At 35.5% G+C, this 115,343-nt stretch carries 125 protein-coding genes, 1 other RNA gene and 1 riboswitch; of the genes, 83 read left to right on the forward strand and 43 right to left on the reverse strand.

The features are described 5' to 3' along the window. Positions 1-3: 3 nt before the first annotated feature. Positions 4-969 (reverse strand): asparaginase, encoded by a 966-nt coding sequence (locus tag QNJ52_RS06105; RefSeq protein ID WP_219491814.1) that lies wholly within the window; start codon positions 967-969, stop codon positions 4-6. A gap of 74 nt (positions 970-1,043) precedes the next feature. Here QNJ52_RS06105 and cmk point away from each other — a divergent pair, with 74 nt between their 5' ends. The 22 genes from cmk to QNJ52_RS06215 all read left to right on the forward strand — a co-directional run bounded on the left by cmk (position 1,044) and on the right by QNJ52_RS06215 (position 18,729). Then, complete coding sequence (gene cmk, locus QNJ52_RS06110; protein ID WP_219491811.1) at positions 1,044-1,694, forward strand: (d)CMP kinase; 651 nt, start codon at positions 1,044-1,046, stop codon at positions 1,692-1,694. A gap of 80 nt (positions 1,695-1,774) precedes the next feature. Continuing rightward, the gene (rpsA, locus tag QNJ52_RS06115; protein ID WP_219491808.1) at positions 1,775-2,938 is read left to right on the forward strand and encodes a 30S ribosomal protein S1; all 1,164 of its coding nucleotides are present in this window, start codon (positions 1,775-1,777) and stop codon (positions 2,936-2,938) included. A 109-nt stretch (positions 2,939-3,047) separates the two neighbouring features. Further along, complete coding sequence (gene der / locus QNJ52_RS06120; RefSeq protein WP_219491805.1) at positions 3,048-4,358, forward strand: ribosome biogenesis GTPase Der; 1,311 nt, start codon at positions 3,048-3,050, stop codon at positions 4,356-4,358. A 10-nt stretch (positions 4,359-4,368) separates the two neighbouring features. Next, positions 4,369-5,367, forward strand: coding sequence for an NAD(P)H-dependent glycerol-3-phosphate dehydrogenase (locus QNJ52_RS06125; RefSeq protein ID WP_219491803.1), 999 nt, complete (start codon positions 4,369-4,371; stop codon positions 5,365-5,367). Positions 5,368-5,376: 9 nt separating this feature from the next. After that, complete coding sequence (locus tag QNJ52_RS06130; protein ID WP_219491800.1) at positions 5,377-5,583, forward strand: DUF2768 family protein; 207 nt, start codon at positions 5,377-5,379, stop codon at positions 5,581-5,583. Next, the gene (locus QNJ52_RS06135) at positions 5,576-6,277 is read left to right on the forward strand and encodes a hypothetical protein (RefSeq protein ID WP_241427434.1); all 702 of its coding nucleotides are present in this window, start codon (positions 5,576-5,578) and stop codon (positions 6,275-6,277) included. The genes QNJ52_RS06130 and QNJ52_RS06135 overlap by 8 nt, the downstream gene beginning before the upstream one ends. A 111-nt stretch (positions 6,278-6,388) precedes the next feature. Further along, on the forward strand, positions 6,389-6,661 hold the full coding sequence (locus tag QNJ52_RS06140; RefSeq protein WP_041636009.1) for an HU family DNA-binding protein: 273 nt from the start codon (positions 6,389-6,391) through the stop codon (positions 6,659-6,661). A gap of 100 nt (positions 6,662-6,761) precedes the next feature. Beyond that, positions 6,762-7,193 carry a hexaprenyl-diphosphate synthase small subunit gene (gene hexs-a, locus QNJ52_RS06145; RefSeq protein ID WP_219491796.1) on the forward strand — a complete coding sequence of 144 codons (432 nt, stop codon included), beginning with the start codon at positions 6,762-6,764 and terminating at the stop codon, positions 7,191-7,193. Continuing rightward, complete coding sequence (locus tag QNJ52_RS06150) at positions 7,186-7,908, forward strand: demethylmenaquinone methyltransferase (RefSeq protein ID WP_283722118.1); 723 nt, start codon at positions 7,186-7,188, stop codon at positions 7,906-7,908. The genes hexs-a and QNJ52_RS06150 overlap by 8 nt, the downstream gene beginning before the upstream one ends. Before the next feature lie 5 nt (positions 7,909-7,913). Beyond that, positions 7,914-8,891, forward strand: a complete 978-nt coding sequence (gene hexs-b, locus QNJ52_RS06155; protein ID WP_219491791.1) for a hexaprenyl-diphosphate synthase large subunit — start codon at positions 7,914-7,916, stop codon at positions 8,889-8,891. Positions 8,892-8,962: 71 nt separating this feature from the next. Continuing rightward, positions 8,963-9,409, forward strand: coding sequence for a nucleoside-diphosphate kinase (ndk, locus tag QNJ52_RS06160; protein ID WP_219491789.1), 447 nt, complete (start codon positions 8,963-8,965; stop codon positions 9,407-9,409). Positions 9,410-9,528: 119 nt separating this feature from the next. Next, entirely contained in the window at positions 9,529-10,689 is a 1,161-nt protein-coding gene (aroC, locus tag QNJ52_RS06165; protein ID WP_283722119.1) for a chorismate synthase, read from the forward strand. 9 nt (positions 10,690-10,698) lie between these two features. Further along, on the forward strand, positions 10,699-11,772 hold the full coding sequence (locus tag QNJ52_RS06170) for a 3-dehydroquinate synthase (RefSeq protein WP_219491783.1): 1,074 nt from the start codon (positions 10,699-10,701) through the stop codon (positions 11,770-11,772). Next, positions 11,769-13,070 carry a 3-phosphoshikimate 1-carboxyvinyltransferase gene (aroA, locus tag QNJ52_RS06175; protein WP_283722121.1) on the forward strand — a complete coding sequence of 434 codons (1,302 nt, stop codon included), beginning with the start codon at positions 11,769-11,771 and terminating at the stop codon, positions 13,068-13,070. The genes QNJ52_RS06170 and aroA overlap by 4 nt, the downstream gene beginning before the upstream one ends. Then, positions 13,070-14,284: a tetratricopeptide repeat protein gene (locus QNJ52_RS06180; RefSeq protein ID WP_283722122.1), complete on the forward strand. Its 1,215-nt coding sequence runs from the start codon at positions 13,070-13,072 to the stop codon at positions 14,282-14,284. The genes aroA and QNJ52_RS06180 overlap by 1 nt, the downstream gene beginning before the upstream one ends. Continuing rightward, positions 14,271-14,798, forward strand: a complete 528-nt coding sequence (locus tag QNJ52_RS06185; RefSeq protein WP_219491774.1) for a YpiB family protein — start codon at positions 14,271-14,273, stop codon at positions 14,796-14,798. The genes QNJ52_RS06180 and QNJ52_RS06185 overlap by 14 nt, the downstream gene beginning before the upstream one ends. Before the next feature lie 2 nt (positions 14,799-14,800). Beyond that, on the forward strand, positions 14,801-15,226 hold the full coding sequence (locus tag QNJ52_RS06190; RefSeq protein ID WP_219491771.1) for a DUF2487 family protein: 426 nt from the start codon (positions 14,801-14,803) through the stop codon (positions 15,224-15,226). A 117-nt stretch (positions 15,227-15,343) separates the two neighbouring features. Continuing rightward, complete coding sequence (locus QNJ52_RS06195; protein ID WP_012657018.1) at positions 15,344-15,847, forward strand: QcrA and Rieske domain-containing protein; 504 nt, start codon at positions 15,344-15,346, stop codon at positions 15,845-15,847. Between the two features lie 11 nt (positions 15,848-15,858). Then, positions 15,859-16,533: a menaquinol-cytochrome c reductase cytochrome b subunit gene (gene qcrB, locus QNJ52_RS06200; RefSeq protein WP_012657017.1), complete on the forward strand. Its 675-nt coding sequence runs from the start codon at positions 15,859-15,861 to the stop codon at positions 16,531-16,533. Between the two features lie 30 nt (positions 16,534-16,563). Next, on the forward strand, positions 16,564-17,352 hold the full coding sequence (locus QNJ52_RS06205; protein ID WP_219491769.1) for a menaquinol-cytochrome c reductase cytochrome b/c subunit: 789 nt from the start codon (positions 16,564-16,566) through the stop codon (positions 17,350-17,352). 53 nt (positions 17,353-17,405) lie between these two features. Further along, entirely contained in the window at positions 17,406-17,984 is a 579-nt protein-coding gene (locus QNJ52_RS06210; protein WP_219491766.1) for a DUF1405 domain-containing protein, read from the forward strand. 49 nt (positions 17,985-18,033) lie between these two features. Then, complete coding sequence (locus tag QNJ52_RS06215) at positions 18,034-18,729, forward strand: zinc metallopeptidase (RefSeq protein ID WP_219491764.1); 696 nt, start codon at positions 18,034-18,036, stop codon at positions 18,727-18,729. A gap of 51 nt (positions 18,730-18,780) precedes the next feature. Here QNJ52_RS06215 and QNJ52_RS06220 read toward each other — a convergent pair whose 3' ends face one another. After that, positions 18,781-19,653, reverse strand: a complete 873-nt coding sequence (locus QNJ52_RS06220) for a YitT family protein (protein ID WP_219491759.1) — start codon at positions 19,651-19,653, stop codon at positions 18,781-18,783. A gap of 58 nt (positions 19,654-19,711) precedes the next feature. On the opposite strand from QNJ52_RS06220, the gene QNJ52_RS06225 reads away from it, so the two are divergent. From QNJ52_RS06225 to QNJ52_RS06265, 9 genes are all read left to right on the forward strand, one after another. Continuing rightward, complete coding sequence (locus QNJ52_RS06225; RefSeq protein WP_133433108.1) at positions 19,712-20,029, forward strand: nucleotide pyrophosphohydrolase; 318 nt, start codon at positions 19,712-19,714, stop codon at positions 20,027-20,029. Between the two features lie 14 nt (positions 20,030-20,043). After that, positions 20,044-21,177, forward strand: coding sequence for an N-acetyl-alpha-D-glucosaminyl L-malate synthase BshA (gene bshA / locus QNJ52_RS06230; protein WP_283722123.1), 1,134 nt, complete (start codon positions 20,044-20,046; stop codon positions 21,175-21,177). Positions 21,178-21,179: 2 nt separating this feature from the next. Next, the gene (locus QNJ52_RS06235) at positions 21,180-22,406 is read left to right on the forward strand and encodes a CCA tRNA nucleotidyltransferase (RefSeq protein WP_283722124.1); all 1,227 of its coding nucleotides are present in this window, start codon (positions 21,180-21,182) and stop codon (positions 22,404-22,406) included. Beyond that, positions 22,393-23,358 carry a biotin--[acetyl-CoA-carboxylase] ligase gene (locus QNJ52_RS06240; protein WP_283722126.1) on the forward strand — a complete coding sequence of 322 codons (966 nt, stop codon included), beginning with the start codon at positions 22,393-22,395 and terminating at the stop codon, positions 23,356-23,358. Before QNJ52_RS06235 ends, QNJ52_RS06240 begins: the two co-directional genes overlap by 14 nt. 9 nt (positions 23,359-23,367) lie before the next feature. Continuing rightward, positions 23,368-25,920, forward strand: a complete 2,553-nt coding sequence (locus QNJ52_RS06245) for a helicase C-terminal domain-containing protein (RefSeq protein ID WP_283722127.1) — start codon at positions 23,368-23,370, stop codon at positions 25,918-25,920. Positions 25,921-25,993: 73 nt separating this feature from the next. Next, the gene (gene asnS / locus QNJ52_RS06250; protein ID WP_219491746.1) at positions 25,994-27,289 is read left to right on the forward strand and encodes an asparagine--tRNA ligase; all 1,296 of its coding nucleotides are present in this window, start codon (positions 25,994-25,996) and stop codon (positions 27,287-27,289) included. Positions 27,290-27,417: 128 nt separating this feature from the next. Then, positions 27,418-28,092, forward strand: a complete 675-nt coding sequence (locus QNJ52_RS06255; RefSeq protein WP_283722128.1) for a DnaD domain protein — start codon at positions 27,418-27,420, stop codon at positions 28,090-28,092. After that, positions 28,082-28,735, forward strand: a complete 654-nt coding sequence (gene nth / locus QNJ52_RS06260; RefSeq protein ID WP_283722130.1) for an endonuclease III — start codon at positions 28,082-28,084, stop codon at positions 28,733-28,735. The genes QNJ52_RS06255 and nth overlap by 11 nt, the downstream gene beginning before the upstream one ends. Next, entirely contained in the window at positions 28,732-29,043 is a 312-nt protein-coding gene (locus QNJ52_RS06265; RefSeq protein ID WP_283722131.1) for a YpoC family protein, read from the forward strand. Before nth ends, QNJ52_RS06265 begins: the two co-directional genes overlap by 4 nt. Before the next feature lie 78 nt (positions 29,044-29,121). Here the strand turns inward: QNJ52_RS06265 and QNJ52_RS06270 are convergent, their stop codons facing one another. Next, a complete protein-coding gene (locus QNJ52_RS06270; RefSeq protein ID WP_283722132.1) occupies positions 29,122-31,455 on the reverse strand; it encodes a transglycosylase domain-containing protein in 2,334 nt (777 codons plus the stop codon). Positions 31,456-31,476: 21 nt separating this feature from the next. Beyond that, positions 31,477-32,082 (reverse strand): Holliday junction resolvase RecU, encoded by a 606-nt coding sequence (gene recU / locus QNJ52_RS06275; protein WP_283722133.1) that lies wholly within the window; start codon positions 32,080-32,082, stop codon positions 31,477-31,479. Positions 32,083-32,159: 77 nt separating this feature from the next. On the opposite strand from recU, the gene QNJ52_RS06280 reads away from it, so the two are divergent. The 6 genes from QNJ52_RS06280 (at position 32,160) to QNJ52_RS06305 (ending at position 36,155) form a co-directional block, all read left to right on the forward strand. Then, complete coding sequence (locus tag QNJ52_RS06280; RefSeq protein WP_099483547.1) at positions 32,160-32,495, forward strand: DUF1798 family protein; 336 nt, start codon at positions 32,160-32,162, stop codon at positions 32,493-32,495. Continuing rightward, positions 32,492-33,043: an SLOG family protein gene (locus tag QNJ52_RS06285; RefSeq protein ID WP_101152410.1), complete on the forward strand. Its 552-nt coding sequence runs from the start codon at positions 32,492-32,494 to the stop codon at positions 33,041-33,043. Before QNJ52_RS06280 ends, QNJ52_RS06285 begins: the two co-directional genes overlap by 4 nt. 10 nt (positions 33,044-33,053) lie before the next feature. Beyond that, positions 33,054-33,368: a cell division regulator GpsB gene (gpsB, locus tag QNJ52_RS06290; RefSeq protein WP_283722134.1), complete on the forward strand. Its 315-nt coding sequence runs from the start codon at positions 33,054-33,056 to the stop codon at positions 33,366-33,368. 49 nt (positions 33,369-33,417) lie between these two features. Then, positions 33,418-33,785: RNase P RNA component class B (gene rnpB / locus QNJ52_RS06295), an RNA gene on the forward strand. Between the two features lie 127 nt (positions 33,786-33,912). Then, positions 33,913-35,031, forward strand: a complete 1,119-nt coding sequence (locus tag QNJ52_RS06300; RefSeq protein WP_219491728.1) for a THUMP domain-containing class I SAM-dependent RNA methyltransferase — start codon at positions 33,913-33,915, stop codon at positions 35,029-35,031. Positions 35,032-35,144: 113 nt separating this feature from the next. After that, a complete protein-coding gene (locus QNJ52_RS06305) occupies positions 35,145-36,155 on the forward strand; it encodes an MsnO8 family LLM class oxidoreductase (RefSeq protein WP_283722135.1) in 1,011 nt (336 codons plus the stop codon). A 46-nt stretch (positions 36,156-36,201) separates the two neighbouring features. Here the strand turns inward: QNJ52_RS06305 and QNJ52_RS06310 are convergent, their stop codons facing one another. From QNJ52_RS06310 to QNJ52_RS06320, 3 genes are all read right to left on the reverse strand, one after another. Next, positions 36,202-37,857 carry a b(o/a)3-type cytochrome-c oxidase subunit 1 gene (locus QNJ52_RS06310; RefSeq protein ID WP_283722177.1) on the reverse strand — a complete coding sequence of 552 codons (1,656 nt, stop codon included), beginning with the start codon at positions 37,855-37,857 and terminating at the stop codon, positions 36,202-36,204. A 71-nt stretch (positions 37,858-37,928) separates the two neighbouring features. Beyond that, positions 37,929-38,405, reverse strand: coding sequence for a cupredoxin domain-containing protein (locus QNJ52_RS06315; RefSeq protein ID WP_198479482.1), 477 nt, complete (start codon positions 38,403-38,405; stop codon positions 37,929-37,931). A gap of 12 nt (positions 38,406-38,417) precedes the next feature. Beyond that, positions 38,418-38,585, reverse strand: a complete 168-nt coding sequence (locus QNJ52_RS06320) for a cytochrome c oxidase subunit 2A (protein ID WP_232618435.1) — start codon at positions 38,583-38,585, stop codon at positions 38,418-38,420. Positions 38,586-38,716: 131 nt separating this feature from the next. On the opposite strand from QNJ52_RS06320, the gene QNJ52_RS06325 reads away from it, so the two are divergent. The 4 genes from QNJ52_RS06325 to QNJ52_RS06340 all read left to right on the forward strand — a co-directional run bounded on the left by QNJ52_RS06325 (position 38,717) and on the right by QNJ52_RS06340 (position 45,298). Then, positions 38,717-42,112: a dynamin family protein gene (locus tag QNJ52_RS06325; RefSeq protein WP_283722136.1), complete on the forward strand. Its 3,396-nt coding sequence runs from the start codon at positions 38,717-38,719 to the stop codon at positions 42,110-42,112. 526 nt (positions 42,113-42,638) lie between these two features. Further along, the gene (locus QNJ52_RS06330; RefSeq protein ID WP_283722137.1) at positions 42,639-43,511 is read left to right on the forward strand and encodes a 5'-3' exonuclease; all 873 of its coding nucleotides are present in this window, start codon (positions 42,639-42,641) and stop codon (positions 43,509-43,511) included. Between the two features lie 63 nt (positions 43,512-43,574). Next, complete coding sequence (locus QNJ52_RS06335) at positions 43,575-44,531, forward strand: Fic family protein (RefSeq protein ID WP_283722138.1); 957 nt, start codon at positions 43,575-43,577, stop codon at positions 44,529-44,531. Continuing rightward, entirely contained in the window at positions 44,528-45,298 is a 771-nt protein-coding gene (locus QNJ52_RS06340) for an HAD-IIB family hydrolase (RefSeq protein ID WP_283722139.1), read from the forward strand. Before QNJ52_RS06335 ends, QNJ52_RS06340 begins: the two co-directional genes overlap by 4 nt. A 1-nt stretch (position 45,299) precedes the next feature. Here QNJ52_RS06340 and QNJ52_RS06345 read toward each other — a convergent pair whose 3' ends face one another. Together QNJ52_RS06345 and QNJ52_RS06350 are read right to left on the reverse strand one after the other, a co-directional pair. Then, a complete protein-coding gene (locus QNJ52_RS06345) occupies positions 45,300-45,689 on the reverse strand; it encodes a ribonuclease HI family protein (RefSeq protein ID WP_219495198.1) in 390 nt (129 codons plus the stop codon). Beyond that, positions 45,689-46,369 carry a queuosine precursor transporter gene (locus QNJ52_RS06350; protein ID WP_283722141.1) on the reverse strand — a complete coding sequence of 227 codons (681 nt, stop codon included), beginning with the start codon at positions 46,367-46,369 and terminating at the stop codon, positions 45,689-45,691. The genes QNJ52_RS06345 and QNJ52_RS06350 overlap by 1 nt, the downstream gene beginning before the upstream one ends. A gap of 126 nt (positions 46,370-46,495) precedes the next feature. Here QNJ52_RS06350 and QNJ52_RS06355 point away from each other — a divergent pair, with 126 nt between their 5' ends. The 26 genes from QNJ52_RS06355 to brnQ all read left to right on the forward strand — a co-directional run bounded on the left by QNJ52_RS06355 (position 46,496) and on the right by brnQ (position 70,092). Continuing rightward, positions 46,496-46,678 carry a zinc-finger domain-containing protein gene (locus QNJ52_RS06355; RefSeq protein ID WP_413474579.1) on the forward strand — a complete coding sequence of 61 codons (183 nt, stop codon included), beginning with the start codon at positions 46,496-46,498 and terminating at the stop codon, positions 46,676-46,678. A gap of 9 nt (positions 46,679-46,687) precedes the next feature. Next, on the forward strand, positions 46,688-47,812 hold the full coding sequence (locus QNJ52_RS06360) for a virulence factor (protein ID WP_283722142.1): 1,125 nt from the start codon (positions 46,688-46,690) through the stop codon (positions 47,810-47,812). Next, positions 47,809-48,243, forward strand: a complete 435-nt coding sequence (locus QNJ52_RS06365; RefSeq protein ID WP_283722143.1) for a BrxA/BrxB family bacilliredoxin — start codon at positions 47,809-47,811, stop codon at positions 48,241-48,243. Before QNJ52_RS06360 ends, QNJ52_RS06365 begins: the two co-directional genes overlap by 4 nt. Then, on the forward strand, positions 48,227-49,021 hold the full coding sequence (locus QNJ52_RS06370; protein ID WP_219491705.1) for a hypothetical protein: 795 nt from the start codon (positions 48,227-48,229) through the stop codon (positions 49,019-49,021). Before QNJ52_RS06365 ends, QNJ52_RS06370 begins: the two co-directional genes overlap by 17 nt. Before the next feature lie 247 nt (positions 49,022-49,268). Beyond that, a complete protein-coding gene (locus QNJ52_RS06375; RefSeq protein ID WP_283722144.1) occupies positions 49,269-50,219 on the forward strand; it encodes a thymidylate synthase in 951 nt (316 codons plus the stop codon). Positions 50,220-50,228: 9 nt separating this feature from the next. After that, positions 50,229-50,711, forward strand: a complete 483-nt coding sequence (locus tag QNJ52_RS06380) for a dihydrofolate reductase (protein ID WP_219491699.1) — start codon at positions 50,229-50,231, stop codon at positions 50,709-50,711. Then, on the forward strand, positions 50,704-51,432 hold the full coding sequence (locus tag QNJ52_RS06385; protein WP_283722145.1) for a lysophospholipid acyltransferase family protein: 729 nt from the start codon (positions 50,704-50,706) through the stop codon (positions 51,430-51,432). Before QNJ52_RS06380 ends, QNJ52_RS06385 begins: the two co-directional genes overlap by 8 nt. A 4-nt stretch (positions 51,433-51,436) precedes the next feature. Continuing rightward, positions 51,437-52,282, forward strand: a complete 846-nt coding sequence (locus QNJ52_RS06390) for a DegV family protein (protein WP_219491693.1) — start codon at positions 51,437-51,439, stop codon at positions 52,280-52,282. After that, the gene (locus QNJ52_RS06395) at positions 52,275-52,823 is read left to right on the forward strand and encodes a DUF2140 family protein (protein WP_241427512.1); all 549 of its coding nucleotides are present in this window, start codon (positions 52,275-52,277) and stop codon (positions 52,821-52,823) included. The genes QNJ52_RS06390 and QNJ52_RS06395 overlap by 8 nt, the downstream gene beginning before the upstream one ends. Before the next feature lie 4 nt (positions 52,824-52,827). Further along, on the forward strand, positions 52,828-53,358 hold the full coding sequence (gene msrA / locus QNJ52_RS06400; protein WP_099483572.1) for a peptide-methionine (S)-S-oxide reductase MsrA: 531 nt from the start codon (positions 52,828-52,830) through the stop codon (positions 53,356-53,358). Further along, a complete protein-coding gene (gene msrB / locus QNJ52_RS06405) occupies positions 53,348-53,779 on the forward strand; it encodes a peptide-methionine (R)-S-oxide reductase MsrB (RefSeq protein ID WP_219491687.1) in 432 nt (143 codons plus the stop codon). The genes msrA (QNJ52_RS06400) and msrB overlap by 11 nt, the downstream gene beginning before the upstream one ends. Before the next feature lie 14 nt (positions 53,780-53,793). Beyond that, a complete protein-coding gene (locus QNJ52_RS06410; RefSeq protein WP_219491686.1) occupies positions 53,794-54,294 on the forward strand; it encodes a PTS sugar transporter subunit IIA in 501 nt (166 codons plus the stop codon). Continuing rightward, positions 54,294-54,515, forward strand: coding sequence for a YozE family protein (locus tag QNJ52_RS06415; protein ID WP_219491683.1), 222 nt, complete (start codon positions 54,294-54,296; stop codon positions 54,513-54,515). The genes QNJ52_RS06410 and QNJ52_RS06415 overlap by 1 nt, the downstream gene beginning before the upstream one ends. Before the next feature lie 82 nt (positions 54,516-54,597). Continuing rightward, positions 54,598-56,064, forward strand: coding sequence for a S41 family peptidase (locus QNJ52_RS06420; RefSeq protein ID WP_099483575.1), 1,467 nt, complete (start codon positions 54,598-54,600; stop codon positions 56,062-56,064). Positions 56,065-56,076: 12 nt separating this feature from the next. Beyond that, positions 56,077-57,138 carry an undecaprenyldiphospho-muramoylpentapeptide beta-N-acetylglucosaminyltransferase gene (locus tag QNJ52_RS06425; protein WP_219491680.1) on the forward strand — a complete coding sequence of 354 codons (1,062 nt, stop codon included), beginning with the start codon at positions 56,077-56,079 and terminating at the stop codon, positions 57,136-57,138. A gap of 11 nt (positions 57,139-57,149) precedes the next feature. Next, positions 57,150-57,773, forward strand: coding sequence for a phosphatase PAP2 family protein (locus tag QNJ52_RS06430; RefSeq protein WP_219491677.1), 624 nt, complete (start codon positions 57,150-57,152; stop codon positions 57,771-57,773). A gap of 195 nt (positions 57,774-57,968) precedes the next feature. Then, entirely contained in the window at positions 57,969-58,565 is a 597-nt protein-coding gene (locus tag QNJ52_RS06435; RefSeq protein ID WP_219491674.1) for a GNAT family N-acetyltransferase, read from the forward strand. An 11-nt stretch (positions 58,566-58,576) separates the two neighbouring features. Then, positions 58,577-59,248, forward strand: coding sequence for a response regulator transcription factor (locus QNJ52_RS06440; protein WP_219491672.1), 672 nt, complete (start codon positions 58,577-58,579; stop codon positions 59,246-59,248). Then, positions 59,245-60,615 carry a HAMP domain-containing sensor histidine kinase gene (locus tag QNJ52_RS06445; protein ID WP_219491669.1) on the forward strand — a complete coding sequence of 457 codons (1,371 nt, stop codon included), beginning with the start codon at positions 59,245-59,247 and terminating at the stop codon, positions 60,613-60,615. Before QNJ52_RS06440 ends, QNJ52_RS06445 begins: the two co-directional genes overlap by 4 nt. Before the next feature lie 93 nt (positions 60,616-60,708). Then, the gene (locus QNJ52_RS06450; RefSeq protein WP_219491666.1) at positions 60,709-63,483 is read left to right on the forward strand and encodes a 2-oxoglutarate dehydrogenase E1 component; all 2,775 of its coding nucleotides are present in this window, start codon (positions 60,709-60,711) and stop codon (positions 63,481-63,483) included. A 13-nt stretch (positions 63,484-63,496) separates the two neighbouring features. Further along, positions 63,497-64,732 carry a 2-oxoglutarate dehydrogenase complex dihydrolipoyllysine-residue succinyltransferase gene (gene odhB, locus QNJ52_RS06455; RefSeq protein ID WP_219491663.1) on the forward strand — a complete coding sequence of 412 codons (1,236 nt, stop codon included), beginning with the start codon at positions 63,497-63,499 and terminating at the stop codon, positions 64,730-64,732. Positions 64,733-64,800: 68 nt separating this feature from the next. After that, the gene (locus QNJ52_RS06460) at positions 64,801-65,652 is read left to right on the forward strand and encodes a VOC family protein (RefSeq protein ID WP_283722147.1); all 852 of its coding nucleotides are present in this window, start codon (positions 64,801-64,803) and stop codon (positions 65,650-65,652) included. A gap of 40 nt (positions 65,653-65,692) precedes the next feature. Next, entirely contained in the window at positions 65,693-65,899 is a 207-nt protein-coding gene (locus tag QNJ52_RS06465) for a DUF6501 family protein (protein ID WP_219491658.1), read from the forward strand. Positions 65,900-66,055: 156 nt separating this feature from the next. Further along, positions 66,056-66,838, forward strand: a complete 783-nt coding sequence (locus tag QNJ52_RS06470; RefSeq protein ID WP_313957302.1) for an AAA family ATPase — start codon at positions 66,056-66,058, stop codon at positions 66,836-66,838. Beyond that, on the forward strand, positions 66,838-68,679 hold the full coding sequence (locus QNJ52_RS06475; RefSeq protein ID WP_283722148.1) for a vWA domain-containing protein: 1,842 nt from the start codon (positions 66,838-66,840) through the stop codon (positions 68,677-68,679). Before QNJ52_RS06470 ends, QNJ52_RS06475 begins: the two co-directional genes overlap by 1 nt. An 84-nt stretch (positions 68,680-68,763) precedes the next feature. Then, positions 68,764-70,092 (forward strand): branched-chain amino acid transport system II carrier protein, encoded by a 1,329-nt coding sequence (gene brnQ, locus QNJ52_RS06480; RefSeq protein WP_283722149.1) that lies wholly within the window; start codon positions 68,764-68,766, stop codon positions 70,090-70,092. A 12-nt stretch (positions 70,093-70,104) separates the two neighbouring features. Here brnQ and QNJ52_RS06485 read toward each other — a convergent pair whose 3' ends face one another. Genes QNJ52_RS06485 through QNJ52_RS06495 form a run of 3 tightly spaced genes read right to left on the reverse strand, consistent with a single transcriptional unit; the run spans position 70,105 to position 72,257 of the window. Beyond that, complete coding sequence (locus QNJ52_RS06485; RefSeq protein ID WP_481817294.1) at positions 70,105-71,268, reverse strand: toxic anion resistance protein; 1,164 nt, start codon at positions 71,266-71,268, stop codon at positions 70,105-70,107. After that, positions 71,265-71,972, reverse strand: a complete 708-nt coding sequence (locus tag QNJ52_RS06490; protein ID WP_219491648.1) for a 5-bromo-4-chloroindolyl phosphate hydrolysis family protein — start codon at positions 71,970-71,972, stop codon at positions 71,265-71,267. The genes QNJ52_RS06485 and QNJ52_RS06490 overlap by 4 nt, the downstream gene beginning before the upstream one ends. A gap of 18 nt (positions 71,973-71,990) precedes the next feature. Further along, positions 71,991-72,257, reverse strand: coding sequence for an acylphosphatase (locus QNJ52_RS06495; RefSeq protein WP_283722151.1), 267 nt, complete (start codon positions 72,255-72,257; stop codon positions 71,991-71,993). Positions 72,258-72,383: 126 nt separating this feature from the next. Between QNJ52_RS06495 and QNJ52_RS06500 the strand changes: the two genes are divergently transcribed. Then, a complete protein-coding gene (locus tag QNJ52_RS06500; protein WP_283722152.1) occupies positions 72,384-72,683 on the forward strand; it encodes a DUF1033 family protein in 300 nt (99 codons plus the stop codon). Between the two features lie 214 nt (positions 72,684-72,897). Further along, positions 72,898-73,098, forward strand: a complete 201-nt coding sequence (cspA, locus tag QNJ52_RS06505; protein ID WP_016912585.1) for a cold shock protein CspA — start codon at positions 72,898-72,900, stop codon at positions 73,096-73,098. A gap of 143 nt (positions 73,099-73,241) precedes the next feature. Here cspA and lysA read toward each other — a convergent pair whose 3' ends face one another. The 9 genes from lysA to QNJ52_RS06550 form a co-directional block, all read right to left on the reverse strand. Continuing rightward, positions 73,242-74,513 (reverse strand): diaminopimelate decarboxylase, encoded by a 1,272-nt coding sequence (gene lysA, locus QNJ52_RS06510; RefSeq protein WP_283722153.1) that lies wholly within the window; start codon positions 74,511-74,513, stop codon positions 73,242-73,244. Continuing rightward, positions 74,491-75,576, reverse strand: coding sequence for an alanine racemase (gene alr, locus QNJ52_RS06515; protein ID WP_283722154.1), 1,086 nt, complete (start codon positions 75,574-75,576; stop codon positions 74,491-74,493). Before alr ends, lysA begins: the two co-directional genes overlap by 23 nt. Then, a complete protein-coding gene (locus tag QNJ52_RS06520; RefSeq protein ID WP_283722155.1) occupies positions 75,573-76,718 on the reverse strand; it encodes a M20 metallopeptidase family protein in 1,146 nt (381 codons plus the stop codon). Before QNJ52_RS06520 ends, alr begins: the two co-directional genes overlap by 4 nt. A 54-nt stretch (positions 76,719-76,772) precedes the next feature. Then, positions 76,773-77,489: a 2,3,4,5-tetrahydropyridine-2,6-dicarboxylate N-acetyltransferase gene (dapD, locus tag QNJ52_RS06525; protein ID WP_283722156.1), complete on the reverse strand. Its 717-nt coding sequence runs from the start codon at positions 77,487-77,489 to the stop codon at positions 76,773-76,775. Between the two features lie 15 nt (positions 77,490-77,504). After that, positions 77,505-78,227, reverse strand: coding sequence for a 4-hydroxy-tetrahydrodipicolinate reductase (gene dapB / locus QNJ52_RS06530; RefSeq protein ID WP_283722157.1), 723 nt, complete (start codon positions 78,225-78,227; stop codon positions 77,505-77,507). Further along, on the reverse strand, positions 78,224-79,114 hold the full coding sequence (dapA, locus tag QNJ52_RS06535) for a 4-hydroxy-tetrahydrodipicolinate synthase (protein WP_283722158.1): 891 nt from the start codon (positions 79,112-79,114) through the stop codon (positions 78,224-78,226). Before dapA ends, dapB begins: the two co-directional genes overlap by 4 nt. Before the next feature lie 11 nt (positions 79,115-79,125). Then, positions 79,126-80,115, reverse strand: a complete 990-nt coding sequence (locus tag QNJ52_RS06540) for an aspartate-semialdehyde dehydrogenase (RefSeq protein ID WP_283722159.1) — start codon at positions 80,113-80,115, stop codon at positions 79,126-79,128. A gap of 18 nt (positions 80,116-80,133) precedes the next feature. Then, positions 80,134-81,357 (reverse strand): aspartate kinase, encoded by a 1,224-nt coding sequence (locus QNJ52_RS06545; protein WP_283722160.1) that lies wholly within the window; start codon positions 81,355-81,357, stop codon positions 80,134-80,136. A gap of 71 nt (positions 81,358-81,428) precedes the next feature. Beyond that, a riboswitch (Lysine riboswitch) is annotated at positions 81,429-81,602 on the reverse strand. Between the two features lie 62 nt (positions 81,603-81,664). Further along, a complete protein-coding gene (locus QNJ52_RS06550; RefSeq protein ID WP_283722161.1) occupies positions 81,665-83,266 on the reverse strand; it encodes an ABC-F family ATP-binding cassette domain-containing protein in 1,602 nt (533 codons plus the stop codon). Between the two features lie 174 nt (positions 83,267-83,440). Here QNJ52_RS06550 and QNJ52_RS06555 point away from each other — a divergent pair, with 174 nt between their 5' ends. Then, positions 83,441-84,307, forward strand: coding sequence for a CvfB family protein (locus tag QNJ52_RS06555; protein WP_219494784.1), 867 nt, complete (start codon positions 83,441-83,443; stop codon positions 84,305-84,307). 31 nt (positions 84,308-84,338) lie between these two features. Here the strand turns inward: QNJ52_RS06555 and QNJ52_RS06560 are convergent, their stop codons facing one another. Together QNJ52_RS06560 and pepF are read right to left on the reverse strand one after the other, a co-directional pair. Next, positions 84,339-85,040: an SDR family oxidoreductase gene (locus QNJ52_RS06560; protein ID WP_283722162.1), complete on the reverse strand. Its 702-nt coding sequence runs from the start codon at positions 85,038-85,040 to the stop codon at positions 84,339-84,341. A 17-nt stretch (positions 85,041-85,057) separates the two neighbouring features. Further along, a complete protein-coding gene (pepF, locus tag QNJ52_RS06565) occupies positions 85,058-86,857 on the reverse strand; it encodes an oligoendopeptidase F (protein WP_283722163.1) in 1,800 nt (599 codons plus the stop codon). A 153-nt stretch (positions 86,858-87,010) separates the two neighbouring features. On the opposite strand from pepF, the gene QNJ52_RS06570 reads away from it, so the two are divergent. Further along, positions 87,011-87,394 carry a hypothetical protein gene (locus QNJ52_RS06570; protein ID WP_219494781.1) on the forward strand — a complete coding sequence of 128 codons (384 nt, stop codon included), beginning with the start codon at positions 87,011-87,013 and terminating at the stop codon, positions 87,392-87,394. Between the two features lie 98 nt (positions 87,395-87,492). On the opposite strand, the gene QNJ52_RS06575 is transcribed toward QNJ52_RS06570, so the two are convergent. Next, entirely contained in the window at positions 87,493-88,767 is a 1,275-nt protein-coding gene (locus QNJ52_RS06575) for an aminoacyltransferase (protein WP_283722164.1), read from the reverse strand. A gap of 21 nt (positions 88,768-88,788) precedes the next feature. Further along, a complete protein-coding gene (locus QNJ52_RS06580) occupies positions 88,789-90,030 on the reverse strand; it encodes an aminoacyltransferase (protein WP_283722165.1) in 1,242 nt (413 codons plus the stop codon). A gap of 210 nt (positions 90,031-90,240) precedes the next feature. Between QNJ52_RS06580 and QNJ52_RS06585 the strand changes: the two genes are divergently transcribed. Further along, on the forward strand, positions 90,241-90,912 hold the full coding sequence (locus QNJ52_RS06585) for a hypothetical protein (protein ID WP_120785523.1): 672 nt from the start codon (positions 90,241-90,243) through the stop codon (positions 90,910-90,912). Further along, positions 90,903-91,268: a hypothetical protein gene (locus QNJ52_RS06590; RefSeq protein ID WP_012656944.1), complete on the forward strand. Its 366-nt coding sequence runs from the start codon at positions 90,903-90,905 to the stop codon at positions 91,266-91,268. Before QNJ52_RS06585 ends, QNJ52_RS06590 begins: the two co-directional genes overlap by 10 nt. A 28-nt stretch (positions 91,269-91,296) precedes the next feature. Here QNJ52_RS06590 and QNJ52_RS06595 read toward each other — a convergent pair whose 3' ends face one another. The 3 genes from QNJ52_RS06595 to QNJ52_RS06605 form a co-directional block, all read right to left on the reverse strand. Next, positions 91,297-91,953, reverse strand: coding sequence for a type 1 glutamine amidotransferase domain-containing protein (locus QNJ52_RS06595; protein ID WP_086038691.1), 657 nt, complete (start codon positions 91,951-91,953; stop codon positions 91,297-91,299). Between the two features lie 69 nt (positions 91,954-92,022). Beyond that, positions 92,023-93,063: a M42 family metallopeptidase gene (locus tag QNJ52_RS06600; protein ID WP_283722166.1), complete on the reverse strand. Its 1,041-nt coding sequence runs from the start codon at positions 93,061-93,063 to the stop codon at positions 92,023-92,025. A 163-nt stretch (positions 93,064-93,226) separates the two neighbouring features. After that, positions 93,227-94,441, reverse strand: a complete 1,215-nt coding sequence (locus tag QNJ52_RS06605) for an MFS transporter (protein ID WP_283722167.1) — start codon at positions 94,439-94,441, stop codon at positions 93,227-93,229. A 93-nt stretch (positions 94,442-94,534) separates the two neighbouring features. On the opposite strand from QNJ52_RS06605, the gene QNJ52_RS06610 reads away from it, so the two are divergent. Further along, on the forward strand, positions 94,535-96,139 hold the full coding sequence (locus QNJ52_RS06610) for an ABC transporter substrate-binding protein (RefSeq protein WP_283722168.1): 1,605 nt from the start codon (positions 94,535-94,537) through the stop codon (positions 96,137-96,139). Between the two features lie 63 nt (positions 96,140-96,202). On the opposite strand, the gene QNJ52_RS06615 is transcribed toward QNJ52_RS06610, so the two are convergent. After that, positions 96,203-97,390, reverse strand: coding sequence for a CynX/NimT family MFS transporter (locus QNJ52_RS06615; protein ID WP_283722170.1), 1,188 nt, complete (start codon positions 97,388-97,390; stop codon positions 96,203-96,205). A gap of 109 nt (positions 97,391-97,499) precedes the next feature. Between QNJ52_RS06615 and QNJ52_RS06620 the strand changes: the two genes are divergently transcribed. Beyond that, a complete protein-coding gene (locus QNJ52_RS06620; protein WP_219494772.1) occupies positions 97,500-98,051 on the forward strand; it encodes a helix-turn-helix domain-containing protein in 552 nt (183 codons plus the stop codon). A 165-nt stretch (positions 98,052-98,216) separates the two neighbouring features. Here the strand turns inward: QNJ52_RS06620 and QNJ52_RS06625 are convergent, their stop codons facing one another. The 3 genes from QNJ52_RS06625 to QNJ52_RS06635 all read right to left on the reverse strand — a co-directional run bounded on the left by QNJ52_RS06625 (position 98,217) and on the right by QNJ52_RS06635 (position 100,789). Beyond that, entirely contained in the window at positions 98,217-99,479 is a 1,263-nt protein-coding gene (locus tag QNJ52_RS06625; protein ID WP_219494771.1) for a Y-family DNA polymerase, read from the reverse strand. A 194-nt stretch (positions 99,480-99,673) separates the two neighbouring features. Beyond that, a complete protein-coding gene (locus QNJ52_RS06630) occupies positions 99,674-100,141 on the reverse strand; it encodes a hypothetical protein (protein ID WP_219494770.1) in 468 nt (155 codons plus the stop codon). A 153-nt stretch (positions 100,142-100,294) separates the two neighbouring features. Further along, entirely contained in the window at positions 100,295-100,789 is a 495-nt protein-coding gene (locus QNJ52_RS06635) for a cysteine hydrolase family protein (protein WP_219494769.1), read from the reverse strand. 517 nt (positions 100,790-101,306) lie between these two features. Here QNJ52_RS06635 and QNJ52_RS06640 point away from each other — a divergent pair. From QNJ52_RS06640 to QNJ52_RS06650, 3 genes are all read left to right on the forward strand, one after another. Further along, a complete protein-coding gene (locus QNJ52_RS06640; RefSeq protein WP_219494768.1) occupies positions 101,307-102,479 on the forward strand; it encodes an MFS transporter in 1,173 nt (390 codons plus the stop codon). Between the two features lie 130 nt (positions 102,480-102,609). Next, complete coding sequence (locus tag QNJ52_RS06645) at positions 102,610-102,867, forward strand: type II toxin-antitoxin system Phd/YefM family antitoxin (RefSeq protein ID WP_096076547.1); 258 nt, start codon at positions 102,610-102,612, stop codon at positions 102,865-102,867. Next, complete coding sequence (locus QNJ52_RS06650) at positions 102,860-103,132, forward strand: Txe/YoeB family addiction module toxin (protein ID WP_219494767.1); 273 nt, start codon at positions 102,860-102,862, stop codon at positions 103,130-103,132. Before QNJ52_RS06645 ends, QNJ52_RS06650 begins: the two co-directional genes overlap by 8 nt. Positions 103,133-103,159: 27 nt before the next feature. Here the strand turns inward: QNJ52_RS06650 and QNJ52_RS06655 are convergent, their stop codons facing one another. From QNJ52_RS06655 to QNJ52_RS06670, 4 genes are all read right to left on the reverse strand, one after another. Next, the gene (locus tag QNJ52_RS06655) at positions 103,160-103,918 is read right to left on the reverse strand and encodes a hypothetical protein (protein WP_219494766.1); all 759 of its coding nucleotides are present in this window, start codon (positions 103,916-103,918) and stop codon (positions 103,160-103,162) included. A gap of 5 nt (positions 103,919-103,923) precedes the next feature. Next, positions 103,924-104,409, reverse strand: coding sequence for an NUDIX hydrolase (locus QNJ52_RS06660; RefSeq protein WP_219494765.1), 486 nt, complete (start codon positions 104,407-104,409; stop codon positions 103,924-103,926). A 109-nt stretch (positions 104,410-104,518) separates the two neighbouring features. After that, positions 104,519-105,331 (reverse strand): aminoglycoside phosphotransferase family protein, encoded by an 813-nt coding sequence (locus QNJ52_RS06665; RefSeq protein ID WP_283722171.1) that lies wholly within the window; start codon positions 105,329-105,331, stop codon positions 104,519-104,521. 9 nt (positions 105,332-105,340) lie between these two features. Then, positions 105,341-106,081: a hypothetical protein gene (locus tag QNJ52_RS06670; RefSeq protein ID WP_219494763.1), complete on the reverse strand. Its 741-nt coding sequence runs from the start codon at positions 106,079-106,081 to the stop codon at positions 105,341-105,343. Between the two features lie 82 nt (positions 106,082-106,163). Between QNJ52_RS06670 and QNJ52_RS06675 the strand changes: the two genes are divergently transcribed. After that, positions 106,164-106,613 carry a GNAT family N-acetyltransferase gene (locus QNJ52_RS06675; RefSeq protein WP_219494762.1) on the forward strand — a complete coding sequence of 150 codons (450 nt, stop codon included), beginning with the start codon at positions 106,164-106,166 and terminating at the stop codon, positions 106,611-106,613. On the opposite strand, the gene QNJ52_RS06680 is transcribed toward QNJ52_RS06675, so the two are convergent. The 3 genes from QNJ52_RS06680 to QNJ52_RS06690 form a co-directional block, all read right to left on the reverse strand. Further along, complete coding sequence (locus tag QNJ52_RS06680; RefSeq protein ID WP_219494761.1) at positions 106,614-106,874, reverse strand: Txe/YoeB family addiction module toxin; 261 nt, start codon at positions 106,872-106,874, stop codon at positions 106,614-106,616. Further along, positions 106,874-107,125, reverse strand: a complete 252-nt coding sequence (locus QNJ52_RS06685; RefSeq protein WP_086042489.1) for a type II toxin-antitoxin system Phd/YefM family antitoxin — start codon at positions 107,123-107,125, stop codon at positions 106,874-106,876. The genes QNJ52_RS06680 and QNJ52_RS06685 overlap by 1 nt, the downstream gene beginning before the upstream one ends. Before the next feature lie 85 nt (positions 107,126-107,210). Continuing rightward, the gene (locus QNJ52_RS06690) at positions 107,211-107,675 is read right to left on the reverse strand and encodes an NUDIX hydrolase (protein WP_219494760.1); all 465 of its coding nucleotides are present in this window, start codon (positions 107,673-107,675) and stop codon (positions 107,211-107,213) included. Positions 107,676-107,767: 92 nt separating this feature from the next. Between QNJ52_RS06690 and QNJ52_RS06695 the strand changes: the two genes are divergently transcribed. Beyond that, positions 107,768-107,908, forward strand: coding sequence for a hypothetical protein (locus QNJ52_RS06695; protein WP_186309442.1), 141 nt, complete (start codon positions 107,768-107,770; stop codon positions 107,906-107,908). 178 nt (positions 107,909-108,086) lie between these two features. Here the strand turns inward: QNJ52_RS06695 and QNJ52_RS06700 are convergent, their stop codons facing one another. Then, on the reverse strand, positions 108,087-108,473 hold the full coding sequence (locus QNJ52_RS06700; RefSeq protein ID WP_219494759.1) for a sporulation protein: 387 nt from the start codon (positions 108,471-108,473) through the stop codon (positions 108,087-108,089). 160 nt (positions 108,474-108,633) lie between these two features. On the opposite strand from QNJ52_RS06700, the gene QNJ52_RS06705 reads away from it, so the two are divergent. Together QNJ52_RS06705 and QNJ52_RS06710 are read left to right on the forward strand one after the other, a co-directional pair. After that, positions 108,634-109,638, forward strand: coding sequence for a cation diffusion facilitator family transporter (locus QNJ52_RS06705; protein WP_219494758.1), 1,005 nt, complete (start codon positions 108,634-108,636; stop codon positions 109,636-109,638). 48 nt (positions 109,639-109,686) lie between these two features. After that, complete coding sequence (locus QNJ52_RS06710; protein WP_041635987.1) at positions 109,687-109,875, forward strand: 2-hydroxymuconate tautomerase; 189 nt, start codon at positions 109,687-109,689, stop codon at positions 109,873-109,875. 30 nt (positions 109,876-109,905) lie between these two features. Here the strand turns inward: QNJ52_RS06710 and QNJ52_RS06715 are convergent, their stop codons facing one another. Continuing rightward, entirely contained in the window at positions 109,906-110,847 is a 942-nt protein-coding gene (locus tag QNJ52_RS06715; RefSeq protein WP_219494757.1) for an LCP family protein, read from the reverse strand. A 121-nt stretch (positions 110,848-110,968) separates the two neighbouring features. On the opposite strand from QNJ52_RS06715, the gene msrA (QNJ52_RS06720) reads away from it, so the two are divergent. Further along, complete coding sequence (gene msrA / locus QNJ52_RS06720) at positions 110,969-111,472, forward strand: peptide-methionine (S)-S-oxide reductase MsrA (protein WP_219494756.1); 504 nt, start codon at positions 110,969-110,971, stop codon at positions 111,470-111,472. Here the strand turns inward: msrA (QNJ52_RS06720) and mprF are convergent. Together mprF and QNJ52_RS06730 are read right to left on the reverse strand one after the other, a co-directional pair. Beyond that, positions 111,469-114,003, reverse strand: a complete 2,535-nt coding sequence (gene mprF / locus QNJ52_RS06725; RefSeq protein ID WP_219494755.1) for a bifunctional lysylphosphatidylglycerol flippase/synthetase MprF — start codon at positions 114,001-114,003, stop codon at positions 111,469-111,471. The two genes, msrA (QNJ52_RS06720) and mprF, sit on opposite strands and share 4 nt — an antisense overlap. A gap of 131 nt (positions 114,004-114,134) precedes the next feature. Then, the gene (locus QNJ52_RS06730; protein ID WP_219494754.1) at positions 114,135-115,271 is read right to left on the reverse strand and encodes an AI-2E family transporter; all 1,137 of its coding nucleotides are present in this window, start codon (positions 115,269-115,271) and stop codon (positions 114,135-114,137) included. Positions 115,272-115,343 lie beyond the last annotated feature (72 nt).

The following is a 115,343-nucleotide window of genomic DNA, read 5'->3' on the forward strand; positions in this document are numbered from 1 at the left end:
TTTTTAACGTTTGAAGTAATCGTCAAGAAGAGCATCATTTAAGCCATTACTTATTGCGACGATAAGTTTTAAACGCGCTTTCTGACCGTTAAGTCCATTGGAGAATATGAGACCCATCTTCTGTAGCTCATACCCGCCACCTTCGTACTGATAGTTACCACTTGCAATTCCATTGAAACATCGGGATACGATGACAATCGGGATATTTTTATCGATTAGATGCTGGATGCCGTCTAATGAAGAAGGCGATAAGTTTCCTTGTCCAAGCGCTTCTATAACAAGCCCGTCATATTCCTGATCAGCAAAGAATTTAATTAAGTCTGAGTCTAGGTCGCTATGGGCTTTTACGAGTCCAACTTTAATCGCTTCATTGACTTTAACCAGCGGGGGATGTGTTAATGGATGATGATGGAAATAAATATTGTTTTTCGTGATAATACCGAGTGGTCCGTAATTTGGACTTTGAAAAGTACTTGTATTTGATGTATGGGTCTTTGTTACGTTCATAGCTGTATGAATTTCATCATTAAACACAACAAGCACGCCTTTGTTTTTGGCATCACCATGGCAAGCTGTACGTATTGCGGAGATGTAGTTATACAGACCATCTGCCCCGATTTCGTTGGATGAACGCATCGCGCCGGTTAAGATTACTGGAATTGAAACGTTGAGGGTCAAATCCAGAAAATATGCTGTTTCTTCGAGTGTGTCAGTGCCATGTGTGATGACGATACCATCATAGTTTTCTTCGTATATTTCATTGATAATTGATTTTCTTAATATATTCATATGTTTAAGGGTCATATGAGGAGAGGGGATTTGAAATGGGTGTTTTTCAGTAATGTTTGCAATCGACTGAATGATTTCGATATTTGACATAGGATTTGTGTCATTCGTTGTGACGACACCCTGCGCATTTTCAGACATACTGATTGTTCCACCTGTATGCATTACGAGAATATTTTTCATTTTAGTCCTCCAATATACATTGATATAGCTCTATGATAGAATAATTAAGATTAAACAACAAGGTAGGTATATAAATGAATAAGATAAATATCGCAATAGACGGACCTGCAGCAGCAGGAAAAAGTACAATTGCTAAGCGTGTCGCTGAAGCATTAAGCATGATTTATGTGGATACTGGGGCGATGTATCGTGCGATTACACTCGCACATTTAGAGCAGCCTGAAATAGAAATCGATAAGTTGGTTGAGCATATAGATTTGAAGCTGATCAATAGATCTGGTCAGCGCATTTATCTCAATGGAAGTGATGTCAGCGATAGAATTAGAGAGCACGATGTTACATCAAATGTGTCTAGGGTTGCTAGTATTGAAAGTGTTAGAACGAAACTTGTGAATCTTCAGCAGAATATGACAGCGCATAAAGGTGTTGTTATGGATGGTCGAGATATTGGAACGAAAGTTATTCCTGAAGCTGAATTAAAGGTGTATATGGTAGCCTCTGTAGAAGAACGTGCAGAACGTCGTTTGATTGATAACAGAAATAGAGGGATTGCCTCAACATTCGAAGAATTGAAAAGAGATATTGAACGTCGTGACCACCTGGATATGACGCGTGAAATCTCGCCGCTCACAAAAGCAGAGGATGCTATTGAAATTGATACAACGGGAAAGTCAATAGAAGAAGTGACAGCCCAGATTATTGAATTAGCAAAAAGCGCAATGTAAAAAGCGTATTCCTTGACTTTCAGCTCGATTTGTAAGAAGTTTATAATAACACTAGTTGTAATTTCAAGGAGGAATCCACAATGACAGAAGAATTTAACGAAGCAATGATTAAAGAAATTCAAGAAGGAGACAAGGTTAAAGGAACGGTACAAGCGATTGAAGAGAAACATGTCGTTCTTAACTTAGATGGTGCAAAATATGATGGTATCATCCCAATCAGTCAACTTTCAAGTCTACATATTGACAATGCTGAAGAAGTCGTTCAAATTGGCGATGAGATTGAAGCGTTTGTTACTAAGATTGAAGATAAAGAGGAAGATGGTCATTACATCTTATCTAAACGTCAACTAGATGAATCTGAATCATTTGAATCATTAAAAGAAAAGTTCGAAAATGATGAAACGCTAGAAGCAGAAGTTAAAGAAGCAGTTAAAGGTGGTCTTGTTGTTGATGTAGGCCTAAGAGGATTTATTCCGGCATCTTTAATTTCTACGAATTATATTGAAGACTTCTCAAACTACGTTGGTCAAGTATTAACTTTAAAGATTGAAGAACTAGATCAGGAGAAGAACCGTGTAATCTTAAATCACAAAGCCATCGAAGCTGAAGAGAACAAAGTGAAAAAGGAACAACGTCTTGATGAAATTGAAGTTGGTTCTGTAATCGAAGGCGAAGTTTTACGTATTACAAACTTTGGAGCGTTCGTAGATATCGGTGAAGTAGATGGTCTTGTACATATCTCTCAAGTTACGCATGATCATATCGATAAGGTTGAAGATGCTCTGTCTATCGGCGACAAAGTTAAGGTTAAAGTATTAAGCGTCGACAAAGAAGCAGAACGCGTTTCTTTATCAATTAAAGCTGCTTTACCTGGGCCGTTTGAAACGATTGAAGAGAAGTTTAGTATCGGAGACATCGTTGATGGAGAAGTTGTTCGTCTAGCAAACTTTGGAGCTTTCGTTGAAATTGATAAAGGATTACAAGGCCTTGTGCATATTTCTCAAATTAGTCACGAACATATCGGTAATCCATCAGAAGTCCTTGAACCAGGTCAAAAGGTTAAAGTGAAGATTCTGGATATCAACAAAGAAGAGAAACGTATTGGTCTTTCAATTAAAGCGACTCAAGAACAAGTAGAAGATTTTGATACTACATACTTGAGCAATGCTTCAAATCAAGAGAATCAAGATGCTCCAACACTTGGAGATATGTTTGGAGACAAACTTAAAAACTTAAATCTTTAATAGAGTTCTAAGGAGACAATGGCGCTTGCCTTGTCTCTTTTTTTTTAAATATTAATAAATGATAAACTATGTTAAAATAATAGGGATATTATTTGAGAGGATAGATAAAATGACAAAACCAACGATAGCGATTGTAGGTCGTGCAAATGTAGGGAAATCTACAATTTTTAATAGAATCGTCGGGGAACGTGTTTCGATTGTAGAAGACACACCCGGAGTTACAAGAGATAGAATTTATTCGAGCGGAGAATGGTTGACACATGAATTCAATATTATAGATACAGGTGGGATTGAGCTAGGTGATGAGCCTTTCCAGGAGCAGATTCGTGCTCAGGCAGAAATTGCGATTGAGGAAGCGGATGTTATCATCTTTATGGTAAATGGACGTGACGGGATTACGAATGAAGATGATTTCGTGGCAAAACTATTATTTAAATCAAGCAAGCCTGTTGTATTAGGTGTCAATAAGATTGATAATCCTGAAATGCGTGCAGATATATACGAATTCTACTCATTAGGATTTGGAGAGCCTATTCCGATCTCTGGATCACATGGTTTAGGTATTGGAGACTTGCTGGATGAAGCGGCAAAGCACTTCCCTGAGCAGCAGGAAGAAGATTATGATGATGATGTTATCAAATTCTCTCTTATAGGAAGACCAAATGTGGGGAAATCGAGTTTAATCAATGCAATCCTTGGTGAGGAGCGTGTTATCGTATCACCAGTCGCAGGTACAACACGAGATGCAATAGATACGGTATACACTTTTGAGGATCAGGAATACGTGATGATCGATACAGCTGGAATGCGTAAAAAAGGTAAGGTATATGAGGCAACGGAACGTTATTCTGTATTACGTGCCTTGAAAGCAATCGAACGTTCTAACGTTGTGCTGGTTGTTATCGATGCTGAAGAAGGTATTATTGAACAGGATAAGAAGATTGCTGGATATGCCCATGAAGCAGGTAAAGCTATTGTTATCGTTGTAAACAAATGGGACACTGTTGAGAAAGACTCAAAAACGATGAAGAAGTTTGAAGATAAAGTGCGTGAAAACTTCCAGTTCTTAGATTATGCACCGATTGCCTTTGTTTCTGCAAAGGAACGCAAACGTCTGAATACATTATTCCCACTGATTAATATGGCAGGGGAAAACCATCGTAAACGAGTTCAAAGCAGTACGCTTAATGAAGTGATCACTGATGCTGTTGCAATGAATCCAACACCAACACATAAGGGCAGTCGATTAAACATCTTCTATACGACACAAGTTGCGATTGAGCCACCAACTTTTGTATTCTTCGTCAACGATGTTGAGATGATGCATTTCTCTTACCAAAGATTTTTAGAAAATAGAATTCGTGCAGCCTTTGGATTCGAAGGAACACCACTACATTTAATTGCAAGAAAGAGAAATTAGGAGTGATTGTATGCTACAAGTTTCAGTAATCGGTACAGGTTCATGGGGTACTGCACTAGCGAATGTACTTTCAGAGAATCAGCACGACGTTTTAATGTGGGGGAAGACCCAAGCTACCGTTGATGAAATCAACACGCATCATACGAATGAAAAGTATCTTAAAGAGATTCAGCTGCACGATGCATTGCAAGCGACTTCAAATATTCAGCAAGCAGTACTGCATGCAAAGGTAATCATAATAGCTGTTCCTACGAAAGCGATTCGTTCAGTCATGCAGCAGATTAATGAGGTTGCGGATGAAAAGAAAATTTTTATTCATGTTTCTAAAGGGATAGAGCCTATAACATTTAAAAGAATCTCTGAAATGATAACCGAAGAGATGGATCCTGAGAAGTTTGAAGGTGTCGGTGTTCTGAGTGGGCCGAGTCATGCTGAAGAACTTGCACTTCAGCATCCGACAACGGTGGCTGTAGCAAGTGACAACAAACAGATTAAGCAGATTGCACAAGATATTTTTATGAATTCGTATTTTAGAATCTATACGAATGATGACTTGATTGGTGTTGAAATTGGAGGTGCGCTTAAGAATATTATCGCACTTGCAGCAGGGATAACAGATGGCCTTGGCTATGGAGACAATGCTAAAGCAGCCTTGATGACACGTGGTCTCGCTGAAATCACACGCCTTGGAACGAAGATGGGAGCAGATCCGTTAACATTTCTTGGGCTTGCAGGGATTGGCGATTTGATTGTGACATGTACATCAGTACATTCACGAAACTGGAAATGTGGCAATATGCTGGGTAAAGGTGCTTCTCTAGAGGAAGCGCTAGCACAAATGGGTATGGTCGTTGAAGGAGTCCGTACGACACAAGCTGCAAACGAAATGGCACAAGCATTTGGTGTTGAGATGCCGATCACACAATCCTTATATAAGGTGCTGTTTGAAGGTCTTGATGTCAATGAAGGAGTTAGGAATTTGATGAACAGAGAAAAAACGAACGAATAGAGGTAGACTATGTTTAATATTTCTAGAATGGATTTAATGTGGGTATCATTTTATTCGCTTGGGCTAATGCTTCTCGCAATGATGCTTATTTATCTCGCAAGGTTTAAGATTGCTAATAAACCATTGAATATGATTGTTACGTTTCTTGCATATGCAGCATTGCTTATAAGTGCACTGCTCATGTTTGTCGTGTTAGGTGGTTCTAGTTATGCGTAAATCTTTATTATTATTACTGGTTTCTTTGCTGCTCAGTGGATGCATGTATCCTAAAGAAGCGCTTGAACAAAATCAAGTCGCACCTCAAGATCAGCTGAACATGGTTCAAAATGCTGTTGAAAGTTATCAGAAGGATACCGGTGGATTGCTACCACTGAAAGATAGAGATCAGACTTATGAAATCTATTTAAAGCATCCAGTTGATTTTGGAAAGTTAAAACCAAAATATCTTTCGCAGTTACCAGGCTCATCATTTGAAATGGGTGGCTATTATCAGTATGTGATGATGGACGTAGATAAAAATCCTAAAGTGATGATTGTAGATCTAAGAACATCAGATACTTTAAAAAATTTAAGAATTCGACTCGAGACGAAATCGAATGAATTGGCATTAGGAAAGAAGATAGGTCCAAACCTTTATAAAATTAACTATAACAAATACGGTCTTGATCAATACCCGACAGTGAAGAGCCCTTATTCGGGCGAGGCATTACCTATTTATATCAACGGGGGGAACGAATTTAAGATAGATTACTCTCTTGATCTTGGTCGTGCACTACAGAAACATCAGGTAAAACAAGGGGAGGATATCCGATATATTCTCTATCAGGACAACCCAATATTACCTGCCTATTCAGTACCTTATACTGTAGATGATAAGAATGAACCCGTTTTCAAAACCGTACAACGCTAAAAAATTGTTGATAATATACAATAACCGTTGCAGTGACAACGTTTATTGTGTTAAAGTCATAACAGAATGATATTTTATATCATTTACATAATGTTGGGGAGGTGAATTGACATGAATAAAACAGATTTAATCAATGCAGTTTCTGATAGTGCAAACTTAACTAAGAAAGAAGCAGGTTTAGCAGTTGATGCTGTTTTCGAATCAATTCAAAAATCACTATCTAATGGTGAGAAGGTACAATTAATTGGTTTCGGTAACTTTGAAGTTCGCGAACGTGCTGCACGTAAAGGACGTAATCCGCAAACTGGTGATGAGATTGAAATCCCAGCAAGCAAAGTTCCAGCATTCAAAGCTGGTAAAGCATTAAAAGATGCAGTGAAATAAATGCATCTAAAGCCCACTATGGGCTTTTTTTATTTGTTCTTATACCATTTTTTATGAATTATCGTTATAATAATGGAAGGACAAAAATTGAGGTATGGCAATGAAATATTTAGTTAACCTAGAAAATCAGATTAAAGAGCTAAAAAAACGATATGCATATTTTCAGATGATCAATTTTGAGCAGGAAATCATTGATATTGTGAGCAATCTTAAAGTAGATGACAATGTTAAAAGTGCAATCGTTGTTATTGATACAAGTATGCGTATGCAAAGTGTGATCAATGATAATAATAAAGACAGGCTTGTGCTATCTACTGACATATTAAGTGCGTTATTTTATCGCTATTTATCACAGCCGTTTTTACAAGATGACTTTAAAGTTTTAACGCGATGTGTCACGCGTATTAATGAATTGAAAGAATTACGTTTAACGATAACTGAACAAGATAAATTAACAGAAATAGATCAGGAAATTCATTATATGTTTGTACAACCTTATATGAATGATGAGAAAGTGGTGGCTTATGAGTAAACAGTTAAATGGACAAGAAAAAAGTGAATTAGTACATGATGTTTTTCAAAATGTTTCAACGAAATATGATCGATTAAACGATATAATAAGTTTCAATCAGCATAAATCGTGGCGTAAATATACGATGAAACAAATGAAAGTTAAAAAGGGCGCAAAAGCACTGGACGTATGTTGTGGCACAGGAGACTGGACAATACAGATGTCTCAGGCAGTAGGTAGTCATGGCCACGTTACAGGCTTGGATTTCAGTGACAACATGTTAAGTGTCGCACATAAAAAAACGGATCATATTGCTAATATTAATCTTATTCATGGTAATGCGATGGATTTACCATTCGAAGACAATACATTTGACTATACGACAATTGGTTTTGGATTACGTAATCTGCCGGATTATAAGAAAGGCTTAGAAGAAATGTATCGTGTATTAAAACCTGGAGGAATGATTGTAGTCTTAGAAACAAGTCATCCAACGATGCCAGTATTTAAACAAGGATATAAGCTGTATTTTAAATACATTATGCCTTTCTTTGGTAAAGTTTTCGCGAAATCAATGAAAGAATACAGCTGGTTACAGCAAAGTGCATTTGAATTCCCGGATAAATACACGTTAGCGCATTTAATGGCTGAAACGGGCTTTACACATATTAAATTCAAAGGCTTTACAGGTGGCGTAAGCGCGATGCATCTCGCATACAAACCAAAAGAAAACTAGAATGGATGATTGCTGTGAGTTATAAAGCATTTTTACAACCATATATATTTGAAGTTGAACAGAGGTTACAGACGTTAATTCAAAGTGAATCTACAGTGATCACCGATGCATCTAAGCATATATTAAATTCTGGCGGTAAACGCGTGAGACCGATGTTTGTACTGTTAAGCGGATTTCTAGCTAAAGGTGATAAAGAACATTTGATTCGTACAGCTGTATCACTGGAACTTATACACATGGCAAGCCTTGTTCATGACGATTATATAGATAATAGTGACAAACGTAGAGGTAATACTTCTGTGCATATGGCTTTTAACAAGGACACAGCAATTCGAACAGGACATTTCTTATTGGCTCGTGCATTAGAAAATATTGCAGAAATTAAGGATTCACAGTATCATCAAATATTCAGTGAAACAATATTAGAAGTTTGTTTCGGCGAATTTGATCAGATGGCAGATCGCTTTAATTATCCCATTACATTCACAGAGTATTTAAGACGCATTAATCGTAAAACTGCAATTCTCATTGAAGCAAGCTGTCATCTAGGAGCCGTGAGTACGAATCTTGATTCATATACAACCTATCATATCAAACAGTTCGGTCACTGCATTGGTATGAGCTACCAGATTATTGATGATATTCTGGATTATACGAGTAATGAAGCGACACTTGGTAAACCGGTAGGAAGTGACATCCGAAATGGACACGTCACCTACCCGCTTATAGCAGCGATTGATGTATTAAATCAGCGTGAGGATTACAGACTGGAACAAAGTGTAATGCAATTACAGCAAGCTTCAGATGAAGCGGTATTTGATTTTATCATTGAACAGGTGAAACGACATGGCGTACACTCTTCGGAAGTATTGAGCAGAAAGTACGGTGATAAAGCGAAATTTCATCTAGATCAACTGCCTGACAGTAACATCAAAAGCTATTTAGTACAAATTCATGAAAAAATGTTGAAACGTATTTATTAGTAATTGCAAGAAATCGCTTACAATGTTAAACTGTTTAAGGATTTACTAAATTAAAAGAGGTAGGGATAACCATGGAAAAAACATTTTTAATGATTAAACCTGACGGTGTAGGTCGCGGTCTTATCGGAGAAATCGTAAAACGTATTGAAAACAAAGGCATCAAAGTTGTAGGTGCTAAATTAATGACGGTGTCAGAGGATTTAGCTAAAACACATTACGGTGAGCATAGCGAAAAACCATTCTTCGGCGAATTAGTTGAGTTTATTACTTCAGGACCTGTATTTGCGATGGTACTTGAAGGTGAAAACGTTGTTGAAATCGGACGTACATTAGTAGGTAAAACAAACCCTGCCGAAAGTGCTCCTGGAACAATTCGCGGAGACTTTGGTATGACTGTTGGTAAGAACATCATCCATGGTTCAGATTCAGTCGCATCAGCTGACAAAGAAATCGCATTATGGTTTAAAGAAGAAGAAATTTTATCCTATGACTTAGTGACATCTGCTTGGGTGTACTAAATCGAAAACGATTAAATACTTAGGTTAAGACATATTTGTCTTGACCTTTTTCTTTTTGATTATAAATATCATTGTAAGTGCGTTATAATAATACTTATTATATATTGTGAGGTTTTAATATGAGATTTCTAACAGCCGGAGAATCACATGGTCCGAAACTAACTGTGATTATTGAAGGTATTCCATCGAACATGAAGTTATCAAGTGACATGATTAATAAAGAGATGTTCAAACGTCAAGGTGGTTATGGGCGTGGCCGTCGTATGCAGATTGAAAAGGATACAGTCGTAATTACATCAGGTGTACGCCATGGCATTACACTCGGCAGTCCGATCACAATCGAAGTGATTAACGATGATCATAAACATTGGCTTAAGATTATGGGTGTAGAAGAAAGTGAAGAAATGACGCCGGATAAACGTAAGATTACAAAGCCGCGACCGGGTCATGCGGATTTAGTTGGTGGTATGAAATATCGTCATAGAGATTTACGTAATGTTCTGGAACGATCCAGTGCTCGTGAGACTGCTGCACGTGTTGCTGTCGGTGCAGTGTGTAAAGTGCTGCTTGAATCTTTAGGGATAAGTGTCTATTCACGCGTCATAGAGATTGGTGGTGCACGAGATAATGGTGAATATACTCTGGATGAAATTAAGAAGAAAAATGACATAAATGATGTTCGATGCATTGATGAAACAGTGGCACAGATGATGCGTGATAAAATTGACGAAGCAAAGTCGAATGGGGACTCCATCGGTGGAGAAGTACAGGTTATTGCTGACGGCGTGCCAGTCGGTCTTGGCAGTTATGTGCAATATGATCGCAAGCTGGATGGTAAAATTGCACAATCTGTCATCAGTATCAATGCATTTAAAGCTGTGGGTTTCGGTGCAGGATATGATATGAAGCATCTACCTGGATCTAAAGTACAAGATCCAATCAGCTATAAAGAGGGTAGCGGCTACTCTAGAATGACTAACAATCTTGGGGGATTTGAAGGTGGCATGACGAATGGGATGCCGATTATAGTGAACGCTGTAATGAAACCTATACCGACGTTGTATAAACCGCTTCAATCTGTTGATATCGATACGAAAGAAGTATATCAGGCTTCAATCGAACGCAGTGATAGCTGTGCTGTACCTGCAGCATCCATTGTCTGTGAACATGCGGTTGCGTTTGAACTAGCAAAAGAGATATTAAATGAATTCCAGAGCAATGATTTAGAGCAGTTGAAAGAGAGTATTGCACGACATAGACAGGCAATCCTTGATTATTAAGGAGCAGATATGAAGTTAACGACAAACTATATAGACAATAATTATGATATTGTTGTAGAACACGAAGCATTCAATTTAAATCTTGACTTTAAACATTATGATAAACGTATCGCACTGATTGATGAATCCGTTCATCAGCTGCATCAACAGAAAATTGATTTGTTCTTGAGCAAGCATTCTATCTTAAAGTTGTTGATTCCAAGTGGCGAGCAAGTGAAAACAATACATCATTATAGCAAGGTGGTAGAAACGCTATTATCGATGCATGTAACAAGACACAGTTGTCTCTTTGCAATTGGAGGAGGTGCGACAGGTGATTTTACAGGATTTGTTGCAGCAACTGTCCTACGTGGCATTCATTTTATTCAGGTGCCCACAACAATACTTGCTCATGACGCCTCGATCGGTGGTAAAACTGGGATCAATGCAAGCGCAGGTAAGAATTTAATCGGTGCATTTAAACGACCTGATATGGTGATCTATGATCTGGATTTTCTAGATACGTTATCACAAAGCGAAAAGTTAAGTGGCTTTGCTGAAATTATTAAACACGTATTACTCAATGCTAATGGTCGTATTGGTAAAAGTGATACTTTATTAGAAATAATGCATGACGTTCAAGATGGAACTTGTTTGAGTGAGCTGCATGCGATTGATAAGTGGATAACATTTGGTATTCAGACAAAGATGAAAGTTGTGCATGATGATGAATTTGAATCAGGTGTTAGAAAGTTTTTAAACTTCGGACATACTTTGGGGCATGCGATTGAATTTCATCATAAGTTACCTCATGGCATTGCAGTAATGCATGGCATGATCTATGCATTACTTTTAAGTGATGTGACTGAAACTGACATCCTATCACTCATGCGCTGGATGCACCATCTCGGGTTAAAGAAATTAGCCTATGATAACTTTGATATATATTACAAGCTTATGAGACAGGATAAGAAGAATGTAGCGAATGATATTAGTTTTGTATTGTACTGTGAAAATAATGGATATAAAGTAGAACAAGTAGATGTTAAACGACTAAGGAAAGCATTTGAGAGGTTAAGAAAGCTAGAAGGTGAACTGTTGTGAAATTAAAATATAATGGCCCATTAACAGGAGAAGTTTCTGTTCCTGGTGATAAATCGATAACGCATCGTGCAATTATGCTTGCGAGTTTAAGTAAAGGAAAGACGGTTATTTCAAAGCCATTACTGGGAGATGACTGTATTTCAACGATTAATATTTTCAGGAAGCTAGGCGTTCAGATTTCAATAGAAGAGGATAACGTTATCGTTGATTCACCAGGCTATGAGCAGTTTCGTGAGCCTGATGAAATCCTTTATACTGGAAATTCAGGGACTACGACACGATTATTATGCGGCTTACTTGCGGGTCTTCCATTTAAGACGATATTGGACGGAGATGCATCCATTGCGCAACGTCCGATGGGGCGCGTGATCGAACCCTTAAGACAGATGGGGGTAAATATTAAGGGAAGGAATAATCAGTTTACACCGATTATGATCAATGATGGAGATATTTCTAAAGTACAGGGAATAGACTACATGATGCCTGTGAAAAGTGCTCAAGTAAAAAGTGCGATATTACTAGCCGGTCTATATGCAGATGATGAAGTGCACATCACTGAACAAGACATCTCTCGAAATCATACGGAATTAATGTTTAAAAACAGTAATATTGATATTGAGGTTAATGATAGAACAATCCTGTTAAAACCAAATGGTATACATGACATTAAGATGAATGATATACATATTCCTGGAGACATATCTTCGGCTGCCTTCTTTATTGTTGCTGCATTGATTATCCCTGGCAGCATGATTACTCTGCATGATGTTGGAACGAACGTAACGAGAAGTGGTATTCTAGAAGTTGTCAAGATGATGGGCGGTAATATTCAAGTTATTGACAAAGCACAACAGACAGAACCTGTAAGTGATATCATCGTTTCATATACGCATAATCTGACAGGAATTACGATTGAAGGTTCATTAATTCCGAAGCTTATTGATGAGATACCAGTGATTGCATTACTCTTAGCACATGCACAGGGCAGGAGTGAGATAAGAGATGCAGAGGAACTGAAGGTGAAAGAGACCAATCGAATTGATACGGTTGTTTCTGAACTGAACGCATTAGGTTATAAGTTAGAACCAACAACGGATGGTATGATCGTTTACGGTAAAGTAAAGGATGTGCGTGCACGTAATATCTTTGATTCTTATGGCGATCATCGTATCGGAATGATGCTTGCAGTTGCAGCATTACTTGAAAAGGTAGAAATCGAAATCAATCAATTTGAAGCGGTAAATATTTCATATCCGAACTTCATAGGACATATTAAGCAGTTAAAAGGAGATTTGTAATGGATATTAATCAATTAATCGATCAGATTCATCTGCAGCATCTAGAAGGCCTGAACGATAATGTTAAAAGGGCTTTATTTACAGATGATCATGATGCACTTTTTGAACTGGGTACAACCCTCATGCAGTTTGGTATTGTACAAGAAGGTAAACTTGTGTTTGAACGGCTGTTTGAACTATACCCCGATGAGCCTGAGGTACTAAGCTTTTATATCGAAAGTTTAATCGATACGAATGATATGGATCAAGCACTAATGATATTACATGGGCTTCCTAAAACAATAGAAAGATTGATGCTTGAAGCGGATATCTTTCAACAGCAGGATATGCCAGAAGTCGCAATTGAGAAGGTGAAGGAAGCTTATGAACTATCTAGTGAAGATCCAGTGCTTAGCTTTGCATTAGCAGAACTCTATTACTTTGACGGGCAGTATCTACCAGCTGTAAGAAACTACGAAACACTATTAAATAGTGGTATCGATGAAATTAATAATGTTAATTTGAATTTAAGGATTGCAGATAGTTTATTACAGACGGGTGATTATGATCAGGCGGTAGTTTACTATGAGAAAATAGACGAGAAAGATTATACGAGCGATGATTTCTTCAAAAAAGCGATTAGCTATCAAAAATCCGGGCTGATGGATAGAGCAATATCGACACTGCAGTCTTTACTGGATAAAGATCCTGATTTTATGCAGGCATATCTGTTATTAGTTGAGCTGTTAGAAAGTGAACGCAAATATGAAGATGCAATCTTGGTAGGTCAGCAAGGGATACGATTAAATGAATTTTATAAAGAGCTGCTTGTGGATACTGGACGTATTATGATTAAGATGCATAATGAAGAAGGAGCAGACTATCTAATCCAGGCTCTAACAATCGATCCATCGTATACTGAAGCAGGATTAGTATTAGCAGACTACTATCGCAAAGAAGAACTGTATGAAGAGATGGTCCAGTTATTCACTGTTATTGACGAAGATGATATTGATCCAGAGATTTTATGGCATTTAGCATATAGCTATCAACAGCTGGAAAAAGATAAAGAAGCAAAGCATTTCTATAAAGAAGCTTATAATAGTCTGAATGAAAATGTCTCTTTCCTGAAAGATTATTATTATTACACCCGAGAAATAGCAGATCAATCTCGCAGCGAACAGCTCTACGAAATAATTATTGGTCTGGAACCGGAGTTTGATGACGCATACTAATATTGTCGATGACCGCAGAAACTATATAAGATATCTGCTACTCAATCATAATATTGACAACAAGAACACGGTGTGGATATTAAACTTATTAAAAGATCGAGATGATATACTCTCCTATATTCATATTATGAGAGCTGATGCATTTATTAATCGTCTGATTATTTATCCAGACTTTAAATGTCATCTCGTACTTGCTCATGGAATTATTACCGATGCTTTTGTCATTTTTCATTATTTATCTTCATTAAATCATGATATTTATCTGGATGTCATACTTCATGATAACAAATATGTTGAAATTGAGATAAAAGAACTGCTGAGCTATGTAGTAATATCATTAAATAACTTTGAATACAAAGAAATTAAGAACAAGCTTCACTATATCCAGCATAATGAAATTATAAAGAAAGAAGTTAAACGTTACATAGAGCCTTTGATTGAAGAAACTTTAGTGAATAAAGATAAGGATAAATTTAATCAACTTACGCATTTATTACAGATGATAGGAGAATAGGAATGCTTTTTAATCATAATGATCTTATGTTGCTGAACGATCAGATAGAATATATTGATACTGCAATCATCCCGGCAATACCAGCCAACTATACTTCTCGACTTTTAGATATAGCAGATCAATATGAAATGATTCAATATGTAACTTTAGGTGCTGAACAACAGTTTAAAGGACGTCTCCTTGTATTGCCTCCAGTGCAAATTTTAGGTGACTATGATCCGATTGGTCTTATAGATACACAACTTAAAGAATATGGATTCAAGAATATCGTTGTCGTATGTCCACAAACATTACAAATTGATGCTGATAATGTCCATAAAGTGAGTATCATTCCATTAGAATCTATGGATAATGAAATGAAACAGGAATTTATTCAGGATAATGTCAAATCGTTGATGAAATTTATTATTACACTTTGGAATAAATAATGACAATTTTAGTACTTAAATTGTGACATCTTATTGACCAAGCTATATTTATAGGCTAAAATTGATATGTCCTAGTATATTTTATAAAAAGAATCGCATTAGAGGGGGGAAAATTAAATGAGCCAACGTGTCACACGACGCCAATTTTTAAACTATTCCTTAATGGGAGTTGGATCATTTATGGCTGCTGGTATGGTTATGCCTTTAGGTCGTTTTGCACTAGATCCAGTATTTAAAAGTGGTGCAGCTGGAGATATGATCACTACTAGCGTTAAAGTTTCAGAAATTAAAGAAGAACCGACAAAGGTTGACTTTAAATTCGAACAAAAAGATGCATGGTACACGAGTGAAGTAACAGAATTTGCATGGGTATATAAAGAAGGCGATGAAATTATTGCTTTATCTCCTGTATGTAAACACTTAGGTTGTACAGTATCTTGGAATGGTGATAAAGGTAATCCGAACCAATTCTTCTGTCCATGTCATAATGGTCGTTATGAGAAGAATGGTAAGAACGTTCCTGGTACACCACCGCTTGGGCCTTTAGACCAATATAAAGTTGGAGAAAAAGGCGGAATGTTAACAATCGGTAAAAAACACGAAAATGAATTAGTGAAATAGGAGGGGACAAAATGATCGATAAAATCTATGATTGGGTCGATGACAGACTCGATATTACACCAATTTGGCGCGATATCGCAGATCATGAGGTGCCTGAGCATGTTAACCCTGCTTATCACTTTTCTGCATTCGTATACTGTTTTGGTGGATTAACATTCTTTATTACTGTAATACAAGTTTTATCAGGTATGTTCTTAACGATGTATTATGTACCAGATATTGTTAACGCCTGGAAATCAGTTTATTATTTACAGCATGATGTAGCAGCAGGTGTTATCGTACGTGGTATGCATCACTGGGGTGCGAGTCTAGTAGTAGTAATGATGTTCTTACATACACTACGCGTATTCTTCACGGGATCATATAAACAACCACGTGAATTAAACTGGTTAGTCGGAGTATTAATTTTCTTCGTAATGTTAGGATTATCGTTTACTGGTTATTTATTACCATGGGATATGAAAGCATTATTTGCGACAAAAGTAGGTTTACAAATCGCTGAATCCGTACCGTTTATCGGTCCATGGGTAAAAACTTTATTAGCTGGTGACCCACATATTGTTGGAGCACAGACATTAACGCGATTCTTCGCGATTCATGTATTCTTCTTACCTGCATGTTTATTCGCGTTGTTAGCAGCTCACTTTATTATGATTAGAAAACAAGGTATTTCGGGGCCACTATAAACACGAATATTCTAAAAGGAGGTTATACAGATGCATCGCGGAAAAGGGATGAAATTTGTTGGTGATTCACGTATTAAATCTTATGAAAAACCAAAGTTAAATCGAGATTATTCAGAATTTCCTGGTAAAACAGAAAGCTTCTGGCCAGATTTCTTATTAAAAGAATGGATGACAGGTGCGGTATTCTTAGTTGCATATTTATGTTTAACAGTAGCGCACCCATCTCCATTAGAACGTATCGCGGATCCATCAGATACAGGTTATACACCTTTACCTGACTGGTACTTCTTATTCTTATACCAAATCTTAAAGTATACGTATGCTTCAGGACCATTTAATACATTTGGTGCGATTGTTATGCCAGGGATTGCATTCGGTGCATTAATGTTAGCACCTTGGTTAGATCGTGGACCAGAGCGTAAATGGAATAAGCGTCCATTAGCTTCAGGATTTATGTTATTAGCGGTAGCCATCATCTTCTATACGACTTGGGAATCTTCACATTACCATGATTGGAAGAAACAAGCTGCACAAGGTAAAATCGTATTCACAAATTTAGATAAGAAAGACCCGACATACGAAAAGATCATTAAATCTAACTGTACTTCATGTCACGGTGGAGAATTGACAGGTGGCGCTGGTCCAAACTTGGTTAAAGCGAATCTACCTGCAGCTGGTGTAGAAGCGTTTGTTAAAAATGGTAGTGGCGCAATGCCTTCATTTAAAGATACGCTGACAGAAGAACAAATTAAAGAAGTTGGAAAGTTCATCGAAGGTTTAGAAGAAACTGACGAGAACGGAAAGCCATTGAAAAAATAATATTTTAGAGAATCATCTTATTCTAGATGATTCTTTTTTTATGAGGTGATCACTTGTCACAATATTATTACTGGATACAAAATAAAAAGTTTCTCACATTGATTATATTTTGTAATATTGTCGGTACGGTGTATGGATACTACTGGTATTTAGGTCAACTTCAGCAGACGAAATGGTATTTTATACCGTTTGTTCCAGATAGTCCGACTGCATCATTATTTTTAGTGATTGCACTGACGGCAATATTAATGAATAAGCATCTTCCGATAATTGAAGTCCTTGCGTTCGTTACGCTGATAAAATATGGTGTCTGGGCTGTCGTTATGAATATCCTCGTCTTTATTACGCTAGATGATGTCACGGCGATGGGAATGATGCTTGTAATCTCACATGCAGTTATGGCAATACAGGCGTTATTATTTGTTCCTTTGTTCAGAGTCAGCTTATTATCAATCGGAATTGCATCAATATGGGTATTTCATAATGATGTCATAGACTATGTTTATATGCAGTATCCGGTTTACAGTATGCTTTCTGACTATATCCAGCATATCGGTTATTTTTCATTCTGGTTATCAGTGTTTAGTTTTGCTTTATTATTTATCTTGAATAGAGATAAATTATTTGATTAATTTTGACCAATAAATTAGAATTAAATTAAATCTATTAAGGAGTGTTTTGATGAGCTATATTCTTTATTTTATTATTATTATGCTGGTGCCGATGTATTTCCAGTATAAAGTAAAATCAACTTATAATAAGTACAGCAGGGTGAAATCTACAAGTGGTAAATCAGGACAGCAAGTAGCAGAGGAAATACTTGCAGCGAATGGTATTACAGATGTGAGAGTAGTAGAAGGCGAAGGCTTTCTATCAGATCATTACGATCCATCAAAGAAGCTTGTCGTACTTAGTCCCTCTAACTTCAGACAGCCAAGTGTTGCTGGTACTGCAATCGCTGCGCATGAAGTTGGTCATGCGATTCAGCATGCGACTGGATATAGTATGCTGAAGTTACGTAGCGCTTTGTTGCCTCTAGCAAATTTAGGAACAACATTCAGTTACTTGTTAATTATGGTCGGAGCAGTATTAACTGGCATTTCTCAGCAAGGCGGAGGAATTGGTTCTATGGCAATCTGGGCTGGTGTCATCTTAATGTCCTTTGCTGTATTATTCTCAATTGTTACACTGCCTGTTGAATTTGATGCAAGTAACCGCGCGATGAATCAAATAGAGAAATTAGGCATTGTGAATGCTGAAGAATATAAGCATGCGAAACGTGTACTATCAGCAGCCGCTATGACATATGTAGCAGCAACAGCAGTAGCAGTAGCAGAATTCTTAAGATTCTTCATGATGGCAAGAAATAGTGATTAATCATTAGTAGAGGTCAGAACAAATTTGTTCTGACCTCTCTTTTATCATCCATTATCTTTCAATGGGTTTTTTAAATTCATCTAATGTAAACCCTTCACCTAATACATCATGTACATCAAGTAATGATACAAATGCATGCGGGTCAATTGAGTGTATGATTTGTTTTAAACGTGTAATTTCATTTCTTGGTACGACACAATAGATGATGGGTCTTTCAGTTTGGGAGTAGTGACCATGAGCAGAGATAATCGTCACTCCGCGGTCAAGTAATGAATTGATTTCGTCTGATATTTCTTTATGTCGTTCTGAGATGATCAGTGCGCCACGAGCAGAGTATCCAGAATCCTGAATGATATCAATTACGCGTGCTCCAACAAAAACGCATACTAACGTATACATTGTTATGATGTAATCACCGATTGTAATATAGGTTGCAATAAGAACTAAGCAGTCAAATGCAAACATCGTTCTTCCCATAGCGATATCGAAGTATTTCTTCATCAAACGTGCCAGTATATCCACGCCTCCAGTAGTGCCTCCGAATCTGAATATTATACCAAGACCCACGCCTATAAAAACGCCACCAAATAAACTTGCGAGTAGTAGATCTTCTTTTAGGTCGATATGCATTGGATAGCGCTCACAAAGCCATAAGAATAACGATACACTTAGCGTGCCTGTAAGCGTATAGATAAAAGACAGCCTTCCAAGAAGCTTATACCCAACAAAAAATAGTGGAATATTAAAAATTAAGTTCATGAGAGCAGGGCTTGTACCAAATAAATGATATAATATTAACGCAATGCCGGTAAATCCACCTTCAGTCAGTTCGTTTGTCATATTGAAATTTACAATACCAAAACTAAAAATAAATGCACCTATTAATATGAAGAAGATGTTGATTAAATTAAGATGTATTTTCATATTTAATCTCCTTTCAAATTATATTATACATAATATTCTGTTATCTTGGAGGAAATGAATGAAAACATTAGAAGAAATGCAGCAGGAAGTTGATAAATATATTAGCCAGTTTAAGACAGGCTACTTTACACCGATGGAAAATATGGTCCGACTCACGGAAGAGGTAGGAGAGCTTGCGCGTGAAATCAATCATGTGTATGGACCAAAACAAAAGAAGTTAAGTGAACAAGAAAAAGAAATAGGAATGGAGCTCGCAGATAACTTGTTTGTACTCATCTCTCTTGCAAATTCAATGGATATTGATCTAACCCATTATTTCGATAGAACAATGGAGAAATTTAATACAAGAGATTTTAATAGATTCGAAAGAAAATAACTGGAGGTTTTACTATGAAAATTGGAATTACATGTTATCCGACAATGGGAGGCTCAGGTATCATTGCTACTGAACTAGGAATAAAAATGGCAAAACGTGGACATGATGTGCATTTTATTACGTCTAATACACCATTTAGAATTCATTTTCAGATGCCTAATATTACTGTTCACCAGGTGGATGTCAATCAATATTCCGTCTTTCAATATCCACCTTATGATATTACACTTGCTACAAAAATAGCGGAAGTTATTAATCTGTATGATCTTGATGTCCTTCATATGCATTACGCTGTTCCCCATGCAATTTGTGGTATTCTTGCCCGACAAATTGCGAGAAAAGATGTAAAGATAGTAACGACTTTACACGGAACGGATATCACAGTATTAGGCTATGATTCAACGCTTAAGGAAGCAATTAAGTTTGGAATAGAAGATAGCGATGTTGTTACAAGTGTCAGTAATTCGTTAACAGAAGAGACCTATGAAATTGTTGCACCCAATAAAGAGATTCAGACGGTCTACAACTTTATTAACGAAGAAGATTTTAATAATACATCCAATCCTAAATTGAGGGCCTGCTATGGTATTACCGAAGAAGAAAAGGTAGTTATACACGTATCGAATTTCCGTAAAGTTAAACGCATACAAGACATCTTGAAAACATTTAAGCAAGTGTCTGAAAAGACTGCTTCTAAGTTATTATTGATTGGTGATGGGCCAGAGCTGTCAAATATGCGACTTTGTGCTGAGCAGCTGGGTATAGGTGACAAGGTGTTATTTCTTGGAAAGCAGGAACAAGTAGCACCATTATATCAGATGGCAGATTTATTCTTATTGATGAGTGAAAAAGAAAGTTTCGGTCTCGTATTGTTAGAGGCGATGCATTCCGGTGTCGTATGTATCGGAACAACAGCGGGAGGTATTAAAGAGGTTATCAGACATGGAGAAACAGGTTATATTGTGGATGTTGGAGATACGGAGGCTGCCGGAGAATATGCACTTGCTCTGTTAACAGATGATATACTTTATAAAAGATTCCAGAAAAACATGATAGAAGATATTAACTCACGATTTTCATCTGAACATATTACAGATCAATACGAAGCAATCTACAGTAATTTAATTGAAGGTGCAAGAGAACAGTGAGGATGCAGATCAAGAATATGATAAAGGCATTACAGCCACATGAGCAGCATCGATTTAAGTGCGCATTCGGTATCATCGAAACTTTAGAATCATATGGATACAAAGGCTATATCGTTGGCGGTGCTATTAGAAATCTATTAATGGGTATCCCGGTCAATGATATCGATATTACCACTGACTGTCTTCCAGAGCAGATGATCCGTATCTTCGAACGCACAATTCCTGTCGGGATTGAACATGGAACAGTTATAGTACTTGTTGACGACTTCCCATTTGAGGTGACAACGTTCAGAGAGGATGGCGAATATAAGGATCACCGAAGGCCAGACTCCGTAAACTTTGTAACGTCATTGAAAATAGACCTGGAACGAAGAGATTTTACTGTCAATGCGATTGCAGCAGACAAATATCAACTTTATGATTATTTTGACGGAACAAAACATATCGAAGACCAATTAATTCAAGCGGTTGGTAATCCTGCATTAAGATTTGAAGAAGATGCATTGCGGATTATACGTGCTTTAAGATTTATGAGCGTATTAGATTTTAAAATTGAGCAAGAAACTTTAGAAAATATGAAGGAAAGCGCACAATATCTTGAGTCTGTATCAATTGAAAGAATAATAATAGAGTTATGTAAACTTTTATCAGGGGTAAATGTAACAAGATCATTAAAGTTATTTTTTGAACTTGGAATTAATCGCTATATTCCGTTTTTTAAAGACATGAAGCCTTATATCGTTACCCAGCCGGTACTACTTTATGAATACATCTCAAGTTACATATTTCTTCATGATCAGACACTTTCACAGACACTTCCGCAACTGAAGTTGTCAAATGCTGAAAAGAAAAATATTAAACAGACAATAACGCTACTGCATCATTTGGTAGAAGGTGATAGAACAATCGAATATCTACTTTATCATTTTGGATTAGATTTCTTGAAACGTACACTGAGTCTTGCAAGGACGGTTAATATTGAAAATCTTCATATTAACTATAAGTCTTATGATGAGAAGTCACTTTCTGAAATATACGACGGGCTACCCATTCATTCGAGAGAGAGTCTTGCAATCAATGGTACAATACTAATGGAATATTATAAAAGAAAAGGTGGTCCGTGGATAAAAGATATCCTGAGCATCACCGAGAATGCGGTTTTACACAACGAGGTGCAGAATACAAAAAATACTTTGCTGGAATGGATTGATTGTAATGTCGAAATATGAAAATGATATCGTTAAAATGTTGCTCGAGTCGAATACTTCTGTGTCAGGACAAAAGATTGCTGAACAATTAAATATATCACGAACTGCTGTATGGAAAGCGATTGACCAACTAAAGGACAGAGGATATAAGGTTGAATCTATTAGTAATAAAGGTTATCTGCTTGTTGCTTTTCCAAAACAGTGGGACAGTCATCTTCTCAGTAGCATATTAGAAAGGTCTTCATTATTTAATAAAGGATATATTTTTGAAGAACTTAAGTCTACTCAGGATGAAGCAGAAAAGATTGCTTTGTCAGAATCACAGCCTTTTATAGTGATTAGTGAGAAGCAGACGGAGGGTAGAGGTCGTTTTAAACGTCATTGGTCATCGCAGCCCAATACAGGGTTATGGATGAGTATCGTATTACAGCCTGACATCAGTTTGCAGAAACTAACAACATTTAATCTATTTATCGCACTTGCGCTCGCTAAAACAGTTGGATACTATCATCCAGATGTTAAAATAAAATGGCCCAATGATATTTATCTGAATGAAAAGAAATTAAGTGGATTCTTAACAGAAATTAAAGGGAGCCAGGATAATATCACTCAAATTATTTGTGGTATTGGTGTTAATTTAAATACCCAGCGCACTGATTTCCCGAATGAACTTGAATCAACTGCTACTAGTTTACATATTGAAACAGGTGATAATATTGATAGATATGAATTCCTTGAAAGACTAATACTGAATGTTGAGAAATATTATTATTTGTTCTTAACAGGAACATTTAGTGAAATCAAAGATGAATATGAATCATATGCCTTAATATTTGACCGAACATTAAAGTATACTGAAGGAAGTCGTGTAATTATTGGTCAAGCCGAGTCCTTGAATAATGATGGCACATTGAACGTAAAATCAGCAGAGGGTGATATGCATCGATTTATCAGTGCTGATATTGAATTGTAGGTGAAATTTATGAATAGAAAGTATGCCGTTGTCGATATTGAGACGACAGGAAATAATCTGGATAGTGATGAAATTATCCAAGTGGGTATTGCAATCGTTCAAAATAAAAAAATAATAGAGACATATGATACGTTTATTGCTTGTAATAACGAAATACCGGCCTTTATACAGTCTCTCACCAAAATTGACGCCATCGACCTTGTAGATGCACCAAACTTTAGTCATGTCGCATCACATATTATCAAACTTCTAGATGGCTGTGTGTTTGTTGCTCATAATGTACAGTTTGATCTAAGGTTCCTACAGAAGTACTTCAGTGAATCGGGACATAAATTTCAGCCCCGTTATATCATTGATACGGTTGATTGGTTTAAGATTGTCTATCCATCGCTAGAGCGATACCAATTGAAATCTATTGCTGATGATCTTGGAATTAAGTTAAGCAGTGCACATCGTGCAATCGATGATGCAATCGCAACTGCAGAAGTATTTATTGAAAGTATAAAAAAAGTTGCGACTTTCCCTTCGGATACGATCAAGATGCTCTATCAATTCGCTAAACGAATGCGTTATTCAAGTGATGAACTTTTGTTCGAAATCTTAGTTTCACAAACACAAGCGCATCATTATGAAAGCTGGAACGGACTCTACTACAATAAAGCAACAAAAAAGAATCCAAGTTTATATCCATTCGAAGAAGAATATCGCACCTATTTTAAACGTGCGATCAGTCAGCTGGGATATACATTTCGAGAGAAGCAGTGTGAGCTTTCTGAGCACATATACAGACAATTACGTGAAGACAGCGTTCTGACGATTGAAGCCGATCTTGGTGGTGGTAAGACTATAAGTTATTTACTGGCAGCTGTTTATTATTTAAGTACCCATAGGAAGTCGCTATTAATTTCTACATCTACGATTTTTCTGCAGAATCAACTCATTGATGAAGATTTAAGACGAATTGAACATGCGTTGAAGATAAAAGTGCCTTTTCAGATTATCAAGAGTAGGCGCCATTACTTATCGTTAGAATTTGTATCGTTTATTCTAGATGATCAGAAAGAGAATCATGATATTCTTCTTTTAAAGATGCAGCTTATCGTATACCTATTGGAACCACATGGTGGAGATATTGATCGACTGAATTTAAATGGCGGGAGAAAAATTTATTTTGAATTGATGACTTCCATGTTCGATAACGCTCAGCATCAACATTTTTCGTATGAGGATTCTAGTGAAACATTGCATATCGGTATAACGAACCATGCGCATCTTTTAAGTAGAAGAAAAGATAATATATTTAATCATTATGAACACCTTATTGTTGATGAAGCTCACCAGCTTTTAGATTATGCATTAAACAATTCTTATGATGCACTGAATTATCAAACAATCAAATATATTATTGGACAGACGATAAAGTCGGTTCCAGATAATACTTCTAACACTTTGGATACGCTTGTAGATATGGATTTTGAAATTAGCCAGCTCAATCATAAAATTGATGATATGTTTGACCATCTTCTGGAGAATTATTCCTCTAAATCCGTGGTAAAGGTAAAAGTAGAAGAGAATGATGATATATATATATTATTCAAAGAGATTCATTCGATGATTAATGTTTTGCTTTCATATGAAATGGATGTGTCTATACGAACGAGATTAGAGACCGTACAGCAATATTTCTTATCGGTATGGATACAGATAAAGGTCTATAAAGAATTGTATATTCATATGAAGAATAATAGTAAATCGGGAATGTCACTTATAAGTAAATCTATTAAATTAAATGAAATATTAACCAACAGAATCTTTGACCGTTTTACATCAAAGGTCTTTGTATCAGGTACGATGCAGACCTTGTCGTTTCTAGAGCAATTCCATCCATCGCTAGACCATTTTTACAAGTATGAAAATACATTTTCTAAATATAAGGCAACACTCTTTGTTCCATCAGATATTCAGAACTACAACTATATGAAACAGGATCAGTATATTGAGTCATGTCTGCAATATATTCATTATTATCTTGAAAATATATCTTCCAAAGTATTGATTCTGATGAATAGTTATCGTCAGATCGAGATACTAAGAAGTTATCTTGTAGAGCTGTATGATCCATCGTTAATTATTACTCAGACATCAGATGTTAATACGTCGAAGTTAAATGAACAGTTTAATACGCTTGACAATGGAATATTCTTAGCAACTCAGACGTTCTATGAAGGAGTAGACTTTAAGTATGATGGATTTAAGACAGTGATGATTATTTCATTACCATTTATGCACCCAGATGATCTGAATATTATGCTGATGCGAGATGAAGTGAATGATGTATTTATGGATTATCAGCTACCTGGTGCTGTAAATAAGCTGCATCAGGCAACAGGACGCTTAATTCGTAATGAACAGGATAGAGGTATGCTTATCTGTTTTGATCGTAGGCTACTTGAAGGACGATATGCAAACTACTTTAGTCATGTTCTAAAGTCCTTTCATGTCAAATCCGGAACAATTGAAGACTTTACAGAAATTATCGAACAAATTAATCAAGAAAAGTAATGCACACCCCTTATCTTTCATGCAGATAATTGGTAAACTATAATTATAATAACAATGAAATGGAGAATTTTTTATGACGAAGATTACAATTAATCAATCACCTAATTACGTGGGTCAAACAGTTACGATTGGTGCATGGATCTTAAACAAGCGCTCTAGTGGTAAAATTGCCTTTTTACAGCTACGTGATGGTACAGGATTTATGCAGGCAGTTGTTGTTAAAGAATCCATTGGTGAAGATTTATTTAAAGTAGCCAAAGGTATTACACAGGAATCATCACTATTCATTACTGGTGTGATTAAAGAAGATGAACGTTCTGACTTTGGGTTTGAAATGGAAGTAACCGATCTCGAAGTTATTCATGAAGCGGTAGATTATCCCATTACACCTAAAGCGCATGGTACAGATTTCTTAATGGATCATAGACATCTTTGGTTGCGTTCTAAACGCCAGCATGCCGTTATGAAAATTAGAAATGAAATTATTAGAGCGACGTATGAATTTTTTAATGAACAAGGATTTACAAAGATTGATCCACCAATACTAACTGGTTCAGCACCAGAAGGTACGAGCGAACTTTTCCATACGAAATATTTTGATGAAGATGCATTCTTATCTCAAAGTGGCCAGCTTTATATGGAAGCAGCAGCGATGGCACATGGAAAAGTATTCTCTTTCGGACCAACATTCAGAGCTGAGAAATCTAAGACGCGTCGCCACTTAATTGAATTCTGGATGATTGAGCCAGAGATGGCATTCTATAGACATGAAGATAGTCTGGAAGTGCAAGAGCAATATGTTACACACCTTGTAAAATCAGTACTTAAAAATTGTCAGTTGGATTTAAAGATTCTAGGACGCGATACAACAAAATTAGAGCAGATTACGACACCGTTCCCAAGAATAACATACACAGACGCAATCAAATTCCTAAAAGAACAAGGATTCGATGATATCGAATGGGGGGATGATTTCGGTGCACCTCATGAGACTGCAATTGCCAATCATTATGATAAACCAGTCTTCATCATCAATTATCCAACAAGTATCAAGCCGTTCTATATGCAGCCGAACCCGGAAGAAGAGGGTACTGTTAAATGTGCAGATATGATTGCTCCTGAAGGTTATGGTGAAATCATCGGAGGTTCGGAACGTATCGATGATCTTGAGCTATTACAACAACGTATTAAAGAACATGGTTTAGATCCAGAAGCCTATAGCTATTATACAGATTTAAGAAAGTATGGTAGCGTACCGCATTCAGGTTTCGGATTAGGTCTTGAACGTACAGTTGCATGGTTATCAGGAGTAGAGCATGTTAGAGAAACAAGTCCGTTCCCTCGTCTGTTGAACCGTCTCTACCCATAATTATTTCTATCCATTAAGTTAAATGAGAATCCGAACAATGTTTGAAAATGTTTATATTTTCTAGATTGTTCGGATTTTAATGTACAGCTAGCAATTATTAATATAAACAGTTGAAAGGAGCATGCATTATGGAACTGTTTAAAAAACCGGTGATCATACCACATCAGCTATTTAAATATTATCCGTTGTTAAACATTAGCGAAACTGAGTTGATGGTAATATTGAAAATTATAGAATTATCAGATGACCAACAGCTTCCCTCTTTTGAAATGCTTGCAGAACAGATGAGTATCAATCAAAATGAAATCATGCTGATTATCCAGAATTTAATTAGTAAAGATCTATTAAAGATAACCGTCGTTAAAGACAATCACGCACAGTTTAATGAAATTTTTGATTTTTCTTCCCTAGAAGAACAGTTAGATCAACTTCTAAAAAAACAAGCTAGAGCCGCAGATCAGCATAATAATCAATTGAATTTTGAGAAGGTGTTTGAACGTTTTGAAACGACATTTGGTAGACCGTTGACACCACTTGAAATTCAGACGATCAATCATTGGCTAGATAAAGATCACCATCATCTGGATCTAATCAATGAAGCATTAAATGAGGCATCTGTGCATAATAAACTAAGTATAAAGTATATCGATAGAATTCTGTTAAACTGGAAAAAGAAAAATGTTAAAAGTGTCGTGGATTCAAAAGAAGTAAGTAAACAGTTTAAGCAGAAAAATTTGGTAAAGCAAGTGCCAGATATTCCTGTATTTGACTGGGTAAATGGGGAGAGTCCTTATGATAAGTAAGAAAAAGACATTAGAAATGTTAGATATTATAGATGAGATGTTTCCGGATGCTGAATGTGAACTTGTGCATGACAATCCATTTGAACTAACGATTGCTGTGCTGCTATCTGCTCAATGTACGGACGTATTAGTGAACAAAGTGACAAAATCTTTGTTTCAGAAGTATAAGACTCCGGAAGATTATTTATCAGTTTCAATTGAAGAACTAATGGATGATATACGCTCAATAGGACTATATAAAAATAAGGCTAAAAATATTCAGGCATTATGTCGGATTCTAATTGATCGATATGATGGTCAAATTCCACAGTCTCATAGTGCGCTCGTTGAACTTCCAGGAGTAGGGCAGAAAACTGCAAACGTTGTCGTTTCTGTTGCATTTGGTATTCCCGCGCTTGCAGTAGATACACATGTAGAGCGTGTTTCAAAAAGACTTGGCATTTGCAGATGGAAAGATAATGTAAAACAAGTAGAAGCGACACTGACGAAACACATTCCGATGGAGCGATGGAATAAGACACATCATCAGCTGATTTTCTTTGGGCGTTATCATTGTACCGCACGTAATCCGAAGTGCCTTGAATGTCCATTATTACAGATGTGCAGAGAGGGCCGTAAAAGACATAAGGTGATAGTCCAATGAAAGAAGAACTGATTGAACTTGAAGCATCGATTGACGAAGCAATTAAGAACAGAAAAATGAAACAGAAGGAAAATCAGCAAAAAATTGATCGCTATTACCTATTGCTTATTAACATTTTGAATGAAATAAATGAAATTGATAGTATAGAAAGACAGTTAGATTATAACAAGAAACCTTTAAACTTCCATGACCGAATTGAATACTTTGAATCTCATAAATATCAGTATATGGGATATGAACAAATTAAAACGATGATGAAAGAAGTTTTAAAATTAAAAGCAGTCCATGATTTGAAGAAGAAAAAATAAAAAGAAGCCCTTATTTCATTCAATTAACAGCGTTGAAATGAAATAAGGGCTTAAATGTATAAATATATTCGTTTTTAATTACGGTTCACTTGTAGCAGGCTGTGTTGCACGTTCAGTTGTTGCCGGTTGCGTTGCCGGTTCGGTTGTTGCTCGCTCAGTCGTAGCGGGTTGTGCAGTCGGACGTTCAGTTGCTGCTTCTTGTGTAGTCGGGCGTTCAGTTGTCGGGCGTTCAGTCGTAGCACGTTCAGTTGTCGGACGTTCAGTCGTCGTACTTTCTACTGTACGAGCTTCAGTTGTGTTGGGTTCACGTGTCGTATTATAGTTTGTGTCATTTTGATAAGTATTTGTAGAAGCTGCCCGAGAATTATCCCGAACAGCATCATTTGTATTATTTGGTTTTACATTACTTGTATATCCATTATCTGATTGTCCTTTAACCTGTAGAAAGCCACCATATTTCTCCACAGAAGAAGGCATTTCAAAATCTTGACCATCAATTGGACTGATTTCACTCATAACTTGTCTGAAAAGTTCTTTTGGAAGCGATTGTTCTTCAGGACCTACAAAAGAATTCTCACCATATTGTGCCATTTGTGTGAAGCCCATCCACACAGACATCGTATATTGTGGTGAATACCCTACAATCCAAACATCTTTTGCTGCACTATCAGGTAAATTATATTTTTCGTAAGTTTCATCGCCATAAGTTCCTGTTCCTGTCTTCGCAGCAAGATTTAAACCAGGGATCTGACTACCGTAAGCAGTACCATATGGTTCAAATGTCCCTTTTAACATATCAGTAATCATATATGCTGTATAATCTTCCATTGCTTTTCTAGAATTAAAATCAAATTTTATAGTTTCATTATCTTGCGTTTCAATCTTTCGAATCGCATGAGATTCATTATATGTTCCGCCATTACCGAACGCAGCATATGCACTGGCCATCTGTAAAGGAGTAAACTCCGAAGATGATCCCCCTAGTGCCTCTGAAGGACCGAGATCGTTAGATGGATAATTTAATCCTAAGTTCTTTGCAAATTTATATGAGGCGTCATTTCCTGCCTCAGACTGTACCGCCTGGAATATCTTTAATGCGGGTATATTTAAACTTCGTCTTATTGCATCTCTCATTGTAACATTACCATGATTCTGAGAGTCATAGTTCTTAAATTTAATGCCGTGAATATCATATTCAGCTTCATCCTGAATTCTGTGTCCTGTTGACCATTGTTCGTTCTCGATTATAGGTCCATAGCTTAAAAACGGTTTAATTGTTGAACCAACTGGATGTACATCTGTAGCTAAATTTCTATCGACAACATCTGTATAGTTTCTTCCGCCACTAATTGCAATCAGGGCACCTGTTTTCGTATCAACGATAGAAGAAGCAGCCTGTTGATATTTATTCTTGTAGATGTTCATGTTATCAGTGTTATTCTGAAGTGATAATTGCACATTATTATCCATGGTAGTATAGATAGATAAACCACTTGTTAATATATCTTGTAAATTTTTACCCTCAAATTCTTTATTCTTCTTAATTTCTTGTTTTATCACGTTAATATAAGATGCATAATCCGGATCATTTTCTTCAAGGTTCTGTCTTTGTGCGGCTGTACGCTGCACTAAAGTTTGCGAAAGGTCTGTATTTTGTGCATCTTCCATTTCAGCCTTTGTTATTCTGCCATGACGGTTCATCAAATATAGAACAGTATCCTTGCGCTTTTCAGCAGCCTCTGGATTATCATATATATTATAGGTGTTAGGAATCTGAGGCAGACCGGCAAGATATGCTGATTCTGCGAGTGAAAGCTGATTTAAATCTTTATTAAAATAATATTTTGCAGCTGTTTTTACACCGTAGATACCATCAGAATAATAAATTTTATTAAGGTACATTTCAAATATTTCATCTTTACTGTATTCTTGTTCTAATCTGTAGGAAAGATACGCTTCCTGAGCTTTTCTTTCGATAGATTTTTTGTCTGTCAGAAAGGATCGTTTAACAACTTGCTGAGTTAAAGTAGACGCACCCTGTGACCCGAAACCTCCGGAGACGTTTTTAAATATTGCACCAGATAACCTTTTGAAATCGACAGCACCATGCTCATAAAAACGATTGTCTTCAGTTGCGAGTACAGCATTCTTTACTTGGTCAGGAATGTCTTTAAACTTGACCTGTTCTCGTTTTTGTCCCATTTGTAGAACGGTGACTAAGTTATCATCCTTGTCGTAAATTTTTGTAGGAAGCTGATCACGAAGCGATGCTTCATTAAACTTTGGTGCTTTGTATGCATAATATAGGAAAAGAAGCATTCCACAAATAAAAAGTGCAGCAAATAAAAGAAATATGCCGCCTGCAATTTGTAGAATTAACTTTTTTATATTACGTTTCTTCTTTCTAGCCATTAAAATTTCCTCACTCTCGATTTATTCATTAAAATATATGTGATCTATAACTTTTAAATAGTCGATTCTAGGCTGATATTTTTTTTCCACATGATAACCGTATTTTTTTATGTCATTCATAGGGATGGATTTCTTCTTCTCATTCTTATACAGGTCCCAATACTTTAAAAATGGTTCGATTGGAAGTAAGAAAACTTCTTCATGAAATGAAAAATAAAATAATATAAAACATATAGCGCCATGTTTTGAAACCTGCTGCATATGCTCTACTTGATGTTCATGTATATTATTTAACGGAAAACTAGTTTTATTTTGCGTTGCTTTTGCTTCAAAGTCAATATATTTACCTCTATAAATACCATTGTAATCAGTTGTAGAGGCTTTTCTGAAATATGCTTCTTTTATTACGGCCCGAGAACGTTTTGGATAATCTACATCAACAATCTGTATCGGCGTTGGTTTCTTATGGATAACTGCGATATCCTGCTTCAAATAATATTGATTGGCATGGTCGATTGCTTCTTCAAAACGCATTCCTCTTTTTCCATATTCTATTTTACTATGATTATTTGCTGTTGTAACTAGTGCTTTAGACGTATTTCGCTTGCCATTTGGGTAATTGACCATATAGATTCATCCTATTTGTGAAGATAATAAATATAATATACAATGAGTGTATCATAAAACTGATGAGGAGCCATTAAATGTTACAACAATGTATTGAAAGTTTAATGAATGATATCATTAGAATAGAGCATTATTTTAAAGCTTCTAAAGATGGGCAGCAATTTAATTTTGTTATGGATGTTCAACCTTTTACAGAAAAAGTTGATAAGCATCTTTCTATGCTTGAAAATTATAAAGTACAAGTCATCAGTCTACCTTTAATGAATGAAAAGAAATATCAGCTAATGGTTGCCCACATTAAAGAATTATCTGTAAGTTGTTTCTTTAGTAAGACGAGTAAGAAAGTTTTTATTGATCAGTTTAAGGCTGTAAAACATGAACTCCATTATTTGAATCGAATGATAAATACATGAAATCTATCTATATAACGGGTTATAAACCATACGAACTCAATATATTTAATAACAAGCAGCCTGAAGTGCGTTACATTAAATTATTTCTTCAGCAGAAACTTAAAGAATATATCGAAGATGGATTGGAATGGGTCATCATAGAAGGTCAGCTCGGTGTTGAACTATGGGCAGCTGAAGTTGTTATTCGTCTAAAGAAAATGTATGACGTTAAATTGAGTATCATCACACCGTTTCTAGAGCATCATAGCAAATGGAATGAAGAGAACCAGCTTTATTACAATCAGATTTGTGCGCGTGCTGATTTTATAACCTCTGCACACAACGATGTCTATAGAGGTGGATTTCAATTTAGGAATACAGATCAGTTTGTGCTTGATAACACTGAAGGTACAATTCTTTTCTATGATGATGAACATGAGGCTAGCCCAAAATTTTTCAAGCAGACACTGATTGATTTTGCGGCAGAAAATCAATATAATATTGATGTTGTGACGTTGGAGGATTTATCAGATTTTGTAAATGAATATATGAGAGCAAAAGAATATTAGGAGTGAGCATATGGCGGATATTACATTGAAATTATCAGCAAAGGATATATACGAAAAAGAATTTGAACGTACCGCGTTCAGAGGATTTAAGCCAGAAGACGTGGACAGTTTTCTGGATGATGTCATTGAAGATTATCAGAAGATGGCAGATATGAATCAGCATCTTCTAAAATTAAATGATGAGAATGTTAAATTAAAACGTGAAATTGAAGACTTAAGAATGAGACTTGCTACTGGTAGAAGCGAGAACACTGTATCTACTACAAATAATTTTGATCTATTAAAGAGAATATCTAATTTAGAGAAAGCAGTCTTTGGTAAATAGTATGGTGAAATCAATAGAGTCATGCTATAATAAATAGAATTATTAAAGATATCTCGGATAATCGCTATATTTATTTATAGAGGAAAGTCCATGCTCACACATGCCTGAGATGGCTGTAGTGATCGTGCCTGGTGAAACAATAAGCCAGGGCATTAATTTGACGGCAACGAACGAACCTAAGTCTATGATATGGTTTTAGTAGTTTGAAAGTGCCACAGTGACGTAGCTTCTTTAGAAATAAAGAAGGTGGAACGCGGTAAACCCCTCGAGTGAGCAATCCAAATTTGGTAGGAGCACTTTTCTAGCGGAAATGAACGTATAGAAGAGGTATGAAAGTACAGACAGATGATTATCACCGGCGTACGAGAGTAACTAGGCTCGCTAGCAGTACTATGGGACAGAACATGGCTTATAGAGATATCTTTCTAGTTTAAGCTCTCCAATATGGAGGGCTTTTTTTATTGCATACATCAATGGTAAAATGAAGTGAATCAAATTTACAATAAAAACACAATAAAAATATTATGTAAACAAGGAGTAGATTATGTATCAATTATTAGCAACAACCCCTATGGGAATGGAAGCTGTCGCAGCGAAAGAGGTTCAGGCATTAGGATATGAAACAATGACTGAAAATGGTAGAGTACTATATCAAGGTGATGCACGTGCAATTGTAAAATCTAACCTTTGGCTCAGAAGTGCGGATAGAGTGAAGTTAGTAGTAGGACGTTTTTATGCCACGACATTTGAACAGCTTTTCGATAAGACGAAGGATATTCCGTGGGAAAATTTCATTTCTGAAAATGGACAGTTTCCTGTGCAGGGCCGTAGTCTTAAATCCAAGCTATTTAGCGTGCCTGATTGTCAGGCGATTGTAAAAAAAGCGATTGTCGAGCGTTTGAAAAAAGCACATAACAAGCAAGGATGGCTTTCAGAAAGTGGTGCTTTATACAAAGTAGAGGTCGCAATTTTAAAGGATGAAGTATTGCTGACAATCGATACATCAGGAGCAGGTCTGCATAAACGCGGATATCGTCTTGCTCAAGGTGAAGCACCGATGAAAGAAACTTTGGCGGCCGCACTTGTATTATTATCTAACTGGAAAGGGGAAACACCATTTATCGATCCATTCTGTGGTTCAGGTACCATTGCGATAGAAGCTGCAATGATCGCTCAAAATATCGCACCTGGATTCAATCGTGACTTCGTAAGTGAGGACTGGGATATCATTCCTGAAGGTATGTATGATGAAGAGCGAGTTAAAGCAGAAGAAGTTGCTGAATATGATAAAGAAATATCGATTACAGCAAGTGATATAGATCCGAATATGGTTGAAATTGCCCGTAACAATGCGATTGAAGTAGGGTTTGGAGATATTATTGAATTCAAGCAGATGAATGTCCATGACCTTACTCTAAATGGTGAGAAAGGTGCAATAGTAGGTAATCCACCTTATGGAGAGCGTATCGGTGAAAGAGCAGAGGTAGAAGCGATGTACAGTTATCTAGGGGAACTGATCGAAAAGAATCCTAAATGGTCGTTGTATATATTAACTAGTTTGAAGACATTTGAAGTATTAGTAGGTAAGAAGGCGACAAAACGCCGCAAGCTGTTCAATGGATATATTGAATGTACCTATTATCAATATTGGGGCGAGAGATAAAAGGATTTGAAAGCAATACGTAAAAATGTTCAAGTTACCCACACAAAGTATAAATTTATGTTTTGTGTGGGTTTATATTTATGATAAATATATTGAATAGCAGGTGAAATTATATGAAATTAAGTATATTAGATCAAGTACCGATGTCACGAGGCGAAACGCCGATGGATGCATTGATGCAAACGATAGAACTTGTTCAATTTGCTGAAGAAATAAAATATGATCGCTATTTTGTTGCTGAACATCATAATACGACTGGTTTAATCAGTCATGCACCAGAAATTCTTATGACGAGATTATTATCGATAACGTCTTCAATTAATATAGGTTCTGCAGGCATCCTTCTGCCACAATATAGTCCTTATAAGGTAGCTGAAAATGCAAATTTATTAGAAGCAATGTTTCCTGGTCGAGTGACGATTGGCCTAGGAAACTCTCCTGGCGGGAGTGAAATCACGAGACAAGCTTTAACAGATGGTGCCCAAAGTAAGGTGAGAGATTATGATAGAATGCTAGAAGAATTTTTAGGTTTTATGCGTAACACTTTGCCTTTAGAACACCATTATCGAAGTGTTAAAGCAGGACCGAGAATAGAAACACATCCTGAGGTATTCACGTTAGGGCTGACTGATAATGGTGCTAAAAGGGCAGCAAAATTAGGTGTTGGTTTTGTGTTCGGAAATTTTATCAGTGATAAATATCAAGAGAGTGCAATTAAAATTTATCAGCGAGAATTTGTTCCTAATGCATTTATGCAGCGCTCCTATACAATATTTTGTTCCTTTATCATCGTTGTGAAAGATGATGCAGAAAAAGAGATGCAAAGACGTATTTTGGACCATTGGCTATTAAATGTCTCTAAAGGAAGAGATACAGTCATTCCTTCTATTGAGCAGGTTAATAAAATGCACTATAGTGATCAGGACAAACGTATCATTGACAAGAACAGAGGACGATATTATATCGGTAGAAAAGATGAAGTTAAGAATGAGATTAATAGATTGTATCAAACATATCAATTTGATGAATTGATGGTAATTAACAATACTTTTGACTTTGCATTAAAAATAGAGAGTTTCAGATCTATTAAAGAAATTATAGATGAGATCAATAGTGAAGAATAATTAAATTAAAAATAAAAACCATCAAGCGTATGCTTGATGGTTTTTATTACCAGAGTTTGCCTTCACCCATACCAGCTGCACCCGGTGGTGGATCCATAAACATTTGACCAATAGGTACTGTGTAAGCAACTAAAATTAATGCAATCGTTACAACAAGCAAGAACTTCCAGTTTTCAACGAATTTATAAACTGGTGCATGTTCATCCATTGCCTCTGACACAGGGAATGCTTCGTATCCTTTTGGTGCAAAGAATGCAAGCTGTATAAATACGATAACAACTAAGATAATGGATACGAAAAGAATTGTTCCACCAATCGCCTGAATTACTTGGTATGGAATCCATTCTGCTGCTATTTTAGAGCCGCCATATTCAGAATATGTTGAACGACGTGGTGCACCGAATAATCCGATGTAGTGCATTGCACCAGACATAATTGACATACCGATTGCCCATAGCACACCTTGTGCGATAGCGAGTTTATTCATTGCTTTTGTCATAACACGGCCAGTAGCATGTGGTATTAACCAGTACATTGTTCCAAAGAACGTTAAAATGACTGCTGTTGCAACTGTTAAATGGAAGTGACCTGTAATCCAGATTGTATTATGTACTACCTGGTCCATTTGAGCAGAAGCATTAACTAATCCACCGGCACCACCAGGAATGAATGCGGCCATTCCGATAAACGGCAACACGAAACGTGCATCGTTCCATGGTAATGTTTTAATCCATCCAAATAAGCCTTTAGCACCTTTATTTCGTCCATATGCTTCAAATGTAGCAAAGAGACTGAATGCAGTCATTAAAGAAGGAATAACGACCATAAATGTTAATACGACCTGTACATATTTCCATGTAACGTCAATTCCTGGTTCAGTTAACTGGTGGTGAATACCAACAGGAATTGAGAAGAACAAGAATAACATAAAGCTCATACGCGCAAGATTATCACTGAATGCTTTAGCACCTATAATCTTTGGTACTACTGCATACCATGACATATAGGCTGGCAGTAACCAGAAATATACTAATGCATGACCGAAGTACCAGAATAACGTACGACTAAGTGAAACATCGATGCGCTCAACTAATCCTAGAGACCATGGAATCATCTGGAATAATACTGTAGAAGCAACACCTATTGAACATACAATCCACATGACATTGTTAATTACTACCATGTAAGATAAAAGAGGTGATTTTTGGACTTTATGTTCTTTTTTCCATTGTGCGTAACGCATAATTTGTCCAGCTGCAGAAATCCATGAACCAACAATAACTAATGCCATACCTACATAGAAGATAACATGCGCTTTAAGTGGAGCATAGAAAGTATATAACACAGTTGCTTTATTAAGTAGAACCATTGTTGCTGCCATTGCAGTACCGATTAGCATTACCCAAAAACCGATCCACACAAGCTTACGTTGTAATGGACTAAGCTTTCCGCAAGTACGAATGACTGCAGCAGTCTGGAATCCCATGATAAAGAATGTAGTCAAAACTAATGCGAGAATGATCCCATGTACCGTAAGAATCTGATAATATCCAATACCAGCGGGTAACTCTAAAGTTCCAGAGCGGACTAAAGTCTGAACTAATCCTGCCAATCCACCGATGATTAAACAAACTATCGCAACATACATATGAGCCATAATCAACTTACCATCTGGTTTGGACATTTCAACTCGATTTTCCATTTCTTCTCTATGATGATTTCTGAACGAAGCACGTTCATCAAAAGTCCCACTATCCAATTTATATTCGCTCATTATTGATCAACCACCTTAATGTTTGATTTCATATCTGCGTGACCTGTGCCACAGTATTCATTACAAAGTAACAGATATTCACCTTTTTTATCAAAAGTTTTTATAAATTTAGAAATGTGACCTGGTTCAATCATCATATTGACATTTGTCTGTGCAATTTCAAAGCCATGTACAACATCTCTACTTGTTGCTATAATTTTTACTTTTGATCCTTTTGGAATTTCAACTTTACCTGGGTTGTAGTTGAATGCTGAAACAACAAATACAAGTTCGTAATCCCAGTCTTTTCCTTCAACTTTATGTAATCCTGGGTTACTAAATACTTCATCTTTATCAATAAGCTCCGGCGCAATGAATTCACGGCCGCTTGCGATAGGCTCATGACCATTATGTAATGCAGAAACAAAAATAATCCCTAAAAATAAAATTAATGAGCCCATACCTAGACCAAGCCAGATTTTTTCAAACTTATGCAATGTATTCCCCTCCTAAATTCGTTCTATAAATAGTACAAAAATTGCAAACCAAGTGATAACAAATATTGCTCCTAAAGCAAGTACAGCAGCCATTGTTCCACGCAAATCTAAATCATGATGAACGTCTTCATTGACTTGAATTGGATCTTTAGTTTGATTCAAATTTTTATCATCATTCACATTGAACACCCTTTCTTAATAGCTTTTCTTTCTTTATAATAATAGAGTAACTGGTTTATTAATGTGATAAATATCACACTTTTGGATATTTCGTTATATTTTTCACAAATAAAGAGGTAATGAGGTAGAACATGGATAATAAAGAGCAGATCAAACGATTATATCAACTGAAAAAAGAAGTGGAAAAGTCAGACAACACTTTATTATTGAATCAAATCAATGAAGTGATAAAAAAAGTTTATTCAGATTATATTGTATTAAGTTTTATCGGTCATTTTTCTTCAGGAAAATCATCTTTGATTAATAAGATATGTGATGAGGATATTTTACCTAGCTCTCCGATTCCGACAACGAGTAATACGGCTCAAATTATTAAAGATAGTGTAGACCTAATAAGAATAAATATGGACAACCAGACTTATAGTGACGTCGAGAGCTATGAAACTGTTAAAAAGGTGAATACTTTGAATACAGATATAGAATCGGTAGAGATTCATAAACAAAACCTTGCATTTCCAGAAGGTACAGTAATTCAGGATACACCAGGTATTGATGCAACGTTCAAAAATCATGAACAGAGCACAATGAAATATCTACTCATCAGCGACATCGTTTTTTATACGGTGGAATATAATCATGTGAACGCAGAAAAGAACTTCAGACAGATTAAGATGATGAATGAACTGGGCGTTCCAGTTGTTCTCTTGATTAATCAGGTTGATAAACATGATGAAAATGAAATCCTCTTTACGGCATTCAAAGAAAAAGTAGAACAAAACATTAAGATGTGGAACTTAAACGTTGAAGCTATTTATTATACTTCAATCTACGCTTCTGAACATAATCAGTTTGATCAATTAAAGGAACAACTTAATCAGCAAGTAAATGATTTAACTGCAGATAGAGATTTCTACAATAGAATCATCGATTATATTGAACGCGCACAGATAAACTATCTAAATCAAAGAAAAGATAGGCTATTAGAACAGCTCGAGGTAGATGAAGCAGATATATCTCATGCCCTAGACGAGCTTCATATACAGCAGAGTCTGAACAGTGAGCAGCAACTATTGATGCAGGATAATCGTACGGAACAATTATTAAAAGAAGTACGGAACATTGTTAAGAATGCTTATTTAATCCCTTTTGAACTGAGGGAAAAGATAGGTGCGATGCTTGAGACCTTTGCTACAAACTATAAAGTAGGTGGATTCTTCAATAAACAGGCAAAGCTTGAGAGTATTCAAAACGAAAAAATAGATAGTGTCATCGAAATGCTTAATGATCTACTGGATAAACAGATTAATTTCCAACTAAAAAATTATTATGAACAGTATATGAAATATAGTGAACAACCAGCGTTACTTGATGATATTTACTATCATATTACAAAAGAGGATGTTAAAGCGCTGAGCAAACCACAGCCGGAAGTTACAAAAGAATATATTCTAATCTATTCTGAACAATTAAAGACATTCATAGAGAAAAAGATTGTGCAGCAACAAAAAGTCTGGCTTGAAAAGTTCATAAAAAGTATAAATATGTCTAAATTAAATACTACAAATCATACTTCAGATAAAAGCATCCTATTTGATGATTATCTAAATAATGAAAAGTTAATGGAGTCAGTCACTACTAAAAATTATATGCATTACTATATTCATCTGGAAGAATCTATCGATAAATTAATAGATAGAAGGTATGTAACATTGTCTATTAATGAAACTGATGAAGTGGTGAACAAGCAGAGCATTATTAATGATAGAAAAGGTAGACAAGATTCACTGAATATTGAAGTCTATGAAACCTTTAAAACGGTTGACTATTTTAAATCAGATATGCGTAAGCTAGAAGCACAGCTTGATAGAATTCACAATGATGAAACTAAAATAGTTGTATTCGGAGCATTTAGTGCGGGTAAAAGTGCCCTCATCAATGCGTTGTTACAGGAAAGAATCTTAATTTCTTCTCCGAATCCTACAACAGCAAGTATTACCGAACTGTATTATGGGCAACAGCATTTTGTAACATTTAAGACAGAAGATATGCTGCTTAACAAGCTTAATGGGATATCATGTTCAGTAAGTGAAAATATGAATACCATTGAGTCATGGATAGAAAAAAATAAAAACAAGATAAATGATTTTTCTGATGAAGATAAAAGCTTCGCATCTGGTGTGATCAAACAATATCATCACTATAAAGCATACTTATCAAATGGACAGACGATTGAAATAGATAAAAATGAGATTGATAAATATACGGCACAAGATGAGCACGCAGCGTTCGTCAATCGTATAAAAATAGGTCTAGAAAATGATTTCCTTAAAAACAAGGTTATTATAGATTCACCTGGAACAGGAAGTACGAATAGCAGACATACGATGGAAACGACAGAGATTATTGCGGATAGCGATTTACTCATATATGTTTCATATTATAATCACGTGTTCACAGAGAAGGACAAAGCATTTCTATCTTACTTAAATGAAATTGAAGTAATGAATGAAGCGAGTGAAAATTTCTTTGTTATCAATGCAGTGGACTTAAGAAAAAATGACGAAGAACTAGTTGCAGTAGAGGATTATTTAAGAACTGAACTCGACCAGCTGAACATTGAAGATAGGATTTATTCAGTTTCTAGTAAACAAGCATTAGGTGGTTATGATGAACGTTTTAACGTGTTTGCTGAAGCAATTGAACATTTCGTAGATTCTACGAGTAAAATTCAAAAGATACATCAGTTTAATAGCAATGCATCGCGTATCGTTCGAAGTGCGCAATTTATGAGAGATGATTATAAAGCGTATATTGCAAAGCAAAATAGAAGAAATTTACAGTATGATGTGTGGCAGAAAGAGCCGCCATTAGAATGGAATATAGTTAGTAGAGTATTAAGTGATATAAAACAACTACTGCATGAACAGGTAAGTTACTTACGTGATAAGATGAAGATCCAGCTTTATGATGTTATCAAGTCAGAAGTAAATACTTCTCAAAAATTGAATATGATCGAAAAAAGTTTTAAAGCATCTGTAGAAAGTAAACTACTTAATGAATTTCAGTTCATTGTACCGAGAATCAATAAAGCTGCGATCCAGAGTTATAGAGACGAAACTTCTCTCACGAAGGCAGCCCTTATAGAATATGAGATTGCAGAAGATATAGTATTTGACTCATTTATTTTGAAATTAAATCAAATGAAGCTGAATCCCATTGTCAATGAAATAGAACAACTCGTATTTCCAGTAGTAAAGGAAAAGCAGCTTAAGAATATGAATTCAAGAAATGAGCTATTTGAAAATATACATGAGCAATCCATGACGGTAATCAATCAAGTACTCCTTAAATATGAAAGCTATATAATAACTGAAATCGAAAATGGTATCGGAGCATTAGAAACACATATTGATGAGAAGAATAAAAATATATCTGAAGAAATTATCGAAAAGCGTGCTACTTCAATTGATGATAGTGTCATTTCTGAAATTAAATCAGCATTAAAGCAATTAGAGATGAATTCATGAAAATATGGATAATGATACACAGAAGCTTGAACAGTTTAATCAGAAGCACATACAAAATAGTATTTTTACCTATCCTATATTTATGTCATCTCGTCGGATGAGATTGCTATATTATTGATGGAAGTTATGAAGATTTGGATGCTTTTCACAATATTTTGTATCATAAAATATTTTTCATCCGTCAATAGATGATATATGACGGATGAAAAATTAATATTGACGATGAAAAATTGAATTATAACAAATCAATATTTTTAGATATAGAACCCTTGTTGAAAAATGATGAAGAACGTATACTTGTAGATGCGAGATCTTAGGAGAGGTTTATAGGATTGCTTGAACCAATCGATGCGGTTGGTGGTCACATTCCTTCAAATCAATATTCCGTATAATTATTGATTTGAAGGCGGATATATAAATGACCGTGCGGCATTAAGATCTGTGGATAGAGACGTGGCATTATATGCAGATAGCTTTTCTGAATGGATATCGTTTTATCCTGATAAAATTGAGACTGGAGATTAATATGAAAAATGTACTGATTATAGATGGGATGGCATTGTTATTTCGACACTTCTTTGCAACAAGTCTTCATGGAAACTATATGAGAAATCATGAGGGTATACCTACGAATGGTGTGCAAGGGTTTATAAAGCATGCAATTAGCGCGATCGAAGACACGCATGCAGCACACGTCATTGTATGCTGGGATATGGGTGCCAAAACTTTCAGAAATGACATCGATAGTAATTACAAGGCGCATCGTCCTGCACCACAAGAGGAGATGATTCCACAGTTTGAAATGGCGCAGCGCATTTCAGAAGAACTAGGATTTGTTAATATAGGGGTTCATCAATTTGAGGCAGACGACGTTATTGGTACGTTAGCGAAATATCTTGATAAGGAATACCATATCACTGTAATAAGCGGCGACCGAGATCTACTGCAGATATTAGATGAAAATATTGAAATTTGGCTTATAAAAAAAGGTTTCAGTATATATAGCAAGTACGATTTGAATCGATTTGAAGAAGAATATCACCTTAAACCAAAGCAACTTATCGATGTTAAAGCATTTATGGGTGATACAGCGGATGGTTATCCCGGCGTTAAAGGTATAGGAGAAAAAACGGCGGTAAAATTGATCCAGTCTTATCGAGATGTGAGCGGCGTTCTAGCTTCATTAGAAGAATTGCCAAAAGGACAGCAAAACAAAATCATGACATCGATCGATGCTTTGAAAATTTCGAGACGTTTAGCTGAAATTCATACAGAGGTACCTATCAACCTTGAGGATATAAAAAAACGTATGTCGTATGTTTCTGATTATGAGTTTATAAGAAGTGTCTGTGATAAGCATGAGTTAAAATCTGTAAGTAGATTTCTGATTGGAAAATAATTTTTAGATTGATATCATTTCCTCAGTCAATTATAATTAATTGACTGAGGAAAGGGTGGGATTATGAGTTATATATTCGATACTAAACAACTGAAAATATTGGATCTTGCAACACAGATATATGAGTATAAAGGCATGCAGCGTCTTATCGGCGAGAGACATCACACTGCTTTGCAAAAATTACAAAGAATTACAATGATTAATGCTCTTAAATATACAATGCAATTAGATAGCTTCTATTTTGCAAATACCAAACTGATTCAGATGGTGGACTATAAAAGTAGTATTAAAAATAATGATGATATGATTTTAATGGGTTATCGAGATGCGTTAGTATACATATTTAATGATTATGAGTTTATTGATTTATTACCTATAGAAATTGAACGTATTTATCTTGAAATGTCATTGGGTAATAATGCAATGATTGAAAAGATAAAACAGCAAAATACATCTATGTTGCACACTTCAACTCAAGCATATTATGAACAGATAAGTGATCATTATAATGCGCTTGAACGAGTTCTCACCTTTATATACTCTTTTAATAAAGAACATATATTTGAGGAAGATAATCGTAAATTAACCCATCTACTCTTAACATTGCTGCTGCTTAAAAGCGGATTTATTGTTGTGAAGTACCATAATATAGAGCAATACATAGCCGAAAGAGCAGATGAGTATCTTGAAGTGATGCAGCCAGATAGTCCGTTTGTTGACTTTTACTGTTTTTATCTCGAGATTATCCATCAATGTTATGAGCAGTTTTTTAATCAGTTCGAACTGATTAATATGAACAAATACGATCCCTATTATAGAGTGCTGGAAGTAATTAATCAGTCATTTACACCTTTATCTAGAACGGATATTGAACTTAAGCTGGCTGATATCAGCAGAAAAACAATAGAGCGCGCCTTAGTGAGCCTTCAAAAAGATGATGAGATAAAGAAGGTTGGTATAGGGAAATCAACAAAATATACTTTGAATACGATGTTTCACGTGAAAGGAAAATCTAAATGAAGTTAGTTGCGGTAGATATGGATGGTACTTTTTTAAATGATAATAACGAATATGACGAGGTAAGGTTTAAACATATTTATGATAAAATGCTGCACAATAATATTCGTTTCGTTGTAGCCAGCAGTAATCACTCTTCGTATTTAAAATATTTTTTTGCTGAGTACAATGACATTATTTATATTGGTGCCAATGGCGCATCGCTTGAGTTAGATGATATAAAGAGATATAAGTTGATTGCGCAACGTGATGTTTGTACAGCGATAACACGTCTTATCGATACAAATTATGAGTTTGTAGTATCAACGATAAACAATGCCTTTATTCACCAGACAGCTTCAGAAAGTTACCGAAGGATGATACAGCCCTATTATCCAGATATCAAGGTGTTTACTGTTAATGATGATATTGATGAATCTGTATTGAAAATTACAGTCACGGCTGCCGCTGATGAACTTTCACATATAATTGAGTTGCTTCCTGCAAGTTTAGATTGTGTCTATAGCGGAGCGCACTGTATAGATATTACAGCCTATGCAGATAAAGCGCATATGCTTAAAATAGTGATGGAACAATTAAGTGTAGGTAGGGATGACCTTGTTGTCTTTGGTGATGGAGAAAATGATATAGAAATGTTCAAACTGTCAAGTCACAGTTATGCAATGATAAATGCACCTCGTAAGGTGAAATCTTACGCGAGTGCTATCGCGCCTTCTAATAATGAGAGTGGTGTACTTTATATATTAGAACAGAACATTAAACAGATATAGCTCAGCTATATCTGTTTAATGTTCTTCTTGCGATTGTATCTGCATGCTTATTCTCTGCTCTAGGTATCCAGTCTAAAATGATAAGTTCAAACTGAGATTCAAGCACTAGATATTCCTTGAGATAATTTTTATAGGCTTCTTTTCTTACAAACTTTTTCTGTACAGAATCAGCGACAATTTTGGAGTCTGTTTTTATAAGTAATGACGTGTAGTTATTTTGTAGACTCAATTTGAGAGCGATAATCAGGCTCTGCCATTCCGCATGATGATTATCAATATCTCCTAAATACTCACCGTACTCTACAATGTCAGAATTATGTCTGAAAATAATACCACAAGCACTTTGTAAAGGATCTTGTCTCGTTGCTGCGTCTATATAAACTTGGGTCATCATGCTTCCTCTTTATGGAACGATTTCGCCCAGTATCCGAACGGGACATTGAAAATAGTAGACAAAAGTTTAAATAGATATGTGGTCATAAAGATTTCAAAAAGAACATTTCCTGGCATGAGGCCTGTAAAGGCAATCAATGTGAATAGTGCGGTGTCGATAATTGAGCTGAATACTGTACTGCCATAAGCTCTTACAATGAATGTACGATCAGAAGAAAAACGTTTTTTAATCAAATTGAAAAGATAGACATCCACGTACTGCCCGATAATATAAGCAACAATTGAACCGAGTACGATTCTTGGTACAACCCCGAATAATGTCTTAAGACTTTGCTGTGCAATATCGTTTGTAGCTGGATGGAATTGTAAAGATATCGTCATTAAAACGGTCATTATTATTGCGGATGAAAAGCCTAACCATACAGCTTTCTTAGCAACTTGTCTGCCGTAACGATCATTCAAAATGTCTGTTGCCAGGTAAATTGATGCAAATAATACATTTCCTAGCGTTGCAGTGATTCCGAAAAGTTCAACTGATTTAGTGACTTGAATATTTGCGATGACTGTGCCCACTGCAACCCATACAAAAAGTCCTTCTTTGCCAAAGAACCTATACATAATAACGAGCATCACAAATGTCATGATAAATGCAGCGATAGCCCATAGTTCATTTGTCATAATAAACCTCCTTTTAAAGTTAACTTAAGTATTATAGTGGTATAAATGTATTAATGCAACATGTGTTAAGCAAAGCATCATGCTTAAATATATAAATTTGTTATAATATCGTATGAGGTGGATTTATTGAATAGTGATCAGCAAATTACGTTACGTACTATTGATAAGCTCAATGACCATTATTGTAGTCATTGTCTCTTAAAAGAATATCATCGTAAAGAACATAATAAGACGTTCGCACATAATTACTGTATAAAGAAATGTACGGTTGGAATAGAAATCAAAAGACTAGGAAACGTATTGCAATAGGAGGATAAAATGGAAATAAAAAAGATAGAACCTACACCAAGTCCAAACACATTAAAAATTACGCTCGATTTTAACAAAGAAGATATGAAGAGTACAACTTACCAAAGTATTGAAGCATCTAATCCTGCATTTATCAATGAATTACTGAATATTAAAAATGTAAAAGCAGTATTTCATGCATTAGATTTTATTTCAGTGGATAAAAATCCGAGCAGCGACTGGGATATACTGCTACCAGAAATAAAACAGGTATTTGCAAGTGAATCGATAGCGGATGTTAATCATCAGCCAGTTAGTGATTCGGGTGAAAAGCAGGTAGAAGTATTGGAATTCAAAAATATCCCATATCAGATTAAGATAACTTATCTGGATAGTGAAGTACGTAAACAACTTGATTTACGCTTTATTGACGCAATGCTCGACAGTCAGAATGATGATGATAATGTTATATTATTAAGACGCTGGGTCGATTATGGAATAAGGTATGGTACAGATGAAGAGATTGTTAATACTGTAAAAGAAGAGATTGATGCACTATATCCTGCTGAAAGATTACAGGAACTTGTTGAAGCGGGTAAAGCAAATAGATACGAAGATCATTCTAAACAGCTGGAACGTGTTTCAATAGAGACTTATTTAAGTACAGATGACTGGAAGGAACGCTATCGTATGCTGGATCATTACCCGACACCTGATATCAGCGATATCCCGTTCCTGAAAGTGGTATTAAGTGATGATAAACCTCAGCTAAGAAGACTTGCTGTAATGTTCCTTGGCATGATAGAATCACGTGATGTCCTTCCATTGCTGGATGAGGCAATGAAGGATAGAAATATTGCGGTACGAAGAACTGCAGGAGACACAATTAGTGATCTAGGATATAAAGAAAGTCTTGATACGATGCACCAGGCATTAAATGATAAAGCACCAATCGTCAGATGGCGTGCCGCTATGTTTATCTATGATGAAGGTGACGAAACTAGTCTTCCATATTTAGAAGCTCATTTAGAAGACGAAGCATTTGATGTAAAGTTACAAGTGCAGATGGCTTACGAACGTATCAAGAATGGTGAAAGCGCAGCCGGATCAGTATGGAAACAAATAGCTAACAGAAATAAAGGAGAATCATTATGAATGCATACGAACAATATATGAAACAATTATCAGAGGGTATGAGAAGTGAGTTAACAAACAATGGTTTTAAATCATTAGAAAGTAGTGAAGCGGTCGATAAACATTTTAGTGAAGCAGGGGATGCTACTACGTTTGTTGTCATTAATTCTGTATGTGGCTGTGCAGCAGGCCTTGCAAGACCTGCTGCTGTTACGGTTGCGACACAAAATCCAGTTAAACCAGACCATATTGTTACGGTCTTTGCTGGACAGGATAAATTGGCGACTGAAACAATGAGAGGTTATATCGGGCAAGCGCCTTCAAGTCCATCTATGGCATTATTCAAAGGAAGTACGCTCGTAGGCTTTATACCGAGAGAACATATTGAAGGACGACCGGTTGAAGAATTATGTATGGATATTAAAGAGCAGTTTGATGAACACTGCGTATAAGCTGAGGATAACAACGTGTGTTAATCCGGATGAAAGTGTTCTTGATTACGTCAGTATGATCTTAAAGGATCTGGAAAATTATTATTCTGATACGAAGGTTATCATTAGAGGGAAAAAGACAGTAAAGTCTTTCTTCATTGAAAGTGATATACCGCTTCTAATCATCCAGAAAAACGGTATCTATCTATATACTCAAATTGATAACAAAATCAGTTACCAGGAAAGTACGATGAATATTAAATATAAACAGTACGTAAAAACAGGCATACTTCCACCGCTTGTTGCTGCGGTTACTGATAATGCTGATACCCCTCTTCTTATCGCAGACTGTACAATGGGATTAGGTAACGACCTGATGCTGATGGCCAGAACATTACAGCGCGCAAACTTTTATGCCTATGAACAAAATTTTTATATACATTTTGCGATAAAATGGAGCATGAATTACTATTGTAATGCTATCAACCCAGAACTGAGAGAAGCTTTTAATTCGATTAATTTTGTCTTTGGCTCCATTGAACAGGATGATACACTATTTGATGTGATATATGTGGACTGTCTTTATCAGAATACTGTTGATACTTCTAATATTAGTGCGTTAGTCAATTTTTTGACTGGGGATATGCAGGATGCAAGATCGTTACTGGATAATGTTGTTCAAAGGGACGCCAAATTAGTCTTACGTGCAGAATATAATTCACCATTAATTTCGCAGTACCCATTTGAAATGAATATCAGAAGAAATACGATTACACATTATGGCATATTAAAAAAATAAGGATTCAGGAATTGTCCTGGATCCTTATTTTTTATGCACCGAATAATAACTATTCAGTAATACACATACTGATCATATAGCATAATAAAAGAAATAATCCTGAAACTACCATGATTGAAGCATCCATGCAATTCACTCCTCTGTTATACAAATATGCGCGTTTAATATTACAATATGTAATTCTTTAAATGTCGCCTATATATCTGTATTATAATGTATATAAGTAAAAATAGAAAGAGGTGGCGATATGAATTCTTTTGACCTTGAATATCATAATTTATTAAAACTTATTTTAGAGACCGGTAAGGATAAGGATGATAGAACGAATACTGGGACATTGTCAGTTTTTGGACATCAGATGCGATTCGATCTTTCTAAAGGATTTCCATTGCTGACAACAAAGAAAGTATCTTTCAAACTTGTAGCAACTGAACTGATCTGGTTTATCCGTGGGGATACGAATATCAGATACTTGCTTGAATATAATAACAATATATGGAATGAGTGGGCTTTCTTAAAATGGATTGAAAGTGATGAATACATGGGTCCGGATATGACTGATTTTGGTCATCGTGCATTGCGTGACGCTGAATTTAATGAACAGTATCGAGAGCAGCTGAATATTTTTAAAGAAAAGATTCTGACGGATGATGATTTTATGCAACGCTATGGCGATCTAGGGAATGTGTATGGTAAACAATGGCGTCAATTTGAAACGAAGGATCGTGTGACTGATCAGCTAAAGGAAGTGATTGAACAGATTAAGTTGAATCCACATAGTAGACGTCATATTGTATCAGCCTGGAATCCAGGAGAAATTGATTCGATGGCACTGCCACCTTGTCACACAATGTTTCAGTTTTATGTAAATAATAATAAGCTTTCATGTCAGCTGTATCAACGCAGTGCAGATGTATTTCTTGGCGTGCCTTTTAATATTGCAAGCTATAGCCTACTAACACATTTAGTTGCGAGAGAATGTGGGCTAGAAGTGGGTGAATTTATCCATTCTATGGGAGATGCACATATTTATTCGAATCACATCGAAGCGGTTGAAACACAGTTGATGCGGTCATCTTATGAAGCACCTAAGCTTCAAATTAATAGCGATAAGGATATATTTAATATTGAGTATGAAGATCTAGAAATAATCGATTACACAGCGCATCCGGCGATTAAAGCGCCGATTGCAGTCTAAGGAGCAGATATGTTATCTATAATTGTTTGTCATGATAGAAATAGAGTAATTGGATTTGAGAATAAGATGCCATGGCACCTTCCGAATGATCTCAGACGAGTGAAAACATTAACAACGCATAACACGATAGTAATGGGGCGCAGAACATATGAATCATTAGGTAAAGCATTACCTAATCGCCGAAATGTAGTACTCACACGAGATAAAGATTTTAAACCGAACGATGCAGATGTGATTTATAGTCTAGAGGAAATTGATCTGCTTGAAGGTCATGTATTTATATTCGGTGGACAAAACTTATACGAACAGATGATTGATAAGGTGGATGATATGTATGTCACGGTTATTGAAGAGAAATATCCTGGAGATGCATTTTTCCCTGAATATACATTCAAAGATTTTAAAGTTAAATCCATAGAAGAAGGTGTACTTGATGAGAAGAATGTGATACCTCATCACTTTATGCATCTTGTGAGGTATACAAATGATTAGAATGATGAAGACAGTCAGTGTAATTATCGGTTATGCTGCATTTATTACACCGCAATTTAAACGAATTGAAAAAAAAATACTTGAACAGGATGATGTGTATAAAAGAGATAGGCTTGCTTTTATCGAACCTAAGAAGTGGGCACATGCTGTACTGAAAACTGCGGGTGTCACAGTTCAAGTTAAGCAAGAAAATGCACTTCCTACAAATAGTGTCCTATTTGTCAGTAATCATGAAGGTAATTTTGATATTCCTGTACTGATTCACGCGATTGATAAGCCATTTGGATTTGTATCCAAAGTCGAAGTCAAGAAAATACCGTTTCTCGATAAGTGGATGACAATGATGAACTGTATATACCTTGATAGAACAAATCGCCGTTCTTCATTACAGATGATAAAAGATGGAATCGCATCATTAAAAGCAGGGCATAGTGTACTTATATTTCCTGAAGGAACGAGAAGTAAAGGACATGGTATAGGAGATTTTAAAGCAGGGTCACTGAAGCTTGCAAAATCAGCACAAGTGCCGATTATACCAGTGGCTATAAAAGGTACTTCAAATATTATGGAAAAACATGATAGTAAGAAAATGGTTCCGGGAACTGTGAAAGTGACTATTCTGCCCGAAATTTCGCCAGATATATTTAATGATCTGACGTTACAGGAAGCAGCTGATTATATCAAGAATATAATTGCAACAGAAATAAATAAAGAGGGATGACGACATGAGTAAAATTAAATTAATCGTAGATTCTACACACGATTTGCCAGCGCAATATTTAAAAGATCATGGTATCGTACAAGTACCATTAAATATTGTAATGGAGGGTAAAACATATCTGGATCAGGAAGAAATCACATCAGATGAATATTTAGAAAAACTAATAGCACTTAAGGAAATTCCTAAAACGAGTCAGCCAGCCACAGGTAAGTTTGTCGAAATATACCAAAAATATATCGAGGAAGGTTACGAAATATTAAGTCTGCATATGACGCATCGTCTGAGCGGGACTATTGGCAGTGCGCAGACAGCCGCCGGTATGGTAGATGGAAAGGTCACAGTTATCGATTCTGGATTTATCGCACAATCATACGGATTTATAATACAAAATGTAGCAGAGTTAATCATCAAGCATAAATCGATGGATGAAATAGTAGCGGCTATTGAAAATATGAAAACTCAATCAAAGCTCTTTCTAGTGATTTCTCAGCTTGATTATTTAAAAAAAGGCGGAAGAATTTCGCGAGGAAAAGGCTTTATTGGTGGACTGATGAATCTCAAGCCTGTTGCAGAAGTGGTAGATGGCGAGATTCATGTTCTTCAGAATGTACGTACAATCAATTCAGTCGTTAAGCTTCTGACTAAAGAAGTAAAAGAAATGAGCGAACAATATAAATATTTGAGAATTGGTATATCAGAAGCACAGGCTAATGATTTACTTACGAAAGTGAAATCTGCAGTGGAACCTTTTACTGATGAAAATATATCGATTCATACTACGACACCGATTGTGTCAACGCATACCGGACCAGGTGCAATAGGATTATCGGTATTTGGCTACAATGACTAGAATAATTAAATCACCCATCTGGTTTATACTCTCAATCTTATTAGTTACTGTTATCATTGTTGGATTCACTATCTTTAATCTTAGGCTGACCGATGAGGTATCAAAACAGAATTTTAAGACGAATCATTTATCGAGTAATGACACACTGATTCTTTCGGAATCTACGGTAGCAAAGTATTTACCTCAAGATAAAGATAATAAAATTTATTTTAAGTCAAGCAAGATTTTAATCCACAACAAATCGAAATTTTTAAATCAAGATGTCCACGTATCTTTTATCACAACACCAGAAGTGTATATGGACGGAATTTTAAAGCTTAAAATTGATGATGTAATCATTGGAAAGCTGCCTTTTGGCAAACAGAAACTATTGGCTATCGTTTCTGAATTTGGTAATCTGCCCGATGGTGTAAGCTTAAATAAGAAGGAAGCTGCTTTTTACTATGATTTAGGAGTGATAGAATATGGTAAAACAAATTTATTGCTCAAGGAGATTAATCCCTCAAAGAAATGGGTATTTGATATAAAAATAAAGGAGTGATTTCATGCAAAAAGCAACTTTTGCAGGTGGATGTTTCTGGTGTCTTGTGAAACCTTTTGATACATTTCCTGGTGTTCAGTCAGTAGTTAGTGGATACAGTGGCGGACATGTCGATAATCCATCTTACGAAGAAGTATGTACTAATACAACCGGTCATAGAGAGGCAGTACAAGTCACTTATGATGAATCCCAAATTTCTTACGAAGATATATTAAAGGTTTATTTTATGACTTTTGATCCTACAGATGATAAAGGTCAGTTTTATGATCGAGGTGAAAGCTATACGCCGGCAGTCTTCTATCATAACAATCAACAAAAAATTGAAGCGTTAGAATATATTAGAAAGCTCGATGATGCGGGCATATTCGCTCAAAAGATAACAACACCGGTATTACCTTATAAGAATTTCTATGCTGCAGAAAAAGAGCATCAAGATTATTATAAGAAGGCGCCGGAACATTATGAACGTTATCAGGTGGGTTCTGGAAGAAAAGCATTTATTGAAAAGCATTGGGGGAATAAAGATGAAAGATAAAGACTTAAATGAACTTACAGAGATGGAATATTATGTGACTAAAGAAAACGGTACGGAGCCACCATTTCAAAATGAATACTGGAACCATTTTGATAAAGGACTCTATGTCGATAAACTGAGTGGTAAACCGCTTTTTACTTCTGAAGACAAGTTTGATTCATCTTGCGGCTGGCCGAGTTTTTCTAAGGCAATTTCTGATGATGAAATCATTGAACTCGTTGATAAATCTCATGGTATGACACGTACAGAAGTAAGGAGTGATGCAAGTGACAGCCACCTTGGGCATGTCTTCAATGATGGTCCAGCTGACAGAGGTGGGTTAAGATACTGTATCAACTCTGCAAGCATCCAGTTTATACCTTACGATAAACTTGAAGCGTTAGGATATACACAATATCTATCTTTGTTCAATAACAAATAAATAGGAGTGGTATAATGTTTAAGAAATTGTTTGGTAAAGGGAGTCAGCCTGAGAAGAACATAGAGATCGTCGCCCCTATTACAGGGAGTTTTATAGCAATCGAAGATATACCAGATCCAGTCTTTGCTCAGAAGATGATGGGTGAAGGTTTTGGTATCAGACCATCCAATGGTCTGGTCGTTGCCCCTGTCGACGGTGAAATTATCAATGTATTCCCAACGAAACATGCCATTGGTATAAAGGCCAATAATGGTGTAGAACTGTTAATCCATGTTGGTCTTGAGACTGTTACAATGAAGGGTGAAGGTTTTAATGTATTAGTTGCCCAAGGAGATCAAGTGACAAAAGGTGATGCACTGCTTGAATTTGATATCAAAAAAATTGAAGAACAAGCGTCATCTATTATCTCTCCAGTAATTATCACAAATTCAGATACTCTGAAATCTATTACTGTAGACGCACCAGAATTGCTGATTCAAGGCGAAACTGTCGTTCTGTCTGTTGAGACAAATTAATGGTAAGGTCTTCATTTTATCATTTTGTTTTAACTGAGCGAGGTGCGGGCAATGAGTTTGGTCAGTTTGCTGAAGCGGTGTTCCTGGATTTAATGTTTCCAAAAGATGAAAGCGATTATAATCAGCTATCAACATATATCGAAGAGTATGGAACAGCAAGCATGTCTTTATCAACATATGATCGTTTATATGAGAAATATTTAGAATGGTTAAAATTTTAGCACGTATCTTATATGATACGTGCTTTATTTATATATTTTTTATATACTAAAATAATAATCAATAGTATATGGATGTGAAAATATGAAAGACAATAACAAGAATGACAAATCTTCAACCGAAAATGTAGAGAGAAACTATGTGATATCTCCATTTAAATTTATCATGATGCTTTTATCAACTATAATAATTACAGCAGCTGTAACAGCATTTGCGATACTCAGTGGCAACGAGAAGATTATAAGCGACGATACGCAAAAAAGATCGGAGTTTGTAAAGTTATATGCCGTATATGATACGTTAAATAAAAAGTATTATAAGAAAGTGGAAAAAGATAAACTGATTGATGGTGCAATCAAAGGAATGGTCAGTGGACTTGACGATCCATATAGTGAATATATGACGAGTGCTGAACAAAATGATTTTACGGAATCAATGCAAGGAGATTTTCAGGGGATAGGAACTGAGATTGAAGAGAAAGATAACAAAATTATGATCAGCAGTCCTATCAAGGGTGCCCCAGCTCAGAAGGCTGGAGTGAAATCTGGTGATATTATCATGGCGGTTGATGATAAATCTGTCGAAGGAAAGTCGACGCAAGATGTAGTTAAACTTGTGAGAGGCAAGAAAGGGACGGTTGTCACACTAACGCTAAAAAGAGGAGATGCTGAACCTTTCGATGTTAAAATTACGCGTGATAAAATACATATGAACAGTATTGAATATACTTTCAAAAAGGATGGTACAGGGGTTATTACCGTAATGAAATTCCAGGAAGGTACCGCTGATGAATTTACCGATGCACTTAAATCCCTACGTGATAAAGGGATGAAACAAGTTGTAATTGATTTGAGAGATAATCCAGGGGGCTATTTAGATGAAGCAGCAAAGATGGCCGAAACTTACTTAGAAAAAGGTAAGGTTATTGTTCAGATGGAAGATGTATCGGGTAATAAAGAATTATTGAAAGCTTCTAAAGATGAAGACGCACTTACAAAGAATCTTCCAACAGTTATTCTCTTAAATGAAGGATCGGCGAGTGCATCGGAAGTCTTCGCAGCGGCGTTGAAAGATAATGGTAAGGCGAAGATTGTTGGTCATAAATCATTTGGAAAAGGAATCGTACAGACAACATCGACGTTTAAAGATAAATCAATGATTAAATATACTGAACAGAAGTGGTTGACACCAAACAGTACATGGATCCATAAAAAAGGAATTACCCCAGATATTAAGGTCGATCTTCCGTCTTATGTGCATGGTCAGATGCTCGATGCGGATGAAGTACTCACACTGCATGTAAAAAGTACGAAAGTAAAATCCATGGAGATGGGCCTTAAAGCATTAGGTTTTGATCCGGGTAAAGTTGATAACACGTTTGATGAATCTACTTTGTATGCTGTCCAGAACTTTCAAATGGAAAATAATCTTACCGTAGATGGCATAATGACAGGTAAGACTACAGATAAATTTATGACACAGCTTGCAAAAAAGATTGAAAATGATGATGTACAGCTTAAAAGAGCGATACAAGAAGCAAAGAAAAAATAGGAGGTTGTCTAATTGAAAATTGCATTTACTGGTGGAGGAACGATTGGGCATGTTGCCGTTAATATGGCACTCATTCCTGAAGCGGAAAAAGAAGGAGTGAGCTGTCTTTATATCGGATCAAAAAATGGAATAGAAGCAGAGGTCATAAAGGAGCAGTTTCCTCAAATTAAATATTATGCGATTTCGAGCGGAAAATTACGTAGATATTTTTCGGTTGAAAATGTCAAGGATATATTTAAAGTTCAAAAAGGTGTATTAGATGCTTTAAGGATACTTAAGAAGGAAAAACCGGATATCATTTTTTCTAAAGGTGGATTTGTAGCTGTCCCTGTTACAATTGCAGCAAAGATTTTGAATATAAGAACGATAATCCATGAATCTGATGTTACACCGGGTCTTGCCAATAAGATTGCACTCAAATTTGCTGACAGAATGTACACGACATTTAAAAAGACGCTGGACTATATCCCTGCTGAACGCGGAGATCATGTCGGTAGTATCATCAGAACGGATCTCTTTGAGGGGCATATTAAAGAAGGATATGCCATCACGCAATTGAATGAACATAAGCCTGTTGTAATGATAATGGGAGGTTCATTAGGTTCTAAGAAAATCAACGATGTGATATTTGAAAATCTAGATATGCTGCTTGAGAATTATCAGCTCATACATCTAGTAGGTAAAGGGAATTCTAATGATATTTCAAGACAAGGATATTATCAGATAGAATATGCAGGTGAAGAACTGAATCATCTGTTCAAGATTACAAACTATGTTATTTCAAGAGCGGGTTCAAATGCTATCTTTGAATTTCTTGCATTAAAGAAGCCTATGATCTTAGTGCCACTCGGCAAAGATCAAAGTAGAGGAGACCAAATTGAAAATGCTGCTCAGTTTGAGAGCCAGGGATATGCTATGGTCATACAGGAAGAAGAATTCACGCTGAATAATTTAATGGATAAGCTGGAATATTTAAATGAACATCAACACGCAATCCAGCAAAATATGAGTTCGCAAAAATCATTATATACAGCTAATGATCTATTGATGAAAATAATAGCCGATGCTAGTTAAGGAGTAGAATTATGTCTCAGGCGAAAAGAATTTTGTTGATATTAATATTCAGTTTTATCTTTGGATTGATTGCATTTTTCCATGAATCACGCATTGGAAAATGGATTGATAATGAAGTCTATGAATTTATATATTCTTCAGAAAGTTTCATTACAACTACAATTATGCTCGGGTTCACAAAGATCGGTGAGGTCTGGTCTATGATTCTGCTGTCTTTACTCATAGTATGTTATCTTCTGCTTAAAAGGTTAAAAATAGATGCGCTATTCTTCGCATTATCTATGATCTTGTCTGGCGTGCTTAATCCTCTGCTGAAAAATATCTTTGATAGAGAGAGACCGACATTATTGCGTCTTATAGATATTACAGGATTTAGTTTTCCAAGTGGCCATGCTATGGGATCTTGTGCGTTTTTCGGTAGTCTGGCAATCTTGATTAAAAACCATTCGGATAGCTCCTTTAAGCCTTATTTAATCGGTATGTGTGTGTTTGCTATCCTTATGATTTCAAGTAGTAGAGTTTATCTTGGCGTACATTATCCGACTGATATTATTGCTGGGATAATTGGAGGAGTCGTTTGTATATTATTATCACAATTAATTTTAGATAAAGTAATTGACAATCGTTCTCAATAAGGTATAATAATAAATGAAAATGATTCTCATTTAAATAGAGTTCCCCCTCTGATGAGCATTTTCACCCCCTTTTATGCCCAAAAGCACCTGACTTGCCCGGTCAGGTGCTTTTTATTGTTCCTTTTTAAAAAATAGCTAATTTTAAACTTTTTGTGGTATTATTTTTTTATAAATTAATGATATGAGGTAATTGAATTGAGCATACATACATTTGAATCACTTGTACTGGAAAATGACAGAATAAAATTAATTCCGATGCAGATTGAGCATGCAAAAGACCTTCATGAAATCAATCACGAATCCATCTGGAGCTATATGTTGTTTCAGGCCACCAGTATGGATCTTATGGAGCAATGGGTGATCGATGCAGTCCATCTTAGAGAAACGTTGAAGTCTATTCCTTTTATCGTAGTACTGAAAGCAACGAATGAAGTAGTGGGGTCCACACGCATTAAAGATATTGACTATGAGAATGATGCCTGTGAAATCGGAACGACCTGGTTTGGTGTAAAAGCTCAGAAAACCTTTGTAAATACTGATAGTAAATATTTATTGCTCGAATTCTGTTTTGAGACACTTAATATGGTACGTGTACAGATTAAAGCGGATGAACGTAACGAGAGATCAAATAGAGCGATCGAAAGACTTGGTTTCCAAAAAGAAGGTGTGATACGTAAGGAGCGCAATTTACATGGTGTTAGAAGAAATTTGATCATTTATTCTGTCATTGATGATGAGTGGCCTGATGTAAAGAAAAAGATACAAGAAATTCAAAAGAAATATTTAACATAGGAAGTGTCCCGATGAAACGTATTCTAGTAGTTGAAGATGAAGCGAACTTAGCGAGGTTTATCGAGCTGGAGCTCACACATGAATCTTACGATGTAACTGTAATGTATGATGGAGAAAATGGTCTGCAAGAGGCACTTAGCTCGGAATATGATTGTATATTACTCGATATAATGCTGCCTAAACTCAATGGACTTGAAGTTTGTAGAAAACTTAGAAGTGAAAAGGACACGCCTGTAATCATGATTACTGCAAAAGGTGAGACATATGACAAAGTAATAGGGCTTGACTACGGTGCAGATGATTATATCGTTAAACCATTTGATATTGAAGAATTGTTAGCGAGATTAAGAGCATTACTCCGTCGCAATAAGAATGAATATGATGGTGAACATCTGCTTGTTGTAGGAAACCTCCAGATTGATAAGGAGGCGTTTACTGTCTCGTGTGATAATCAGCTTATCGAGCTGACTAAAACTGAATTTGAACTGCTGAAATTACTTGCGATGAATAAGAGACATGTTATGACAAGAGAAAAAGTGCTTACAGCTATATGGGGCTATGACAATGAGGTAGAAACAAATGTCGTAGATGTTTACATCCGTTACTTAAGAAACAAACTGAAACCTTTTGGTCAGCATCAACTGATAGAAACTGTTCGCGGTGTAGGGTATGTTATTCGATGAAGGTATCACAGTCTTTAAGAATTAAGTGGATGCTGCTTACAACGACAATTTCATTTATCGTTTTCATGCTCTTTAGCTTCTTAATCATTTATCTGATCGGTGTTTATCAAAAGGAGCAGGAAGCTGAAATAGCAAAAAGAAGCTTGTCTGATATATCAGTGATTATGGCTACTAAAAATATTGCGGAATTGAAGATTGATGATCTTAGTAGATCTCTATCGTCGAGTGATACGTTTGTTTATTTTAATAGGCAAGGAGAACAGCTTTTCAGTATTTCGGGTCAATCTGCGGAGAAGGTTGATATCGCATTCAATCCAACAACTAAGATAATATCTAAAGACGAAGTACATCAAGGCAAAAATTATATCGTTATGTATTCACCACTTAATAATGCCAACTTTCATGGCTATGTTGTATTAGTGCACTCTTTAAAAAACCATGACGATGTCATCGAATTCTTAATCATTATCAGCAGCTTCTCCAGTTTAACCGCACTATTTTTGACGGCCATGCTAAGCTATGTGTTCTCAGGCCAGATTACGAAACCTATTCGTATGATTGCTGAACAGATGAAACGGATAAAAAGAGATGGCTTTCAAAATAAACTCGCTTTTTCAACTCAATATCATGAAACAAATGATCTCATTGAAACTTTCAATGAGATGATGACACAGCTTGAGCAGTCATTTGACCAACAAAAACAGTTTGTTGAAGACGCATCACATGAACTTAGAACACCATTACAGATTATCAATGGCCATCTTAATCTTATAAAGAGATGGGGCAAGAATAAACCGGAAGTACTTGAAGAATCTTTATCGATATCTATTGAAGAAATGGCTAGAATCAATAAACTCGTTGAAGAACTATTAATTTTATCGAAAGATTTGTCGCTGGTTGAGTCTTCGCCGCAAGAAGTAATTGATATTAATGAAGAAATAAAGTCAAGAATTAATGCCTTCTCGCAATTAAAATCTGAATACACTTTTGATTTCCATAGTTCGGAAAAATTGATCAGACTGACGATTAATCGATTTCATTTTGAACAGATATTAACGATATTTTTAGATAATGCGATTAAATATGATGAGAAAAATAAACACATTATTGTTAGGACAACAAAAAAAAATAAATTCGCACAAATCGAAATCATAGATTATGGTATCGGTATTCCTGAAGAAGATCTGCTGAATATTTTTGACAGGTTCTATCGTGTAGATAAATCACGTGCACGCTCTAAAGGTGGAAATGGACTTGGTCTGTCGATTGCAAAGAAATTGATTGAGACGTATTCAGGTACTGTTTCTATTGAAAGTGAATTACATGTCTATACAAAAGTTAAGATACAGCTACCAATTCGCTCATAATATTTCACAAAGTTATGTTTTACCTCTTTAATTTCATGCTTTGCTTTGTTAAAATAAAAATGTAAACGTTTTATAAAAATGGAGGGTGGAACTATGACAAAAGGTAAGAACCTAGAAGAAGCACCTCCTAGATTTGGTACAAATTTAGGAATACTTCTTGAAATGTTCGATCAATATCAAAATGATCCTTCATCAGTCTCTGATGAACTACAGGAACTGTTTTCTAATATTCAGGGGAGTAAGGGGAATTCTGGAATAGGTAATACAGACGCAGATATCATCAAGAGATTGATGCGCCTTGTAGATAATATCAGACAGTACGGGCATCTAAAAGCTGATATTTATCCCTTATATAAACCGAAGCGTGATCAGCATCTCAAGCTTTCTGTAGAAGATTTCGGACTTTCTGAAGAAGTATTAAAGCAGTTACCTGCTTCTCTTGTTTCTGAGCATTATGGAGAAAGATTAAACAATGCTTTTGAAGCAGTTACTGAAATGCAGCAGACTTATCAAGGTCCGATTGCTTATGAAGTTTCTCATATCAACAATAGTGAGGAACGCGAGTGGCTGAAAACTACAATTGAAAGTAAGGTAAAAAGAGATTTCAGTAAAGAAGAGAAAGTTGAATTGCTTAAAAGCGTCGCACGTGTAGAAGGCTTTGAAAAGTATATCCATAAGAATTTCGTCGGTGCAAAACGTTTCTCTATTGAAGGGGTAGATGCGCTTGTACCAATGCTTGAGAATGTTATAAAGTTTGCCAGTGAAAATAATATTCAGGACATTGAAATTGGAATGGCACATCGCGGTCGACTAAACGTTCTGACACATATCCTTGAAAAACCATACGAAATGATGCTTTCAGAATTTATGCATACTGATCCAATGAAGTTCCTTCCTGAAGATGGTTCTCTAGTTGTCACAAAAGGATGGACTGGGGATGTTAAATATCATCTAGGTGGTACAAAAACAACGACACGCTTTGGTAAAACGCAGACCATTTCTTTAGCAAACAACCCGTCTCATCTTGAAATAGTTGCGCCCGTTGTACTAGGAAAGACAAGAGCGGTACAGGAAGTTACAGATGGTGTCAATAAACCAGAACAGGACTTTAATAAAGCACTTGCTGTGTTAATACATGGTGATGCAGCATTTCCGGGTCAAGGTATCAACTTCGAAAGTATGAACTTAAGTAATCTTAAGGGGTATTCAGTTGGAGGATCACTGCACATCATTACAAATAACCGTGTAGGTTTTACAACAGAATCTTATGATTCACGTTCAACTACATATGCTACAGATGTTGCTAAGGGCTACGATTTACCAATCATCCATGTTAATGCTGATGATCTGGAAGCATGTATCGAAGCAATTGAACTTGCGATGGCTTATCGACAGAAATTCAATAAAGATTTCGTTATTGATCTTGTAGGTTACCGACGTTACGGACATAATGAAATGGATGAACCTACAGTGACGAATCCAATGCTGTATAAAGAGGTTAAAGGTCATCCAAGTATAGAAATTCTATATGGTAAGTCACTAGTTGAAGCTTCCGTAATTACTGAGGATGAAATGAATGCAATCTTTGAAGATGTAGCTTCCAGACTTCGTTCAGCTCATGATGCAATTGATAAATCTTCAGTCAATAATGACAGTGAGATGCAAATGCCGGAAGCTGTTGAAGCTGGATATGAAAAATTAGATACAGGTGTAGCATTAGAACAGTTGAAACAGTTAAATGAGGATATGTTATCAACGCCAGAAGAATTCACAGTGTTCAATAAGCTGCAGAAGATTTTAGAGAGACGTAATGATCCATTTACGAAGGATGGACTTGTTGACTGGGGTCATGCAGAACTTTTAGCTTATGGAACAATTATTCAAGATGGTAATCCAGTACGACATACTGGGCAGGATGCTGAACGTGGAACATTTGCACACCGTCACGCAGTACTCCATGATGTTAAGAATGGTGATAAGTATATCCCTTTACAACACATTGAAGGTGCCCAAAGTTCATTCGATATTCACAACTCACCGTTATCAGAAGCGGCTGTTGTTGGATTTGAATATGGATATAACCTGCAAAACAATAAAGCTTTAGCGGTTTGGGAAGCGCAGTATGGTGACTTTGCTAATATGGCGCAAATGATCTTTGATAATTTCATTAGTAGTGCTGAAGCAAAATGGGGAGAAAAAAGTGGTCTTACATTATTGCTCCCGCATGCATATGAAGGACAAGGTCCAGAGCACTCTTCTGCTAGATTGGAGCGATTCTTACAACTAGCAGCTGAACACAACTGGACAGTTGCGAATCTATCGAGTACGGCAAACTATTTCCATTTATTAAGACGTCAAGCTCAATATTTAGGAACAGACAGAATGCGTCCTCTTGTAATAATGAGCCCAAAAAGCTTATTACGTAATAATTTTGTTTCTGATACGATTGAGAAATTCACTGAAGGCGGCTTTAAAGCGATTATTTCTAGTGAATACAAGAAGACAAAAGTTAAGAAACTCTTAATTGCAAGTGGTAAGGTTGCTGTGGACCTTATGACAGAGCTTACTAAAAATCCAAATGACGAAGTTCATGTCATTCGCCTTGAGCAGATTTATCCGTTCCCAGAACAAGATATTAAAGCGATTATAGATGATCTAAAAGGATTAACAGAAATCGGTTTCGTACAGGAAGAACCGAAGAATCAAGGTTCATGGCATTATATTTATCCATTATTAAATAACATTAAGCCTGCTAAGGTAAAATTATCATATTATGGGCGACCACATCGTGCAGCACCAGCTGAAGGTGATAATGAAATTCATAAAATCGTACAATCAAAACTTATTAGCGAAGCGTTAAACATTTAAGGGGGAAATTAAATTGGCTGAAATCAGAGTTCCAGAATTAGCAGAATCAATTACAGAAGGTACAATATCGACTTGGTTCAAACAAGTTGGAGACAGTGTTGAAAAAGGCGAAAATATCGTAGAACTTGAAACAGATAAAGTGAATGTTGAAGTTATCTCAGAAGAAGCGGGGGTTGTTACAGAGCTTAAAGCTGCTGAAGGTGATACAGTTGAAGTAGGTTCAGTTATTGCAATTGTTGAAGCTGGGGAAACACAAAAAGCTACCAATGATGCGTCTCAACAAGAAACATCAGCACCTGAAGAGCAGTCAGAATCTAAAGAAGAGGTAAAATCTGAGGAGAAAACGGAAGCTGCTGATAAATCATCAGAACGTATCGTAGCTACACCATCTGCACGACGCTATGCACGTGAAAATGGTATTGATTTAAGTGATGTAAATAGTAAAGATCCACGAGGACTTATTCGTTCGCATGATGTTAAAAATACACAATCAGCGCCTGCACAAAAATCAGAAGCACCAAAACAAACGGCATCTAACCCGGAGAAACCCATAATAAGAGAAAAGATGTCTCGTCGTCGTCAGACTATCGCAAAGAAATTACTGGAAGTATCTAACAATACTGCGATGTTAACAACATTCAACGAGGTAGATATGACGAATGTTATGGAACTTCGTAAGCGTAAAAAAGATAAGTTCCAGGAAGATCATGATGGAACGCGTCTAGGATTTATGTCATTCTTTACGAAAGCGGTTGTAGCAGCACTCAAGAAATATCCTGCTGTAAATGCTGAGATTGATGGAGATGACTTAATCTTAAAGCAATTCTATGATATTGGTGTCGCTGTTTCTACTGAAGAAGGATTAGTAGTACCAGTCGTTCGTGATTGTGATAAGAAGAACTTCGCTGAAATAGAAGGGAGTATCTATGACCTTGCCGTCAAAGCGAGAGATAAGAAACTGTCCTTAGATGATATGATGGGTGGATCATTTACAATCACAAATGGTGGGGTATTCGGTTCATTGATGTCAACGCCAATCATTAACGGAACACAAGCAGCTATTTTAGGTATGCATTCAATTGTTACTCGACCTGTTGCAATTGATAAAGAACGTATGGAAAATCGTCCGATGATGTATATCGCATTAAGCTATGATCATAGAATCATCGACGGTAAAGAAGCTGTCGGATTCTTAAAGACAATAAAAGAGCTGATCGAAAGCCCTGAAGATTTATTGCTTGAAAGCTAATATTGATTTACGTTCGTCCACTATACATTGTATAATATGTATAGTGGACTTATTTTTTGGAGGTTTATATGCAGACGAATGGATTACATCATGTTACGGTTGTTACACATGATATACAGCGATTTTATAATTTCTACAATAAGGTACTTGGATTTAAACTACTCAAGGAAACTGAGAATATAGAAAATACGGCGATGAAAAACTTGTATTTCGGTGACAATAAGGGCAATGCAGGAACATTACTGTCTGTAATAGAAGTTGCGAATCCTCTATTTGTTAAATATACAACGGATGAAATTTATGCCTATTCACTCAGAGTACCAACGGACTATAGCCTCTATGTATTTAAACTCCGTTTTGACGAAATGAATATCAAATATGATACCGTCATTAAATTAAATGGCAAGCATGCATTACCATTTTACGACTGTGACGGAAGATGCGTATATCTCATTTCTGATGAACATAATAAAGGGATTCCTTTAGGGGAGCCTGATGATGACAGTAATGTAGATGCGATTCATCAAATTCTCGGTTTAGGGCCAGTTCTGATTAATGCTTCAAATCGGTTATTAACATCCAGTATACTGACACAAGTATTAGACTTAAAGCACACATCTAGTTATCAGCTAGCAGCATTTGATAATGATGTTCAGGTGTTTACTTCAGGCGATGGAGGTAATGGTGGAGAAATCCATGTCGTCCAAGGTGCTGCATCAGAAAAGAAACGCGCAGCGAATATTGAGCAGGTGGGAATATCAGTAACTGAAGAAGTATTATTTGATTATAAGAAACGATTAGAATCTGTTAATATTCCGCATTCAGAGATTAGTGATCGCAAATTTTATAAGACAATCTTCTTTAAGGATCCATGCGGAATTGTATTCGAATTAAGTACAAAACCCGATTTTAATTTGTAAGCAGTAAATATCAAGAAATTATTATAAAAGGAGAATGATTATGTTACATGAAGAATGGCAAAACAAAGAAGCGATTAAGCACGTTGAAGTTATTAATGTAGATGCAAAAAAATATAAAGTAAGTGATATGCTGACTGTCGGAAAAGTTTATGATGTTGTCAATGAAACGGAAGAGTATTATCATATCAGAGATAATAGTGGTAAAGTAGGCGGCTACTATAAAGATTACTTTAAAGAAGTACAGTAGTACAGATTGATAACAGAGATGATACAGCTGATTAATTTATTTGTTCTTCAATATTGAGGTATAGTACAGACCCGTTTAATAAAAGGATACAATATAGTATAATAGAGGATGCAAATCCTCTATTTTTTTATGGGATAATTTGAAAGGATGAATATAATGATTAAATACCAAAATAGTGATGCGAGTATAAAAGAAGATGCATTGATCATGTTGAAGCTGAAGAAAAATGTACTGCTAAAAGGGCCGACAGGATCAGGTAAAACAAAATTAGCTGAAACTTTAAAGGATGAATTAAAGTTAAAGATGAATAGCATCAACTGTTCTGTCGATCTGGATGCAGAAAGCTTATTAGGATATAAGACCATTGAAAATATAGACGGAGAAAGTCAAATTGTCTTTGTTGACGGGCCTGTACTTGAAGCGATGCGAGAAGGTAATATTCTTTATATCGACGAAATTAATATGGCAAAACCTGAAACTCTACCAATTTTAAATGGTGTTCTTGATTATCGTAAGACGATTACAAATCCTTTTACAGGAGAAGTAATTACAGCCCATGAAAACTTTAAGGTGATCGCTGCGATTAATGTCGGATATGTAGGGACATTACCGATGAACGAAGCATTGAAAAACCGATTTGTTGTGATAGATATGGATTATATTTCTGGTGACATATTAAAAGCTGTAATTAAAGAACAGACATTACTTGAAGATGAGCAGTTAATCGATCAGATCATAAAGTTTAACCATGATTTAATTACAATGGCGAGTCAAGGTCAAATTAGTGAAGAAGCGAGCTCAATACGTGCGTTACTAGATTTTTGTGATCTAACGACAGTGATGCCAGTCGAGCGTGCAGCAAAACGAGCTATCATTGACAAATTAGATGATGAGCGCGAACAGAATGCGATTCAAAATGCACTGGAACTGAATTTCTAATGAGTGAAAAGTTTATACTTTTTAATGATGAAGTTATTGATCCTTCATTAATTATGACATTAACAGACCTTGCACAATTGTTGCTCGAAGATAATGAAGTGAAAGTTGATTTTCAGAAGTTTGCCTATTATGATCTGGTTGAAAATACGATTAACGTATCATTTAAGTGGAAACATCGCAAAGAAGATGAAGTTATAAAATTATTAAAGAGTGACTGTATATTATATGCCTATGGATTTCAATATATAGCACTTGATGCTGTAAAAGAGATTATAGAAGAAGATGTAAGGTACCCATCATTATTTCAGCAGTTATTTATGATGATTGAAGAATACCGATTGATGCACCTTATCAGAAAAAGCCGTCCATTTACAAATAAATTCTTTACTGTACGTGTAAAAGAAAAAATAAAAGACAATGAAGGTCAGATTGATTTTTATAGAACAAAGGCCATGCCTACGGATGAATTATTTCTACAAGTTGAGCATGCATTACTTATGGAAAATACATTGTCATTTACGTCATACTATAAGCCGGAAACTGAACTTGCTATGCAACTCGCATTGCAGGATGCATTTACATTGAATGATACATATGACAGTATGAATCTTGCAAATAGAGTTTATTATATACTAGAGCAAGTCATCCATCAGGATATGCTCAATGAATATTATCATATCCCTAAAAATGCCTTTATGAATGCACATGCCTATAAGAAGGCCAATATGGATAAAGCGCACCAGGATGTTGATGATATGGAAGCATCAGAGCATGTTCAGACGAAACAAAAAGATATAAAGACAGAGAACGGTGCTTATCTGGAAACAGAAGTAACAGAAGGATCAAATAGTAACAATATTAAAGAGAATGACAGGCAAGGGGATGCAGGTGATGACATCACAGAGATGTTGATGGCTAAAGGGAAAGCATCGCCTCCTCAAGTAGATGCTCACGGTAATGATATCAGTGAATTTGTCGGAGAAGAGAATAAATACACTGAAATTATATGGAAAAACAGTGAACAGAATGAGTCCAGCAGAGCAACATACAATTTGTACAAAGATGAAGTGAATAAAGAAATAAAATCTTTAGTAAATGTGATTAATAAAAGTATTGAACACGAACAGACATCTGCCCGTATGAATTTAAGCAAAGGGAAGCTAAGTCGCAAACTCACTACCTGGTTCCTGGATGATAAAAAACGTGTATTCTATAAAGAGGATCAGGCGTCTTACAAACTTGATGCTACATTTATGCTGCTTGTTGATGCCTCTTACAGTATGGAAGATAAAATGGTAGAAACGATGAAAGGAATTGTGTTATTTCATGAGACACTCATGCAGCTTATGATAAATCATGAAATTATCGCGTTCAATGAAGATGGATTTGAAGCGGATCAATATAATCAGCCAAATTATTTTGAACATATTATTCCTTATGAACATGCATTAAATGATAATTACTCAGCAAATATTGTGAGTTTTCAAAATGGAGAAGATAATCGTGATGGGCTTGCAATTAGAGTTGCTGGCCAAATGCTGAAGCAAAGAAATGAAAAACAGAAGTTTTTAATTGTATTTTCAGATGGTGAGCCATCTGCATTTGATTATGAATCGAATGGAATTATTGATACACATGATGCCGTCGTTGCTCTCAGAAAAGAAAATGTATACGTCATCAATATCTTTTTGAGTCAGTCAGTTATAGATGATAATACACGTGCAACTGTGCGTAATATCTATAATGACTACTGTATTTTTGTGGAAGGAGTGGAAAAGCTACCAAGCATTATTCAGCCTTTACTAAAAACGTTATTGCTGCAAAGCATGAAACAATTTTAAAATATTCAGAAAATATAAAAACTTGCTTGTTTTCAACGGTTTAAAGTGTTATTATAATTTTTATTAATCAATAGGAGGTTTTATATGAATAAGAACACTTGGATCGTGGGTTTTATGCTATTTGCAATATTTTTTGGTGCAGGAAACTTAATTTTCCCTCCGAATTTAGGTTTTTCTAGCGGACAGTTCTTCTGGCCAGCGATCTTTGGTTTTGTGATAACTGGAGTAGGATTACCTTTATTAGGCATCATTGTAGGGTCATTAGATGAGGATGGGTATAAAGGTGCATTAAAGAAGATTAATCCTACGTTCGGTGTCATCTTTTTAGTTGCAATTTACTTGACGATTGGACCGCTTTTTGCGATTCCTCGTACAGGTGCTACTTCTTACGAGATGGCAGTTGTGCCATTCTTAGATAAACCATCCGTAATGTCTTTATTTATTTTCACTTTAATTTTCTTTGGGATTACTTTATGGTTATCAATCAATCCGTCCAAGATGGTGGATAGAATTGGTTCTGTATTAACACCATTACTGCTCGTTTCAATTATTGCATTAGTTATTAAAGGGTTTATGCTATTATCTGATGAATCTCCAGTAACAGCTGATAGTAATATCTATACTGGTAATACGCGTAGTTTCTTCACTGGATTTACAAATGGGTATAATACCATGGATGCTATCGCTGCAATTGCGTTCAGTGTAATCGTTATTTCTGCGATTAAAGGGAAAGGTATCACGAAGGAGACAGGTTTATTTAAACAGACTGCTTTTTCAGGAATTATAGCTGCGATTGCATTAGGATTTATCTATGTTTCATTGGGCTGGATAGGCAGTCGTTATCATTTAACACAAGATGAGCTATCAAATATTTCGAATAACGAGCTAGATTTAGGAACTTATTTATTAACACATGTAGCTAACGCAACATATGGCACTTTCGGGAAACTATTGATTGGTGCTATCGTTTCCCTTGCATGTTTAACGACAGCTACTGGTTTAGTTGTAGCTGTATCAGAATATTTTCATGAAATATTTCCAAAAATATCTTATAAAATGTATGCAGTTGTGTTTACCTTGTTTAGCTTAGTTTTAGCAAATCAAGGTTTGAGTTCAGTAATCGCGATGAGTGTTCCTGTCTTATTGGTACTATATCCAATTGCGATGACACTTTTACTAACAATGCTCTTAGCTAAGTTTATTCCGACACCGCAGCTTGCAATGCAGATTCCAATCTTTATCGTGACAATTATTGCAATCTTATCCGTACTACAAAGCCAGTTTCAGATTGCACCATTTATGGATCACTTACCGCTTAAAGGGGAATCGATGGAATGGTTATTATTTGCAATTGTAGGTTATGTGATTGGTCTTTTAATTGGTAAGGATAAAGAAAAAATTGTATATTCATAACAAAACCAGAGATTAATATCTCTGGTTTTGTTCTTGTTGAAGTTGTAGAAGCTGTGTTTTTAAATCCTGTTCCATCTTGCTGAGCTCTATTTCTGCATTGCGTCGTTTTTCTTTTCCTTCCGCCTGTATATGCATCGTTTCACGTATAGTATCTACTATATTTTGCTGTGTTATCTTTAAAGTTTCTAATTCAACGATGCCACGTTCGTTTTCTTCAGCGGTACGAATTGTATTCATCTTTAACATCTCTGAATTTTTGAGTAGGAGTTCATTCGTCGTATTTGTAACTTGCTGCTGTGCTTTAGAAGCCTTTTGCTGATGAAGCAGACTCATTGCAATAGCCATCTGATTCTTCCATAACGGAATACTTGTGAGAATTGAACTTTGAATCTTTTCGGCTAAAGTTTGGTTAACATCTTGTATCATACGAATTTGAGGCGCAGACTGCAGTGTAATTTGTCTGGATAGTTTAAGGTCATAGATTCTTTTATCGAGTCTGTTGACATAATGTCGCATATCATTAACTTCCTGAACAATCATCTGATCATTTGTGTGCAGCGCTTTTTGCTCAAGTTCAGGTAGAAGTTGATTATTAATTTCATCTCTCTTTTCTTCTGCTGCGATAATGAACATGTCAATCGCTTCAAAATATTCCTTATTCTGATCGTATAGCTGATCCAGCATATTGATATCACGCATTAATACATTCTTTGAATTATCAAGTTCCACTGAAATTCTATCAATCTGACTTGCGACAGATTGATATCTTGAAATAAGTTCATTTACAGATTTTGATACACGTTTAAATAATCGTTTCACCTTACTCTTATCGATATTCTGTATTTCATCTGGATCAACTTCTTTAAGCTTCTTCATAAGCTGATCTAGATTATTGCCGATAGAACCAATATCTTTTCCTTGAACCTCATCTAATATTTGGTGTGAGAACTGAGATAATTTTTGCTGTGCACCTGCGCCATAAAGTAAGAGCTTTTCATTATCTAATGGTACAATCTGATTTTTTATCTGATTGATTTGTTCACGTTTTTCAATAGACATCTCACTGTTATCAAAAGTCATTGTAATATTATTTTGTTGTTCAGGAATTATTTCTTTCTGAATTTCGAAAGGGTTGCTTACGAGTTCGTCTGTTAAATTTTTATTGCTCATGGTTATTTCCTCTCTTCTTCATAGTGAACTGCATTTTTAAATTGAAGTGGAGCTTTCTCTTTATGCTCAATCTGTGATTGTTTGTCATTAAATAATTGTTTAGTTGTATAGTTATCTGCCAGATTAATTTCAACTCTCATTGTTTCATAACTCTCTTTGTTGAGTGCACGTAAATCGGCTTGTAATGTACGCTTTAGTTCATCTAACGTCAGTCTTGCATGATTTAACAGTTGCTGATCCTCTTTTGTTTTATGAGGCATTCTTGACAAATAAAGATATTCATTTAATAAATTGACCGTATTGTCGAGATGTGAGAAGAAAAAGCTATCCACATTAAAAAACTTTGATGGAGACTTCTGAACATTCTTAAAAATCACGCGTGCCAGTTTATTTATCTCATTAACATTTTTAAGTTCACTTAATGAGCGGACTTTCTTGTATTGAACTAATAGGTGTTTGATTTTTGGTTCTGCAATTTTTAACTGTTTCCTAACGTATTTATAATCATTTTTTGATAGGCCAATTTCTTTAAGATAAGTATGTGCTGCTTTTTGCTGTACAGGTAAAAACGTCATGATATAAGATCCAAACATTATTAAAGTATCAAGCCACATTTCAAATTGAAATATGTTCATGGAGATTATACCAGTTATAATCGCAACGGGTATAGCTAAAATTGCACCTAATATATAGGAGGTATTATATTTCATATAATCAATCCTTGTCATTTATTTAAGCGTTGTAAATCTATTGAATTGCTGAGGCGATATTTCTTCTGATGTATATGACTCCACCTTAGACATAGGAGATGCACCGCGTATTACAGCATGTTCAAATTGTGACAAATTTTCATCGCCAGTCGCATAGATTTCTACATGCTCATCTACATTTTGAACAGTGCCAGTAATGTGATATTGTAGCGCTAGTCTTTCGGTAAAATATCGAAATCCAACGCCCTGGACTTTACCGAAAACTTTAATATGCAATGTTTTCATTAATGTCACCTCTTATTTATTATTATAAGTAAGAATGCAAAAAACTCCTAATAAATCGCATTGGTAATAGCATTTACTTGAACTTTTTTATGATGACATTCATAATGTGATGGAGAGGTGAATGCCATGTATGAGGTCGTTACTATTCGAACAGAATATGAAGGATGGTGGCTTTTTGAAGATTTATGGGACTGTGTGACAGAACTTAATAGATTTAGTACGTTAAAAGACACAGAGACATATTATAGTGAGCAACTCAATAAGCTAAGAAAAAAATTTAAAAACGAGCTTATCGGAAAGCATAATATTCATGCATTCTATAATAACTGTGAACTGATTTACTGTGAAGACTGTGATGATGATATTCAAATCTTTCACAGTCTGATCGTCTTTAAAGATAAGCAGATCGTCACGATGAAGCTTTAATGTTACAATAGATTAAAGATTGTAAAAAGTTAAAATATACAGTTTATTGTATTGCATATCTAAGTTGTGTATCTTATAATATTATATAACCAATAGGATTATTCCATATTACAAAGTAAATGTAAGAAGATGTATAAGAAATACACTGCACATGTTTATTTTGTAATATGTGAATAATCACATATTGAATTATATAGTGTGGAGGTTTCTTATTATGAAACAAGGTACAGTAAAATGGTTTAACGCAGAAAAAGGATTTGGATTCATCGAGATCGAAGGAGAAAATGATGTATTCGTACATTTCTCAGCGATCAATCAAGAAGGGTACAAATCATTAGAAGAAGGACAAGCAGTGGAATTCGAAGTTGTTGAAGGCGACCGCGGACCACAAGCTGCTAACGTTGTCAAATTATAATTTTAATGCAATAAATTATATATGAACGTTAATATTAACCCCCAACATTAGTTGGGGGTTAATATTTTTTAACTATAAAATATTATAATAATATTATGTAAACTTTTATTTATATTTAAAAATCCCCAAAAATAAATAGGGGATTAAAGAACTTCGTTTGCAGTCAGATGTTCTAAAGATTGTCTTTTTATTACTTGTCGTACGTTATCTTTCGTGACAAATATTACTGCTGGCTTTAACATCTGGTTATAATTAGAACTCATACTATAATGATATGCACCTGTCGCTTTAACCACTAGCAAATCACCACGTTTAATTGATGAGGGGAGCATTATATTGCGCATAATAATGTCGCCAGATTCGCATAATTTACCAGCGACGGTTACTTCTTTATCGTGTATTTCATTACGATCTACAAGTAGTAGTTCGTATTTCGCATTATATAATGCTGTCCGTATGTGATCGCTCATCCCACCATCTATTGATACATAACAGTTTGTATCAGGAATCTCTTTGACAGTACCAACCTCATAGACTGTAATACCAGCTTCACCGACGATTGAGCGCCCCGGTTCTAATGATATTTCTGGTACAGGATAGGAATGTTTCTTACATTCATTTATTAGTGTTTCAGTTATCCTCTTAATACCTTCTTCGATAGGGTAGCTGATATCTTCTGAAGTATATTTGATGCTGAAACCACCACCAATATTTAATATATCAATTTCAATTTTGTGTTGTGTCAGCCAGTTTATGACAAGTTCAATCGTCTTGATTGTGCCCGTAGACTCAAATATTTGTGATCCAATGTGGAAATGAACACCTTTGAATTCGATATGAGGTGCGGCTTCAATTTGTCTTACGCCTTTTATTGCTAGTCCATGTCTGATACTTAAACCAAATTTACTATCTTCCTGGCCAGTCTGAATAAATTCATGCGTATGAGCTTCAACGCCAGGATTAATGCGTAGTACTGCTTTTACAGTTTGTTCTAATGAACGCGCAATATCATTGATGCGTTCGATTTCATCAAGGCTATCGATAACAAAATATTCAACCCCTGACTCAATCGCGTATTTAATTTCTCGATCTGTTTTATTGTTTCCATGAAAATGGATCTGTGAAGGTGAAATTTTTGAATGTAGTGCTGTAAATAGTTCTCCTTCACTAACGACATCAAGTCCCATATGCTCTTCATTCATTAAATTAAATAACTGAATAGATGTAAATGCCTTAGAAGCATAAGAGATTGTGTAGTTTAATCCAGATGCTTTTAATGCACTATGAAATCTTCTGCATTGATTACGTATTTCATCCTCATCGTAGATAAATAGTGGGGTACCATATTCTTCAGTAATTTGTCGAATATTATGTCCGTTGATTGTAAGTTGATTATTGATATACGTTAATGTCATTGATATACTCCTTTTTTAATGAATGATGGTTCAGTGCACTGAGCTGTTCAGAATTTGCTCCGACACCTTTAAAAGTGAACGCATCGATTCTAATCTCGTTACTATATAATATTACTTCATCTCCAGCTTGCACTGTATCATCTACTTCTACAAACATATGACTCATCATCAAAGCGCGGATAGGATGACGTTTGCCCTTGATGATGCAGTCATGCTTACTTCTCGTCCTCAATATGCCATCACCATAACCGATATCTACTACAGCAAGCTTCGTTTCTTTCTCTGCTGTAAAGGCGAAGCTGTATCCTGCAGATTCTCCCTTTGATATATTTCTTACTTGAATTACATTTGCACTAACAGTCAATGATTGGTGGGTAACAGATTCATCTAATGATGCATAGGGTCTGCTTCCATAAAGAATAATGCCAATTCTGACATGTGTATGATCATCAAATAGGCTATCTCTCATAAAGCTAGCGCTATTTTGACTATGGATCATTTCAAAAGCATGATACTCAGAAATCCATTTCAGTCCTTTTAACCAGGCTTCTTTTTCATTTTCGTATTCCGTAATATCAAATTCATCGGCATAACCGAAATGTGTCCATATCCCGTTAATATTCATCTGTAAGTGAACAGGTAACTGATTATTGTCATCAATTACAGCTTTCATTTCTTCAAATGTTTTAAATCCAGAGCGATGGAGAAGATTTTCATATTCGAGATGTACTGATATCCCATCTAATTCATTCTGATACTTATGATAGAATGCTAGAGAAGGTAACGTCATTTGAATATTATATTGTCTTAAGTCGTTGAATTGAGTAACAGGATTCATCAAAAATATAGTAGCTTCGGGTGCTATTTTTCTTATGAGAATTGCTTCATTTAAATTCGTTGTACTAAAAGTTGTAATACCAGCTTGTAGAAATGCATCTATTGCAAATTCCAGTCCATAATGATAGGCATTGTTCTTTACGACGGCCATTACAGGAGTATTGCTCTTCACGGATTTCACATTTTCCACAAACTTAGTACGATCTACAGTCCATCGCGCAGTCATTTTGATCCCTCAAATCTGTTAAAAATTGCTTCCAGAACGTCAATCCCATATATCAGTGCTGATTCATCAAAGTTGAATGTCGACGTATGAAGCCCTGTAACAAACTGTTTATCTTCATTTCTGCACCCTAAAAATGCGAAGGTGCTGGGTATGACTTTTCCGTAGAAAGAGAAATCCTCTCCAAATAAATAAGGTTCTTCTTTTTCTATTCTATTGATTTTACTATCAATCAAAGCTTCGCTCATGAATGCATATGCTAACTCGTTATTTATCGTTGGAGGATACCCTTCCGCAAATTTAACCTCTATTGTACAACCGGTAATTAACTGAGCAGAGGTTGCAATATGATCCATCTGTTGTTTAATAACTGCTAGATTGTCCATATCGTATGTTCTGATTGTACCTTCTAAGTAACCATTGCTAGGCACTGTATTGATTGCTTCACCTGCATGCAATTTACCGATATGGATGATATTCGACTTTAAGCCTGGAAGATGATAATGCTGGATTTGAGAGAGTTGATTGAGTATCATCGTCAAGGCTGCAGCAGTCGAATGTCCTTGTTCTTTGTTGGCAACATGACTCGATGTGCCATTAATAAAGAAACGATATTCAGTTGCGCTGGCAGTTAATGCACCAGGTCTGCTTAATAATGTACCTTCATCGTTATCGGGCTGCATATGTAATCCGAATATATATGAAGGCTGAATTTCAAATTGATATGCATTCAGTAGATGATGAGCGCCAGCACCTGACTCTTCAGATGGCTGAAATATAAAGTAAACAGTTGAATTTAACGGTGTAATATCATGGCTTTGTTTAATGCGTCGTATTAATGCGAGTAGCATTGTCGTATGACCATCGTGTCCACAAGCATGCATTACTCCATCACGTACAGAACGGTAGGGCACATCATTTTCTTCATGAATCGGCAGGGCATCAATATCTGCTCTAAAAGCAATTGAAGATGTTCCTGTACCCTTAATATAAGCAACACAACCAGTACCTAGGGGAGAATCATAAGCGATTCCCATTTTATCAAGTTCTGATTTGATTAATTCTGTTGTTTTGTATTCTTCAAATCCTAATTCTGGATACATATGCAATGTGCGTCTAATATGTGTAATATAATCTAATTCCATTGTTTCACCTCATAAAATTTAAAGCTAATTGTGACAAGCACAATTAGCTTCCTGCTATTTCTTTAACTGTCTTAATGCCTGTACAATCTCAATCTTACTGCCTTCTACTTCATGAGCTTGCTTAATTACTCTAGCAGGTGTCCCAGCTACTACACTACCAGCAGGGACATCTTCAGTAACAATCGCTCCAGCTGCTACAACTGCACCTTTGCCGATACGTACACCTTCTAGTACAACGGCATTTGCTCCGATAAGTACATCGTCTTCTATGATCACTGGTTGTGCACTTGGAGGTTCAATTACGCCAGCAAGTACTGCACCTGCACCAACATGAACATTCTTACCAGTTGTTGCACGACCACCAAGCGTGGCATTCATATCAATCATTGTTCCTTCTCCCACGACAGCACCGATATTAATCGTTGCACCCATCATAATAACTGCATTATCATGAATGACTGCATGTTCACGAATGAAAGCTCCTGGTTCAATTCTAGCGTTAACTTTTGTCTGATCAATCAATGGAATTGCTGAGTTTCTTCTGTCATATTCAATTTCAACATCAGTCACAAGTGTTTTATTATTTTCGTAGAACTTTTCCCACTCTGACAGTTCAGTGAAAATTGTTTTTGATGTCTCGCATCCAAATACTTTCATAGTCTCCGGAAAAGTTACATCTGAAAAGTTTCCATTTAAATAAACTTTAACTGGTGTCTTTTTTTCTGACTCACTAATGTATTGTATGATTTCCTGTGCTGTAAATTCATGCATTGTTATGCTCCTTTATTATAAATTTTCAAATGTGTAATAGCCTTTTTCTTTCTGAATTAATTTCTCTGCAACCTCGATACTTCCATTGGCAAATATATCTTTGCTTAATGCCTGATGGGTAATCTGAATTGTTTCGTCATGTCCTGCAAATAATATTTCGTGTTCGCCGACAATCGTACCCCCACGTACAACACTGATACCAATATCATCCTTATTACGTGGGGTATGAACGTCTGTGCGATCATAAACGGGGTTTAATGAACGTTCTGAAGTAATTGCATCTAAAAGATTAACGAGTGTACCACTTGGCGCATCAACCTTTTTATTATGATGACGTTCAATCAGTTCGATATCCATATTCGTTAACAACGGTACTGCATATTTAACAAGTTCAGTAAGTACATGGACACCGTAACTCATATTTGCACTGAAAAATACAGGAGAGTGCGCACTTTTTAATTTTAGCAGCTCGATAATCAATTCTTTCTCTCCTGTTGTAGCCATAACGATAGGGGTATCGACATCACTTTTTAATAATGGAATAGATAAGGCTGGATTAGAAAAGTCTATGATAACATCAGCTTCTGGAAGTGTTTCTAATTTGTCTGATGTATAGACAGGGTAGGGTGCTGATCTTTTTTTGCTTAATATTATACCTGCTATTTCATGTCCTCTATTCTCAGCTAGATGTGCCACACGTTGATTCATAGCTCCGTAACCATTTAAAATAATCTTCATGAAAGATCACTTCCTTTAGCAATACGATTATATACTTCAATCAGCTGTTTTGTATCTTGTTCTAACATCGGAACTAAAGGTAATCGTAATTCACCATTCGCATAACCGATATAAGTGACCAGTGCTTTAATCGGTATAGGATTGACGTCTACAGATAATGCATCTATGAGGGGCAGCACATTATTGAACTGATGCTCAGCTTGATTGCGATCAACCTGATATATTCGGTAAACATCACTGAACTTTGCTGGTATCACATTTGCAATAACTGAAATTACGCCGTCGCCACCCGCTTCATAAAATGGCAGGACACTATCATCATTACCACTATACAATGCGAAGTCATCAGAGACCGCAGATTTTAATGCTTTCATATAGTTCATATCACCTGTTGCGTCTTTTATACCGTATATATAAGGGTGTGCCGCTAAAGTTGCGACAGTTTCTGGTTCTATCGTCATATTGGTTCTGGAGGGTACATTATAGAGTAATACTGGCAATTCTACAGCATCTGCAATTGTGGTGAAATGGGCAATGAGGCCACGCTGACTTGTTTTATTATAGTAAGGCGTAATCAGCATGATACCATCAACTCCTAAAGTTTTGACCTTTAATGAATGATCTATTGATGCCTGCGTATTATTTGTTCCGGTACCAGCAATTACAGGAACTCTACCATGTGCAACGCGTACTGCTATTTCAATAGTTTTAAGTTTTTCATCTTCTGTTAATGTAGAACCTTCACCCGTTGTCCCATTAATTATTAATGCTTCAACATTATTATTGATAAGAAAATTTAAATGTTCTTCGAATAATCTGTAATCTATCGTTTGTCCATTAAATGGAGTAGTTACTGCAACACCTGTTCCTTTAAAGTGTACGTTCATAATTTCACTCCTTATCGATTTAATTGATGCGTATGAATCTGTCCTAGAATTTGAACCGCATTCAGTGCTGCGCCTTTTAGAAGGTTATCGGCAGTACACCAGATATGGAAGGAATTCTCTAATGAGTCATCTCTTCTGATTCGTCCTACATAAACATGATCAGTTCCTGTCGCTGTAATCGCCATAGGGTATTCATTGTCCTGTGGATTATCTATAAGCACGACTGAATCGTCATTTTCGAAGAGCTGTTTTATCTCTTCAACTGTAGCTTCTTTATCAAGTGTGACATTGATTGCAACTGAATGGCTATCCTGAACTGGGATTCTGACACAAGTTGCTGTCACCTTTACATCTTGTAATCCAAGAATCTTCTTCGTCTCATCAATCATCTTCTGTTCTTCTTTTGTGTATCCACTGTCTAAGAATACATCGATATGAGGTAAAGCATTGTTATAGATAGGGTGGGGATAGTTTGTCGGTGCAATCCCTTGTGCGCCATTTTTAAGATCATTGATGCCTGCGACACCGCTTCCTGACACTGCTTGATAAGTTGTGTAGGCGACGCGTCTAATACCATATTTATCTTGCAGTGGTTTAAGAGGTACGACAGACTGAATCGTAGAACAGTTCGGATTAGCGATAATTTTACGTTTAAGTTTAGGTGAATTAACTTCAGGAACAATGAGGTCGATATCCTCATGCATTCTAAAAGCACTTGAATTATCTATTACGATGCTGCCTGCTGATTCAAAGATAGGTGAAAAACGTTCACTTGTAGCACCGCCTGCACTCATAAGCACAAAATCAAATTTCTGGTCTGCTTCTTCTTCAGTCAAAGCTCTTACTGTATAAGTCTTGCCTTGATATTCCATAGATTTACCGGCTGAACGCGGTGAGGAATATAATACGAGTTCATTAAATGGAATCTGCTTTCTTTCTAAAACTTCAAGCATTTTTTGTCCGACTAAACCTGTAGCACCTACAACTGCAATTTTATACATAATTGACTCTCCTTAATTTTATATATTAAATACTTTACATAATGACTGTACTGCATGTTCACCGTTTTCTTTATCTATAACATATGAAATTGATATTTCACTTGTTGTTACCTGATAGAAGGGGATTTCATTATGAATCAATGATTTAAATACCTTTGATGCAACGCCGCTCATATCTCTCATACCTGAACCGATAACAGAAAGCTTTGCATACGTTGAACGCGACTGATGGCTGATAGCCGGGTAGTTTGTACTTAATCTATTAAAAATACGTTCAATCTGTAACTTATCTGTGTCTTTCATTGTGAATGAAATTTGAAGGCCATCTAAGTTTACGATTTGAGATATCATATCGATATTGACTTCTTCTTGTTCTAATTCATCAAATAATTGATTTAATAATTTCGTATCATTCATCGGGTAGCTTAGTGTCACATACTCCATATCGTTATCTAAGGCGACACCAGTCACTGCTTTTTTCTCGAGTATTTGGTCTTTTGGCATAATCCAGGTTCCTCTCTCATTCGATAAAGTTTTTCCGAGATAAATCGGAATATTATAGTTTCTAGCAATTTCAACACTTCTTGTCTCAAGTACTCCAGATCCGAGAGAGGAGAGTTCCATCATCTCTTCAAAGCTTAACTCATCTATATGTCTTGTCTCAGGATAGATACGTGGGTCTGTTCCAAAGACACCTGTAACGTCTGTATAAATTTCACAAGGAGCGCTTAACGCTGCTGCTAGTGCTACCGCCGTAGTATCACTACCACCACGGCCGAGCGTAGTAATTTCATCCTGTTCATTTATACCTTGAAACCCTGCGATAATGATAACATCATGTGATTTGAAATTTTCAATGAGCTTCTGATCATTAATTTCAGTAATCTTACTTTTAAGATAATGTCCTTTCGTGCGAATGCCCGCCTGACTACCGGTCATCGCAATAGATGCAACGTGTAGATCATGCAATATAATCGATAAGTAAGAGATGGTCTGCTGTTCTCCAGTAGTAAGCAGCATCGCTAATGCACTTTCTTTCGGTGTACTAGAGATTGAACTGACATTTCTCATAAGGTCATCTGTAGTTTTTCCCATTGCAGAAACGATGACAACTAGTTTTTCATTATTTTCTGTGCGTTCCTTTAAGTAATTAGCGACTGTGCTAATCTTATCGAAATCACTAACTGATGTACCTCCAAACTTTAATATACGAATGTTTGATTGAGTTATTTGATTATGCAATTAAAATCCCCCTATGGCATCTGCAACAAAAAAACAAGCCCGGATATGCTCCGGGCTTGTTAACGTTTATATACAAGCGATGCACTCCATTATAGTAATATAATGACAGATTCCTAGCTCTTAACCTGTGAATCCAACACTATGTATGCTGCAACATAATATAGCGTTTCGGCATCGCACCCTTTCCATAACGTATTGCAGTAGGGTAGTTATGTACTCATGATTGATGCGCCTCATCTGTTTCTTTATTAAGTTATAAATATAATCATACAAAAAGTATTCTGAATTGTAAAGTATTTTTAGAAAATTATTTTAATACGCCTTGTTCCTTTAAGTATTCTTCATAAGTGATCTCTTTTGATAGACCACCAGTTACATTTAAGTCGATGACACGGTTAGCGATAGTATTGATGAATTCAAAGTCATGTGAAGTAAAGATGATTGAGCCTTTGAATGCTTTAAGGCCATCATTTACTGCAGTGATACTTTCTAAGTCGAGGTGGTTTGTTGGTTCATCTAATAATAATACGTTTGCACTAGACAACATCATCTTACTTAACATACAACGTACTTTCTCTCCCCCTGATAATACGGTTGCTTTCTTGCGAACTTCTTCACCTGAGAAAAGCATACGTCCTAGGAAACCACGTAAGAATGTTTCAGTTTGTTCTTCTGGTGGAGCATACTGACGTAACCATTCTACAAGATCAATGTTTTTACCATCAAAGTATTCAGAGTTATCTTTTGGTAAATACGTCTGACTTGTAGTGACACCCCATTTATAAGTACCTTCATCAGGTTCCATTTCTCCGGCCAAGATTTTTAGTAATGTTGTCTTAGCAATCTCTGAATCACCGACAAGCACAGCTTTATCATTTGGATTCATTGTGAATGAAATGTTATCTAAGACCTTAACGCCATCAATTGATTTTGATAATCCTTGCACCTGAAGCAGCTCATTACCGATTTCGCGTTCAGGTTTAAAGTTAACGAATGGGTACTTACGACTTGATGGCTGGATGTCGTCAAGTTCAATTTTTTCAAGCATCTTCTTACGGCTTGTTGCTTGCTTAGATTTTGATGCGTTTGCTGAGAAACGTGCAACGAAATCTTGAAGTTCTTTAATTTTTTCTTCTTTCTTCTTGTTTGAATCCTGTAACATTTGCTGTGCAAGTTCACTCGACTGATACCAGAAGTCATAGTTACCAACATAGATCTTAATCTTACCGTAGTCAAGATCAGCAATATGCGTACATACGTTGTTCAAGAAGTGACGGTCATGGGATACTACGATCACAGTGTTCTCAAAGTTGATTAAAAATTCTTCTAACCAGCTGATGGCAGGGATATCAAGCCCGTTCGTCGGCTCATCCAGTAATAATACATCAGGTTCACCAAATAGTGCCTGTGCTAAGAGCACTTTGATCTTCTGATTGTTTTCAAGCTCTGACATTTTCTTTTCGTGCAGATCGTCTTTAATACCGAGTCCAGAGAGTAATACTTGTGCATCACTTTCTGCAGTCCAGCCTCCCATTTCACCAAATTCGCCTTCAAGTTCAGCTGCGCGCATACCATCTTCATCCGAAAAGTCAGGTTTCATGTAGATTTCATCTTTTTCCTTCATTACAGTCCATAATCTTTCGTTCCCACGAAGTACGACGTCTAATACGCGTTCCTCTTCATAAGCAAAGTGATCCTGTTTTAAAACAGATAAACGCTCATCTTTTCCTAATGAAACGTGGCCTGTCTGTGAATCGATTTCACCAGATAGGATTTTTAAAAAAGTTGATTTTCCGGCACCATTTGCACCGATTAAACCATAACAGTTGCCTGGAGTAAATTTAATGTTTACATCCTCGAATAACTTTCTATCGCCGAAACGTAAACTTACATTAGATACTTGTAACATGTATGATCTCCTTTATAATTATTTCGCGTAAATTATACCATATTTGGATAACAAATTTGCATTCCATATTCAATAATAGCATGCTTTCCGGTACATTTATACATTAACAGACTATATTTTAATTATGTGTTATAATAAGTAATTGATAAAGGCAGAGCCTTAAAGGAGAGACATATGGAACAAAAACAATTATCAGGAAGTATCGACTTCCTTCGTGTAGACCGTTTAGAAGGATCTACTTATTATTTATTAGGACCAAACAGCGAAGAAGTAAAGCTCAATGCATCTGAAGTATTAGAGGGTGATGAGCTAGAAATCGGCGAAGATTATTCATTTTTCGTTTACCCAGGTCGTACAGGTGATCTATTTGCAACACAAAACATACCTGATATCTCAACAGATCGTTATGATTGGGTAAAGGTTATCAAAAAAGACCGTGATGGTGTAACCGTAGATATCGGTATACCACGTGAGATCATCATCCCTTGGGAAGATCTTCCCAAATTAAAAGAAGTGTGGCCTGAGGCAGGAGATGAAGTATTTGCATGTTTACGCGTTGACCGAAATGATCAGTTATATGGTCGTCTTGCAAGTGAAACGATTGTAGATACGATGTATACAGCGGCGCCTGAAACATTACTTCATACAACGATTACAGCACATCCTTATCGACTCTTACGTGTCGGCACATTTTTACTATCAAAAGAAGGGTATAAAATCTTCGTACATGAATCAGAACGACGTAGCGAACCACGTCTTGGTGAAGCTGTAGAAGTACGTATCATTGGTCATAAAGAAGATGGGATATTAAACGGCTCATTTTTACCACTTGCGCATGAACGTATGGATGATGATTCTGAAATGATCTTAACGATGCTGAATGAGTATGGCGGGGAGCTTCCGTTTTCTGATAAATCAGATCCTGAAGCGATTAAAGAAGTATTTAATATGAGCAAAGGTAGCTTTAAACGCGCAATCGGCAGATTATATAAGAATAAGCGCATTACTATTGAACCCGATAAAATTAAATTAAATCAATAAAAAAACGGCTGATTCAGCCGTTTTTTTATTTTTATTGTAATGACCATCCCTGGTCATTGTGATAAATCATTAATTTACTCATACCACCGTCAATCGTAATATTTTCGCCTGTTATAAATGCTGCTGCTTCTGAACATAGAAATTTGGCCATTTCCGCAATATCTTCAGGTTTACCAACACGACCTGCAGGGTGCTGGTACGCATTTGCACCTTTATAGATTGTATTTGTAGTGTCAATCCACCCCGGACTGATAGCATTTACACGCGCAATGCCGCTTAAACTCACTGCCAGTGCATGGGTAAGCGCATGAATACCGCCTTTTGCTGCGCTGTAACTTTCAGTCTGAGCTTGACTCATCGCTGCACGAGTAGAGCTGATATTTACAATTGACGCACCTTCACTTAGATGAGGTTTCAATAACTTCACAAGATAGAATGGGGCAGTTACACCGACTGAAAGCGCATGTTGAAATTCTTCATATGTACAATCATCAATACCTTTCATAGCTGGTAATGCGTTATTAATAATAATATCTACTTTTTGGTAGTGTGTTATTACTTTCGACACAAATGCTTCCAGTACCTTCTCATCAGCGATATCACCGTGATAAAAACTTCCTTCCTGTATATCGATACCACATACAATTGCGCCAATTTTTTCAAAACTTTCTTTAATACATTTACCGATACCACTCTGATCACCAGTAATGACAACTACTTTTTGTTTAGACATTACACATCAGTCCTTTATTAATTCTCAATTTCTTCTGTTAGCTTTTCAAGTTCATCAACGAGACTTCCGATATAAGCAATCGTTTCTTTAAGTGGGGCATCCGTAGTTAAATCAATATTGACCATTTTGGCAAGTTCTACAGGAGCTTTAGAGCCACCAGCCTTTAATACTTCAGTCCAAGCTTCTACAGCAGGTTGTCCTTCTTCTAATATTCGTTTAGACATAAGTGTCGCAATCGTTAGTCCTGCAGAATACGTATACGGATATAACCCCATATAATAGTGAGGTTGACGCATCCATGTCAGTTCCGCACCTTCAGTAATTTCCACAGCATCTCCCCAGAAATCTGAAATGACGTTACGCTTTATTTCATTAAGAAGTGGGGCAGTAAGCGATTCACCTGCATCTACGCGATTATAGACTTCACGTTGATATGCCGCTTCTAACAAGTGTGTCACAAAATTGTGATAGTACGTTCTAGAGATAATCGATGCAATCACCCAGCGTTTAAACTTAGGATCATCCGATTCTTTTAATAAGTAATTTGCCATAAGCATTTCATTCATCGTACTTGGTGCTTCTACAAAATACAGCGAGCAGTTAGCATCAAATATATTCTGGTTATTATTCGCATAGTTAAAATGACCAGCATGTCCTAATTCATGTGCTAACACAAATACTTCAGTCATTTTAGACGTCCATGAAATTAAGATAAACGGATTCGTAGCATATGGACTTGCACAAAAAGCACCAGTAGATTTCCCTTTATTCTGTACAAAATCAATATAGCGTTTGTCATAAGAATCGTTCACGAGCTGCATATATTCTTCGCCCATTACAGAAAGTGCTTTCTTAATGTAATCACGTGATTCTTCTACTGTAATATCTGGTTCAGATGACTCATCCAATGAAATTTTTAAGTCTTCAAATTTCATTGTTTCAAGTTTATTTGCTTTTTGTATCAGTTTTGCATAACGACGCATATGTGGAGCAAGTTCTTTCGTTATTAAATCAATTTGGCGATTGTATAGATCACGTGACACTTCCTGATCATGTAACAGGAAGTCAATGACTGAATCATATCCTCTTAATTCAGATTCAATCTTTTCCTGCTGCACTTGTGTATCATAAGTCTTTGCTGTAGTGTGTTCGTACCTTCTCAAAGTATTAGAGAAAGCTTTAAAGGCGTTGCGTCTAACTTCTGTATCATTATCAACTTCTAGTTCACCTTCGAACGAAACATAACTCATCGGTATCGTCTTACCGTGTGCTTCAAATGTACCGAAATCGATATCCTGCATTTTAGTCGTATCATATAAATTATAAGGAGCATTAAACACTGGAGAGAACGATGCTAAAGCCTTTTCAACCTCTGGATGTAATTCATATGGTTTCGCTTTAATTAATTTTTCAAAGAAACGACTATATGGCAGGGTATCTTTCAAAGTTATAAGCTCTGATTCTTCTTTTGCTATAAGTTCCGAATTTAAAAATGTAAGCTCGCTTGCAATCTTACCGTAACTTGAAGAAAATTTGCTATATAGTTTTCCGGCATCAGGGTTTGTCTGATCTGTACTGAACTGCAAGTTTGCATAATTTCCTAAAGTATCTAATACGATATTAAGCTCTGCATATGTATCTAACGCTTCATGGATTATGTCTGCGTTGTTTAAATTACCTTTATATTTCTTGTTGAATTCACGTGCATTTTCTACTGCTTGTTCTAACGCTTGATAAAACGAAGCATCATCTTTAAACAGGGGAGATAAATCCCATGTTTCTGACACATTAACTTCGCTTCTTGATGGTAATCCCATAAATCATCTTCCTTTCATTTTTAAATTAACACTCTCATTGTACTACTATTCTAATAATTTAGAAAGTTCGTTTATTTATGATTTTATGTTATATTTAGCGACAAATTGGATATAATACTAAAAGTATTAAATAAATGATAAAGGAGTGACTGGATGTTTATAGTAGGAGATATTAGTTTTTATGAAATCCCAAACTTTTTATTGATTTCAATTGTAGGAATGGTTGTTATTTCAATACTATTTGGATTGTTGATGGGAAGATTTATTTTCGCACCGGTTCTAACGTTTTTAGCTTTAGCGATTGCTGCGTTTATTTTACCTAATTTTTATGCCATCAAATATCAGCCCTTGTTAGGATATGCTGTATTTCTGTCTGTGATTGCATTAATTTTAAGCATCATTTTCTGGTATGTGACACGCGATCATAGAAAAGCAAAACGCATGAAACAACAAGCATTAGATGAACAGAAACGTTATGATGATATACAGAATCGATCAGAGATGGAATCTATAAAACGTCATGAAAAAGAGCATTAAACCAGAACGAGTAGGTTCTGGTTTGTTTCTAATCTATAACTTCTGATAATATATATTATGTAAACTAAAATATATAAAAAAGTAATCACTTTAAGTGATTACTTTTTTATACGTTGTTTTATTTGTGCAGCTTTAGTACGCGCATTTGTTAATAGCTGATATGCATTGTATCTAGTTTTATTGATTGGTTTTATAAAGTCACCGACGAGCTCCTCAATCTGTGCGTTAAACCCACGTTTAAAACGATATACACCATAATCTTCGCTGTCTTCAGTGAAATCTCCGGACACACCATAAAAATTATAACGGTCATAGCCATGGTCCAGACAATAATTGATCATATACCAATGCATTGCATATGGACCCATGAACTTGTTATATTTTGTGCTTGAACCCCCTGAGTAATAATTCACTTCATAATGATTCTGGAAGAACATGCCCGCTGCCAGATTTAGTATTTGCCCATCTGTTTTTCGCAATTCGCTTATTTCAAGCAGCTCTTGTTTTATGTGATCGATATCACGATCTTTCTGCGCAATTTTCGTCAGTTGTTTTTCGCTCTTATTTTCATTTGCCATCATCTGATCTCGTGAAGTTTCTGCTTGTGTAAGTTCTTCCGAAAGTTGCTGCATATATTCATCTAAGTCTATATACGCTAATGGTAGTAGTATATTTTCTCCATATGTATCATTGAATCCTTGCATATAGTCATCCGGTCTTGATATAAATCCGGTTCTCTCTTCAGTTTCTCGATAGAGGTCAAGAAATAGATTCAGTTCATCCTTATGCAGCATTCGTACTTTTACACCATATTTTTGTGCTTTCTTGATATTGCGCTTTCTTTGGGAATCAAATTGTTTCATCAGAGATTGCGGGGTCTCTCCATGCAAATACATGACGCTCATCCAGCGTACTTGTTCATCTGGTGAGTATCCTCTTTTGAATCCTTTATGCTGATAGCCAAGCTGTTTGAGCTGATGAATAATCTCGTCGTTCGCAGCATCATCCTTTTCATTGACATCCTTGTCATAACGTTTGTATATCCAATAAGGATCAATCTTTACGAATACTGCCTGATGACGTCTCAAGTAATGGTCAAGACCTCTGAAGAAGAAGTCAACCAGTTTCGAATCATGGAAGTCCATCACAGGTCCCCTATTAGAATAGTACTGATAACCTCCAAGCATCGGAATCTTCGAGAAGAGACTTGCAGCGATGACGCGTTCTCCTTCTTTTACACCAAGCAATACAACGGGATAACCTTTTTGTTCACGATTTTCTATATTCTCCTTCATTTGAAAATAATGACTCATCGCCTCAGTTTTCCACATATATTGGTCATATTCCTCAACGGTTAATTCTGTAAACTTCATAGATACTGCCTCCAGTAATACTTATTTCTTGATTCGTTTGTATATATTATAGACACCTTTATTGACAGGGAGTTCAAAATCGCCGATATACTCAACGACATCGGCATTATAACCTTTTTTAAATTTAATAACACCCGCATCAGGTGCATCCTCATTGAAGATACCGCTAATGCCATAGAAATTATATTTGTCGATGCCATGATCTATAGCATAGTTGATCATGTGCCACTGAATTGCATAACTTCCAGAGAAATGTCTGAATTCATTCGAAGACCCTCCGGCATAATAAACTACTTCATGTGGATTTATAAAGTAAAACGCAGCAGCAATCGGTAATGTGTCACCATGATTTTCTTTCAGTTGCTGTGCTTCTTTCAGTTTCTCTAAAAGTGCTTGTTTTTGTCTTTCGTTATCCGCTAACTTATTTTGTGCCTTTTTATTTTCTGGTTTACTCTCGATATCAGCTTTGGCTTTGTCTATTGCACGTTCTATTTCTGTAAGCTCTGCTTCTAGCTCGGGAATATAAGTATTAAAGTCAATATAGGCAAGCGGCATCTTCACACGATCTCCAAATTTTTCTAATCTTGAGATATAATATTCATCTCCACGATCTTCGAAATCCTTCTTGTCACTTGTATCCTGCATAAATGAACGGAAAATATGGAGCTCGTCTTTTTCCAGATATCTTACTTTAATACCATTTTTAATGACCTTCTTAGTATTACGCTTCCTAAGACTATCCATATCCTTTATGAGCTGTTCCTTCGTTTTACCTTTTAGGTCCAGGACTGAATGCCATCTGATTTGGTGTATCGGGTGAAATCCAGTTGTAAACCCATCATGCTTGAAACCAAGGGATTTCAATGTTTCAAAAATATCATCTGTCTTATATGTTTCGATGATGTCCCCATCGTGATTACGTAACTGGTATGGTACGTAAGGGTCTATTCTTAAATTTAACACTTTATGCTGTTTCATATACTTCTTAAGTTCATTAAAGAAGAACGTTACGAGTTCCCTATTGTGATAATCCATGACAGGACCACGGTTTGAATAGAAATATTTGAAGATTTTCATTATAGGAACTGATGTAAATAGACCTGCTGCTATGATTTCATTATTCTCATCTTTCACACCGAGCAGATGTGTCTCTATACCTTCTGAGATCTTCAGATCATAGTTTACAGCCATCTGTGTAAAATGACTTGGATGCTGGTCTGTGAAAGCACTGAATGCTTCACGTGTAAGTGTTGTAAATTTCATTTGTTTTCTCCTTCTTTTATCATCTCAAGCATCATATTAACATATTCATACCGTAAAAATCATTTATAATTATAGTTCGGCTCCTTTTAAGGCTATTACTTCAATCTTTAATGCACTATCTTTGTGATTTTACGTTGCTCATGATAAAATTCGGTTATATAGCCGGAATTTAAAAAATTCGGTTATATAACCGAATTTTGGAGGGATATTATGCTTTCTATATTTATTATGGACGTTTCAAATAGTACACAGCTGAATAATACAGATGACATCAGTAAAGCTCTTGAAGGGATGACAGAAAGTATCGAACAATGGACGCAATCCCTTAACTTTAGCTATATTAATTACAGAATGGGCGATGAACTTTTTTTTGTTAGTGATTGTACACATGCGACACTATTGATATCGTACTATATTAAACTGTTATGGCCCTATAAATCTCAGCCAGTAAAATTTGGTATTGCAGCAGGCAATGAGGAGGTTCCTAAACGGCATATTGAACACTGGAACAGTAAGCTGACAAAAGCAGCACGTAATAATCTAGATCGCATTAAGAAATCAGATATCAGTGATTTTTATGTTACGATTGAAGCGGCAGATATGTCGCTTTATAATGATGTCTTATTCCCTTATCTTACTGAAATTGTCCAAAATCATTCTCTGTTACAGCAAGCGATCTTCCAGCAGTCGCTCTATATCGATACACAAAAAGAAATTGCTCAGCTGAACAACAAGAGCGTTTCCACTATTTCAGAACATCTGAATAAAGCGCATTACAAGCAGCTCGGACTAATCAAGAAACATTTAACATTTTCTGATGCACAATGCACTATTGAACCTTCAATCATCCAGTCGTTACAAGGAGGTTTAACATGGCTCTAAAAATAATCATCATGCTGATAGGTACACTCTTCTACCTGCTATCAGGCCCAGTCGTTAAACGTATTTTAACTTTTATGAGCGCGAGTGAAATGAAGACATCCGATAACATCGGATTACTTATAGGCTATATAGAAAGAATGCTGGTTATTTTATTTTTTATACTCGGCGAATATACAGCAATCGGGCTTGTAATAGCAAGCAAATCAATATTACGGTTTAATGATCTTAAAGATGATGGTACGCATCATAATCCTGATAAAATCGATAAAAAAAGTGAATATATTTTACTTGGGACGATGCTAAGTCTCCTTATAGGCATCATTAACGGCATCATTTTCAAGCTTGTCTTTATATAATAAAAACCGCACAAGAGTGCGGTTTTTATTATAGTACTTTTACAAATGCTTCTGCAACATCTGTACTGGACTGAGGGTTCTGTCCAGTTACAAACTTACCATCCGTTACGACATTTGATTCAAATGCCTTACCTTTCACAAATCTTGCACCGTTTGTTTCGAGTTCAGTTTGTAAAGCGAACGGAACGTTGTTGTCCAAGTTCATCTGTTGTTCCTCTTCGTTTGTGAATCCAGTTAGTTTGACGCCATCGATCAATGAACTGCCATCTTTTAGTTTAGCCCCTATAAATGCGCTTGGACCATGACAAACTGAACCGATAACGCGATTATCATCTTTATAGAACGCCAATATATTCTGTAAATCAGGATCTCCTGGTAGATCGTACATTGTACCATGGCCTCCTGGTATGAATATGCCGTCATAGTTTTCAAATACGATATCTCTTAATTTCAATGTTTTCCCTAGTTTTTGTACGACATCCTGGAATTTCTTCGTTTCGTCGTTCTGAGTGGAATTGGGATCAAGTGGTACAGCACCACCTTGAATCGAAGCGAAATCTACTTCAATATTATTGCGTTGGAATACTTTGTAAGGCTCTGCAGCCTCACCGAGCCAAAGACCTGTTGGTGTGCCATCGTTCAAAGTGTCGTGATTCGTTAAAACCATTAGAACTTTCTTCGCCATAATAAACACTCCCTTTCTTTGTTATAAATACATTATAACGAAGAAAGGGAGTGAATAAAAACATTTAACTTAAAGTACAGGACTCATAACATAATGATAGATAAGTTTTTCTGTGTTCAGTAGCGAATCTTTGTGTGTACGTTCCATCGCATGGCTAGATTCAATACCCGCTCCAAATAGACCATGTTTAACATCGTGACCAGCACTCATTGCAGCACTTGCATCACTACCGTAATATGGATAAATATCTACTTTGTAATCAATATTATTGTCTTTGCAAAGATTTACTAAATGTTGTTTCAATTGATAGTGATATGGGCCTGAGCTATCTTTTGCACAGATGGATACCGTATATTCATCAGATGCCTGCCCATCACCTAACGCCCCCATATCAACAGCGATATATTCTACAACTTGTTCCGGAACATTAGAGTTACCACCATAACCGATCTCTTCATTATTTGAGAAATAGAAATGTGTCGTATGCGGCAGTTCAATATTTTCAGCTTTTAAATGACGTAACAACTGAATCAGCATCGCAGCGCTTGCCTTATCGTCTAGATGACGCGATTTTATAAATCCGGATTCAGTAATCTCGCATCTTGGATTAAACGTAATAAAATCTCCGACACTGATACCTAACTGTTCAGTATCTTCCTGAGACTTCACGATTTCATCAATACGCACTTCCATATGATCCTCATCACGTTTGATATCACCTGCGTTACGATAAACATGGACACTTGTCTCATGGAGACAGATCGTTCCTGTATACACTTTATCATTCGCATGGATTTCACAGTACTCCCCTTCAACAGCATTCCACCTGAAACCACCCACCATTGATAAACGTAAGCGGCCGCTCGGTAGAATCTCTTTAACCATCGCACCTAACGTATCAACATGCGCTGTTAAATATTTATGACGTGTATCATCTTTTCCAGGTACAGTAACTAATACCCCACCTTTATTAGTCTGCTGTACATCGTAACCAACCGCTTCTAACGTTTCAGTCACATAGGCAATTGCTTTAAACGCAAAACCTGACGGACCTGGAATATTTACTAAACGCTCAATCTCTTGCATCGTGCTATTAACATCTGGATACATTTTCATTCTCCTTTTCAAATTTACTGATAATTTAATCTTATCTGATAATGAGAGGGAGTACAATGGTTGATAAGAAAAATACAAAAACTTTCAGTTAACTGAAAGTTTATTAAATTTTCTAAGGAATTATCAGTCTACTGAAAGTTTTTATATCTATGTAATATTAATTCTTTTTCATTTTAAACAAGCTATTCATCATGAGCATTGCCCCTATTGTAACAATCACAAACACAACTACACTCATCGCATATGGATTTAAATATGTTCCGAGGATTAAAGACCCATTAGATAATAGCTGTGCGCCACTAAACGTGAATGAACTGAATGTATTATAGGTACCTCGTTTTTCTTTTGGTATTAGTGTCAGCATTTCAGCACTTTTAATCGGCGCAAAAATCATTTCACCAAATGTAGCAATAAGTATGGCTATGATAATCAGCCACCACATATTTGCTGAAGTGAGCACAGCATATCCTATTGCGTACATCAATAGCCCAAATCCTAGGATTCTACTTACTTTAAATTTATCTAACCATTTACCAATTAGTAAAGAGAATGAAACAACGGTAATTGTATTAACGAGGTTAATGATTGTAAACATTCGAACACCGGTAATTTCAAAGTTGAATAAGTAAATCGTTTCAAAGTTCTTATGAAGCCTTACAGCAACGTAAGTACTTGTCATGAGCTCCACAGTTGCAATGAACATCGTACCGATTACCATCAATACGAATCGTTTATCTTTAACGACAGTCTGATAGGCAATGAACAGGTCTACAAAGACATTATTATGTTCTTTTTTACGGATAAAGCTGTTTGTTTCTTCAATATATTTCATATATAAGAAACTTAATATAAGTGCCACCATAGCTGAAGCAAAGAATAGCCAGCTTTTATGTTCGCTATAGAATAGCCCACCCAGGAGTGCTCCGATTGCCAGTGATAAATTTATTAGCCAGTAATCCATACGATATAATAATTTCTTATTTTCATCTGTTGCTGAATCCTGTACAAGTGCACTCATAGAAGGTCTGCGAAATGCACTAAATATGGTAAAGAGTATAAATGTCGTCATAAATAGATAAATCCATGAGTTGACAACGGTTAGCCACATAAATATTAGCGATAATGCTTCTGTGAATGAACCAAATATCAGCATCTTCTTTCTCGGAAATTGGTCGACTAAGTAACCTCCCCAAATATTACTGATAAACTGGACAAAGACGATTGATGCTAAAAACAATCCAGCGATTCTTGCATTCAGCTGATCAGTTAAATAAAGTGCAATAAATGGTAGTGTCGCACTATAAGTACAGCGATTGACAAATGAACCCCACAATCTGAGTTGGATATTAATCGGTAAATCACGAACTTTCATTTTCATTCCCCCTAACTTTCTACATATGATAAAGTAGACTTAATGATTAAAAAATGGACAATATTTTATTTTAGTCCACTTTTAGGAGGAGCTATGGAGCGATTATTACTGTCATTCTATAATTTAAAGATTACAGCATTTCATCAATCGTCTGTCAGTGAACAGTTAAAGGTGAGTCAGAAGCATTTATCCAGAAGTTTAAAAAGATGGCAGGATAGTGGTTATCTAACTTTTAAGAGTGCACGTGGTCGCGGGAATAAATCAACGGTTCAATGGTTCGTGGATATCGATACATTATATTTCAATAAGGTGAATGCAATGCTAACGCGACATCAATTGTCAGATGCTATTCAATATTTAACGTGGGACTGGTCTATTCATCATAAACAGATGCTGATTACGAAAGCGAATCAATTACTTGGGGTATCTACAGCTGATGCAGATAAATTAGTCGTTAAGAAACGCTACGCCCCACTCTATTCTCATCCTTTAGAAGTGGTTGATATCAATAGCTCAAATATATTAAGTAATATTTATGACACGTTAATCGCATATGATAGACATTCGAATCAATATCATTATAAGATAGCACAGCATATCGATTTCTATGATGATTATGCAGTGATATATTTACGGAAGAATGTTTACTTTCATGATGGTACTCAAGTAACTGCTGAAGATATTAAACGATGTCTGAGTCATGCGATAGCGTATCAGGAGACGAAAGTGCTATTAAATCCAATTGTGTCAATTGAAGTGATTAATAAACTTACAGTTAAAGTATATTATCACGATTTTCCATATTTCAAAGACGTATTATGTAAGTTAAATCTTGCAATCTATAAGCAGGATAAGCAGCAAATTATCGGTACTGGACCATTTTATATCGCAATGAATAATGAATTTCAAACGACTTTAAAATCATTTGATCAGTATTATGGCTATCAATCATATATTGATGAAGTGGAATTAATCTATATACCGAAGCTTAAAGAAAGTAACTTTACGTTAAGTGATAGTGATACGTTCCAGCATATCGAAGTAACAGATGGTTTTTATTATGTCCTGTCACTCGCACAAAATAAGCTATCAGATATACAGAAAGCAACTGTGCATTACTTATTTCAGCAGTCCGTTCATCAAGTTACAGATATACACACAAGTAAAGGAACCCCTTATATTCTGAAAGATCAGCCACTTTCGCTTAAATCACTAAATAAATTAGAAGATCATTTCTCTATAACAATGGTCTATCCGAGCTATATCGAAAAAAAGATGCTCCAGTATAAAAGGTATTTAAAGCAATACAATATAGAAACGGTATTAAAACCTATCGATATTATGACTTCCTTTAAAAGTGAAATAACAATTGAGGGGGATATCTATATCCACGGTATGTTCTTTAGTGAAGCGGAATCCTTTGAATACTTTACGATGCTCTATCAAAATAAAACGATGCATCACCATTTATCACAACAATATCCTCTTTTAAGGGATTATTATAATAGATATATCACAACAGATGCCCGCGAGTGGCACGTACTGAATCATGCGATTAATCAGTCGTTATTTGAATCACATACCCTCTACCCTATCTTCAACATTACTCAAGATGTTAAAGTACCAATCAGCATTCATAACGCCAAAGTGACTACTGCTGGATTTTATAACTTTTCAGAGCTTGTGATTAAACGATAAAAAAACTTTCAGGAGACCTGAAAGTTTTTTGTTTTATGAATGGTGATTACTTTTTAAGGTTTTCTATTTAATTGTATTTCCTTCTATCGTATGTTTACGTCCTGCAAGCATTCCAACTATGAGCATCAATAAAGCATCTGCCAATAGGAAATATAATGAATGACTCCAGTCATGTGTATAATCATGAATTACGCCGAAGATAAGTACGCTAAGTGCTGCAAATAAATAGCCGATTGCCTGTGCCATTCCTGATAACTGTTTCGCTGTATGTGTATATTCTGTTTTCAGAGAGAAGAATAAATTTACAAGCCCAAATGATATTCCAAGTGCTACGCCTATGAAGAGGATATAAACAAGCATATATTTAACATCGCCATAAATCATCCCAGCTATTCCCGCAATAAATAACAGCCCATTTATACACCCTAAATAAACCTGGTGTGCCATGTTAGCTGCAATCATCGGAATAATAAATGTAAAGATAATAATTGCTATTTGTAATACTGTTAAATAACCTCCTGTTACTTCTACGGGTATATGTTGTTCCTTTAGTATTATCGGAAGAAAATTGATCAAGCTATAGAAAATGACCGACTGTCCACCCATGAATAGTGTTATCTGCCATGCCAGTGGTGATCGCCAAATACTTGATGTCATTGTTATAGCCTGTGGTGCTTCTACATCTTTATCTTTCTGTAATACGATTATCCAGAAGATTAGTGTGATGATTGTAACAATACCGATCATTGCTAATGAAATATTATAATTTGTAGCCTTTGCAATTGGTGCGGATACTGCTGATGATAATGCACCAAATATATTCATACTAACTGTATATAATGCTGTCACGATACCAACCTGTAACGGGAATGATGCTTTTATAAATACTGGAGCTAGTACATTACCGAATGCAATCCCTATACCGATTAACAGGATTCCTGTAAATAATAACGTGCTACTTCCTAATGATCGGAGTATAATACCAACTGTAATGACAATCAAAGCATGGACGATTGTTCGATTTAATCCTATCTTGGTACTAACAGGTGCAGCAAATAATGAAGCAAATGAGAATGCCAGCAATGGCAGTATCGCGATAATACTTGTAGCAAATGCTGACAGCTGTAAGTCATCATTGATTGCAGGTAATAATACGCCAACCGATGTGAGTGGTGCGCGTAAGTTTGCTGATAACAATAACACAGCAACCAGTAATAAAAGCTTCAACCCTCTAAACCTTTTTGTGTACAAAACAATCCCTCTTTCTATTAATCTGTTATAATGAACAAAATATCTGCTATAAAAACAACATCTGTTATATTATACTTTTCGTCTAATATAGTCAAGAAAGAGGTTTAATATGGAAAAAATTAATTTAGTCGTGTCACAAAACCTGATGCATATAAGAAAAGAACAGCAATTAAGTCTCGAAAAGCTTGCTTCAATTTCTGGTGTAAGTCGTGCGATGCTTAATCAAATAGAAAAAGGACAATCGAATCCGACAATTTCTACCCTCTGGAAAATATCCAACGGCTTAAAAGTCCCATTATCTAAACTTTTACATGAATCTGAAAATACGGTGCATGTGATCAAAAAGAATGATATTCAAACAATCTATTCTGAAGACGGTCTTATTCAGATAACACCGTATTATGATAGTGAAGAACAGATTGAAATATTGAAGATGACATTACAGCCGCATTCTGAAATTATTTCAAGTGATCAGGCTGCGCATTCTGAAGAATATATCATCGTTAATGAAGGGCTATTTACGATAATCGTGGATGGGGCTTCATATTCACTTGAAAAAGATGATTCAATCCGTTTTTCAGGAGGCTTAGATCATACATATCGGAATACATCAGAAAAGCCGGCAGAGATTACATTGGTGATTAAATATCATTTTTCTTAATCGTTGATATACTTAATAACCCACGAAACCCCATCAAGCATATTTACGCTCGATGGGGTTTCATTATTGTGATATCTTCTTATTCAGATTCATTTGATAAATCTATATCACGCATATACGCTTCACTACCATAATAGAGTGCTTGTTTAAATCTATGATATCTGACTACGCCTTATGACCAGCGATCAATCCATTACGTTTACGCGCGGTGCCTTGTTCAGTGTAGGAGATTGCACGAAGTACGCTATTCTTCCCGAAGCGGGTACGCAGTTCATCAATTGTTCTTTCTAGACGTTCTTCTTTCGCACGTTCAAACTCATCTACAAATAGTGAAAGCTGCCTATCTTCTTCCTTCATCAAGTTTGTCAGAGCGATATTTACAGTACGATACTTTCTATTCGAATCACACATCTGCTGCATAAACCCCCATACGATTCTAAATACATCTGAAGTAAGATTTGTACCTTCTGATAACGTATAGCTCTTACTGACGCTTCCTTCATCACTATAACCGATTGTAAAGCTGATTGTTCTGGCGACACGATTATCCGCACGTAATCGAAATGTAACCTCTTCGATATGTTCAATCACGACTGCACGGAGCTCGTGAAAATGATAATCACGCATTAGAATCTGACTCTTATTCACAGAAGGTTTGTAGATCTGGTGTTTCTCTCTTATAATGCTGGAATCAATACCATTTGCATGCAGATGAAGATCAACACCAATCACACCGAAATCACGCTTTAAATAGTGAAGAGGATAATTTGCAAGTTGTCCAATGGTGAAAATCCCCTTCTGATTCAGCTTCTTCTCTGTACGTCGATTAATCCCCCAGAAAGTACTTAATGGTTCTATCGACCACATCTTCTCAGGTACATCTTCATAACGCCACTGTACAACACCACGATCTGCTTTCTTAGCTTCCATGTCTAGCGCAATCTTACTTAACAACACATTTGGACCTATACCTACAGCACAGCGAATTTGAGTTTTCTCATAGATTTCATCCTTTATCTTTAATGCCAAATCATAACTCGAATCTGCAAACAGTTGGTAGCTGTTTGTCACATCCATAAAAAATTCATCAATACTATATTGATGATAATCTTCTGGTGCGACATATTTCAGAGCAATTTCTGAAATTTGACTTGCGACCTTTAGATATTCCTTCATTGAGGGATTGATAATATAAATATCCGGATGATGTGGGATTTCGAATAGACGTGATCCTGTTCTAATACCAATGGCTTTAAGTGGCGATGTAGCAGCAAGAACGACAGAACCCTGGCGTTTTGTATCTGCTACAACAGCAAGCTTTGTCGTCATGGGATCAAGCCCTTTCATGATGCAGGAAACACTGGCAAAGAAACTCTTCTGGTCAATACAGAGTACATCTCTTCTCTCGCATAAACTGTAATCATACATATTAAGCACCCTCTTTATAATCTTTATGTTAATTTAATCATAACAGAACGTATGTTCGTTTTCAATAAAAATAGAACATACGTTCTGTTTTCGATCAAATAAAAAGTCCGTCTATTATGGGATACAATTCCATATTAGACGGAGTAAATACAATCATAACAAAGAATAAATCATTAAACATATACACGATAAGATTACAGATTGAAATATTTCATGACTTCTTCGTGAGTATAGGTTACTTTGTGGTTCAAATGCTCACGATAAGCAAAATCAGTATCAAGCGTATCCTGTATATCTTCCATATGACTTTGACATCTCTCAATCCATAGTTTTTCAAACTCTGCTTCTACTAGAATGCGATGGGATAAATCATTAATATGATAAATATTTTCTTGTTCACACCACTTTATACAATCAAGATATAATTGCATCTCTACTGATGTATTATCAACATCATAAATTTCAACCGGGATATCAATAACCCCTTTTTGAAAAGCAACGAAACATCGTGTATGACCATCAACGATATAAAATTGATTGTCGTACTGAATTACTGAGATTATTGTATTTTTGACAGAAACATCATCCAGCCATTCACTTACCTCATCCACTTTACGTTGATTCAAATAGAGTTGAGTAAGCTTTAGATTATTAATATCCATGAAATAATCACATCCTATTAAGAGTGTAGTTCACTAATATAGTATCATGAATCGATAGGTATATTGTTTATTTATATGAAAATTAGAAACATCAAACCTAAAATTTATCCTCAGCTAAAAATGACCTCAACTTAAAAAAATAAATAACCCAAATCACACATACTCGTCTATCATCAGAACTTCTACTTCATCAGACCAATGCAAAACTGTAGATACAAAGTCATTAATATCTAACCCAGGCATTTCATATGTTTCTGAATTATTAACTGTAGCACAAGCATCTTCGATTACTGTAACTTTAAAGCCAAGTTCATTAGCAATAATCGCATTAAATAAAATACAATATTCCATATTAAAACCGATAATGATCAGTTCAGTAACACCAAGTGAAATTAAATATTGTTGCAAATCCGTATCTTTAAAAGCACTGGGTTTATTTTCAGAATAAATCTTATCGGCATTTTTATGAATAACTGGCTCTAAAGGAAATGGCTTATTTGTTTCGTGATTAATATGTTCCACTGCAATGACAGGTAATTTGTTTTCTTTAAATACTTCTACTAGATGAATAGCATTCTTCTTAACTACTGAAAAATCACCCTTTTCTAAAAAGTGTGTATGAAAATCAATAACTAATAAAGCTTCCAAAATATCACCTCAAAATAAATAAAAAATTCATTTGTCCATGCGAAAAAAATAATAAAATTACATAATATATTAAAGAATATGTAACACCCTCAAATTAATGTATTACATTTATTATAAAGGATTTTCGAAAAATTAAAATGAAATAAAAGGAGAAAACTATGAAAATATATCCTTTGGAGAAATTGATAATCACAATTCATTCAGTAAGAATACAGAGGTATTCTTTGAAGCTGGTGAAATGCATGAAACAAGAACGAATAATGGTTTAAATGCAGTTATTATTGAAAGACCAGATTTAAAAGATGATTTGTTTCATATAATCAATAAATTCTCCACTTTAATATTGTACAAATTTTCTGATAATGATAAGATTAATGCATTAAAAACAATAAAAGGTGATTTCATATGTAATGATTTCTTTCTAATTCATCAATTAGACGTAGACTTACAAGTCAAAACTAACAATTAAATAAGTTGTATTTGTAAGTCTATGATCTTCTTAAATTGGGAGGAAATCATGAAAGGATTTACAAATAACTTTAAATACTTATACTTTAGTCAGTTATTCGCCAATACGAGCGATAATATTTATATTATTGCACTGATTGCTTATCTATATGAATTAACGCACTCTATTCAGTTAAGTGCATTAGTTCCTATTTTCATCACATCTGCTTATTTTGTAAGTGGGTTTATCGCACCAATTGTATATTCAAGATTTCAAAAGCAATATATTTTAGTGTTTAATCAAACGATGAAATGTGCCTTGCTGATCATATTGATCGGTACAATGTATGTTGAATTGCACTATATTTATATATTAGGGTTAGCATTTATGATTGCGTTCTTAGATGGTTTTACAAATCCATTAAGCAACACGTTAATCCCCTACTTTGAGTTAAAGGATAATATACTTAGAGCAAACGGAAAAATTAGCACTATGAATAATATGATACAAATTTCAGCTTGGGCATTAGGTAGTATATTGTTAGCATTCCTGCATAGTGATGGATTGATTATGTTTTGTATCATCTTGTCTATCATATCTGTGATATTTATGATGAAGATAAATTTTAATATTAATACTGTAGAGAGTGAGCGTATAGGTTCCAAAAATTTCAAAGCGGTTATAAAAAGCAATCGTACCAGCTACAGTCAATATTTAAATTGGAATACTTTTATCGCGTCATTTGGCCATGCTGTCTGGATTGCTGCAATAATGATTGCCTTTGTAAAAGAATATTTAAATGCCCCATCTTACTGGTTTGGTATTATCAACGCGGCATTTTTCGTAGGTTTACTTGTCGGATCAAAGATGATTCATTTGATTGAAAGATTTAAAATGGTGCACTTCTATTACAGTGGATATATGCTGCTTTCACTCATTACGTTTGTCTTCGGGATTAACAGGTGGTTAATATTAGCAGTTCTGCTATCATGGCTTTATGGCATTATAGAGCAACTATTATCTATATCACTACACACAGAAATACAAAAGCATTTAAATCATGAAACACTGCTTGATACTTATACACTGAATCAGAGTATATATAGTTTAGGATTTTGCTTATCAACATTTGTGATGTCGTTACTAGCAGAACACGCTACCTTAACATTCGCATTTGTTATAGCATCGCTTGCTTACTTGTTGATTTGTTTACTCACATATCGATATAAAAATATATTCTAAAGCATAAACCCATCGCTCAAATGTTTGAGTGATGGGTTTTTAAAATCAGTATATTCAGGAGTAAAAAGTAATAATTATATGCATAATACCTCTTGAGTGGTACAATAATATTGTACAAGGAGGCGATAAAATGAAAGTCACAACTTATTCTAATGCAAGATCAAATTTTAGAAAAATAATAGATATTGTTAATGAAGACTGTGAACCTTACACAATCACAACAAATACGCATAATGCAGTGATATTATCTGAGCATGACTATAATAGTATGATTGAAACACTTTACTTACAAAGTACACCTGCGAATGCCGAAAGATTACAAAAAGCGATTGATGAATCAATTGATAAAAATAACTTACTTCAAGTTGAGATTGATTTAGATGCCTAAGAAAAAGATACTATTTTATTCAAGTGGTTTTGAAGATTATACGTACTGGCAAACTAAAGATAAAACTGTATCAAAGAAAATAAATAAACTAATAAAGAGTATTATGATTGATGGTGCAAATGTAGGTATAGGTAAGCCAGAAAAATTATTAGGAAACTATACAGGTTGCTATAGCAGAAGGATCACTCATGAACATAGGCTCGTATATAAGATAGAAGATGATTCCATTTGTATTTTACAATGTCGTTTTCATTATAAAAGGTAGAATAGCCATTCATTAGACTATCCTACCTTAATTTTTTTTATAAATTTTATAATTAACTTCATCTCTTTTACTTTGAATCGTCTCAAATCGTTCTATCATCCATGGTTCCCAGAATGTCTGTCCTTGCTTGTTAAAGACATATTCGTCATCAATCGCATAACATGCATGTGTAAGTAAATCGTCATAATAGAAACAGATAATATCTCCACTGCTAAATGAAGATTCCACTTCTTTGTATCCAAGACGGTTAAGGAAGAGCATAAAGGTTTCCTGATGCACCCACTGTTCTAATATAAATGGATTTTTAGTTAATGCATAAATTGTGGCCGACAAACAATTTGCGCCATGGTTTTCCGGGAATTTATTATGCAATGCAGTAAGATGAGATATTCTACTGAACTGCGTTATATCTGTTTTGCTAGGTTCATCATCGAACTGTTGGATAAATCTTATTTGTTCTTTTTGAGAGAGCGTATCCCAATATGCTGAAGTTATTAATCTATCAACATGGATCAGCTGCGTACCATTATCGATCATTTCTTGTTTCAATGCATCTTTAAATGTATTTTCTATGCTTTCATACCATCCTGGTTCGGCTACAATAACAAATTCATATGTCAGATGCCATGTTTGATACGTTGAATGGTTAACAACATTCGATAAACTACTGTTTTTCTTAAACTCTTCTTTCGGAACAACTAAGGTGTTTAATAAATTATATTGATGTTCATTTAAGAAAGCTTCTGATATAAAGAAAAGGTCAAACTCAAACTTCAAATTACGCATGTTAACTACCCCACTTTAATATACTTACAATATCTATCCCATAAATCTGGTATTACTTCATCTAAATTTTGTTCAATTTCATTCGGTGCTACCCACTTAGCATCAACAACTTCTTCAGCCTGAAGATTAAATGTAATGTCATTGGTTGGTGATTCGTATAGATAAGTCTCAGTAATATAATGTGAATGCATGGTATAACCTTTGAATTGAATATCATCTAAAGGCGCAAATATACCTGCTTCTTCAAGTAACTCACGATGTGCAGCAAGTACACCATCTTCTCCTGCAACAGCAGATCCTCGACTACATTCCCACTTCAAACCAAGTGGTTTATCAGGATGACGTTGTGTAAGTAGCAAATCACCATTTGGTTTCTGTACCCAGATTTCTACTACTAAATGGTACAATCCATCAGGTACTGTAATGCCTCTTTCATGGAGGATACCAGTTTTTTGTCTATTCATATCTAGAAGTTCCCATACTTCACTCAAGTGTATCCCTCCAATGATGTAATTCGCAATATTATTTATACCATTTAGGAATTACAATATTAAAATCTTCATAATACTTACGTTGTACTTCAAATTCTTGTTTCATGACTTATATTTCTTTGACACCGAATTGGACTGCCCATGGTAATGAAGATAAGATATTCGTAGCAATATAAACAGATAATACTTCCCAAAATGTCTTATGTACTTTACCATCAAAATATCCATCAACGCGCCCTCTACTAAATGCCTCACTCGTATTTACACACCAGCTGATACGATTGAATTCTTCAAATGGTACACCGATACTACATCTGTCAAAATCAATAATCCACAGTTTACCTTTTTCATCAATGACCATATTCCCAACATGATAATCGCCGTGGTGGTAGACAACAGGTTTATCGATGATACGATTTTCATACTTTTCTATTACATTAAATAAACACTGATCGTTATCATATTTATATTCACAGTTTAGATACATTGATTTCTTACGTTCGATTTTCTTTAGAAAAAAGTCACGCCATCCAAACTGATTTGCGCCAGGTATAGCATGAATGACTTTCAATATTCTCCCGGCTTCAAGACCAAGCTCATATTGTTCTTCTGAAGTTAATGTCGGTAATATTTCTTTAGCTTCATGACCTTCAATCCATTGGTATAGTAAACAATAATGATTATGATAGTCGCCGTGTGATACTAATTGTTGCACTGGAAGTCCAAGGTCCATACACTGTTCAACTAAATTAATTTGCAATTGAATATCCTCTATTCTATCAATAGAAGAAAGACGTAATAGATACTTATCATCTCGAGTTGTAACAATATATTTTTGATCATCCGACCAACCCTTGTTAAAGCTTTCTAACTTCAAAAAATGAAAGCCTGGCAAGTGATCATTTAAATCATCAATATGCATGGCACCCTCCTAAATATGTGTTTTAAAATAATGCGCTAAAGATACCTTTCTCCCTTCTTTATCCCAATCATGATAAAGTTTAAATAAACGTGATACATCTCCATCTACAAGACTTACAAACTGAGTGACTTTAACAAAACTCATCCAGTAATGGAACATAATATATTCCTTTGGGTGCGAGTAAATATCATATGTAAAGTGTTCTAAAGGTAGGTCACCAAATTCATTTAAATAATATTCATAGAGCGTCTTTTCTAGATGATATACGTCACAGAATAATCTTTCATCAAAAAAGAACTTTCTAGGAAGATAAGTCGCCATTCCTTCTTCAAACCACATATCTTCACACCTTGGTTTATCTTCATCAAATTCAGCAAGAAATAGATTAATATGATGCGTGAGTTCATGTCCTAATATTGCAAGCATCTCATCTTTAGTGTGTTCGGTATAATATGACGTGTATTTATCTTTTAAAACTTCTGGAAGCAACGCTGTTAAATATTGTTCCCAGTAATCATGATCAGCACACATGTAGATGGTTTCATCTCTCGTAAAAGCAGGTACAGGTTTTTCGAGCACCTCTTCCATCACAAAACGTGATGTCCAGAATACACCATGTGGTATATCCTTTAACTGAAAATAATCTTCAAGGTATTTTTGGAAATCATTAATTTGTGTATGGAAATATGTTATATCAGCATGATACTTATTTAAATCAGCTGATTGCTCAAAAGTATAGATTGGTTTCATTAATATGCACCTTTCTGTGTTTATCATAAGAAAAAAATATATAATGATATTATACAGAAAATTCTTACAAAAAGGTGATTCGATGTTAAAACAAGTTTATGAAATCAACGATGAAATTTTAGAGTTATTGCTATTAGCTGACCCTTCGATTGAAATGATTAATCGATATATTAGTGAAAGTTCAATGTATATATTAGAACAAAGTAAACCTATTGGTGTTGTCGTATTAAAAGAAGTTAGTGAATCAACCATTGAAATAATGAACATTGCAGTAAGTGAAGCTTATCATGGGAAAGGTTATGGTAAGGTGATGTTAGAAGAAGCGGAGAAAATAGCGAAGCATTCAGGATACGATAAGTTAATCATCGCCACAGCGAACTCAAGTCTGAATCAACTCGCGTTATATCAAAAGTGTGGATTTAGAATTCAAGAAATAGAAAAAGACTTCTTTATCAATGAATATAAAGAAGTCATTATGGAAAATGGTATTAGGGCGATGGATAAGATAATGCTCAGTAAAGTTGTAGAATGATCACTCATAACGCCCATATGCTGAATAGATTGTTACAATTTTATCTTCGTCATTTACTGTATAAACAACACGATGTTGTACATTTAACCTTCTCGAATAAAACCCCTTTATTGGGGGAATTAGTTTTTCGAAAGAATGGTTATTATTATATGGATTTTCTTTAAGCTGTTTAATGATTTTTAGAAAGTTCGTTTCTAAGTGTGTGTTTTTTATCTTTTTCAGATCTTTCTTGACACTAGATTTCATAACCACTTTGTACATTAAATATTATCCCATGTACTGTCAAAATCAATTTCTTCTTCATCTTTACGTTGTTCGATTTGATAAGCAATACCTTTTTCTAATAAGAATAACGTCTCCTGAATGGCATTCCAATCATCTTCACCAACTAAAACAGCTCCTTTTTCTCCAATTTTAGTTGGTGCAATGTAAATTTCCTTACTATCTTCATTAACAGATTTTATAATGTTGAAAAAATCTTTTCTAGCACTAGTAGGTGTATAAGTATTCATAAATGACCCTCCCGTAACGTACAATATCGTGTACATTATAACATTAGAGATAGAATTGTCCAAATAAATATATCTAAATTCCTCCTTAGTCCTTTTCATGATTAATAATATGTTCAAAATCCTTATTCTCGCTTAACAGCTTTTCCTTTAATATTACTGGTTGAATATTGATCTTATCGATTTCATTTACCGGGAACCATCGATACTCCATATCTTCTCCATTTTCATTTCCGATTATAGATATTCCTCTATCCCATAATGATTTGGAATGACAAAAATAATAAACGCCGAGCTCATGGAATGACTTTTCTTGTGAATGATATGTTTGTTCAATGAAAATAGCAATTTGTTCTATCTCTATGTCAGTTGATAGTTCTTCTAATATCTCTCTTTTCAAGGCTATTTTAGAATCTTCTAGCATTTGAACTTTGCCGCCAGGTGGTGTCCAGTAATCATTGAATTTTTGTAATAAAATATGATTATTTTCTATAATTAGCGCTGAAGCTCTATATTTGAAACGCATATTATCTTTTGTAAATGTGATGTCCATAAATTACTCCTCTAATAATATAATTTTATTTAAAGAATTTTCTGATTAATATATCATATAATTAAATCAATAAATTTACAACGGAGGTTTAAATGAAAGAATACAATGTTAATACATATAAATACGACCATTCTATACACTATTCATGGAAATCAGAACTTATAGAGGAGAATGAATCATACATTCTTCTTAAGTCTCTGCCACTCAGAAAGCTTATTCATCATACACGATGAAGACGAATTTGAAATTAACATAATAAAATATCAATATCCGGCAAGCTTAATAACAGAGGTAAATCACCTAAAAGAAAAACTAGAATCTTTATATCGTAATAACGTGTTCCCTTTTGACGGTTTTCTATTAAGAAATATTGAAAATTTAAGAAATTATATCAATTTTTATTTACTAAATTTAACGGACACTTTCAAAGTAAATTTCATCTTCATCATAATAATCAACTGAGCTACTGACAAATACATGTGTAATGATCACGAACGTATGATTTACATCTTCTACGTTATGAATTGCCGGAAATGTGAATGGAATTGTTTCTGATCCTCTGTTTTCGATGGTAAATGATGCTAATTTCTCATCTAAGTATTCAAATTGGCTCATTTCATCCTTATTTTTCTTACGTTCAATTAATGATAGTTCTATGTGATCGATCTCCAGCCCATCTAATTCGTGTACATCCACTACCCCGTTAATATCTTCGTCTAACCTGAATGATGTTTTCTCCAGCTTTGTGTTGATTTTAGAATCTCCGATACCGATAGATGTTAATAATTCTTTAAACATAATAACCCTCCTGAAATAAGTTACTTCTATTGTCGCATAGTTAATTGAAAATTTAAAATAAAGTAATAGCATTAAATCAATCAAGTATCCTTTTTATTATGTTTATTTTCACCTATAATAGGTAAAGTAAATATAAAATTAAATATGTTAGGAGAATTCTATGACAGGATTATTTACATTACTCAAAAAAGGGAGTAAATCTTCTTTAATTGCAGCAATCGTCAACTTTATTTTAGGTACTTTAAAGCTAGTTGCCTATATATTTACCGGTAACGTTGCAATGTTCGCAGAGATGATGCACTCTTATGGTGATGCTGCAAACCAACTTTTTGTCTGGGTCGGCTCAGCTGTTTCTAAGAAAGCACCGAATGAAAGGTTTCCATTTGGATATGGCCGCCTGGTTAACATCGTTTGTTTATTCGCCGTGATCATCGTTGCAATTTTAGCTTATGAAACAGTGTTAGAAGGGATACATCATATTATGAATCCGACGCATCAAGAGCAATCGTTAAATCAATTTTTAATTGCTATTGGTGTATTATTAATTGGGGTTGTATTAGAAGGATCAGTATTATATAAAGCAGGACAAGAAGTACTTGAGGAAGTTCACAAACCTGCCACTGGCCTTCATCCTTTAACTACTAGTTATGCTAATATTGGAAGTGCCAAACCTGCAACGAAACTGGTATTCATGGAAGATACAGTGGCAACTGGCGGAGGATTCATTGCATTAATCGCTATTATTATTGCTCGTTTTACAGGATGGAGTCAGGTTGAAGGTATCGTTTCAGTCATCATCGGTTTAGCAATGTTCTATGTTGTGTTTAAAGTCTTCATGGAAAATGCAGCTGGTGCAATCGGACGTGCAGATGAAGAGATGGAAGTTAATGCTTCTAAAGTGATATTAGAACATCCTGATGTTTCAGATATCAAACGTCTTGTTGTAATGAAAGAAGGCGAAGATAAGCACGTTGAAGCATTGATCGAAGTTTCAAACCATGAATTTAATTTAAGAGAATTAACAGAAATCAAAAAATCGGTAGCGAGCGCATTATTAAAACAGCCTCATGTTACAGATGTTAACGTCGAGATTATGGAAGACGACGGCATGGACGACTGGGTAAGTGGTAATGGATCCTCTGTTAACCGTAATATCTATGAATAGTATATTATAACTTTGAACAATAAATTTAAGATGTAAAGGAGAATGTTTATGCCATTCGTAACAGTAGAATTAGTTGAAGGTCGTTCTGAAGAACAGTTAAAGAAAATCGTTGAAGAAGTAACGGAAGTTGTAAGTCGTAACTCTGGAGCGCCGAAAGAGAAAGTTCATGTATTTATTGAAGAACTTAAAAAAGAGCGTTATGCAGTAGCGGGTCAACTATTATCAGATCAACAATAAAAACAGGAGAAGCAATCGCTTCTCCTGTTTTTACTCATTTAAGAACTTCTGTATCGCCTTTTTATTCACTTCTTTATCTATTTCAAGTACAGCCCCTGCTTCAGGATAGCTTGCCTGCTGAAAGCTTCCTTTTACTGGCACAGTCAATGTGCTCTGCTTCTTATCACCACGAATAACAAAGCTTGTACCCATTCGAAATATCTCGCCATCTTTAAGGTCTGTATTGACATAACCTCTTGCAATACCCGCCAATTTCGGTGTTTTAAAGAGTACAGGAAGACTGACCATCTCTTGTTTTAACGCAGAAATCACTTGCTGCTGACGTCTTACGCGTCCAAAGTCCCCTTCTTCATCATGTCTAAAACGAGCATAACCTAGTAATTCTTTACCATTTAGATTGTGCTGACCTTTCTTTAAAGATACATCGATATTCTCAGACATATCCTTTTCCACATTTACCGGTACTCCAGACGGTGAGATTTCATCTACCATGGCTTCGAACCCTTTGAAATCTATAATCGCATAATGTTCTATTGGAATACCTAAATTTTTCTCTATCGTCTTACGCAGTAAATCCGGCCCACCTAACGTGTAGGCTGTATTAATTTTATAGTTTCTATATCCGGGGATTTCAGCATATATATCGCGCATGACTGAAATGATTTTTACCTTCTTATTAAGGAAGTCATACTGTGCAATCATAATGGAGTCCGTTCTTGCTGAGCCATCAATCATGCGATCTTGACCTAAAATTAAAACATTTGATTTACCGTCTTTATTCGATACTCCATTAAAGTCATAGTTGACATGCTTTTGTCCATGTTTTGCTGCTAAATCTAGGCCACTATTATAACTTGATTTGATAAAAACTACTACCAGTATAAGTAATAAAACTAATCCCAAAATTACAAATGGTAGTTTTTTTAATCTGATTTTCTTTCTTTTTCTTCTTGGCGTTATCCCTTCGCTCATATATACCCTGCTTTCTATATTACAATATAATAAACTTATAAAAGAATTTACATTATTGCAAGCATATATCGGTTTCTTTTCCAAATAATAAAGTAAAATAACAAAAAGGAGGTAGAAATATATGAAAAAGAAAATATACTTAGCAGGTGGCTGTTTCTGGTGCATGGTTAAACCTTTTGATACATATGATGGCGTATCATCAGTCACTAGTGGTTATATGGGGGGGCATATTGAAAATCCAACCTATGAACAAGTAAAAACCGGTACGTCTGGTCATCTTGAAGTCGTAGAAATACAATATGATGATCAAGTATTCACGACGTTACAAATACTTGAAATATTCTTTAAGATTATTGATCCGACTGACAATGATGGGCAATATCAAGATAGAGGAAGTCAGTATCGCACGGCAATCTTTTACTCAGATAATAACCAAAGAGAGATTACTGAAAACTATATTAGCAACATTCAACCTAATTTCGATAAACAGATTGTCACAGAAATAAGAGAATCAAAGACATTCTATAAGGCAGAGGACTATCATCAGGACTTCTATAAGAAGGATCCTGAACGTTATAAAAGAGAACAAGAAACAAGACAAAAAATAAAAGACAAGAAAAATTAATTTCTTGTCTTTTTATTAATGAGATAACTCACTCTTATCATAGACGTCATCAGACTATTCCCCTTCTTATAGACGAGATAGCGTGGCTCCCAGTTCGGATTAAATTTCTCTTTATAGTTACGTAATCCTTTAAAACTATAGATATGAGAAATTGTCTCAAATATCCTTCCTGCAAAGCGCTCTCTATAAAATGCATATCTATGGCTGCCAACGTTCGATAGTGGTGCCATTCCCATATTAAAGTAATCGTAATGTTCTTTGACGTATAACATCGTATTTAAATATAGACCGTCCATCATCTGAAACTCATTCTCTTTCCAGCGGATCATATCAACTGAAATAGAGTGATTATAATTTGTCGGCATAAATGATACAAATCCTATGATTTCTTCTTCATTTCTTATGACACCAACAGGTGCCTTATTGAGATAATACGCATTAAAGCTTCCAACTGAAAAGTTCATTTCTGATCTTCCATTTAACCATTCATCAGATACAGTTTGTAACTGGTTTATAAAATCCGAACTGAATGGTGGATGCACAACCTCATAAAAATAGCCTTGTGATTCAAACTTATTCACCGTTGCACGAAATGCACGTTTCTTCTTACCACTGATAGTAAAATCGTTAAGAGGTATCACTGCTTCTTCACCTAACTTGAAGAAGATATTTCCGAAATCATGATATAAAGGAAGATAATCAGGTTTCACCTGATAAAAGATGATTTCATATCCATAATAGTTAGCTTGGTTGTAGAAATCGTATAATAAATCTCTGAATGATTGCTTATTTCCTATAGGATCTCCAAGCACGAAAATTGTATCATAATGTGTCTGAAACATGATAAAAGCATCTTCAGCTTGATTAATGAAATACGATTTATCGGTAGAATAATGAAGGTGACTGACAAAGTTACCTCCATACATATCAATAATTTGTGCACGCTGTTCTTCAGAAACATCCATTGCGATATTAGCAATATATTTCTTATTGAAGAAATACGAAGTTAAACTGATTAGTAATATTGTTGCAATAATAAAGAATAGAAAGTAATTTCTCATTAAATTGCCGTCAAAATCGATACTATCCTGTGCCAATAGTTCACTTAGCTGTATTCTGATAAGCCAGCTATTGAGCGAAAGGATAATGACAGAAAACAGTATCGTTAAGCCTGCTCTAAACAGTGTGATTGGACGTTTAATCATCTTAATGTTCATATTCCCAATAAATAGAAGTAAAATAAGTGCTGCAATCCAAATGTATACAAGCCAATTTCCAAATGTTAAGAAAAGAATGATTAATATTACAGCAGCAGCAACAATACTGATGATATGTGCACGTCTCGTATCATGCATCACACCTTTCGCATTTATCATCAGCAGTAAGCAAGCAAGCGTGAAGAAAGAAGATAAGAAGGTGTATGTATTGTGCTGGACATCAAAGATAGCATCGTTTATCAATATACTGTTTGTCATCAGAAATACAAACCCAGTAATAAAAGAAAGGATACCAAGGGCTATAGCTGGTAGATGTATTAACACATCTTTTAACAGATTTAAAAATAATGAACTTGTTTCAATCGCAGGTGCAAAATACTTATTATCTTCAAAGCGTTCTTCAAATTGTTTCTTTGCAAATCCCTTAAACTCAAAGGTGGATAAAACCATTGCGACAAGGAAAGGAACGAAATAATAGACAACGCGATATATGAGGAGTGCAAGCAATACATTTTCTTCGGTGATACCAATACTTTTAAATCCAATAAGGATCATCAGATCAAAAGCACCAAAACCACCTGGAACCATGGAGAGTAGTCCAGCTAAAGCAGCGATAACAAAGATACCTATAATTAACGAATACTGGACATCGATATGTATAAACTTAAATATCAGATAGAATACACCGCTCGCTGCCAGCCATTCAACACTTGACACAAGCGTAAATATTATTCCCAGAAATTTATCATTGTTAACAGGCTTAATAAGTGTGTACAGAAGAAATACCGGCAAATAGAGCGCAATGATAAAAATACCAATTTTATACCAAGTGTACTGATCAAAAGCATGGGTATTCGGAAATATATTAAAAACGATACCTAAACTCAGAATACTCATCCCTGAAATCATCGATAACAACATCATTGAAATGACCTTGATAAGCGTTTTATCATCCTCAGTATAATTCCTATAAATAAGTAAGCGGAGCCCTGCCCCTATCATTCCTCCAAATCCAATAACTGCATTTAATGCATTTGCAATAAAACTAACATTAAAGAGTTTCATATGCTTGATTTCCAGATGCATCCTCTTGGCTAATACAAAATCATATAAAGATAAAATACTGACTGAAATAAGACCAGAAAAAATAAGGATCGCCAGCTGTATAGAGTCTAAATGTTTAAATGCCGTCATCGTCGATTTGAAGTCAATCGTCGATAACTCACCCTTTAGACGATATATCACAAAAATAAACAGTAATGCCATAAATAAAAACTTAATTACATTCCGATAATTATTAAATAATATTTTCATAAAACCCCTACTCACAATAATTAATTTGAATTCATACATATTCTACAGAAAAACAAGAAAAAAACCAAATATTATTGGAAATAAATGAAAAATAAGTCATCATCCGTCTGGAATGATGACTTATCTCAAAATCAATATACTTCCCCATCTTCTGATAAATACATATTATAACGTTTCTTAAATTTATCGAATATATACTGAGTCAAAACCTTTAATATAGCATATAAAGGAATACCTAATATAACGCCTATTAAACCCAATAGATTCCCTGCACAAAGCAGAACAAAAATAATTGTTAAAGGATGAATCTGCATTGTCTTTCCCATAATATTAGGAGAAATAAAGTGACCTTCTAAAAACTGCACGGCCATCCATACAACTGCAAGCTTCAACAACATGACAGGTGAATCAACTAGCGCAATCACAATAGCAGGACTGATAGCAATCATTGGTCCTAAATATGGAACCACACTCGTTACTGCAGCGATACAAGCAAGAATTAAAGCATACTCAAGCCCGATAATCATATAACCAATAAACAATAGCACTCCGATACAGAAAGCAACAAACATCTGACCCTGTATATACGAACCGACCTGAACATTCATCTTATCTAAAATATCATGAAGATCTTTTCTAAATTTTGGTGGTGTTAACTTTAATACATAATTTTTGAACTGTTCGCCATCTTTCAGCAAAAAGAAGAGTACGAATGGGAAAGTCATGATGACAATAGCTACGCTTGCAACTGTATCGACAACCGATCGCAGACGAGTTGAAAAATCACCAAGGTACTCTCCTACCTTCTTTGGAAGATCACTAAGATTTGTATTTACCCATTCCTGAATGTTCTGCAGGAATGGAGCAAACTTGGAATTGTTCGATAATCTATTAAAGTCTTTTAATAGATGATTTAAATAATCTGGAGCATTCTGAACCAACCCAGTGATCTGAACTTCTATAACAGGAATTAGCCAGGTGATGAGTAAAGCAAAAAGACTGATAATGGTCCCAATCAATATAATGATACCCCATAATCTATTAATACGATAACGTTCCATCAAATTGACAAGCGGATTCAAAAGATAATATAAAATGAAAGCCAAGATGACAGGACCTATTACTGTATTGAAGATAACGATAAATGGTTTAAAGATAAAAGAAATTTGATTAACTATCAATACTAATATTCCAGTTAATATTAATACAGTTAATGTGAACAATAACTTTCTGCCCCCAAAAAACTGAAAAAAATTACGATCTGACATACGCACCCTTCCTTATGTAACATATTATTTTACTTATATACTTTTAGTTTACATAATATATTTATAATATTT

It is taken from the genome of Macrococcus sp. S115, assembly GCF_030067655.1.
In the GTDB taxonomy this organism is placed as follows: Bacteria; Bacillota; Bacilli; order Staphylococcales; family Staphylococcaceae; genus Macrococcoides; species Macrococcoides psychrotolerans.

What these genes read in the sequence shown, in the direction of transcription:
- QNJ52_RS06265 (WP_283722131.1), top strand. Translation starts at nt 28,732, where the DNA reads ATGAAAGAAGAACTGATTGAACTTGAAGCATCGATTGACGAAGCAATT.
- QNJ52_RS06325 (WP_283722136.1), top strand. Translation starts at nt 38,717, where the DNA reads ATGGATAATAAAGAGCAGATCAAACGATTATATCAACTGAAAAAAGAA.
- QNJ52_RS06390 (WP_219491693.1), top strand. Translation starts at nt 51,437, where the DNA reads ATGAGTAAAATTAAATTAATCGTAGATTCTACACACGATTTGCCAGCG.
- msrA (WP_099483572.1), top strand. Translation starts at nt 52,828, where the DNA reads ATGCAAAAAGCAACTTTTGCAGGTGGATGTTTCTGGTGTCTTGTGAAA.
- QNJ52_RS06495 (WP_283722151.1), bottom strand. Translation starts at nt 72,257, where the DNA reads ATGAAAACATTGCATATTAAAGTTTTCGGTAAAGTCCAGGGCGTTGGA.
- QNJ52_RS06225 (WP_133433108.1), top strand. Translation starts at nt 19,712, where the DNA reads ATGAAAACATTAGAAGAAATGCAGCAGGAAGTTGATAAATATATTAGC.
- QNJ52_RS06375 (WP_283722144.1), top strand. Translation starts at nt 49,269, where the DNA reads ATGAATTCTTTTGACCTTGAATATCATAATTTATTAAAACTTATTTTA.
- QNJ52_RS06585 (WP_120785523.1), top strand. Translation starts at nt 90,241, where the DNA reads ATGCTTTCTATATTTATTATGGACGTTTCAAATAGTACACAGCTGAAT.
- QNJ52_RS06560 (WP_283722162.1), bottom strand. Translation starts at nt 85,040, where the DNA reads ATGTCTAAACAAAAAGTAGTTGTCATTACTGGTGATCAGAGTGGTATC.
- QNJ52_RS06300 (WP_219491728.1), top strand. Translation starts at nt 33,913, where the DNA reads ATGTATCAATTATTAGCAACAACCCCTATGGGAATGGAAGCTGTCGCA.
- gpsB (WP_283722134.1), top strand. Translation starts at nt 33,054, where the DNA reads ATGGCGGATATTACATTGAAATTATCAGCAAAGGATATATACGAAAAA.
- QNJ52_RS06105 (WP_219491814.1), bottom strand. Translation starts at nt 969, where the DNA reads ATGAAAAATATTCTCGTAATGCATACAGGTGGAACAATCAGTATGTCT.
- QNJ52_RS06580 (WP_283722165.1), bottom strand. Translation starts at nt 90,030, where the DNA reads ATGAAATTTACAACACTTACACGTGAAGCATTCAGTGCTTTCACAGAC.
- QNJ52_RS06330 (WP_283722137.1), top strand. Translation starts at nt 42,639, where the DNA reads ATGAAAAATGTACTGATTATAGATGGGATGGCATTGTTATTTCGACAC.
- QNJ52_RS06705 (WP_219494758.1), top strand. Translation starts at nt 108,634, where the DNA reads ATGACAGGATTATTTACATTACTCAAAAAAGGGAGTAAATCTTCTTTA.
- QNJ52_RS06395 (WP_241427512.1), top strand. Translation starts at nt 52,275, where the DNA reads ATGACTAGAATAATTAAATCACCCATCTGGTTTATACTCTCAATCTTA.
- pepF (WP_283722163.1), bottom strand. Translation starts at nt 86,857, where the DNA reads ATGGGATTACCATCAAGAAGCGAAGTTAATGTGTCAGAAACATGGGAT.
- rpsA (WP_219491808.1), top strand. Translation starts at nt 1,775, where the DNA reads ATGACAGAAGAATTTAACGAAGCAATGATTAAAGAAATTCAAGAAGGA.
- QNJ52_RS06215 (WP_219491764.1), top strand. Translation starts at nt 18,034, where the DNA reads ATGAGCTATATTCTTTATTTTATTATTATTATGCTGGTGCCGATGTAT.
- QNJ52_RS06125 (WP_219491803.1), top strand. Translation starts at nt 4,369, where the DNA reads ATGCTACAAGTTTCAGTAATCGGTACAGGTTCATGGGGTACTGCACTA.
- QNJ52_RS06385 (WP_283722145.1), top strand. Translation starts at nt 50,704, where the DNA reads ATGATTAGAATGATGAAGACAGTCAGTGTAATTATCGGTTATGCTGCA.
- QNJ52_RS06280 (WP_099483547.1), top strand. Translation starts at nt 32,160, where the DNA reads ATGTTACAACAATGTATTGAAAGTTTAATGAATGATATCATTAGAATA.
- QNJ52_RS06605 (WP_283722167.1), bottom strand. Translation starts at nt 94,441, where the DNA reads ATGAAAGTTCGTGATTTACCGATTAATATCCAACTCAGATTGTGGGGT.
- cspA (WP_016912585.1), top strand. Translation starts at nt 72,898, where the DNA reads ATGAAACAAGGTACAGTAAAATGGTTTAACGCAGAAAAAGGATTTGGA.
- hexs-a (WP_219491796.1), top strand. Translation starts at nt 6,762, where the DNA reads ATGAAATATTTAGTTAACCTAGAAAATCAGATTAAAGAGCTAAAAAAA.
- dapB (WP_283722157.1), bottom strand. Translation starts at nt 78,227, where the DNA reads ATGAAGATTATTTTAAATGGTTACGGAGCTATGAATCAACGTGTGGCA.
- QNJ52_RS06520 (WP_283722155.1), bottom strand. Translation starts at nt 76,718, where the DNA reads ATGGAATTAGATTATATTACACATATTAGACGCACATTGCATATGTAT.
- QNJ52_RS06370 (WP_219491705.1), top strand. Translation starts at nt 48,227, where the DNA reads ATGAACACTGCGTATAAGCTGAGGATAACAACGTGTGTTAATCCGGAT.
- QNJ52_RS06220 (WP_219491759.1), bottom strand. Translation starts at nt 19,653, where the DNA reads ATGAAAATACATCTTAATTTAATCAACATCTTCTTCATATTAATAGGT.
- QNJ52_RS06730 (WP_219494754.1), bottom strand. Translation starts at nt 115,271, where the DNA reads ATGTCAGATCGTAATTTTTTTCAGTTTTTTGGGGGCAGAAAGTTATTG.
- QNJ52_RS06440 (WP_219491672.1), top strand. Translation starts at nt 58,577, where the DNA reads ATGAAACGTATTCTAGTAGTTGAAGATGAAGCGAACTTAGCGAGGTTT.
- QNJ52_RS06365 (WP_283722143.1), top strand. Translation starts at nt 47,809, where the DNA reads ATGAATGCATACGAACAATATATGAAACAATTATCAGAGGGTATGAGA.
- QNJ52_RS06245 (WP_283722127.1), top strand. Translation starts at nt 23,368, where the DNA reads ATGAATAGAAAGTATGCCGTTGTCGATATTGAGACGACAGGAAATAAT.
- QNJ52_RS06690 (WP_219494760.1), bottom strand. Translation starts at nt 107,675, where the DNA reads ATGGACATCACATTTACAAAAGATAATATGCGTTTCAAATATAGAGCT.
- QNJ52_RS06645 (WP_096076547.1), top strand. Translation starts at nt 102,610, where the DNA reads ATGAAAGTCACAACTTATTCTAATGCAAGATCAAATTTTAGAAAAATA.
- bshA (WP_283722123.1), top strand. Translation starts at nt 20,044, where the DNA reads ATGAAAATTGGAATTACATGTTATCCGACAATGGGAGGCTCAGGTATC.
- QNJ52_RS06360 (WP_283722142.1), top strand. Translation starts at nt 46,688, where the DNA reads ATGGAAATAAAAAAGATAGAACCTACACCAAGTCCAAACACATTAAAA.
- mprF (WP_219494755.1), bottom strand. Translation starts at nt 114,003, where the DNA reads ATGAAAATATTATTTAATAATTATCGGAATGTAATTAAGTTTTTATTT.
- QNJ52_RS06255 (WP_283722128.1), top strand. Translation starts at nt 27,418, where the DNA reads ATGGAACTGTTTAAAAAACCGGTGATCATACCACATCAGCTATTTAAA.
- dapA (WP_283722158.1), bottom strand. Translation starts at nt 79,114, where the DNA reads ATGAACGTACACTTTAAAGGAACAGGTGTTGCAGTAACTACTCCATTT.
- ndk (WP_219491789.1), top strand. Translation starts at nt 8,963, where the DNA reads ATGGAAAAAACATTTTTAATGATTAAACCTGACGGTGTAGGTCGCGGT.
- QNJ52_RS06500 (WP_283722152.1), top strand. Translation starts at nt 72,384, where the DNA reads ATGTATGAGGTCGTTACTATTCGAACAGAATATGAAGGATGGTGGCTT.
- QNJ52_RS06470 (WP_313957302.1), top strand. Translation starts at nt 66,056, where the DNA reads ATGATTAAATACCAAAATAGTGATGCGAGTATAAAAGAAGATGCATTG.
- QNJ52_RS06310 (WP_283722177.1), bottom strand. Translation starts at nt 37,857, where the DNA reads ATGGAAAATCGAGTTGAAATGTCCAAACCAGATGGTAAGTTGATTATG.
- QNJ52_RS06715 (WP_219494757.1), bottom strand. Translation starts at nt 110,847, where the DNA reads ATGAGCGAAGGGATAACGCCAAGAAGAAAAAGAAAGAAAATCAGATTA.
- QNJ52_RS06600 (WP_283722166.1), bottom strand. Translation starts at nt 93,063, where the DNA reads ATGTATCCAGATGTTAATAGCACGATGCAAGAGATTGAGCGTTTAGTA.
- QNJ52_RS06445 (WP_219491669.1), top strand. Translation starts at nt 59,245, where the DNA reads ATGAAGGTATCACAGTCTTTAAGAATTAAGTGGATGCTGCTTACAACG.
- nth (WP_283722130.1), top strand. Translation starts at nt 28,082, where the DNA reads ATGATAAGTAAGAAAAAGACATTAGAAATGTTAGATATTATAGATGAG.
- aroC (WP_283722119.1), top strand. Translation starts at nt 9,529, where the DNA reads ATGAGATTTCTAACAGCCGGAGAATCACATGGTCCGAAACTAACTGTG.
- QNJ52_RS06190 (WP_219491771.1), top strand. Translation starts at nt 14,801, where the DNA reads ATGCTTTTTAATCATAATGATCTTATGTTGCTGAACGATCAGATAGAA.
- QNJ52_RS06555 (WP_219494784.1), top strand. Translation starts at nt 83,441, where the DNA reads ATGGAACAAAAACAATTATCAGGAAGTATCGACTTCCTTCGTGTAGAC.
- QNJ52_RS06180 (WP_283722122.1), top strand. Translation starts at nt 13,070, where the DNA reads ATGGATATTAATCAATTAATCGATCAGATTCATCTGCAGCATCTAGAA.
- asnS (WP_219491746.1), top strand. Translation starts at nt 25,994, where the DNA reads ATGACGAAGATTACAATTAATCAATCACCTAATTACGTGGGTCAAACA.
- QNJ52_RS06335 (WP_283722138.1), top strand. Translation starts at nt 43,575, where the DNA reads ATGAGTTATATATTCGATACTAAACAACTGAAAATATTGGATCTTGCA.
- QNJ52_RS06270 (WP_283722132.1), bottom strand. Translation starts at nt 31,455, where the DNA reads ATGGCTAGAAAGAAGAAACGTAATATAAAAAAGTTAATTCTACAAATT.
- dapD (WP_283722156.1), bottom strand. Translation starts at nt 77,489, where the DNA reads ATGCATGAATTTACAGCACAGGAAATCATACAATACATTAGTGAGTCA.
- QNJ52_RS06345 (WP_219495198.1), bottom strand. Translation starts at nt 45,689, where the DNA reads ATGACCCAAGTTTATATAGACGCAGCAACGAGACAAGATCCTTTACAA.
- QNJ52_RS06625 (WP_219494771.1), bottom strand. Translation starts at nt 99,479, where the DNA reads ATGTATGATTACAGTTTATGCGAGAGAAGAGATGTACTCTGTATTGAC.
- QNJ52_RS06700 (WP_219494759.1), bottom strand. Translation starts at nt 108,473, where the DNA reads ATGTTTAAAGAATTATTAACATCTATCGGTATCGGAGATTCTAAAATC.
- QNJ52_RS06550 (WP_283722161.1), bottom strand. Translation starts at nt 83,266, where the DNA reads ATGTTACAAGTATCTAATGTAAGTTTACGTTTCGGCGATAGAAAGTTA.
- QNJ52_RS06350 (WP_283722141.1), bottom strand. Translation starts at nt 46,369, where the DNA reads ATGACAAATGAACTATGGGCTATCGCTGCATTTATCATGACATTTGTG.
- QNJ52_RS06185 (WP_219491774.1), top strand. Translation starts at nt 14,271, where the DNA reads ATGACGCATACTAATATTGTCGATGACCGCAGAAACTATATAAGATAT.
- QNJ52_RS06240 (WP_283722126.1), top strand. Translation starts at nt 22,393, where the DNA reads ATGTCGAAATATGAAAATGATATCGTTAAAATGTTGCTCGAGTCGAAT.
- QNJ52_RS06420 (WP_099483575.1), top strand. Translation starts at nt 54,598, where the DNA reads ATGAAAGACAATAACAAGAATGACAAATCTTCAACCGAAAATGTAGAG.
- QNJ52_RS06450 (WP_219491666.1), top strand. Translation starts at nt 60,709, where the DNA reads ATGACAAAAGGTAAGAACCTAGAAGAAGCACCTCCTAGATTTGGTACA.
- QNJ52_RS06620 (WP_219494772.1), top strand. Translation starts at nt 97,500, where the DNA reads ATGGAAAAAATTAATTTAGTCGTGTCACAAAACCTGATGCATATAAGA.
- QNJ52_RS06285 (WP_101152410.1), top strand. Translation starts at nt 32,492, where the DNA reads ATGAAATCTATCTATATAACGGGTTATAAACCATACGAACTCAATATA.
- QNJ52_RS06655 (WP_219494766.1), bottom strand. Translation starts at nt 103,918, where the DNA reads ATGCGTAATTTGAAGTTTGAGTTTGACCTTTTCTTTATATCAGAAGCT.
- QNJ52_RS06410 (WP_219491686.1), top strand. Translation starts at nt 53,794, where the DNA reads ATGTTTAAGAAATTGTTTGGTAAAGGGAGTCAGCCTGAGAAGAACATA.
- QNJ52_RS06195 (WP_012657018.1), top strand. Translation starts at nt 15,344, where the DNA reads ATGAGCCAACGTGTCACACGACGCCAATTTTTAAACTATTCCTTAATG.
- QNJ52_RS06590 (WP_012656944.1), top strand. Translation starts at nt 90,903, where the DNA reads ATGGCTCTAAAAATAATCATCATGCTGATAGGTACACTCTTCTACCTG.
- QNJ52_RS06465 (WP_219491658.1), top strand. Translation starts at nt 65,693, where the DNA reads ATGTTACATGAAGAATGGCAAAACAAAGAAGCGATTAAGCACGTTGAA.
- QNJ52_RS06150 (WP_283722118.1), top strand. Translation starts at nt 7,186, where the DNA reads ATGAGTAAACAGTTAAATGGACAAGAAAAAAGTGAATTAGTACATGAT.
- QNJ52_RS06640 (WP_219494768.1), top strand. Translation starts at nt 101,307, where the DNA reads ATGAAAGGATTTACAAATAACTTTAAATACTTATACTTTAGTCAGTTA.
- cmk (WP_219491811.1), top strand. Translation starts at nt 1,044, where the DNA reads ATGAATAAGATAAATATCGCAATAGACGGACCTGCAGCAGCAGGAAAA.
- QNJ52_RS06235 (WP_283722124.1), top strand. Translation starts at nt 21,180, where the DNA reads ATGCAGATCAAGAATATGATAAAGGCATTACAGCCACATGAGCAGCAT.
- QNJ52_RS06680 (WP_219494761.1), bottom strand. Translation starts at nt 106,874, where the DNA reads ATGTACAAAGTGGTTATGAAATCTAGTGTCAAGAAAGATCTGAAAAAG.
- QNJ52_RS06415 (WP_219491683.1), top strand. Translation starts at nt 54,294, where the DNA reads ATGGTAAGGTCTTCATTTTATCATTTTGTTTTAACTGAGCGAGGTGCG.
- QNJ52_RS06670 (WP_219494763.1), bottom strand. Translation starts at nt 106,081, where the DNA reads ATGAAACCAATCTATACTTTTGAGCAATCAGCTGATTTAAATAAGTAT.
- QNJ52_RS06340 (WP_283722139.1), top strand. Translation starts at nt 44,528, where the DNA reads ATGAAGTTAGTTGCGGTAGATATGGATGGTACTTTTTTAAATGATAAT.
- QNJ52_RS06630 (WP_219494770.1), bottom strand. Translation starts at nt 100,141, where the DNA reads ATGGATATTAATAATCTAAAGCTTACTCAACTCTATTTGAATCAACGT.
- QNJ52_RS06675 (WP_219494762.1), top strand. Translation starts at nt 106,164, where the DNA reads ATGTTAAAACAAGTTTATGAAATCAACGATGAAATTTTAGAGTTATTG.
- msrA (WP_219494756.1), top strand. Translation starts at nt 110,969, where the DNA reads ATGAAAAAGAAAATATACTTAGCAGGTGGCTGTTTCTGGTGCATGGTT.
- alr (WP_283722154.1), bottom strand. Translation starts at nt 75,576, where the DNA reads ATGACTGCGCGATGGACTGTAGATCGTACTAAGTTTGTGGAAAATGTG.
- QNJ52_RS06685 (WP_086042489.1), bottom strand. Translation starts at nt 107,125, where the DNA reads ATGAATACTTATACACCTACTAGTGCTAGAAAAGATTTTTTCAACATT.
- QNJ52_RS06595 (WP_086038691.1), bottom strand. Translation starts at nt 91,953, where the DNA reads ATGGCGAAGAAAGTTCTAATGGTTTTAACGAATCACGACACTTTGAAC.
- QNJ52_RS06665 (WP_283722171.1), bottom strand. Translation starts at nt 105,331, where the DNA reads ATGCATATTGATGATTTAAATGATCACTTGCCAGGCTTTCATTTTTTG.
- hexs-b (WP_219491791.1), top strand. Translation starts at nt 7,914, where the DNA reads ATGATTGCTGTGAGTTATAAAGCATTTTTACAACCATATATATTTGAA.
- lysA (WP_283722153.1), bottom strand. Translation starts at nt 74,513, where the DNA reads ATGACATTAACGTATATCAATAATCAACTTACAATCAACGGACATAAT.
- msrB (WP_219491687.1), top strand. Translation starts at nt 53,348, where the DNA reads ATGAAAGATAAAGACTTAAATGAACTTACAGAGATGGAATATTATGTG.
- QNJ52_RS06490 (WP_219491648.1), bottom strand. Translation starts at nt 71,972, where the DNA reads ATGAAATATAATACCTCCTATATATTAGGTGCAATTTTAGCTATACCC.
- QNJ52_RS06130 (WP_219491800.1), top strand. Translation starts at nt 5,377, where the DNA reads ATGTTTAATATTTCTAGAATGGATTTAATGTGGGTATCATTTTATTCG.
- QNJ52_RS06695 (WP_186309442.1), top strand. Translation starts at nt 107,768, where the DNA reads ATGAAAGAATACAATGTTAATACATATAAATACGACCATTCTATACAC.
- QNJ52_RS06540 (WP_283722159.1), bottom strand. Translation starts at nt 80,115, where the DNA reads ATGTATAAAATTGCAGTTGTAGGTGCTACAGGTTTAGTCGGACAAAAA.
- QNJ52_RS06305 (WP_283722135.1), top strand. Translation starts at nt 35,145, where the DNA reads ATGAAATTAAGTATATTAGATCAAGTACCGATGTCACGAGGCGAAACG.
- QNJ52_RS06570 (WP_219494781.1), top strand. Translation starts at nt 87,011, where the DNA reads ATGTTTATAGTAGGAGATATTAGTTTTTATGAAATCCCAAACTTTTTA.
- QNJ52_RS06430 (WP_219491677.1), top strand. Translation starts at nt 57,150, where the DNA reads ATGTCTCAGGCGAAAAGAATTTTGTTGATATTAATATTCAGTTTTATC.
- recU (WP_283722133.1), bottom strand. Translation starts at nt 32,082, where the DNA reads ATGGTCAATTACCCAAATGGCAAGCGAAATACGTCTAAAGCACTAGTT.
- QNJ52_RS06140 (WP_041636009.1), top strand. Translation starts at nt 6,389, where the DNA reads ATGAATAAAACAGATTTAATCAATGCAGTTTCTGATAGTGCAAACTTA.
- QNJ52_RS06460 (WP_283722147.1), top strand. Translation starts at nt 64,801, where the DNA reads ATGCAGACGAATGGATTACATCATGTTACGGTTGTTACACATGATATA.
- QNJ52_RS06170 (WP_219491783.1), top strand. Translation starts at nt 10,699, where the DNA reads ATGAAGTTAACGACAAACTATATAGACAATAATTATGATATTGTTGTA.
- brnQ (WP_283722149.1), top strand. Translation starts at nt 68,764, where the DNA reads ATGAATAAGAACACTTGGATCGTGGGTTTTATGCTATTTGCAATATTT.
- QNJ52_RS06475 (WP_283722148.1), top strand. Translation starts at nt 66,838, where the DNA reads ATGAGTGAAAAGTTTATACTTTTTAATGATGAAGTTATTGATCCTTCA.
- QNJ52_RS06575 (WP_283722164.1), bottom strand. Translation starts at nt 88,767, where the DNA reads ATGAAGTTTACAGAATTAACCGTTGAGGAATATGACCAATATATGTGG.
- QNJ52_RS06710 (WP_041635987.1), top strand. Translation starts at nt 109,687, where the DNA reads ATGCCATTCGTAACAGTAGAATTAGTTGAAGGTCGTTCTGAAGAACAG.
- QNJ52_RS06380 (WP_219491699.1), top strand. Translation starts at nt 50,229, where the DNA reads ATGTTATCTATAATTGTTTGTCATGATAGAAATAGAGTAATTGGATTT.
- QNJ52_RS06135 (WP_241427434.1), top strand. Translation starts at nt 5,576, where the DNA reads ATGCGTAAATCTTTATTATTATTACTGGTTTCTTTGCTGCTCAGTGGA.
- QNJ52_RS06205 (WP_219491769.1), top strand. Translation starts at nt 16,564, where the DNA reads ATGCATCGCGGAAAAGGGATGAAATTTGTTGGTGATTCACGTATTAAA.
- QNJ52_RS06610 (WP_283722168.1), top strand. Translation starts at nt 94,535, where the DNA reads ATGGAGCGATTATTACTGTCATTCTATAATTTAAAGATTACAGCATTT.
- der (WP_219491805.1), top strand. Translation starts at nt 3,048, where the DNA reads ATGACAAAACCAACGATAGCGATTGTAGGTCGTGCAAATGTAGGGAAA.
- QNJ52_RS06650 (WP_219494767.1), top strand. Translation starts at nt 102,860, where the DNA reads ATGCCTAAGAAAAAGATACTATTTTATTCAAGTGGTTTTGAAGATTAT.
- qcrB (WP_012657017.1), top strand. Translation starts at nt 15,859, where the DNA reads ATGATCGATAAAATCTATGATTGGGTCGATGACAGACTCGATATTACA.